The sequence below is a fragment of the Paenibacillus illinoisensis NBRC 15959 genome (genome assembly GCF_004000925.1).
In the GTDB taxonomy this organism is placed as follows: Bacteria; Bacillota; Bacilli; order Paenibacillales; family Paenibacillaceae; genus Paenibacillus; species Paenibacillus illinoisensis.
Genome location: NZ_BIME01000006.1, coordinates 230,685 through 346,027 on the forward strand (window position 1 = coordinate 230,685; position 115,343 = coordinate 346,027).

Annotated in this window: 93 protein-coding genes (2 of these 93 cut by a window edge); 67 read left to right on the top strand and 26 right to left on the bottom strand. The window is 48.5% G+C overall.

The features are described 5' to 3' along the window. A protein-coding gene (locus tag PIL01S_RS16660) for a LacI family DNA-binding transcriptional regulator (protein ID WP_095361074.1) crosses the window boundary here: on the bottom strand, positions 1-152 show its start. It extends 883 nt beyond the left edge of the window; 152 of the gene's 1,035 nt are visible here — the first part of the coding sequence; its start codon is at positions 150-152; its stop codon lies off the left edge, out of view. A 444-nt stretch (positions 153-596) separates the two neighbouring features. On the opposite strand from PIL01S_RS16660, the gene PIL01S_RS16665 reads away from it, so the two are divergent. From PIL01S_RS16665 to PIL01S_RS16680, 4 genes are all read left to right on the top strand, one after another. Further along, positions 597-1,886: a sugar ABC transporter substrate-binding protein gene (locus PIL01S_RS16665; RefSeq protein WP_127538465.1), complete on the top strand. Its 1,290-nt coding sequence runs from the start codon at positions 597-599 to the stop codon at positions 1,884-1,886. Positions 1,887-1,931: 45 nt separating this feature from the next. Then, on the top strand, positions 1,932-3,287 hold the full coding sequence (locus PIL01S_RS16670) for a carbohydrate ABC transporter permease (protein ID WP_127538466.1): 1,356 nt from the start codon (positions 1,932-1,934) through the stop codon (positions 3,285-3,287). Beyond that, positions 3,284-4,120, top strand: a complete 837-nt coding sequence (locus PIL01S_RS16675) for a sugar ABC transporter permease (RefSeq protein WP_127538467.1) — start codon at positions 3,284-3,286, stop codon at positions 4,118-4,120. Before PIL01S_RS16670 ends, PIL01S_RS16675 begins: the two co-directional genes overlap by 4 nt. Before the next feature lie 150 nt (positions 4,121-4,270). Continuing rightward, positions 4,271-5,557, top strand: a complete 1,287-nt coding sequence (locus PIL01S_RS16680; protein WP_127538468.1) for an MFS transporter — start codon at positions 4,271-4,273, stop codon at positions 5,555-5,557. Between the two features lie 82 nt (positions 5,558-5,639). Here PIL01S_RS16680 and PIL01S_RS16685 read toward each other — a convergent pair whose 3' ends face one another. Continuing rightward, positions 5,640-7,796, bottom strand: coding sequence for an alpha-amylase family glycosyl hydrolase (locus PIL01S_RS16685; RefSeq protein WP_371859967.1), 2,157 nt, complete (start codon positions 7,794-7,796; stop codon positions 5,640-5,642). Between the two features lie 502 nt (positions 7,797-8,298). Here PIL01S_RS16685 and PIL01S_RS16690 point away from each other — a divergent pair. From PIL01S_RS16690 to PIL01S_RS16700, 3 genes are read left to right on the top strand one after another with little or no spacing between them, the layout of a single operon-like run. Next, positions 8,299-9,675 carry an alpha/beta hydrolase gene (locus PIL01S_RS16690; protein WP_127538469.1) on the top strand — a complete coding sequence of 459 codons (1,377 nt, stop codon included), beginning with the start codon at positions 8,299-8,301 and terminating at the stop codon, positions 9,673-9,675. A gap of 2 nt (positions 9,676-9,677) precedes the next feature. Next, on the top strand, positions 9,678-11,093 hold the full coding sequence (locus tag PIL01S_RS16695) for a cysteine peptidase family C39 domain-containing protein (RefSeq protein ID WP_127538470.1): 1,416 nt from the start codon (positions 9,678-9,680) through the stop codon (positions 11,091-11,093). Beyond that, positions 11,090-12,505, top strand: a complete 1,416-nt coding sequence (locus PIL01S_RS16700; RefSeq protein WP_127538471.1) for a class I adenylate-forming enzyme family protein — start codon at positions 11,090-11,092, stop codon at positions 12,503-12,505. The genes PIL01S_RS16695 and PIL01S_RS16700 overlap by 4 nt, the downstream gene beginning before the upstream one ends. 284 nt (positions 12,506-12,789) lie before the next feature. Here PIL01S_RS16700 and PIL01S_RS16705 read toward each other — a convergent pair whose 3' ends face one another. Then, positions 12,790-14,562, bottom strand: coding sequence for an alpha-glycosidase (locus tag PIL01S_RS16705; RefSeq protein WP_127538472.1), 1,773 nt, complete (start codon positions 14,560-14,562; stop codon positions 12,790-12,792). 246 nt (positions 14,563-14,808) lie between these two features. Continuing rightward, a complete protein-coding gene (locus PIL01S_RS16710; RefSeq protein ID WP_127538473.1) occupies positions 14,809-15,387 on the bottom strand; it encodes a hypothetical protein in 579 nt (192 codons plus the stop codon). A 413-nt stretch (positions 15,388-15,800) separates the two neighbouring features. On the opposite strand from PIL01S_RS16710, the gene PIL01S_RS16715 reads away from it, so the two are divergent. After that, on the top strand, positions 15,801-19,259 hold the full coding sequence (locus PIL01S_RS16715) for a glycoside hydrolase family 2 TIM barrel-domain containing protein (protein WP_127538474.1): 3,459 nt from the start codon (positions 15,801-15,803) through the stop codon (positions 19,257-19,259). A 149-nt stretch (positions 19,260-19,408) separates the two neighbouring features. Here the strand turns inward: PIL01S_RS16715 and PIL01S_RS16720 are convergent, their stop codons facing one another. After that, positions 19,409-19,855 carry a hypothetical protein gene (locus tag PIL01S_RS16720; RefSeq protein WP_127538475.1) on the bottom strand — a complete coding sequence of 149 codons (447 nt, stop codon included), beginning with the start codon at positions 19,853-19,855 and terminating at the stop codon, positions 19,409-19,411. 39 nt (positions 19,856-19,894) lie between these two features. Next, positions 19,895-21,439 (bottom strand): stalk domain-containing protein, encoded by a 1,545-nt coding sequence (locus PIL01S_RS16725; protein WP_127538476.1) that lies wholly within the window; start codon positions 21,437-21,439, stop codon positions 19,895-19,897. Positions 21,440-21,615: 176 nt separating this feature from the next. On the opposite strand from PIL01S_RS16725, the gene PIL01S_RS16730 reads away from it, so the two are divergent. Further along, positions 21,616-22,095, top strand: coding sequence for a DinB family protein (locus PIL01S_RS16730; RefSeq protein ID WP_127538477.1), 480 nt, complete (start codon positions 21,616-21,618; stop codon positions 22,093-22,095). A gap of 80 nt (positions 22,096-22,175) precedes the next feature. Here the strand turns inward: PIL01S_RS16730 and PIL01S_RS29530 are convergent, their stop codons facing one another. Then, the gene (locus tag PIL01S_RS29530; RefSeq protein ID WP_164764256.1) at positions 22,176-22,331 is read right to left on the bottom strand and encodes a hypothetical protein; all 156 of its coding nucleotides are present in this window, start codon (positions 22,329-22,331) and stop codon (positions 22,176-22,178) included. Between the two features lie 267 nt (positions 22,332-22,598). On the opposite strand from PIL01S_RS29530, the gene PIL01S_RS16735 reads away from it, so the two are divergent. The 6 genes from PIL01S_RS16735 (at position 22,599) to PIL01S_RS16760 (ending at position 27,867) form a co-directional block, all read left to right on the top strand. Further along, a complete protein-coding gene (locus PIL01S_RS16735) occupies positions 22,599-23,936 on the top strand; it encodes a WXG100 family type VII secretion target (protein WP_127538478.1) in 1,338 nt (445 codons plus the stop codon). Between the two features lie 16 nt (positions 23,937-23,952). Further along, positions 23,953-24,168, top strand: coding sequence for a hypothetical protein (locus tag PIL01S_RS16740; RefSeq protein WP_127538479.1), 216 nt, complete (start codon positions 23,953-23,955; stop codon positions 24,166-24,168). A 527-nt stretch (positions 24,169-24,695) separates the two neighbouring features. Beyond that, complete coding sequence (locus PIL01S_RS16745; protein ID WP_127538480.1) at positions 24,696-25,472, top strand: hypothetical protein; 777 nt, start codon at positions 24,696-24,698, stop codon at positions 25,470-25,472. Between the two features lie 178 nt (positions 25,473-25,650). Beyond that, the gene (locus PIL01S_RS16750; RefSeq protein WP_127538481.1) at positions 25,651-26,940 is read left to right on the top strand and encodes a galactokinase; all 1,290 of its coding nucleotides are present in this window, start codon (positions 25,651-25,653) and stop codon (positions 26,938-26,940) included. A 288-nt stretch (positions 26,941-27,228) separates the two neighbouring features. Next, positions 27,229-27,513: a hypothetical protein gene (locus tag PIL01S_RS16755; protein ID WP_127538482.1), complete on the top strand. Its 285-nt coding sequence runs from the start codon at positions 27,229-27,231 to the stop codon at positions 27,511-27,513. 72 nt (positions 27,514-27,585) lie between these two features. Next, entirely contained in the window at positions 27,586-27,867 is a 282-nt protein-coding gene (locus PIL01S_RS16760) for a hypothetical protein (protein WP_127538483.1), read from the top strand. 98 nt (positions 27,868-27,965) lie between these two features. Here the strand turns inward: PIL01S_RS16760 and PIL01S_RS16765 are convergent, their stop codons facing one another. After that, positions 27,966-28,508, bottom strand: a complete 543-nt coding sequence (locus PIL01S_RS16765) for a hypothetical protein (RefSeq protein ID WP_127538484.1) — start codon at positions 28,506-28,508, stop codon at positions 27,966-27,968. A gap of 256 nt (positions 28,509-28,764) precedes the next feature. Here PIL01S_RS16765 and PIL01S_RS16770 point away from each other — a divergent pair, with 256 nt between their 5' ends. The 3 genes from PIL01S_RS16770 to PIL01S_RS16780 are packed head-to-tail and all read left to right on the top strand — an operon-like array spanning position 28,765 to position 30,258. After that, positions 28,765-29,127: a hypothetical protein gene (locus tag PIL01S_RS16770; protein ID WP_127538485.1), complete on the top strand. Its 363-nt coding sequence runs from the start codon at positions 28,765-28,767 to the stop codon at positions 29,125-29,127. Positions 29,128-29,171: 44 nt separating this feature from the next. Then, entirely contained in the window at positions 29,172-29,747 is a 576-nt protein-coding gene (locus PIL01S_RS16775) for a hypothetical protein (protein WP_127538486.1), read from the top strand. Positions 29,748-29,757: 10 nt separating this feature from the next. Then, a complete protein-coding gene (locus PIL01S_RS16780) occupies positions 29,758-30,258 on the top strand; it encodes a hypothetical protein (protein WP_127538487.1) in 501 nt (166 codons plus the stop codon). Between the two features lie 105 nt (positions 30,259-30,363). Here PIL01S_RS16780 and PIL01S_RS16785 read toward each other — a convergent pair whose 3' ends face one another. The 3 genes from PIL01S_RS16785 to PIL01S_RS16795 are packed head-to-tail and all read right to left on the bottom strand — an operon-like array spanning position 30,364 to position 34,119. Further along, positions 30,364-31,527, bottom strand: coding sequence for a Ger(x)C family spore germination protein (locus PIL01S_RS16785; protein ID WP_127538488.1), 1,164 nt, complete (start codon positions 31,525-31,527; stop codon positions 30,364-30,366). Beyond that, complete coding sequence (locus PIL01S_RS16790) at positions 31,524-33,026, bottom strand: spore germination protein (RefSeq protein WP_127538489.1); 1,503 nt, start codon at positions 33,024-33,026, stop codon at positions 31,524-31,526. Before PIL01S_RS16790 ends, PIL01S_RS16785 begins: the two co-directional genes overlap by 4 nt. Further along, positions 32,983-34,119, bottom strand: coding sequence for a GerAB/ArcD/ProY family transporter (locus PIL01S_RS16795; protein ID WP_127538490.1), 1,137 nt, complete (start codon positions 34,117-34,119; stop codon positions 32,983-32,985). Before PIL01S_RS16795 ends, PIL01S_RS16790 begins: the two co-directional genes overlap by 44 nt. 277 nt (positions 34,120-34,396) lie before the next feature. Here PIL01S_RS16795 and PIL01S_RS16800 point away from each other — a divergent pair, with 277 nt between their 5' ends. The 9 genes from PIL01S_RS16800 (at position 34,397) to PIL01S_RS16840 (ending at position 47,553) form a co-directional block, all read left to right on the top strand. Then, positions 34,397-36,412: an alpha-amylase family protein gene (locus PIL01S_RS16800; protein WP_164764257.1), complete on the top strand. Its 2,016-nt coding sequence runs from the start codon at positions 34,397-34,399 to the stop codon at positions 36,410-36,412. Positions 36,413-36,416: 4 nt separating this feature from the next. Continuing rightward, positions 36,417-37,370: an ABC transporter permease gene (locus PIL01S_RS16805; protein ID WP_095288712.1), complete on the top strand. Its 954-nt coding sequence runs from the start codon at positions 36,417-36,419 to the stop codon at positions 37,368-37,370. Positions 37,371-37,409: 39 nt separating this feature from the next. Beyond that, a complete protein-coding gene (locus tag PIL01S_RS16810) occupies positions 37,410-38,291 on the top strand; it encodes a carbohydrate ABC transporter permease (protein ID WP_095288713.1) in 882 nt (293 codons plus the stop codon). A gap of 78 nt (positions 38,292-38,369) precedes the next feature. Further along, entirely contained in the window at positions 38,370-39,902 is a 1,533-nt protein-coding gene (locus tag PIL01S_RS16815; RefSeq protein WP_127538491.1) for an extracellular solute-binding protein, read from the top strand. A gap of 18 nt (positions 39,903-39,920) precedes the next feature. Then, positions 39,921-42,002, top strand: coding sequence for an alpha-amylase family protein (locus PIL01S_RS16820; RefSeq protein ID WP_127538492.1), 2,082 nt, complete (start codon positions 39,921-39,923; stop codon positions 42,000-42,002). A gap of 59 nt (positions 42,003-42,061) precedes the next feature. Continuing rightward, positions 42,062-44,395, top strand: a complete 2,334-nt coding sequence (locus PIL01S_RS16825) for a helix-turn-helix domain-containing protein (RefSeq protein WP_127538493.1) — start codon at positions 42,062-42,064, stop codon at positions 44,393-44,395. A 108-nt stretch (positions 44,396-44,503) separates the two neighbouring features. Further along, a complete protein-coding gene (locus PIL01S_RS16830; protein WP_127538494.1) occupies positions 44,504-45,397 on the top strand; it encodes an NAD(P)-dependent oxidoreductase in 894 nt (297 codons plus the stop codon). A 295-nt stretch (positions 45,398-45,692) separates the two neighbouring features. Next, positions 45,693-46,436, top strand: a complete 744-nt coding sequence (locus PIL01S_RS16835) for a nuclease-related domain-containing protein (protein ID WP_127538495.1) — start codon at positions 45,693-45,695, stop codon at positions 46,434-46,436. Between the two features lie 274 nt (positions 46,437-46,710). After that, positions 46,711-47,553: a hypothetical protein gene (locus PIL01S_RS16840; RefSeq protein WP_127538496.1), complete on the top strand. Its 843-nt coding sequence runs from the start codon at positions 46,711-46,713 to the stop codon at positions 47,551-47,553. A gap of 101 nt (positions 47,554-47,654) precedes the next feature. On the opposite strand, the gene PIL01S_RS16845 is transcribed toward PIL01S_RS16840, so the two are convergent. From PIL01S_RS16845 to PIL01S_RS16855, 3 genes are all read right to left on the bottom strand, one after another. Beyond that, positions 47,655-48,323, bottom strand: a complete 669-nt coding sequence (locus tag PIL01S_RS16845) for a DUF2642 domain-containing protein (protein ID WP_246058365.1) — start codon at positions 48,321-48,323, stop codon at positions 47,655-47,657. 13 nt (positions 48,324-48,336) lie between these two features. Beyond that, positions 48,337-49,704, bottom strand: a complete 1,368-nt coding sequence (locus PIL01S_RS16850) for an arsenic transporter (RefSeq protein ID WP_127538497.1) — start codon at positions 49,702-49,704, stop codon at positions 48,337-48,339. A 188-nt stretch (positions 49,705-49,892) separates the two neighbouring features. Continuing rightward, positions 49,893-50,645 carry a hypothetical protein gene (locus PIL01S_RS16855; RefSeq protein WP_127538498.1) on the bottom strand — a complete coding sequence of 251 codons (753 nt, stop codon included), beginning with the start codon at positions 50,643-50,645 and terminating at the stop codon, positions 49,893-49,895. A gap of 343 nt (positions 50,646-50,988) precedes the next feature. Here PIL01S_RS16855 and PIL01S_RS16860 point away from each other — a divergent pair, with 343 nt between their 5' ends. The 10 genes from PIL01S_RS16860 (at position 50,989) to PIL01S_RS16905 (ending at position 63,691) form a co-directional block, all read left to right on the top strand. Further along, on the top strand, positions 50,989-52,035 hold the full coding sequence (locus PIL01S_RS16860) for a CotH kinase family protein (RefSeq protein WP_246058367.1): 1,047 nt from the start codon (positions 50,989-50,991) through the stop codon (positions 52,033-52,035). Between the two features lie 187 nt (positions 52,036-52,222). Continuing rightward, positions 52,223-54,004, top strand: a complete 1,782-nt coding sequence (locus PIL01S_RS16865) for a cache domain-containing sensor histidine kinase (RefSeq protein ID WP_164764258.1) — start codon at positions 52,223-52,225, stop codon at positions 54,002-54,004. After that, positions 54,001-55,077, top strand: a complete 1,077-nt coding sequence (locus tag PIL01S_RS16870; protein WP_127538501.1) for a response regulator transcription factor — start codon at positions 54,001-54,003, stop codon at positions 55,075-55,077. The genes PIL01S_RS16865 and PIL01S_RS16870 overlap by 4 nt, the downstream gene beginning before the upstream one ends. A 262-nt stretch (positions 55,078-55,339) precedes the next feature. Beyond that, entirely contained in the window at positions 55,340-56,257 is a 918-nt protein-coding gene (locus PIL01S_RS16875; protein WP_164764265.1) for an ABC transporter permease, read from the top strand. Between the two features lie 14 nt (positions 56,258-56,271). Continuing rightward, positions 56,272-57,141 (top strand): carbohydrate ABC transporter permease, encoded by an 870-nt coding sequence (locus PIL01S_RS16880; RefSeq protein WP_127538503.1) that lies wholly within the window; start codon positions 56,272-56,274, stop codon positions 57,139-57,141. 70 nt (positions 57,142-57,211) lie between these two features. Next, positions 57,212-58,867, top strand: a complete 1,656-nt coding sequence (locus PIL01S_RS16885; protein WP_127538504.1) for an extracellular solute-binding protein — start codon at positions 57,212-57,214, stop codon at positions 58,865-58,867. Positions 58,868-59,159: 292 nt separating this feature from the next. Next, entirely contained in the window at positions 59,160-60,932 is a 1,773-nt protein-coding gene (locus PIL01S_RS16890) for an ABC transporter ATP-binding protein (protein WP_127538505.1), read from the top strand. Then, positions 60,913-62,754 carry an ABC transporter ATP-binding protein gene (locus PIL01S_RS16895; RefSeq protein WP_127538506.1) on the top strand — a complete coding sequence of 614 codons (1,842 nt, stop codon included), beginning with the start codon at positions 60,913-60,915 and terminating at the stop codon, positions 62,752-62,754. Before PIL01S_RS16890 ends, PIL01S_RS16895 begins: the two co-directional genes overlap by 20 nt. 260 nt (positions 62,755-63,014) lie before the next feature. Further along, a complete protein-coding gene (locus PIL01S_RS16900; RefSeq protein WP_127538507.1) occupies positions 63,015-63,329 on the top strand; it encodes a hypothetical protein in 315 nt (104 codons plus the stop codon). Between the two features lie 53 nt (positions 63,330-63,382). After that, complete coding sequence (locus tag PIL01S_RS16905; RefSeq protein ID WP_127538508.1) at positions 63,383-63,691, top strand: hypothetical protein; 309 nt, start codon at positions 63,383-63,385, stop codon at positions 63,689-63,691. A 57-nt stretch (positions 63,692-63,748) separates the two neighbouring features. On the opposite strand, the gene PIL01S_RS16910 is transcribed toward PIL01S_RS16905, so the two are convergent. Further along, on the bottom strand, positions 63,749-65,353 hold the full coding sequence (locus tag PIL01S_RS16910) for a bifunctional metallophosphatase/5'-nucleotidase (protein ID WP_127538509.1): 1,605 nt from the start codon (positions 65,351-65,353) through the stop codon (positions 63,749-63,751). Between the two features lie 252 nt (positions 65,354-65,605). Between PIL01S_RS16910 and PIL01S_RS16915 the strand changes: the two genes are divergently transcribed. From PIL01S_RS16915 to phnE (PIL01S_RS16930), 4 genes are all read left to right on the top strand, one after another. Further along, positions 65,606-66,592 (top strand): phosphate/phosphite/phosphonate ABC transporter substrate-binding protein, encoded by a 987-nt coding sequence (locus tag PIL01S_RS16915; RefSeq protein ID WP_127538510.1) that lies wholly within the window; start codon positions 65,606-65,608, stop codon positions 66,590-66,592. Positions 66,593-66,768: 176 nt separating this feature from the next. Continuing rightward, a complete protein-coding gene (gene phnC / locus PIL01S_RS16920; RefSeq protein ID WP_127538511.1) occupies positions 66,769-67,566 on the top strand; it encodes a phosphonate ABC transporter ATP-binding protein in 798 nt (265 codons plus the stop codon). Then, on the top strand, positions 67,563-68,417 hold the full coding sequence (phnE, locus tag PIL01S_RS16925) for a phosphonate ABC transporter, permease protein PhnE (protein WP_127538512.1): 855 nt from the start codon (positions 67,563-67,565) through the stop codon (positions 68,415-68,417). Before phnC ends, phnE (PIL01S_RS16925) begins: the two co-directional genes overlap by 4 nt. Then, positions 68,414-69,220, top strand: a complete 807-nt coding sequence (phnE, locus tag PIL01S_RS16930) for a phosphonate ABC transporter, permease protein PhnE (RefSeq protein ID WP_127538513.1) — start codon at positions 68,414-68,416, stop codon at positions 69,218-69,220. The genes phnE (PIL01S_RS16925) and phnE (PIL01S_RS16930) overlap by 4 nt, the downstream gene beginning before the upstream one ends. 244 nt (positions 69,221-69,464) lie before the next feature. On the opposite strand, the gene PIL01S_RS16935 is transcribed toward phnE (PIL01S_RS16930), so the two are convergent. Together PIL01S_RS16935 and PIL01S_RS16940 are read right to left on the bottom strand one after the other, a co-directional pair. Then, positions 69,465-72,269 carry a chitinase N-terminal domain-containing protein gene (locus tag PIL01S_RS16935; protein ID WP_371859968.1) on the bottom strand — a complete coding sequence of 935 codons (2,805 nt, stop codon included), beginning with the start codon at positions 72,267-72,269 and terminating at the stop codon, positions 69,465-69,467. A 204-nt stretch (positions 72,270-72,473) separates the two neighbouring features. Continuing rightward, complete coding sequence (locus tag PIL01S_RS16940) at positions 72,474-72,950, bottom strand: RNA polymerase sigma factor (protein ID WP_164764259.1); 477 nt, start codon at positions 72,948-72,950, stop codon at positions 72,474-72,476. Positions 72,951-73,507: 557 nt separating this feature from the next. Between PIL01S_RS16940 and PIL01S_RS16945 the strand changes: the two genes are divergently transcribed. Next, the gene (locus PIL01S_RS16945) at positions 73,508-75,850 is read left to right on the top strand and encodes a rhamnogalacturonan lyase (protein ID WP_127538605.1); all 2,343 of its coding nucleotides are present in this window, start codon (positions 73,508-73,510) and stop codon (positions 75,848-75,850) included. A gap of 177 nt (positions 75,851-76,027) precedes the next feature. Here PIL01S_RS16945 and PIL01S_RS16950 read toward each other — a convergent pair whose 3' ends face one another. Beyond that, positions 76,028-76,615: a histidine phosphatase family protein gene (locus PIL01S_RS16950; protein WP_246058369.1), complete on the bottom strand. Its 588-nt coding sequence runs from the start codon at positions 76,613-76,615 to the stop codon at positions 76,028-76,030. Positions 76,616-76,815: 200 nt separating this feature from the next. Here PIL01S_RS16950 and PIL01S_RS16955 point away from each other — a divergent pair, with 200 nt between their 5' ends. Together PIL01S_RS16955 and melA are read left to right on the top strand one after the other, a co-directional pair. Continuing rightward, on the top strand, positions 76,816-77,826 hold the full coding sequence (locus PIL01S_RS16955) for a helix-turn-helix domain-containing protein (protein WP_127538516.1): 1,011 nt from the start codon (positions 76,816-76,818) through the stop codon (positions 77,824-77,826). A gap of 189 nt (positions 77,827-78,015) precedes the next feature. After that, positions 78,016-79,521, top strand: coding sequence for an alpha-glucosidase/alpha-galactosidase (melA, locus tag PIL01S_RS16960; RefSeq protein WP_127538517.1), 1,506 nt, complete (start codon positions 78,016-78,018; stop codon positions 79,519-79,521). Between the two features lie 84 nt (positions 79,522-79,605). Here the strand turns inward: melA and PIL01S_RS16965 are convergent, their stop codons facing one another. Next, positions 79,606-80,223 (bottom strand): hypothetical protein, encoded by a 618-nt coding sequence (locus tag PIL01S_RS16965; protein ID WP_127538518.1) that lies wholly within the window; start codon positions 80,221-80,223, stop codon positions 79,606-79,608. Positions 80,224-80,450: 227 nt separating this feature from the next. Between PIL01S_RS16965 and PIL01S_RS16970 the strand changes: the two genes are divergently transcribed. The 3 genes from PIL01S_RS16970 to PIL01S_RS16980 all read left to right on the top strand — a co-directional run bounded on the left by PIL01S_RS16970 (position 80,451) and on the right by PIL01S_RS16980 (position 82,777). Then, entirely contained in the window at positions 80,451-81,221 is a 771-nt protein-coding gene (locus PIL01S_RS16970; protein WP_127538519.1) for an amino acid ABC transporter substrate-binding protein, read from the top strand. A gap of 107 nt (positions 81,222-81,328) precedes the next feature. Then, entirely contained in the window at positions 81,329-81,988 is a 660-nt protein-coding gene (locus tag PIL01S_RS16975; protein ID WP_127538520.1) for an amino acid ABC transporter permease, read from the top strand. A gap of 33 nt (positions 81,989-82,021) precedes the next feature. Beyond that, complete coding sequence (locus PIL01S_RS16980) at positions 82,022-82,777, top strand: amino acid ABC transporter ATP-binding protein (protein WP_127538521.1); 756 nt, start codon at positions 82,022-82,024, stop codon at positions 82,775-82,777. 55 nt (positions 82,778-82,832) lie between these two features. Here PIL01S_RS16980 and PIL01S_RS16985 read toward each other — a convergent pair whose 3' ends face one another. After that, positions 82,833-83,384 carry a hypothetical protein gene (locus PIL01S_RS16985; RefSeq protein ID WP_127538522.1) on the bottom strand — a complete coding sequence of 184 codons (552 nt, stop codon included), beginning with the start codon at positions 83,382-83,384 and terminating at the stop codon, positions 82,833-82,835. A 489-nt stretch (positions 83,385-83,873) separates the two neighbouring features. On the opposite strand from PIL01S_RS16985, the gene PIL01S_RS16990 reads away from it, so the two are divergent. The 9 genes from PIL01S_RS16990 to PIL01S_RS17030 all read left to right on the top strand — a co-directional run bounded on the left by PIL01S_RS16990 (position 83,874) and on the right by PIL01S_RS17030 (position 96,629). Further along, positions 83,874-85,982 carry an RICIN domain-containing protein gene (locus tag PIL01S_RS16990; protein WP_127538523.1) on the top strand — a complete coding sequence of 703 codons (2,109 nt, stop codon included), beginning with the start codon at positions 83,874-83,876 and terminating at the stop codon, positions 85,980-85,982. 120 nt (positions 85,983-86,102) lie between these two features. Next, positions 86,103-88,103: a CotH kinase family protein gene (locus tag PIL01S_RS16995; RefSeq protein ID WP_127538524.1), complete on the top strand. Its 2,001-nt coding sequence runs from the start codon at positions 86,103-86,105 to the stop codon at positions 88,101-88,103. Positions 88,104-88,478: 375 nt separating this feature from the next. Further along, entirely contained in the window at positions 88,479-90,167 is a 1,689-nt protein-coding gene (locus PIL01S_RS17000; protein ID WP_127538525.1) for a methyl-accepting chemotaxis protein, read from the top strand. A gap of 35 nt (positions 90,168-90,202) precedes the next feature. After that, positions 90,203-90,847 (top strand): Vat family streptogramin A O-acetyltransferase, encoded by a 645-nt coding sequence (locus PIL01S_RS17005; RefSeq protein WP_127538526.1) that lies wholly within the window; start codon positions 90,203-90,205, stop codon positions 90,845-90,847. 206 nt (positions 90,848-91,053) lie between these two features. Continuing rightward, on the top strand, positions 91,054-92,865 hold the full coding sequence (locus PIL01S_RS17010; protein WP_127538527.1) for an ABC transporter substrate-binding protein: 1,812 nt from the start codon (positions 91,054-91,056) through the stop codon (positions 92,863-92,865). Between the two features lie 71 nt (positions 92,866-92,936). Further along, positions 92,937-93,947 carry an ABC transporter permease gene (locus tag PIL01S_RS17015; RefSeq protein ID WP_095288759.1) on the top strand — a complete coding sequence of 337 codons (1,011 nt, stop codon included), beginning with the start codon at positions 92,937-92,939 and terminating at the stop codon, positions 93,945-93,947. A 1-nt stretch (position 93,948) separates the two neighbouring features. Further along, on the top strand, positions 93,949-94,785 hold the full coding sequence (locus PIL01S_RS17020) for an ABC transporter permease (RefSeq protein ID WP_095288760.1): 837 nt from the start codon (positions 93,949-93,951) through the stop codon (positions 94,783-94,785). 4 nt (positions 94,786-94,789) lie between these two features. Further along, positions 94,790-95,806, top strand: coding sequence for an ABC transporter ATP-binding protein (locus PIL01S_RS17025; RefSeq protein WP_095288761.1), 1,017 nt, complete (start codon positions 94,790-94,792; stop codon positions 95,804-95,806). 22 nt (positions 95,807-95,828) lie between these two features. After that, on the top strand, positions 95,829-96,629 hold the full coding sequence (locus PIL01S_RS17030) for an ABC transporter ATP-binding protein (protein WP_127538528.1): 801 nt from the start codon (positions 95,829-95,831) through the stop codon (positions 96,627-96,629). Positions 96,630-96,902: 273 nt separating this feature from the next. Here PIL01S_RS17030 and PIL01S_RS17035 read toward each other — a convergent pair whose 3' ends face one another. Together PIL01S_RS17035 and PIL01S_RS17040 are read right to left on the bottom strand one after the other, a co-directional pair. After that, positions 96,903-97,175, bottom strand: a complete 273-nt coding sequence (locus PIL01S_RS17035) for an HU family DNA-binding protein (RefSeq protein ID WP_127538529.1) — start codon at positions 97,173-97,175, stop codon at positions 96,903-96,905. Positions 97,176-97,283: 108 nt separating this feature from the next. Then, on the bottom strand, positions 97,284-97,484 hold the full coding sequence (locus tag PIL01S_RS17040) for a cold-shock protein (protein ID WP_095288763.1): 201 nt from the start codon (positions 97,482-97,484) through the stop codon (positions 97,284-97,286). Positions 97,485-97,653: 169 nt separating this feature from the next. Between PIL01S_RS17040 and PIL01S_RS17045 the strand changes: the two genes are divergently transcribed. Beyond that, positions 97,654-98,571: a tyrosine-type recombinase/integrase gene (locus PIL01S_RS17045; RefSeq protein WP_127538530.1), complete on the top strand. Its 918-nt coding sequence runs from the start codon at positions 97,654-97,656 to the stop codon at positions 98,569-98,571. Between the two features lie 95 nt (positions 98,572-98,666). Here the strand turns inward: PIL01S_RS17045 and PIL01S_RS17050 are convergent, their stop codons facing one another. Further along, a complete protein-coding gene (locus PIL01S_RS17050; protein ID WP_127538531.1) occupies positions 98,667-99,179 on the bottom strand; it encodes a hypothetical protein in 513 nt (170 codons plus the stop codon). A 223-nt stretch (positions 99,180-99,402) separates the two neighbouring features. On the opposite strand from PIL01S_RS17050, the gene PIL01S_RS17055 reads away from it, so the two are divergent. The 6 genes from PIL01S_RS17055 to mglC all read left to right on the top strand — a co-directional run bounded on the left by PIL01S_RS17055 (position 99,403) and on the right by mglC (position 107,893). Then, positions 99,403-101,127 carry a response regulator gene (locus PIL01S_RS17055; RefSeq protein ID WP_127538532.1) on the top strand — a complete coding sequence of 575 codons (1,725 nt, stop codon included), beginning with the start codon at positions 99,403-99,405 and terminating at the stop codon, positions 101,125-101,127. Beyond that, positions 101,124-102,941: a cache domain-containing sensor histidine kinase gene (locus tag PIL01S_RS17060; RefSeq protein WP_371859969.1), complete on the top strand. Its 1,818-nt coding sequence runs from the start codon at positions 101,124-101,126 to the stop codon at positions 102,939-102,941. Before PIL01S_RS17055 ends, PIL01S_RS17060 begins: the two co-directional genes overlap by 4 nt. Further along, a complete protein-coding gene (locus tag PIL01S_RS17065; protein ID WP_164764260.1) occupies positions 102,928-104,085 on the top strand; it encodes a substrate-binding domain-containing protein in 1,158 nt (385 codons plus the stop codon). Before PIL01S_RS17060 ends, PIL01S_RS17065 begins: the two co-directional genes overlap by 14 nt. A gap of 134 nt (positions 104,086-104,219) precedes the next feature. Next, complete coding sequence (locus PIL01S_RS17070) at positions 104,220-105,281, top strand: galactose ABC transporter substrate-binding protein (RefSeq protein ID WP_127538534.1); 1,062 nt, start codon at positions 104,220-104,222, stop codon at positions 105,279-105,281. 72 nt (positions 105,282-105,353) lie between these two features. Then, positions 105,354-106,859: a sugar ABC transporter ATP-binding protein gene (locus tag PIL01S_RS17075; RefSeq protein ID WP_127538535.1), complete on the top strand. Its 1,506-nt coding sequence runs from the start codon at positions 105,354-105,356 to the stop codon at positions 106,857-106,859. 14 nt (positions 106,860-106,873) lie between these two features. Continuing rightward, a complete protein-coding gene (gene mglC / locus PIL01S_RS17080) occupies positions 106,874-107,893 on the top strand; it encodes a galactose/methyl galactoside ABC transporter permease MglC (protein WP_127538536.1) in 1,020 nt (339 codons plus the stop codon). 64 nt (positions 107,894-107,957) lie between these two features. Here the strand turns inward: mglC and PIL01S_RS17085 are convergent, their stop codons facing one another. Continuing rightward, positions 107,958-108,290, bottom strand: coding sequence for a hypothetical protein (locus PIL01S_RS17085; RefSeq protein ID WP_127538537.1), 333 nt, complete (start codon positions 108,288-108,290; stop codon positions 107,958-107,960). Between the two features lie 253 nt (positions 108,291-108,543). On the opposite strand from PIL01S_RS17085, the gene PIL01S_RS17090 reads away from it, so the two are divergent. The 4 genes from PIL01S_RS17090 to lpxA all read left to right on the top strand — a co-directional run bounded on the left by PIL01S_RS17090 (position 108,544) and on the right by lpxA (position 113,237). Beyond that, on the top strand, positions 108,544-110,115 hold the full coding sequence (locus PIL01S_RS17090) for a sensor histidine kinase (RefSeq protein WP_246058371.1): 1,572 nt from the start codon (positions 108,544-108,546) through the stop codon (positions 110,113-110,115). A 472-nt stretch (positions 110,116-110,587) separates the two neighbouring features. Next, positions 110,588-111,418, top strand: coding sequence for a UDP-3-O-acyl-N-acetylglucosamine deacetylase (gene lpxC, locus PIL01S_RS17095; protein WP_127538538.1), 831 nt, complete (start codon positions 110,588-110,590; stop codon positions 111,416-111,418). A 20-nt stretch (positions 111,419-111,438) separates the two neighbouring features. Beyond that, positions 111,439-112,464: a UDP-3-O-(3-hydroxymyristoyl)glucosamine N-acyltransferase gene (gene lpxD, locus PIL01S_RS17100; protein ID WP_127538539.1), complete on the top strand. Its 1,026-nt coding sequence runs from the start codon at positions 111,439-111,441 to the stop codon at positions 112,462-112,464. Further along, entirely contained in the window at positions 112,461-113,237 is a 777-nt protein-coding gene (gene lpxA / locus PIL01S_RS17105) for an acyl-ACP--UDP-N-acetylglucosamine O-acyltransferase (protein ID WP_127538540.1), read from the top strand. The genes lpxD and lpxA overlap by 4 nt, the downstream gene beginning before the upstream one ends. A 73-nt stretch (positions 113,238-113,310) precedes the next feature. Here lpxA and PIL01S_RS17110 read toward each other — a convergent pair whose 3' ends face one another. Further along, positions 113,311-115,140 (bottom strand): ABC transporter ATP-binding protein, encoded by a 1,830-nt coding sequence (locus PIL01S_RS17110; RefSeq protein ID WP_371859970.1) that lies wholly within the window; start codon positions 115,138-115,140, stop codon positions 113,311-113,313. Further along, positions 115,124-115,343 carry the 3' portion of an ABC transporter ATP-binding protein gene (locus tag PIL01S_RS17115; protein WP_127538542.1) on the bottom strand. It continues 1,562 nt past the right edge of the window, so only the last 220 of its 1,782 coding nucleotides appear in the window; its start codon lies beyond the right edge, outside the window; its stop codon occupies positions 115,124-115,126. Before PIL01S_RS17115 ends, PIL01S_RS17110 begins: the two co-directional genes overlap by 17 nt.

Genomic DNA, 115,343 nt, shown 5'->3' on the forward strand with positions numbered 1-115,343 from the left:
GCCATGATATTGGGATGGTAATTTAGTTCTTTCATAATTTGCTTCACTTTGAGAGACGTCTCGGTGCTGATTCTGGGATGGTTGGAAATCACCCGTGAAACTGTAGAAGGGGAGACACCCGCCATTTTGGCAATATCTTTGATCGTAATCATGTAAAAAATCCCTTCTGATCCATCATTTCAACATTCTCCTATGGTAATGCAACAGATTCGATAAATCAATTGCAAACTGCAGCATGGAGGATACAGGAGAAGTAAAAATAAGGAAGAAGAAGACAGATCAAGCAAACAGGAAATTACTGGCGTTAGAACAAGAAATATGGATGAAATTGAACAAATATGGCTTGTGCAAACGTTTGTGCAAAGAAAGCCTGATATTGTATGATTTGATTGTTGTTGTAGCGCTTACATAAGTGGATTTAGCCTGCATCTTAGAATATTTCTCCCTGAATACATACTTAGAAGTATCCTTGTCTTCCATTTGAGCAAACGTTTGTGCAAAAGCGAACATGGATTGCAAAACCTGCATCAATCGTACCAATCAAGGGTGGAGAGCGCGAGACTGGTTGAACCAAACAGAGGGAAGGGGACATTTACATGAGAAAATGGCAAGGGGCAACATTGTCCGTCATCGTGGCCTTTACATTGGCCGCGTGCTCGGCTGGTGGTGGAACGAACTCTCCGGCAGCGGGGGGAACCGGAGATACGGAGGAAGTTGTAGAGCTGACAGCCGAAAATCTTCAGCCGGAAGAAGGCGCAACATTGGTCATCTGGGAAGATAAGAACCAACAGAGTTTTGTAGAGGAAAGAGCCAGGCTGTTTGAGGAAAAGTATGGTGTAACCGTGAAGATGGAGGAGCTGCCTCCTACCGATCAGGTAACCAAGCTGACAACGGACGGTCCGGCAGGACTCGCAGCAGATGTTGTCGTATTCCCGCATGACAAGATTGGAAGCGCTTCAGAAGCAGGTCTCATTTTGCCAAATGATATATTCGAGGCAGAGACGGTAGCGAACACCAGCGAAAATGCGCTGAAGGCCGTCACGTTTAAGGACATCTTATACGGATATCCGTACAGTGTGGAAACGTACGCTCTCTTCTATAACAAGGCACTTTATCCGGAAGCGCCGAAGAATTTTGAGGAGATTGTCAGCTTCGCCAAAACCTTTAATGATGTGAAATCCAACCAATATGCCCTCATGTGGGAATTGCAGCAGTTCTATTACAATTATGCGTTCCTGGCTTCCCAAGGCGGCTATATTTTCGGGGATAACGGAATGAACAGCGAAGATCTTGGCCTGAATAACGAAGGAGCCCAGAAGGGTGGGGAGTTCCTGAAGACACTGAAGTCGGAAGTGCTGCCGCTCAAGATGGGTGACGTGAACTATGATATCAAAAAAGGACTGTTCTCCAGCGGGAAACTGGCTATGGACATTAACGGTCCTTGGACGATTGCCGATTATCGCAATGCAGGTATTGATTTCGGCGTTGCACCGCTCCCGGCGATCGATGGCAAGCCAATGACATCCTTTTCTGGCGTGAAAGCCTATTACGTCAATGCATTCACGCAATATCCGAATGCAGCCAAACTCTTTGCGGCTTTCCTCTCCAACGAAGAGGCCCAGATGACCAACTTTGAGATGAACGGCACGCTTCCTGCCAACGCCAACGTGGCAGCCGATCCGAAGGTACAGGAGGATCCAATCAACAAGGCGTTCCTCGAACAATTCAACAATTCAACGCCAATGCCTTCGCTTCCCGCGATGGATAGTGTCTGGGGCCCGATCACTTCAGCCATGACCGATATCTGGGATGGCGGCAAGGATGTGAAGGCGTCGCTGGATAACGCCGTGAAGCAGATCCAGGAGAGTCTGGCAACAGTTCAATAATCGGACGGAGCACCTGGTAAGGAGAAGGTGGAGAGGAGAGAGCGAATGAAACAGCAGCATGTCCCGGTGTCTGTTCCGCAAAGCAGGGAAAAGCAGCACCGGATGACAGCGGCCATATGTTCCATCATACTGCAGGGTCTAGGACAGCTGTACAACCGGCAATGGATCAAGGGAATTTTCTTACTGTTACTGGAGGGGGCAGGTCTTGCTTACCTGCTTCCCCGCCTGTCGCAGGCCGTATGGGGAATATGGACACTGGGGGAAAATACGCAGCGTTTTGTCAAAGTGAATGGGTCTACGGTGCTTCAGCGGGGCGACCATTCAATCTTTTTACTGTTAGAGGGAATTATTGTGCTGCTCGTGTTTTTTGTGTTTATCATTGTCTACATCCTGAACATCCGTGATGCGTACCTTACGGGACTTGCGAGGGAGGAAGGAAAGAAAACACTGGGAGCGGCAGCTTCACTCCGTAACATGATGGACAAAAATTTTCCGTATCTGTTTTTGTCCATTCCGGCTCTGGGGGTGCTGTTCTTCACGATCATGCCGATCCTGTTTACAATCACCCTGGCGTTTACCAACTACTCGGCACCGGATCATATTCCTCCTGCCAAGCTCGTGGATTGGGTAGGGTTCAAGACATTTAGTGACCTGATTCAGCTCAAATCATGGAGTCACACCTTTTATGGCGTATTAACATGGACGGTTATATGGGCGATACTCGCAACCGTGACCACTTATTTTGGCGGGGTACTTGTAGCGCTGCTGATTGAGCAGCGAGGCATCCGGTTCAAAAAGCTGTGGCGGACGATCTTCATTCTCCCTTATGCCATACCACAGATCATTTCCTTGCTGCTCATGCGGAACCTGTTTAATGGTCAATTCGGTCCAATTAATACGTATATGAGAGCTTTTGGTCTGGAGGGACTGCCCTGGCTGACCGATCCGTTCTGGGCCAAGGTCACAGTCATTGTTGTTAACATGTGGATCGGTATTCCGGTCAGCATGGTGCTGATCCTTGGCGTTCTGACGGCGATTCCACGTGATCTGTATGAGGCCGCTGAAGTGGATGGAGCATCCGCATTCCAGAAATTCCGGATCATCACCATGCCATTCATCCTTTTTGCAACAACTCCGGTGCTTATCATGCAATTTGCCGGAAACTTCAACAATTTCAATGTCATATTCCTGCTGACCAACGGTAATCCGTTACGAGGCGACTACCAGTATGCGGGAGCAACAGACCTGCTGGTGACCTGGCTCTACAAGCTTACGCTGGACAACAACAAATACAACATGGCTTCAGCGGTGGGCATCATCATCTTCATTATTATCGCGTCGTTTTCCATCTGGAATTTCCGTCGCTCCAAATCGTTCAAGGAGGAGGACATGATTCAATGAAGAAACGCAATAATCCGCTGCGGCTAACGCTTAGTTATGTGCTGCTGATCATCATTGCCGTGGTCTCCGTCTATCCGGTGTTGTGGATCTTTCTCTCTTCCCTGCGGCCTGGTGCGGCACTGTTCAGCGAGCGTTTGTGGCCTGAAGCCTTTACCTTGTCCCACTATGGCGAATTGTTCAACAATCCATCCTTCATGTATGGCAGGTGGTATCTGAACACGCTGAAAATTGCCTTTTTCACCATGATCTTTTCCACGCTGATGGTAACGCTTGGGATGTATGCCCTATCCCGTTTCCGGTTTCGCGGGCGGCAGACGATTCTCTCCACCATGCTGATTCTCGGCATGTTCCCGAGCTTTATGAGTATGATCGCGATCTATATCATTTTGCTGCAGATCAAGCTGCTCGATACGCATGCCGCGTTGATCCTGGTGTATTCTTCCGGAGCCGTACTCGGCGGATTTATCGTCAAAGGATTCTTCGATACAATTCCGCGTAGTCTGGATGAGGCAGCACGCATTGATGGTGCGAGTCACCTGAGGGTGTTCACCAGCATCATCCTGCCATTATCCAAACCGATGCTGACCTATGTGGCGTTAACCAGCTTCACTGGCGCATGGATGGACTTCATCTTCGCCCGGCTTGTTCTGCGGACAAAGGAAAACTGGACGCTTGCAGTAGGCATGTGGGATCTGGTCAATCGGTACCAGGACAGTAACTTCACTATGTTTGCTGCAGGGGCTGTGCTGATCGCGATACCAATTACGCTGTTGTTCGTGTTCCTTCAGCGCTTCCTTGTTCAGGGGCTCACAACAGGTGCTTCCAAAGGATGATGCCGTGCCATTAACAGCATAGATGGCCGCCTCTACGCGGCAGCACATTCAGGCACTTCCGCCATGTCATGTCTCTTTTCGACGGACATGACAACGGAAGTGCCTGATTTTGCATAGGGCTCCATCTTAATTAGGGGAGGAAAGGGATGTATGGGAATAATACCGTCCACTGAGCCCGAGGCGATTGGATATGAAGATGGACAAGCCGTGCTGCGCGAAAACAGCATTCCACCAAAGCTCTGGCAGCATGTCACTTTCCGCAGGATTTTATACGGCTATGGGATCTCCGTGTTCGGAGACTGCTTTAACGGTATTGCCATCAGTCTATGGGTGCTCCAGACGACGGGAAGTGCCAAGAGCATGGCTGCCGTTCAAATCTGCAACATGGCGGTCAGTTTTTTGTTCGGATCACTGGCTGGTACGGTTGCTGATCGGTTGGATCGCCGGAAGCTGATGCTGACCTCGGATGTATTTCGGGGCGTGATGGCTATATGTATCGCGATTGGTTTGTTTGGGCTGCATGTACCATTTCCTGTGCTGCTGCTGATGCTATCGCTTTCCATGTTCTCCAGCCTTTTTCAGGCGCCTGCATTCCACGCGTCCGTGGCAAGCATGGTGGGCAGGGAGCATATCCAGCAAGCTACGGGGGCCATTCATCTGGTGGATAACCTGGCCCGAATCAGCGGACTCGCGGCAGCCGGAGTCGCCGTTGCCGCCTTTGGCGGGTTTGTCGCCATATTGATTACAGGAGCAACTTTTCTTCTGTCGGCGGTATGTGTGCTGATGGCCGGCCGTTTCCCGGAGGTAAAGCGATCTGGCGATCAGCAGACCACGTTCGTTCAGGAATGGCGGGGATCATTCTCCTATATCTACCGCAGTCCTCTAATTCGGTCGATCGTATTGCTTAATCCGCTGCTGATTTTATTTTTCATGTCGGCCATGATGCTAGTTCAGGTGATGGCAGTCAAGGTATGGGAGGCAGACCCCGTGCAGTTTGGACTGATTGAAACGTGTATTCCGCTTGGTTATATGATTGGATCGGGAGTGTTGATTGCATCGGGGAAACGAATGAAGCGAAGAGGGCGATGGGTTTTCATCGGTCTGCTGGTACTGGGGCCGCTCTATATTCTCCTGTCCCAGGTAACTTCTCCCATGATGGCACTTCCGCTCATCATGGGCGGGGGAGCGATGTTTGCCTGCTGCACGATGCTCACCCAGATCATGCTAAGAACAGCGGTACCCGATGAGCTGCAGGGGAGAATCTACGGTGTTGTCGGTACAATTACAAGCACGGCGCCTATCCTGGGATTGACAGTTGTCTCCGTGATGGCTGATCAGTGGGGGGCAGCGGCTGTGCTGGAGGGACTCGGCATGCTGCTGCTCGCAACCGGAATCCTTGCCGCGACCACATTGAAGTCCATTCGAACTTACCGATAAACCAGAAACAGATTAAACGTCAAAACCCGGAGTGTACGCTGTATAAGCGCTGCTCCGGGCTTCCTTAATGAATCCTGGCTAGTTATTGCCAGTTTACCGTTACTGTGGCTGTACCACTCGTCGGGGTTGTAAAGGTGTGATTGGATCCACCCTCCCACGTAATGGTAGCGCCGTTTTTCTTGAAGAACTTGAATTCCAGCTGTTTCCCGGCTGGAACACTTACGTCATAATACCAAGTCGGGTAGGCGTGAATGACCTGATTGAAAGCCGGTCCAATAGAAGCTGAACCTGTGGTCCAGTTACCGAGTTCGGACACGTTGCCTGTCAGGTAGATATTCTCACCCAGCGCGGTTGTGGCATTATTGATGACGAACCGAACCGATACCTGATCGCCGCTAAGGATGGTGAAATCGTTATAGGCGTTGCTGTTCACACCATTGGCAGCTACTTTCACTGCATAGTCACCGCCTGCTACTGGTGGAATAGTGACTTTAATTTGAGTGTCTTCCCAGGAAGTGATGGCCGAGCCTGTAACAGCTGTCGTACCGAAGTAGACGGTACCTTTGGTGGAACCGAACCCGCGTCCGTCGATGGTAACGACGTTACCTGGTTTACCCATTACAGGGCCAACGTGACCGATGGTTGGCGTCGTTTCACTTGCCGTATATTGCCAAACAGCGGTAGCTCCTGCAGCGAGCGTGAAGGAAGAAATATTGCCTCCACTGGACGTGATGTTGTTTCCGTTCAGCACGCCGCCGAGCACATCGGTATAGGTTCCTGATGGAAGCGACGTATTCAGGTTAGTGATACTGGTTGGCGTCGTGAGATTGCGGTTAACGGCAACGACGGCAACGCTTTTGCCAAACTTGCGCTCATAGATATATACATCATTGTTGATCCAGCGCTGCTGTGTGGAACCGTAGGCAATCGCCGGGTTGGATTTGCGCAGAGGTGCCAGCTTGCTGATCACGTTGAACGCTGTAGTCGATTTGGAGAAGGAAGGCATTTTGCCCCGGTTATCCGGGTCGCCGTTCCCAGTCAGATACTGCTCGGTACCATAATAGATGGCAGGTACGCCGCGTGAGGTCAGCGTGAAGGCCAGAGCCTGTTCCAGACGGCGGTTGTTCACAGCACTGGTTTTGAAACGGTCCATATCATGGTTGTCAATGAAAGTGACTTGGTCATTCACCTGATTGTAATCTGCTGCCGTAGCCGTCAGCATGGAATCCAGCGCGTACATGTTGGATGTGTTATCCCGGAACACGTTGCGGACAGCCGAATTGAAACGGAAATCAAGCAAACTCATGCCGGATTCGTTGGCAAAATCTGTGTTATCCGCATCGGGTGCTGCAGATCCCAGGAACCATTCGCCGAAGGTAAATACCGGCTTGTGTGCATAGATAGATGACATCCAGTTCTTCTGCCAGCCCTGAGGCATGTGCTTGACCGCATCGACACGGATGCCGTCCACGCCCATATCCAGCCACAGCTTGATGGCGTCTTTGAAATATGTATCGATCGTGCTGTTATTGTGATTCAGATCGGCCAGATCGTAGAGGTTTTTGTAAATGCCATTCTCAAGAGTGGAGAAATCGGAGCCGCCATTGTGGTGGAAATATCCGTTCGTATCATTGGTGTACCCGCCAACCAGGTTGCCGTTATCGTACAGTTTGCCGTTCTCGGCGAAGGAGGTATCGGTTTCCATGGCAGGGGACGTATGGTTTGGCGCGAAATCAATAATGATTTTGATGCCTTTCGCATGGGCGGTGGTTACCAGATTCTGAAAATCGGTCATGGTTCCGAAATACGGATTGGTCTTCTTGAAATCCCGTGCCCAATAGCCGTGATAGGCTGTATTGGTTACACCGCTGTAGTTGATGGTAGCGAAAATATTTTCGACAGGCTGGGAGATCCAGAGGGCCGTGACACCCAAGTCACTGAAATAGTTGTCATTGATTTTGTTGACCAAACCCTGCCAGTCCCCGCCGCAGTACAGCTTCAGGTTGCTGCACGTGCCATCAAAGGCAGCCCCGGTAGGGTTGTTGGATGGGTTGCCATCCAGAAATCGGTCCGTAAAAACTTGATAGATGACATCGGTACTGAAGTTCTGCTTGTTGGTGACAGCTGTATCCGCATCGGCATAAATCGCGGAAGCAGGCAGGAAAGGCAATGCACTGCCGGCAAGCAGACTGAAAGTTAGTGTGGTACTGAGGAGAACGCGTTTGGCCATTTGAAACATGGTAATCCACCCTTCATGAATGTAGTAGTTTTCAACAAAAACAACTAACCTGGCTCTCGAATAACAGCGCTTACAATTGTACGAGGAGACATTCTGTGGCTTAAAGACTTCCCTCCTTCGACACGCCAACAACCCCGGTATCTCCTGGGGAGTTACCGGGGTTGTCCTAAACCACTTGGGTTTAAAAGCATGGCCCTCGAGTTATGATCACATCGTTATCGTAAGAAAAATTGCCACTTATGTCAATAACTTTTTTAGGAGCATTTTTTTTCTAATTATATATTTACAAATGACTATCCGGGGACGTATATTATTCGCATATCCACCAATATGAGGGCCATGTATTTTGAGACATTGATGTGTCTTGAAACAACCCCGTCTCTACTGAGGCGGGGTTGTTTGTGCATGCAGAGCATGGCGGGGATGGAGTAAGGGAAGTGCAATAACCTGATTTATGAATCAAATCAGGGGAATCTGGAGAAGAGAGGCGGTTGATGATCATTTGAATAAACAATCGGTCATTGAATGTCTGGAAGGTATTCGTGCGTCACAGCTGGGCAATGTCCGCAACATTTATGTGTACCTCCCGCCAGGTTATCAGGAGCAGACGGATCGGCATTATCCTGTTCTGTATGTTCATGCTGGGCAGCGGGCTTTTGGTCCACCTGGACCCGGCAATGAAACGTGGCATATGGATCGAGCAGTGGACGAGCTAATTATCGCCGGGCGGATCGAGCCACTGATTATGGTTGGCATTGCGCATGTCCGTCCGGTTACGCACAACGAGTTCTATCACTTCATTGCACCCGAGAGGGAAGCGATTAGCGTTGGTTGTTCAGGGGGTGCATACGAGCATTTCATCATTCATGAATTGAAGCCCCTGATCGACCATCGATACCGTACGCTTCCAGACAAGTCCAATACAGGGCTGCTTGGTTCATCAGCAGCGGCACTATGTACACTTCATATGGGCATGCGGAATCCAGAGGTTTTCGGAAAACTGGTCATGATGTCGCCATTTTTGGTAGATGTGCAGCTGGATGAATTGTCGGACAGCGGTCTGTTGGAAGAAGCCATGTATCGCTTGCCGGATGAGGTGCCAGACGTGCAAATGTGGATGGACATTGGGGATGCAGAAGGACTCTTCCTACCCTCCCAGGTAAGAAGGGTTGCTCAAGAATTACTTGAGAGAGGGACAAGAACTCGGGATAGCCTGGCTTTTCTGGAGCAACCGGAGGCCTGTCATCAGGAATCGGATTGGGGCGCACGCGTCGACCTTCCGTTACTGTACATGTTCGGTGAAGTAGGCCAACCTGTGGCATTGGAAATGCAAGGCAGAGAGATCATTGGTTTATCCGGTGGAATGAACACATGCATTAATGCACGGCTTCACTATGATAGCGGCTGGGTGCAGAGCCTGCTCGAAGGGAGCTATACAACAAGTCTTCCGCATGTGCTTCAAGTACGTCCGAATGGTGAATTGGTGCCTGTCGGCCCAGGCAGTGCGCTCATCACCCTGACCGTAGGAGAGTTATCAACGACTCGTCAATATACCGTTATTCCTGAACTCTCTGCTCGCGTTGAGGTATGTATCTGTGCCGAAGTGGAAAATGAAGAGGAACCAGCTGAATCCATATATGGAGGGATGGGCATGAAGCTGGTTCGTACGGGAACGGGGCGTTATGAAGGCTGTTATCTTGTTCCGCGCGACAGCGGTTTTTCCTTCCGGTTCACACGCGGTTTCCGGCGTTTTGAGACGGATAAAAATGGCATGCCAGTAGCCAATCGGGTTATTCGGGCAACAGATAACATGTCAGTACATTACCACATCCAGTCTTGGGGCAGTTCGACTGCTAAAGCGGGAACAGGAGGCGAGTGATCATGATGATCCAATCGTTCGCTCCAGTAATGGACATCCCTTACTACTATCCCTGCAACTTTCCTCTGATTCATGAGGTGCTTCTGCGGCAAGGGTCGATCAGCAGCCTGGCTCTGCTCGCCGCAAGCCGATTGTACTGCCTTCCTTCGTGCGCGGATAACGGACTGGTGAAGCCTTATTTTCACAAGCTGGAATATGAGGAACCGATCTGGGAGATGTACGGCCAGCGGGAGCTGGGCAGCTTCGAGGAGGGGAAGGTGCATATGCGGCAGCATATAGGCGAAGGCGGACTCTTTCTCGCTACGGGAACCGGTTATCACCTGCCTTATTGCGAAGATTATCAGAACCCCGAGTACATCCGTAAACATGTCAAACCAGGCTCTCGTCTGCATCTGGTAGATCACTGGATTGCAGTGTATGGCATCGATGATGAGCATTTTCACGTCTATGATCCGGTTCCCTCGAAATATATGGGAAAGGTCTCCCAAGAAGCCTTTCATGAATTCTGGAAAGGAAACCAAAGCATACCCGAGCTAGCTCCTGCCAAGCGCAAGGAGAAGCTGCGTACCTATGGCACCATGGACGTCCGTGCAACGGTGAAGCTTGACTCTTCCGGTTATCGTGACATACTGACTCAGGCGCTGGGGACACAGATCAGTGAATTTATGACGGGCAGGACCATTACACAAGGGGAGCGCAGCCTTCATTTTGGACAGGGAGTATCCCTTCATTTGATGAAGGCACTGCAGGAGGGGAACGAAGGAAAGCAAGCCAATGACACACTGGTATCGAATCTGTTGTTTGATATGCGCTGGAGCCGCTATTTTCTCCGGGATCTGCTTCAAGAGGCCGCGCTATGGCTAGGTTCTCCGCTGGATCAGTATTCTGTAGCGTTTGACGCAATCATTGAACGTTGGGAGAAAGCAAACCAATTGCTTCAGGTCAGTCGGATCAAGCAGCGGGCGGATTGGCGGATACAGCTAACAAGGGTAATGCATCAGTTGATAGCCGATGAATGGCGCTGGTACGAAGCTCTCCGAAGTGCTGTCCCGCAGGAGGCGTGCTTCAATCGGCAGATGGTTCCGCGAACCGAAAATGGCTACAGGGATGCCCTGCTCCGCATTGTGCTGGATAGCTGCCGGGAACTGAATACGTACCATAATACGACCATACCCCTCGACAAGGGTGGGAACGCACCGCTATATGGCCGGGATGGACAACTGGATTCACTGGAGCTGGTGTCCTTGCTTGCTGTCGTCGAACAGGGGCTTGAAGACGAATGGGGAACGGGAGCAGGAGCCGCACTTTCCGAGATGGCCGCAGCCTCGTTGCCGGAGAGTCCATATCAAACGGTTGATTCGCTGGTGAGCTATCTGGAACGGCAATGGCTGCCTGATCAGGAGGAGGATGCGGGATGAGCGTTCAATTCCTGCTGGAACGATTCGCAGAACAAGGCGCGCGTCCCGCATTCATCTGGGAAGATCGGGAGTATAGCTACGCATGGTTGCTTGATCAGATCGTGATGATGGATGAATGGCTTGCGGCAGAAGGACTGCATGGGCAGCTCGTAACGCTGGAGGAGGACTATTCTCCCTATGCGGTCGCAGCGTTCATCGCACTTCTTGGAAAGGGATGCATTCTGCTGCCTATGGACTCTCATTTAGTAGAAGCCAAGCGGCAGGAATATATTCAGCTGGCACAAGTACAGTGGCGTCTTGGCGTTGAAAATGGCAGGATATCGATCCGGCATAAGTCTAATGCCAGTTCACGTCCTGCTTTACTGGCAGCGCTTGAACAGGAAGGTGTGGGTGGACTCGTACTCTTCTCATCCGGATCAACAGGTGTGAGCAAGGCCACGGTTCATCGTGCAGATCGGCTCTTACAGCGTTTCCGGCGGCAGGTGCGGCCATTGCGAACGATTCCGTTCATGATGTTTGATCATATCGGTGGTGTGAATACAATGCTGCAATCGCTGTCCAGTGGAGGCTGCTTGTGCATTATTGCCGATCGTTCCCCCGAGGAAGTATGCCGGACCATTGAGAAGCATCGAGTTCAGGCTCTCCCGGTTTCCCCAACATTCATGAATCTGCTGCTGCTCGGCCGCAATAATGAGGCATACGATCTATCGAGTCTTGAAGTTGTCTCCTACGGGTCAGAGGTCATGCCCGAAACGGTACTGGCTGCCTGGAATCGACGGTTTCCTGGGATACGAACGATACAGGCGTATGGCATGTCTGAACTCGGCATTCTGCCAACACGTTCCAAGGAACCTGGATCGCTGCTGTTTGCCATTCATGATGATCACGTCCAGTTCAGGGTAGTTGAAGGGGAGCTTCAGATCCGGACAGAAACAGCGATGATCGGTTATCTGAACGCCCCGTCGCCATTTACCGACGACGGATGGCTTCGTACTGGGGATGAAGCAGTACTGGAACAGGGTTACATCCGCATCCTCGGCCGCCGCTCCGAGATCATTAATGTAGGCGGGCGTAAGGTGTATCCGGCCGAAGTGGAGAGTATATTGGAACAGATGGACTGTATCGAAGCAGCTGTAGTTACAGGGGAACCGAGCGGCATTACCGGACAGAAGGTCAAGGTCATTGTTAAGCTCGCAACAGATTGCACGCTTGTGGAGCTGCGAAGGCTGGTCTGGTCGTACTGCCAGGACAAATTGCCTCCGTACAAGATTCCGCAGAAAATTGTCATTACGCAAGAGGGGCTTTTGAGCTCCAGAATGAAGAAAGTCAGAACACCTGCAGCAGCTGATTCACCCATGGATGAAGTTGCGGCAGCGAGGGAAGAGACTTCATCAGATCTGGACTTGGAGTAGTTGTAAGCTTATATCATAATAAGAGTTATGTTTGATGGTTAATTATTCATTAGGCTATTGGAACGCTTAATGGTGACGCGTAAGAGAAAGGGCTGGACGTTATTCAACGTTCAGCCCTTTTTTTGCCCGGAAGGAGAATGGGATTAATGAATTTCAATGAATTTTATTGAATTGATATATTGCGGTAATGGCATGTTGTCCTGTTTTTTCGTTATCAAGAAATAGGGTGCACGGACGGTGAAATGTCTGAGTCTTAGAGTTCTGCCATAGGAATGGTCAGGTGATCAGGCTTCTGCAGGTTGTTTCACTTCGAGCTGCAGCAGGGAGAATCCGTAAGCTTCCAGTTTCAGAGACAGTTTGTTTTGTTTCGCTTCTATAGAAGTGGTCGTAAACAGGTCTCGCCAGACGCTTCGATCCGTCAACGGCAGGTCTACACTGCAGGCTTCGTCACCAGCGTTCAGCACGATAAGGAAACGTTCCCCTGTGGCTGAATCCACTCGTTCCATCGCAATAACCGGATCTCCAGCTTCGGCATGAAGTATCTTCAACTCGGTGCTCCGCAGTGAAGGGTGCGCTTTGCGCAAGGCAATCGTCTGCTTAAAGAAGTCGAGAAGCTCAAGATTCTGCTTGGTTTCATCCCACTCCATACATTTGCGGCAGCCAGGATCATATCCGCCATCCAGGCCCACTTCGTCTCCGTAATAGATGCAGGGTGCACCTGGGTACGTGAGAAGCAAAGTAACGGCAAGCTTCATCTTGCGGATATCCCCGTCGCACAGGGTGAGCAGTCTGGGTGTATCATGGCTGCCCAGCAGATTGAAGGCAACTTCGGTCACAGGCTGGGAGTAGGCTGCGAGCAGCTTGCCGATCTCATTCGCGAAGCCGAGTCCATCCAGCTTGCCGTGAACTGCATAATCCAGTACCGAGTTGGTGAATGGGTAGTTCATCACCGCATCGAACTGATCTCCCTGCAGCCACATCAGTGAATCATGCCAGATCTCGCCGAGCAAATAGGCGTCAGGCTTGATGGCTTTTACTGTTTGACGGAATTCACGCCAGAACTGATGATCCACCTCGTTGGCAACGTCCAGTCTCCATCCATCGATGTCCATTTCCTCTATCCAGTACCGCGCGACCTCCAGCAGATAGGCTTTAACCTCGGGATGCTCCGTATTCAGCTTGGGCATAAGCGGTTCGAAGGCAAAGGTATCGTAGGTTGGTATGCCATCTTCAATGCGTGGTGGCCAATCCCTGACATAGAACCAGTCCGCATAGGGGGAAGCTGCCCCGTTCGCCAATACGTCAGCAAAAGGCGGGAACTCTCTGCCCGAATGGTTGAAGACCGCATCAAGCACAACCCGAATGCCGCGCTGATGACAGGCATCCACCAGCTCTTTCAGTTGTTCATTGGTCCCGAAATGAGGGTCCACCTTCATATAGTCGGCCGTATTGTACTTGTGGTTGGTTGTAGCCTCGAACAGCGGGCAGAAGTAGATTGCATTCACGCCAAGCTGACTTAGATGATCCAGATGATCCAGTACACCCTGCAGGTCACCCCCGAAGAAATTAACTGGTGTAGGCTCCCCACCCCAAGGCTCGGCGTTCTTTGGACTAATGGAAGGATCACCATTCGCATAGCGTTCAGGGAAAATCTGATAAAATACAGCGTCCTTGACCCAGGCAGGCGGTTCAAAAATGTCGACCGGATTCATAAATGGGAAATCGAAGAATTCCAGCGGATGTTCCGGCAGGGCTTCCTCGAATCCACGTTCGGTCATCCAGACGTTTTTCTCGCCATCGACCAGCTGGAAGCCGTAACGCAGTCTCCGGTAGGGAGGCTGGGTTTCGACTTCCCAATAATCGAACAGCTCATCCCGGGCGAAGATTCGCATCGGTGTGTGGGTGATGGTCTGCTCCCAGGCATATTTATCCCCGGTAATGGCAATGACGGCATCCAGATCCCCGCGTTTGGAACGCAGCCGCAGGTGCATGGTGGACCGGTCGTAGGCATAGGACCAGTTTAATTTGGGACGATGGTAAATGGCTTCAAGAATCATGTTGAATCACTCCTTATACGATGAAATTCAGATGATATTCGGCCATGAAAACGCAAAAAAGGCACAACCTCCATTGTTCACGAGGTTGTACCTTTCGGCAGCATAGCCTTTTGATTATACGGCTATTATACGAATTATCCCGGCAAAAGAAAACACTTTTTTTTCCTGAAATCTCAATTTATTTAAATGAAAAGGCAGGTGGATGTGCATGCCTCTGCTCGGGATGTTCGTCTAAAGTTTGCTTCATTAAAAATCGTAGCCCAGTTCTTGGGCGTAGGCTTGGATTTCTTTTTTGTATTGCTCCAGAATTTTAATGCCTGTGTCAATTTTGGCATTGCCTTGTTTCAGAAGGGCGCTGTTTACTTTGGTTTTGGATACGGATTTCTTGAACAGCAGATAGCCTTCAAGCTGTGCATAGCTTCCTTTGATCAGTTTGTTATGGATTTTTTGCAGCTCCGCGTTCTCTGGCTTGATCTGCTTCAGCATGGATACATACTTGGTGTAATTGGGAACCGCAGTATTGTTCAATTTCAGGAAGATGGATTTGCGGTTGGCGGATGTAACATACGTGCTGCCAATGGAATCCAGGGCTTTCTTTTCATAAACAGTTGTGCGATCAAGTGCATCCAGGTAGTTCAGGAAATCTTCCTCTTCAGCGCTAGGAATCGGCTCTTGTTCCGACGTGTCCACTTCCGTGTAGTTCTCTTCCGAATATGTAGTGGTGGTGTCTTCCGCTGCAGCCGCATATGAACCAGCAGGAGCGAATACCCCGCCCAGCAATACAAAACTCATAATAATGGATAATACCCAAGACCTCTTTTTCACGTTACATGTCCCCTATCTATAGATGTGATTTTATTCCAAGGGATAATCTAACATAGGATTACAAGAAATTACAGGAATAGTTTTACAAATATTCGGAGAACTCTGTTGTTTCCTTAAATTTGAATCATTAGACGGATACTTTATATAGGTATAAAGGAATATCCATATGTTCAAATATGAACGCTCGGCTGAACATGAGTAGAGGCCAACAAGCCCCCATAGAATTAGTAATGTGGTTTGTTCATATAATCCTCACCAAAAAATGCATGAAATTAACGTACATCGAAACCATCAGATGATATAATCGGTTGGAGTATTCATGTCACGTCGAAGCATTTCTCGAAAAGGTTATCGGCGAAAGTCGCCATTTTATGTAACCGCAATCATAAACCAAACAGAAAGTGAGAATAGCGATGAACCAGAAAAAGCTTTTTAACGATGGGTGGCAATTTGCGAAAACCAAACTGGATGTTACGGACCCTGCGGGACTGGCATTCGAGCCTGTGGAGCTTCCCCATGACTGGCTGATCTACAATACGCTCGACCTGTACGAAGACAGCATGGGGTGGTACCGCAAGACATTCCCGTACACGAAGGATGATCAGCAGCTTCTGCTTTGTTTTGATGGCGTTTACATGAACTCTTCCGTATATGTGAACGGCCAGCTGGTCGGGGAGTGGAAATATGGTTATTCCGCGTTTGAACATGAGATCACGGATGCTTTGGTGGAAGGCGATAATGAAATTATCGTAAAAGTGGTGCATCAGAGCCCGAACAGCAGATGGTATTCCGGAGCCGGAATCTATCGCAATGTATGGCTCAAAACGAGAGACCGCAATCATATCGTAACCGATGGCATCTACGTATCCATCAAGCAGCAGCCCGCGGGCTGGCAGGTTGAACTGGACACGGAGCTGAATATCGATCAGAGCGCACAGCTTGTGCATACGATCCGATATGCGGGTCAGGTTATTGCGACTAATACAGCGGCGGTTACGGCTGCTGCAGGTGGAGATACAGCAGTAACGGATCGTCAGCAGATTGTGGTGGAGAACCCGAAACTGTGGAGCACCGATGAACCGAATCTGTATGAACTGGTGACAGAACTGCAAGTGACGGATGCGGACCAGCATGTACAGACGATTGAATCGGTATCGCAGAGAATTGGCTTCAGGGACATCCAGCTCGATCCGAACGAAGGTTTCCATCTGAACGGGGTCAAGATGAAAATGAACGGCGTGTGTGAACACCATGACCTGGGCGCACTGGGGGCGGCTTTCAACCTGACGGCACTTCGCAGAAGGTTCAACCTGCTGCGGGAGATGGGCGTCAATGCGATCCGGACCGCGCACAATATGCCTGCCAAGGAGTTCATGGAGCTCGCAGATGAGATGGGTATGCTGATCGTCTCGGAAGCCTTCGACATGTGGGAAAGATCCAAAACGCCTTATGACTATGCGAGATTTTTCCCGGAATGGGCGCACACGGACGTGAAGAGCTGGGTGAAGCGTGACCGCAACCATCCAAGTCTGGTCATGTGGAGTATCGGGAATGAAATCTATGATACCCACGCCGATGAACGGGGACAGGAAGTAACGCGAATGCTGATGGAGTATGTACTGGAATTCGATCCAAAAGGCAACGCAGGCATAACCATCGGTTCCAACTACATGCCTTGGGAAAATGCGCAAAAATGCGCGGATATCGTGAAGCTGGCAGGCTACAACTATGCGGAGAAATATTACGACAAGCATCACGAGGAGCACCCGGACTGGATCATCTACGGTAGTGAAACATCATCTGTGGTGCAGAGCCGCGGGATCTATCACTTCCCGTTCGAGCAATCCATCCTGGCAGATGATGACGAGCAGTGCTCCGCACTGGGCAACAGTACGACAAGCTGGGGTGCGAAGTCCGCAGAATACTGCATTCTGGCCGAACGGGATCGGCCGTATTCACTGGGGCAATTCCTGTGGACGGGGTTCGATTATATTGGAGAGCCGACGCCATACCATACGAAGAATTCATATTTTGGACAGCTGGACACGGCAACGTTCCCCAAAGACTCCTACTATATCTATCAAGCGGCCTGGACCGATTACAAAAAAAGCCCGATGGTGCACCTGTTCCCTTACTGGGATTTCAGCCCTGGTCAGCTGATTGATGTACGCGTGTGCAGTAATGCGCCGAAGATCGAATTGCAGCTGAACGGCAAGACGATCGGCACGTATGATATTGATCATGCGAACGGAACCCAGCTGGTCGGCTGGTGGAAAGTGCCGTATGAAGAGGGCGAGCTGAAAGCGATCGCTTATGATGAGAACGGGGAAATTATCGCAACGGATGTACAGCGATCTTACACGGATGCCCAGAAGGTTCGTTTGCAAGCGGATAAAGAGCAGCTGCAAGCGAATGGAACCGATCTTATTTTCGTTGAAATTCAAGTGGAGGATGAAGTGGGCAACCCTGTGCAAAATGCAAACAACCGTGTACAAGTTCATGTGACAGGTGCAGGACGACTGCTTGGTCTGGATAACGGGGACAGCACGGACTATGATCCGTATAAAGGTCTGAGCAGAAGATTGTTCAGCGGCAAGCTGATGGCAATCATCGGGGCAACGCATGAACCGGGCAGCATCCGGATCGAAGTGACCTCCGAAGGACTCCAGGGTGCAGTAGCCGAGTTCGAATCGAAGGCAGTGGATGGCGAAGTCATGAGTACGTCCGCATCTGCTGCAACTCAGGGACAAACCGTGTTAACCAAGAACGAAGAACGTCCGGTCCTCACCGGTCGTGCGCAAGAGATTCCTTTGCGGAAAATCGAAATTATCAGTGAAGCCGGGCAAGCCTTCGATCCGTCGATCCAGGAGATGGTGGTTACCGCCAAGCTGTATCCTGAGAACACGTCGTACCGTGACATTGAGTGGGCTGTTGTCAACGATGCCGGTATTGAGTCCAACATTGCGAAGGTCGAAGCGAACGGTCTGGAAGTACGCGTGTCAGCGCTGGGCGATGGCGAATTCCGCCTTCGTGCAACGAGCAGCAATGGTACGGACAAAACCAAACTGATCTCTCAGCTTGAATTCCAAGCAACTGGTCTGGGTACAGCCTACAAAGATCCGTACGGCTTCATTACTGGTGGACTGTACGATTACACCAAAGGCGATGTCGGTAACGGCAACGAACGCGGTGTAGCGACAAGTCGTGATGGGGAGACGCATGTCGGATTCCGTAATATCGACTTCGGACCTTACGGCTCCGATACCATTACGATTCCGATCTTTGCACTTTCCAGCGAGGATTATTACCTGCAAATCTGGGAGGGTATGCCGGATGAAGAGGGCAGCACGCTGCTGGCTGACGTGGTCTACCAGAAGGAATCCAGATGGAATGTGTATCAGGAAGAGACGTACCAGCTGTCCAAGCGGCTGAGCGGCATTACGTCGATCTGTTTTGTACTGAAGCAGAAGATTCATATCAAGGGCTTCTCATTCGAGCGTCAGAGTCGTGCATTTGAGCAAAATACAGCCGCTTCATGCGACCATCTCTACGGCGATACGTTCTCGATCCAGGATGAGTATGTAGAGGGGATCGGTAACAACGTGTCACTGGAGTTCGAAAACATGGACTTTACGACAGAAGGCACGTCGAAGCTCGTCATCTATGGCTGCTCGCCGATTGATAAGAACACGATTCATATCCGCTTCGCAGGCGAAGATGGACAGAGCAATCAGCTGGTCGAGTTCACGCACTCGGAAGGGTATGAGGAGCGGGTATTTGAGCTTGAACAGGTATCAGGCGAGCAAAAAGTAACCTTTATCTTCCTGCCGGGAAGTCAGTTTGACTTCGGATGGTTCCGGTTTGAGAAGTAAGTGGTTTTAAGAAACAGATGCTTCTATAGTAAAGAGTAAACTAAAGTGAAAATAGATCCCCTTCAAGGTGGTGCAGTTCGTGTTCAAGTGAACCTGTACCGCACGCGTGAAGGGGATTTTGGTATGTAAAATATTCGACAGATTAAGGATTAACGGAATTGTTCTGCCCGTATGGAGAGGTCCATTTCATGCCCTATTCTGCTGTAGATATACACCTTGACACTAGTGTCTTGTAAAGCAAGGAGATTGACGGTTTTTTCACTGTTTTTGCTGATCGTGGTCTCCATAGGCTCACTGTAGTCGTCGACATACAGGTTCATATACATGGGGTGATTACTATGATTTTCAATGATGATGTCTGCAAGTGTTCCATTGTCAGCAACCATCGTGAAACTGCCAGTGTATGCTGCACGGCCTTGATGATGAGTCTCAAGGATGAGAAGGGCATTCGGATCCGGCTTTACTGATTCTTCTGAAGCACTGGCTACCTTAGATGACGGCTCAGCAGGGATTCTGCTTTCCGCATCCAATTTATTTACGGGCATGAGCAGGACAGAGAAAACGATACCTGCACCTATTATCTTTTTTAACCACATTGTAATGAATCCTCCTGTACATTATGAATGATCTCGTTGCTACGTATCACTTTGGATAGTTAGCTTGCTTGTCTCTTCATCCCAGTTCACAGTAAGCCCCAGGGCCTCGAATACTTCAAAGGGAACGGTCGTCGCACCCGAATAATTGCCCGTTGGTTCTGGTAATGAAATGGATTGAGCTGTAGAGGAAGAGGAGGATTTCACCGTGGCCACCGTCTCGTTGGGACGGATTGTGACGGTACGATCTTCATATTGAAATGAATAAGCTTCGACTAGTCCGTTTACCTTGTTCATTTCAAATGTTGCCCCAATCGCTTCGGATACGGCTCTGACTGGAAGTTGAACGGTATGTTGGGTTTGGACTGCCGAATACGTGGACTGGAACAGATCATCGTTAATATACACATCGATGCCGAGCTTGGCCTGAATGGGTTGGTAAACCATGCCTCCAGATGATGTTGCAGGTGCTCCAGCCTCCTGATACTTGTCACTTCCCCAACCCCAGATGGTTCCATTGGAGGATAAGGCCAGATTGTGGTGATACCCTGCCGAGATATCGGTAATACCCGACAGATGCTTAACTCTGCCTTCTTTGCCTGTAACCGTCCTCCCGTAGCTGTACACCTCACCCGAAGTGGTTAACAGCAGGATATATTGCGAATTCCCGTCCATCTGCTTTACCTTGAGGTCGTGATGCAGAGAAACTGGCTTGCCCTTCTCGTCCAGGCCCCACACTTTCCCGTTCTGATCCAGTACAAGCAGGGACATATCTGTGCTAGTGATCGATGATATGTTGGACAGACCCTTTAGCTTGGCTGGCTTGGATGGGGATTTATCTGGTTGGTTCGGTTCATCCCATGTCCACAAGGAGCCATCCTTCTTCAAGGCATATCCTTGTTGGCCGGATGATCCTACCTGAATGATTTCTTTCAATCCGCTTACGGCGTGTGGACGTTGTATAACTTCCGAATCGTTTTCTTGAGTCCCTTGGCGCTGCCATGACATAACTGTACCGTTCCGAAGAAGGGCGATGTTGAAAGAACCAGTCACCACATCCTTCGCAGAGGAGATGCCTTCGACTTGATAGGGGAGTTTACCAGCGCCCCATTCCCACACGGTTCCATCCGCCTGAACGGCGGCGTTAATCCCACCTCCTGCGGCTGAAATAGCTATGACATTCCAAATTCCCGGAATGCGAACGGGACTGGACGTATGGCGGTAGCGGATGTCTTCACTGACACCAAGCTCTCCGAACATATTCCGACCCCAAGCCCAGACGGAACCGTCACTTCGCAGTGCGATCGTATAATAATGAGCCCCCTCCACAGCGGTATATGTAAGTCTGTTTTCTGTGGTTGCTGAGGTGGTATGGACCGTAGATGTACCGCTGGGTGGCAGCGGAGTTGTTGCTGCGTATGATATGGAGTCATGACCCAGTCCCATTAATAGGGTTGTGGTTAACCAAGTAGAAGCGACCGCCAGGCGCCATCTACGAGCTGGTTTACCTTTTACAGGGGGATCGGGTGGTATGAAGGAATTTTGTTCTGGGTTAGTTCTATGATCAGATGGCTCCGGCCAGCTCATGAAATCGCCTCTTTTTCGAGTGGGTTAGGGGACTGTGGTTTTTCTATATTTCTAAACGCTCTTGGGAGTGAAGAAGTTACAGAGAAATGATAAAATGCCTATATATTGAAAATGTTTTAGATCTAGCTATGTGAATCGATGAACAATTCAGGTAAGGGAGAAAAGGAGGATGAATCATGAAGTTTAGTGAAGATGTACTATGGAATCAACTGCAGGATGTGAGGCAATTTACGCTAGAAGTGTGCGACTCTGTGGATGAGGGACAGGTTCATGATGTACCGAAGGGATTCAATAACTCCATCCTGTGGAATGTGGGACACATCATTTTGGACCAAGATATGTGGTTTCACTATCTCATTGCTGATGACTCGGAAGTTCCTGCGGACTACGCAAAGTTTTTCGGTTATGGGACAAGCCCGGCAACATGGGATGCCGCACCCCCATCTTGGACTGAATTGATGGAGCGTCTAAGGGCACAACCAGACCAATTGAAAAACAAATTCACAGGTCGTCTGGAAGAGCCGCTGCTCCGTGAGAGCGAGTTAGGCATGAGTACAATTGGCGAAGTGATTCCCCGTACGCTCTATCATGAGTGGTACCATCTGGGGTACATTCAATCTATTCGCAGATGTCTGAGTGTATCTTCAGTGGGTTGAGGCCTATATATATTAAAATTGTAGATGGGAAAAGCCTTGGAATAGACAATAAGAAAGAGTTAACTCATGGTGATCATGAATTAACTCTTTTTCAGTTCCAGTGTATATGGAAAGTGAGTGCTATGTTCCGGAGGTGCTGATTCGTCAGACACTTCAACTGCAAAGTACAGTATGATGGGGAGAATGAACACAATAAGGCCGATGATTATAGCAATGATGACACTTTTTTTGTTCAAGTGGACAGGCTCCTTTCTGGAAATGAGGCTTTGGCTTTTTTGGAACTGTAACATATATTAACCAATGTATAAGGTTTTGGAAGAGTTTTGAGATGAGAGGAAAGTAGGGGAGCTGTGACTGTTGATGTTGCTGATGGCGGGGTAATACCTTTAAATATTTCGTCTAACATAGTACATTAGTACCTCATAAAATTAATCATAGTGCCTGTATAATAATTAGATATTGTTATAATATATCATTTATTACTTATAGAGGATGAGATACATATGGGAAGAATTCAGGTCCCGCCAGATCATTTAAGGAAAGTAGCACAAAAATTTCATAATGAACACGTGAGACTCAGTGATGTGTTAAATAGATTAAATACATCGTTGTCTAGTGTAATGCTTGGATTGGAAGGTCACTCGGTCGAGAGATTCAGATATGAGTATCGCGAGGCTGAGAATCGCATGAATATGATTTTGGCAGTGATCCAAAATACAGCGAAAGAGCTGGAGCGGATCGTCATTCTTTTCACTGATGCGGACTCGGGTGAAGTTCATTTACCGGACACCCCCCAGGAAGCATGGAGGATGCTAACTCATAGGACGGAGCAGACATGGGATTATTTAACCCAAAAAGTAAGCGAAAACTGGGAGCTTATGAAGCATAAAGCGGCCGTTGAAGCTGAACTTGAGCGTGAAAAAATGGCTGTAGCTACAGAAGAGCTGGACGAGGCACTTGAATATTTCAACTATGCTTTATCAAATCCTGATCAATACCCACTATTTGGTCTACATTGTGTAGGGTTGAGAGAATACTTCAACGATTATAGTGCGACAGATGATAAGTTAGGTTCAAGAGATTATTGGTTATCTAGAGGCTATGATGCTGAAGACATACATGAAGTCGCTGATAAGCTCAAAACGCCTATTGACGATGAAACATTCCTAACTTTAAACAATCAGTATATGCAACATGATGCGGAATTAAAGGCAGGAGCGATGTTCGGCGTAGCAACAAGCGCTGTCCTCTCAAAAGGAGGAGGTATGAAAGGTAGTTTGCTAGGATTTGTTTCGAATAAGAAGGTGAGTTTAAGCAGCAAAACTAATGTTGGAACTAATTTTAGAAAAGTTGATGTTCCTAAGGAGTGGGCAGAAAGTAGAGGTATACGTTATGCTAAACCTACTGACTTATTTAGAGAAGATACGTATGCTCCAGAAGGCCAAAAAATTGCACCAAAACATATTTATCGAGAATTAAATAAATCTGCAATTGGCAAAGAAACTATAGACTTAATTGAGAAAAACCAAATAAAAGTTAGATTGGATTATGGCGAAATACCAACAGATCAGGCGGGTAACCGAATTTATGGATTGGCTAACACAAGCACAAATACTGCGAGGATATTTGTAAGAGCTACAGAATCTGTATCAGTTACAGCTCGAACCATTATCCATGAGGTAACTCATAATTCCTTGAATAATGCTAATTATACTCAGCGGGAAGAAGTTATGGCATTTATGCGTGAATTAAAACATGTGAAAGATAAGTTAAAATATAGTGAGGTACGAGCTATTATTGAAGAGGTGAAAACAATCTACCCCGACATACCATATCGCTAGAAAAGGAGGAAATATATTGGATAGCAAGATGACAGATGTAGAAATTTTAAATCGAATAACTAAAGGAGAGGAAGTGCCCTGCCCTCATTGTGGAGAAATATTGATGTACCAATCAGTTGAGCAAGGCCTTCCTCCAGCTGTGATTTGTCCTAATGGGGACTATCGTCTAAGAATAAACATTAGTAGTGGGAATCTACTGGATAAACTAGGGTTAACCAACAAGAAAAAATAGCGTATATCTATTGTCGTTTTTGATGATTAAGATATTAATCAAGGACGGTGATCATAGATACAATATTTAATAATCCGTTCTTACAAAAGCTAATATCTTTCAATATAAAAAATATAATATGATTTTTAAATTGTGATAAAATGTTCCGAGCACACCAGCCAACAGAACGGCATAGGGTGCTTTTTTTATATTCAAAACAACTAATGAAATCTTCAACATGTGGACGATAATTATAGTAAAAACATAGGTGACGACGATGCTCCAAGACTTATTTAAATGAATACTTTATTTAAATTTAAATAGTAATTTAAGCAAAATATAATATATTTATTGTTATTAAAATTGAGTCGAAGTAGCACAAGATAATGACCAATATCTAAGGATAATAGCATTTATATTTTTCTTAGTTGCCACTTATCATCAGTCACCTATTTTTTTTAAAAAACCAAAAATGGATATCTTTGCAGTATAATCCATTTGGCCTTGGTACTGAACCCTGTGTCAAAAGATGAAAGGAGATTTAATCGGTGAATAAGGGAATAGCAGTATGGTTACTGATGGGTGCGTTTTTGGTTGCAGGATGTGAGGCCGACACTACAGGATCTAATCCGCCAGAGCAATCAGAATCGCCAAGCCGTCAGGTAACAATAGAGCCAAAGCAAGAAACAAATCCAACATTACATTGGCTCGGATCGTCGGAAGGTGAACAAGTAAAACTCTATGATAATCGGGAAGCAAAAGAAGATTCGCACCATATATTCACTCTAGAGATCAATGGAAATACCAAAGACTTTGATTGGTACTATCTTGGGGATATGGGAACGGACCCGCAGGTACATTATACGGATCTTACGGGGGACGGTAAGGAAGAAGCTGTAGTAATCATCCAGACTGGACGAGGAACCGGCTTAAATAATTACGATATCCATGTCGTGAGCGCCGAAGATTTCTCCGAAATTAAAGTGCAGAGTTACGAGGATATCGTAGCGAATTACATTGAATCGCGTGTTGCGAAGAACGGAGATGGTACGTTAGCGATTGCAGTAGAAGCACAAGGACAAGCCTATAACTTCGATTATGATTTCGATCCAGCTCCGAATTACGAGCAAGATGAGCTTGGATTTGGGGGTGTAACAATCTACAGGCTGGAGAATCAGAAAATTCAATTGCATCTCTCCGGATCTGTCGGCATATCCCCCACATATGTATGTGATTTTAATGTGACCTACGCATATGACGAGGCCAAGAGCGAGTTCATCGTTGATCAGATTGAAGTTGAACCTGTTGAAAATACAAAAGGTTAACCCTATTGCACGACACATCCAATACATTTCATAAAACGTTTACAAACTTTCAATTCTGCCCTACCTTTTCAGGAGCGAAGCTGAGATAATGGGAGAGGAATATGGCCAAGAAACCAAAGGCAAAACAGTCTTCACCCACAGCCAAAATAAACGCTACATACCCATAGGAGGAGTAGAGATGACGACACAACCATTACAACTAATCCAGTCCGCAGAAGGCCAAGCATTGCTTGCTCAAATGTACGGACAGCAGCAGGTCGAGGAACAGACTGCACGTTACACGAAGCTGAACGCTTCTTTTGGAGAGTACTTTGGTGTACAAGAGGGCAGCAAATTGTTTAGCGCCGCAGGACGCAGTGAGATTGGTGGTAACCATACGGACCATAACCATGGCAAAGTACTGGCAGGCAGCATTACGCTGGATACGATAGCGGTGGCGGCACCAACCACGGAATCCATGATTACCTTTTATTCGGAAGGTTATGACAAGAAATATGTAATCGATCTCACAGATCTGACCCCGAAGGCAGAAGACGACGGTACGACGGCGTTGATTCGCGGTATGGCTGCGGGATTTGGAGAGTTTGGATACAAGGTGGGCGGCTTCCAGGCGTACATCTCCAGTAACGTGTTCTCCGCATCGGGTCTAAGCTCGTCAGCTTCATTCGAGATGCTGATCTGTACGATTCTGAATCATTTCTACAACGAAGGATCACTGGATGTTGTGGTAATGTCCAAGATTGGTCAGTATGCGGAAAACCAATATTGGAATAAACCGTCCGGTCTGCTGGATCAGATGGCTTGTGCTTATGGTGGTCTGATCGCGATTGATTTTGCGAACCCGGCTGAACCTGTCATTGAACCTGTGCAGTGGGATTTCCAACAGAATGGCTACTCCTTGGTGATTGTAAATACAGGCGGAAACCATGCCGATCTGACCGAAGATTACGCTGCTGTGCCGTATGAGATGAGAGCGGTTGCTCAGGCGCTGGGCCAAGAGTATGTTCGGGAGATTACAGCGGAGAACATCTACGCGAACCTCAAGCAGGTCCGTGAAGCTGCGGGAGATCGTGCGGTACTGCGTGCACTTCACTTCCTGGAGGAGAATAACCGGGTGGATGGCCAGGTGCAGGCGCTGAGGGATGGACGCTTTGCAGACTTCCTGAATTTGATTACAGCGTCAGGAAACTCGTCCTGGAAGTGGCTCCAGAATGTATATCAGAGTGGTTCCGTGAAGGAGCAGGAGATTGGGATTGCGCTGGCACTGACCGAAAACTATCTGCAAAACCTGGGCGATGGTGCCTGCCGTATACACGGTGGTGGATTCGCAGGAGTTATCCTGACGATTCTTCCAAACGACAAAGTCGAGGAGTACATGTCCTGGATGCACGGCATGCTGGAAACGCCAATTATTGTCGTTAACGTGCGTGCACAGGGTGCAGTATGCCTGAATGAATTGATCAGCTAGGCGCAAAGTCATTCTTCCCATTAAATTTATGGGTAACGTGTAGCGCTTCAAACATAAATGATTGTAGAACGTGAACAAACGAATCAGAAGACTAAATAAGTGTTTAACCAAGTCCGGGCCTGCCCGGGCTTTTTGGTTTATTTTAATTTCGACTAAAGTCCAAACTTTGAAGATGATTTACGTGTTGATTAGGTAGTGGCTTAGAAACGGCGGGCTGATGCTGAGAGGGTATTTAACATGTAACCGAGGAATTTTTCAGTACGTTTTGACAAGGGGAGGGTATGGAGGATGATTACATCCACAGTGGCGGCAGAGCTTGAAGAGGAACAATTATATGAAGAGTTGAGGCGTGAACTGGAGGATATAGAGGATGGCGAGCAGCGGCAAAGAGTCCTGAATCGAATGATCAGACAGCTCAAGTTTGCCAAATGGCGAAAAGGACGAATGCATAAGTTCGACACCTACTTTCAAAATGTAAAACCGGTAACGCTTTGGGTTATTTTAGCGACGGGTGCACTTACGCCTGTACTGTTATTTAGCATGTTCATATGGGTGTCGCTTTGGTTGGAATGAGATTGAAGCCGAGAGGGTAATTACCTTGTATAGGGAGCAAGAGATTGACATCAAGAGACAAGGGAGGTACTTATGTTATTTGTAGTTTTTTTGATTGCCATTCTATTCGGTGCTCTGCTGATCTTTCGAATGGATGAAGGAAGAAGACTAAGAATCAGCGCACTAACGGTTGTGGTGTACTGCATATTACTGTGTCTATTGCTTGTATTCCAATCGGTTGAACAGGGTGAAGATTTTGTGTATCTGGGGTTCTTCAATATGACCTATGAGGCTGCGAAAGTATGGATTAACATTTACGTCGTCATTGCGCTGGCAGCGTTCTTAACATATCTGGGTGCGAGCGAAGAGGAGTAGGTGTTTTGAAGTTATTGAATTCTATTGAAAAAAGGAGAACCGCAAATCACCAGAATGGAGCATTCCAATGGTTAGCGGTTCTCTGAGTTAACTTTATTTTAGTGTGACCCTTGCGGGTGTTTCTGTTCCAGAGGCTGCACTTGCCCTTGCATATACTGATGATATTCACGGAAACTGCTGATATGATGCAGAGCATCGGTTTTGGATGACTGGATTTTGACCTTACCGTTTCCAGGGTTCTTTTTCATCTCGGTCAGTGCTGATTTGGATCCTTCGATATCACCTGACATGTCCTGAATTCGCTGCAGCAATGCTGGGTGTCCTTCATGCTGAAGCATTTCAGCAAGTGGTCTCATTTCCTCAAGCTTTTGACTGGATCGTTCGAGTGTGGTCATCACCTGATCCCCATCGGTACTTGCACTCAATGAGACCATTCGGTGGATATGATCTTTCTCCATACGCTCCAGTGCCTCAAGATGAGAAGCTTCAAGTCGCTTGGGGTCATTCCAGCTCTCAACTTGAACCTCTGGTTCATTTTGCTGTGATGCCTGGTCTGCACTATATCCGTTATTCCCGCATCCCCATAGTAAAGATGAACAGGTCAGGATTGCACCGACTGCAATGATGCTTTTCAACCTCATGTTGTCACTCCTTCTATTTATTCCTGAAGGTAGTATGAGCCAACATATATCGAATCATGCTTATTCTGCAGAATTTCTTTCCTGCAATTACGCATATCCCCAAATGTTCTGGTAACAACAGCCTAGATTAATTCTTTATTGATGGTACTTTGATGTCATAAATTGCAGACTTTTAGCTTATTTTTGCTGAGCTTTGTTTTCGGTAGGACGTACACTACCCTTAAAGTTTAACTGCTTCATAAGAAGGGAGGAAGCAATGCGCATCTACAACAACTCAATTTGGCGCTGGACCTTTACGCTGCTGTATCCCGCCATTATTTTCATCTTTCAGAGCTGGGGACCCATATTGGAATCATGGGCGGGTCCCATTATCTTTGTTGCTTTATTTTGCTTTCTGTGGAGCGGGATTGAGGAGATGTTCATCTCGACAGGGCTGACCTGGTTTGTGGCCATCCCGTGCTGGTGGTATTTTATTGAGCGTCCGAAGCCATCTTTCGGTGCGGAGAATTTTGCGGCACATTTATGGTTAATTGTCATGATATATATCGTTTTCGTGCTCATTCCTCAGACACTGATCCTGACCACTCGTCTGCGGATCATGGATTATTATAAGAAGTGATGGGAAAGTTACATCGCGTTTCAACGTAAGGAAGGAGGGTACATATGGAACGTAAAAAGAATCGGGGAGCATATATCACGTTGTATGCATTGGTACTCGCAGGGCTCCTGCTTTTGATCCGTTCATGCGCTCCACAGGATATCGATTCCATGCTAAGCGAGAATGGCATTCATTCAGACCAGGTAATGGTTGTAACCCCCATAGATTCACGAACTCATCTGGTTTTATATCAGAATACCACTGCTGACGGCTTAGCATCCGGATTGATTGAGCAAGAGCCATGGTCATCCCTGGTCATTCTGCCACAGGACGTTCTTCAGGATAATCCAACTGAGCCGATATCTTCTCATAGCTCAGGATACCAGATGTCCGATGGAAAAGCGTTCGATGTTGCATATGGATATGTCCACGATCCGGAGATAACGAAACTGCGCCTTCGATACGAGCTGAATTCATCGTCTGAGGAAGTGGAAGCAGATATTCTTGAATCCTCGAATAAGAATCAAGAGAGGTTATGGTACGCCATAATTCAGCAGCCGACAACGGGGATACAGCTCGATATACAGGGATTGGACAATGTAGGCCAAGTGATCTATTCATCGAAGGAGAACGAAGATTAGGAGGAGCCTCGTGAATCGTATAAAACGAATCAACAAACCTTACTTCATTTTCCTGCTCTGGAATATACTTATGATCTTTGCCGTACATGGCTTAACATTTCAGCATGAAGCCGGCAGAGGAATTTCCGGTAATGGTAACCCAGGGATACTCATCTTGTTTCCGTCCCTTCTTACGTTTCTGATCTTGTGTATCTGGACGGTGTCGCTGTTCAAAAGGTGGCTATATGATCAGCGTCAGCGCTGGGTTGGGAAAGTGCATGTGATGGTGCCTCTGGCTGCTGTACTGCTGTGTGTGTTGTCTGTCTTTTTGGAGCTGCTCATGATTGAGGACCTGCGAGTGCAGCTAGGTGGATTTACGAATGATCCGAGCTCGGCGGTATACCGTTTTGGCTGGTTGAATCAATATACGAATACTCTTTATTACAATGCTCCCATCCTGCTGTTCGGACTGTCATTGTCTACATTCATTGGCTGGCTAATGGAACTTAATGTACGTAAAAACAGTCCATAAGCTCTTGTTCATCTTCCTTTTCCTACAAGCAAACAATTCTTAACACAAAAATAAGCCCGCTTGTTCGGTTCTAACCAAACAAGCGGGCTTACTGCTTCTGATTTGCTATACTCTCCTCTGGAATTTTCCCGTATAGGGGATGGTGATCTTGATTTTCAGGTTCTGAATGGAGTCTTCCGTAAGGATCATCTTCGAACCATTATTGGATAGCTTGCGCCACAGGCTTGGATTCTTGCGGTACAGCTTCTCCTCAAGGCCATAGATATCGACACCGCGTTTCAGACCCTGACGGTATGTTTGCAGGATCTGATCCCGCAACGTCTTCTCGCTAAAATGAACCATTTCATCATAGGAAATGGGAGTGAGATATTCGTACAAGGCTGTCAAATATTTGGCATCAATATTGAAGTGTACTTCATTCCCCTGAACGACAGGATTAATCTTGATGTTGGGCAGGCCCACACTTAGAACGCCATAGGTGGTTCCGTCTCTCTCAATAATCAGTGGTGCGCGCCGCAGATCCTTGAGCAGCCAGTGGTATCCTGGAATTTTGGGCCGGGGCAAATATTCGAAGTTATTGCCGGTTCTTTCGAAAAAAGCCCCCTCAATCACAAACAGTTCATGTTTCTTTTTGTTCTGCGACCAATGCTCCTTATTCAGTGAAATACATGGCAGATAGGTTGTTGTGGACGGATCGTTATGGGTGGCAATGAGCTTGAAACTGAGCACCGGAGGAAAAAGAGACTCCTCCAGAAAGCTGGGAAGCGGGTTGTGAAGAATGCTGTCCAGCGGCGACATATTGTAGATGGATGTCGCACTCAAAATATTCTCCAGCGGTTCACGAGTGCCATACACCCAAGTGGTATATCGCGATTCCGGGAAGCGTCCGAGCATATCAAACACACCCTTGATATGATTGCTTGTCAGAATGCTTTCGGCCATAACGATTGCCGTCACATGACCCCAGGCAATATGGAGCTGGGCACTCCGGAATAGTTCGTTTATAGCCAGGTTCAATGTTTTGCCCGTTGCATGCCCAACCCATATGGGAGGGGGTTCCTCATTTTTGGTTGAGCTCTCACTCTTGGCTACACTGGCAAAGTCCATGGTCTGCACGTACACGTGATACATTCCGTCTTTATAATCGACGCCGATTGCCTTGGCGTAGTCGACCTGCTGGATCTCATAGGCACTCCAGCACCCGCTGGTCACGAAACACAGAGCAAGACTGAGCAGACCTAACGACCAACGGCGTATCTGCCGTTTCATCGATCATTACCATCTTTGCGTGGCTTCTGCGTTTCGAGATACACGGGTCTGCGTTTCATCCAGCCCTTCGGCAGCTTGAATAGGGAAGCGAGGGCCTGTTTGAAATTAAGTGGCGTCAGTGGTGTCAGGTAAGGAATGCCGAATGACTTGAGATCAGTCAGATAGATCAGGAACAGGATAATGGACAGAATGAACCCGTATATGCCAAGGGACGCTCCAAGTACATAACAGAAGAAGCGCAGAATCAGAACCGAACTGGTCATCACCTGATTCACAATCGTTGCCCCGGCGACGACCGTGACGGCAATGACGACAATCATGAGTGGTGAAACCATGCCGGCGCGGATGGCTGAATCCCCGATAATCAATCCACCAACCACGGTTAGTGTCTGACCAATGGCACTGGGAAGCCGTACCCCTGCCTCCCGGAACAGCTCCATCAGAAGCATGATGAGAAACATTTCTACGCCAGATTCCATAGGCAGCCCCATTCGTCCAACCGAGATCGTGGCAACCAGCGGAAAGGGCAGCTGGTCCATATGAAATGAAGTTAGAGCGATATAGAAACCAGGCAGGAATATGGTCACCAATAATCCGATAAAGCGCAGCATGCGGCCCACATTCACCGGCAAAAAGGGGAAGCTGGCATCTTCGGGAGATTTGAGAAGCAGAAACAGATTAACCGGACCGATAATGACACTTGGATTGCCATCCACGATGAGAATAAAGCGGCCATTCAGAAGACATTCTGCTGCAAAATCGGGCCTGCCGGTGTAGTGGGTGACCGGGAACAGCGTAATTTTCGAAGGAGAAATTAATTCTTCCAGCTCGTTGGCGGTCATGACTCGTTCCGTATCAATCTTGCGCAGCCGATTCTGGACATCGTCAATCAGATCGGGGTTGGCAATGTTTTTGATATACATGAGAGCCACTTTGGTCACGGAACGTGAACCGATTAATTCGATGTTACAGGCCAGATCGGCTGTACGCAGACGTGTACGAATCAAGGCGATGTTCACCGATAGCCGTTCGATAAAGCCATCCCTTGATCCGCGGATGGATACCTCAGTGGTGGATTCTTCCGGTGTACGTGTAGGAATATTGGAGATATCCATGCTCCACATCGTCTGAAGGGAAGGGATGCAGATGAGCATATGCCCCTCGAATACCCGAAGGGACATCAGTTCTGCACCCAGCGTATCCTGCAAATCCATACGGGTCCATTGAAGGGTAATGGATCTCTCAATATCCGATGTACGAAGGAAGTGCGTACGCTCGTAAGCGCGCGACAATTCAGGAAGAATAATATCGTATATGGATTTGCTGTCCACCATACCGCTGCAATACACGACAATAATCTGTACGGGAGACTCCCCGATCATGTGACTGCTGATGATGACATCATCCGATCCGGCAAAAAACGTCTTCAGGCTATGTTCATTGATTCGAAAGGGCTCAGCCGGTTGATGGTCCTTCTTGGGTGTGGTTGTGATCGGCATGGGCAGGAGCCTCCTTGTCTTTTTTGTGTATGAGCGCGGCCAGAGTCAACAGGACGGTGACAATGGATACGTAAGCGAGCATCACAGGAAACTGAATGTGGTTCACATAATAGTCGACGTAATCAATTCGCCACCACTGTACGGCTATGAAGCACATGATGAAGGTGATGGACAGTACTGCAATGTACCTCTTTCTCGGCCTCCGAAAATCAAGCAGATCCACAATGAGATATATGGAGATAGCCACTCTGGCAAAAGAACCACTCAGCCACTGATAGATGGATAGGAAGTCTACGTGCTGGAGCAGTTTTCCGATATTCACCAGTTTCCATTGTTCATAAGGAGTATTTCGCTGTTTGGCCGCTTCCTCCGGACCAAATTCAACAATAGCTCCCAGGGTGGGGCCGACCGCCATGGTGAGCATGAATAATCCCAGCAGCAGTATATGCCACCAACGAATTTTGCCTTTCACATCGTGCTGAAACAGCATCAGGATCCAGATCTCCATCAGCCCTGCGAGCGAATAGATCATGCCTTTCATGACAGGACCGGCACCATATTCCATGATCGGGAACAACTGTCCGTAGTCCTTGTATTTCATATTGGCAGACATCACAAAATACCCGAGCAGAATGACAAAGGGGAGCAGGATGCTTGAAGTCATCGCAATGGAGCGGATTCCTTTGGCAGCAGCCCAAGCCGCAACCAACGCGCCCACTCCTGCGAGCACGTAGGGCGGGGTGAATTGCAGATAGGTGGATACCGTCCAGTTCGTTGTCTCATATAAGGTATGCGTGGCAAGTGCGAGCAGCAGAAGAGAGGCTGAAATACGGAAGATCCAGGAAAATACAGCACCGAACTCCCGCGTGATCCAGTCCGTCAGGCGCTGTCCGCGTACCCGGCGAATGATTACGAACATCATACATAGAAAAAGCATGAAAAAAGGCGCAGCAGCCGCTACAGATAGCCACCCGTCTCTGCCGGCCTGGTCCAGAATGGCCGGGATAGACAGCACGTGACATACGAGTCCGGCACTGAGCAGAATGATGGAAAAGGACAGCCATATCGTGATTTCACCCTTTTCACGGCTCATGGGAATCCTCCTTTCCGTCCAAGGAAGTTTCCGTTAGCTTGTACAGCATATGGGATTTTGATTCTTCTGAATCTGCTTCTGAAGTAAAACGTTCAAAAGCATAGCAATCAGACAATTTTTGTCTTCCTTTCCGCAGCGTTTGCCATCATGCCGTACATCTTCCCGGGTAGAACGGACATATATTTCCTTCTTCACATCTGCAAAAAATGTCCCTACTGTGCCTGGTGCCCAAGGTATACCGTTAAGGTACATCGCAGACAAGAGGAGGATGATGCGAATGAACTGGTGGTCTTCCAACCGCCTTCGCCTGATTCAAAACAATCTCCGCGAGATTGATGCGGACATGAATGTGGACCTGTTGATGGAGGAGCTGCAGGAGTTTCAAGCCAACGTGCTAATGATGAATGCGGGAGGGATTTTTGCCTTTTATCCATCTGCACTGGAGCATCAATATGTCACACCTTATCTTCATACCGATTTATTACAAGAAGCTGTATCGAAGGCCCATGCGCTCGGAATGAAATTTATTGCCCGCTTCGATTTCAGCAAAGCGCACGAATCACTGTTTGAGGCACATCCGGAATGGTTTTATCGTGACCGTTACGGACAGGAAGTGAACTATTACGGCATCGTGCATACGTGCCTGAATGGGGAATATCAGCAGGAGAAGTCCATCGAGTCAATTATAGAAGTGCTTGAGAAGTATCCGGTGGACGGCATTTTCTTCAATATGTTCGGGTACCAGCACTGGGATTACAGCGGCAACCATTATGGACCTTGTTATTGTGACAACTGCAGGCGTCGTTTTCAGGAGATCTGCGGGGCTGAACTGCTGAACTACACGGGGCCTTTGCATGAATTGCATACAGCGTATCTTCATTTTCAGGAGTTAACCTCCCGAGAGATTTTGAGCAAAATTCATCACAGGGTGAAGTCCCGCTGGCCGGATATAGCCATAAGCACCTACCACCCGCACAGGGTTGACATCATTCGCAAGGAATCGAATACATCGCTAACCCGAAGCTTGCCTTTATGGCAGTATTCCGCCTCAGAGAATGTGGCCTCCGTAGTGAGCAGCTGGGACGATAAAATAGTCAGCAATTGCAGCATTAATGCCATCGATCTGACCTATCGGTTCACCGGGGTCTCGCCCCATGAGACGGAAATAAGGCTATATCAGAACATCGCCAGCGGGTCCGGACTCGATTTTTGTATTATAGGAGCCTTCGAGGGATATCCGGATCGGAAGAATTTTGAAGTAGCCCGGGACATTTTTCGATATCATGCAGCGCATGAACATATCTATGGAAGTCTAACTTCCATGGCTGAAGTCATTTTGATTAAACCAAAGGCACCAGAGGCAGGGACTGAATATTTGGGTCTGTTCAAAATGTTAAAAGAAGCCCATGTCCTGTTCGATGTCATCGTCGAAGACCAGATTACCGCCATGGCACATAAGCTGGCCGCAGTGAAAGCAGTCATCTTGCCTGGTTTGCAAAGACCCCACATCAATACCAAGGAAACGCTGGATCAATTGCTCAAACAAGGCGTTGCTCTGCTTGCTACAGGAAATGCCTTACGCGACGATGCAGAAGGGTTGTCTGACTGGTTTGGAGCAGTTCATACAGGAAATACCGACATGCTTCCATCTGCATACCTCCAGGTAACAGATGCAGATCGTTTTCCCAGTGTGAAGGACCGGGAATGGATCACGGTTAGTGGTGGTTTTGCACATGTGCAATTTGATACCGCAAAGACAGAGTGCTGTATGCCGTATATTGAACCTGCATCTTTTGGCCCGCCGGAACGGGCGTATGGACACCAAGTGGGCGAAAGTTACGGACTCGGGATCTCCCATCCGGCAAATGGTGGTACAGCCGCCTATTACACATGGAACCCGGGCGTTCTGTATTACAAACACGGCTTCGAAGACCACAAACATGCCGTGATGGATGTTCTGGCCCGGTTAACCGGGGAGAGCCTGGTGAAGAACGATCTGCCTGCCAGTACGGAGTTATTCCTGAATCGGACAGAACAAGGGCATGTGCTTCTCCAGCTCCTGAACTTGTCCGGCTTCAACGGAACGACATACTTTGAAGCGATACCGCTATACAATCGCACGATTGAGTTTCGTGATATAGGAGTACCTGTTCGGGCGTACTCATTGTGTTCGTCAGAGAACATTCCTATGAACATCGAAGGGAACAAAGTCAGACTAACCATTCCCGAACTAAAGCGGTATGAAGCCATTGTACTCGAGATGGACCACGCCCCGAAGAAAGAGGTGAACTAACCGAATGAAACCCCAGATAACGACGGTGAATCGTGCCACGGGCAAGCTGCAATCGGGCAGCCTTCTGTCACGAATGTATAAACACCGGATGATCTATTTGCTTATTTTGCCGGGGCTGCTGTATTTCCTGCTGTTCAAGATTGTACCTCTCTGGGGGCTGCTGCTGGCATTTCAGGATTACAATCCCTTCCTCGGTTTTACGGGAAGTGAATGGGTGGGATTCAAGCATTTTAATGAGCTGTTTGCCAGCTCCAACTTCTACATCATGCTGCGTAATACGCTCGCCATTAATCTGATCGCACTGGTATTCCATTTTCCGCTGCCGATTCTGCTGGCCCTAATGTTAAACGAGATTCGGCATGAGACGTTTAAACGCATCAACCAGTCGATTGTGTATTTACCGCATTTTCTGTCCTGGGTCGTCGTTGCCAGCATGACGTTTTTTCTGCTCTCGACGGACGTCGGCATTGTGAACAAGCTGATTGCACAGAGCGGCAAGGATACGATTTCGTTTCTATCGGAACCGAATTATTTCTGGGGGCTGCTTACGGCTCAGAGCATGTGGAAGGAAGCCGGCTGGGGAACGATCATTTTCCTCGCGGCCATGGCGGGAGTGGACCCTCAGCGGTATGAGGCTGCCGTTGTTGACGGAGCCGGACGGTTCCGGCAAATCTGGCATATTACGCTGCCTGCCATCCGGCCGACCATTATCATTTTGCTGATCCTGCGCCTTGGCAGCATGGCCGATACCGGATTTGAACAAATTTTGCTGATGATGAATCCGTTGGTTCGTTCAGTTGGAGAGGTATTTGATACGTATTCCTATACGTACGGGATATTGCAAGGCAAGATCAGCATTGGGGTTACTGTGGGGCTGTTCAAGGGACTGGTTGGATTGTTCCTGATTGTGGCTGCCAACAAAATTGTAAGAAGACTTGGACATGAAGGCATCTATTAATCCCATGGGTTGGTGGTCTGTCAGAAAGGAGGATAGGTTATGAGCTTTGTTGTGCAGAAAAAAGGGCTTACGCTCTTCGACTGGATCAATTACAGTCTGGTTGCTTTGATCTCACTGGCATGTATATTCCCGTTCTTATATGTCTTCAGCGTTTCGTTTACCGATCCGAAGGTGTATGTGCCGCTCAAGTTTTATCTGTTCCCGGAGAAGTGGTCGCTGGAATCCTACCGGTATATTTTATCAACCAACAGTTTTATCAATGCGTTTAAAAGCACGTTGTTTATTACGGTTGTTGGCACCATACTGAATATTATCGTATCCTTCACTATGGCTTATGGGTTAACCAAACGCTCTCTGCCCGGGCATAAGTGGATTATGGGTTTGGTTATTTTCACCTTGGTGTTCAGTGCGGGGATTATCCCGAATTACTTGCTCGTGAAGGAGCTGGGACTGCTAAACTCCTATTGGTCCATGATTTTGCCTGGACTGACGAATGCGTGGAGCCTGATTGTGATCAAAAGCTTTCTGGAATCGCTTCCTTCGGAACTGGAGGATGCGGCACAGATCGATGGATGCAGTGATCTCACGGCTTTTTTCCGAATTATTGTACCGTTGTCCATGCCCGCGATCGCCACGTTTACATTATTCTTCGCGGTAGGACACTGGAATGCGTATTTCAATGCCTTGATTTACTTATCCGATTCAAGCAAATGGACGCTGCAGCTGCTCATCAAGACACTCGTTATCGATTCGAATTCCGTTGCTGTAGCTCAGGCCGGGGCCAGTGATGAGAGCGTCGTGCCACAGGAGACGATTCGCATGGCGTCGATCGTACTCGCCATGGTGCCGATTCTGATCGTTTATCCATTTTTGCAAAAGCATTTTGCCAAAGGTGTCATGATTGGCTCCGTCAAAGGTTAAATGCAGCTGAAGTTAAACCATGCTTTATGTATAAATGCAAACGCTTACCGATACTGACGATAAGGGAGATGAAGGCGAATGAACAAGGGGAATAAACGATGGACGACATGGCTCTGCATGATTCTGGCAGTCGCCATGCTGGCGGCTTGTACGGGGAACAATGGTTCAGGTGAAACGGCAGGCAGCACAAATAGCGGAGAATCCGGTGGAGATCAGCCGCTGGACATCAAGATGTTTGCCGGATTGTACAATGAAATTCCCGATATGAACAACGAATACTGGACCGAATGGGAGAAGCGCACCAACGCCAAACTCGATATTGAATGGGTGCCTTCAGGCGATCTGGATACGAAGCTGGATCTGCTGCTCGCTTCCGGTGATCTGCCAGAAGTAGTGGCCTACCAGAATCAGATTCGCCCCACACTGATTACCGCGATCAAGAACGGTGCGTTCTGGGACCTGACACCATTCCTTGGAGATCTCAGCGAATACCCGAACCTGAAGGAAAATCTGGCGCCGGATGCGCTCAAATACCTGTCGGTGGATGGAGGCATTTACGCCGTTCCACGCTCCCGTTCCCGGGTTGATGGTGGACTGAAAATTCGGGAGGATTGGCTGAAGCAGCTGAATCTGCCGATTCCCAAGACGTTCGAGGAATATAGAGAAGCCCTGAAGAAAATCGTGGATAGTGATATGGATGGCAACGGCAAGAAAGACACAGTTGGCCTGTTATTCGTCAACAACCCACCTGCCATGTTCCAAGCCGGATTCGGGGCGTATAACCCAACCTATGATAACGATGGCGGGCTGATGAGCCCTGGTTTAACACCACAATATGTGGAGATGGTCGAGTGGTTTCGGGAACTGTACGCCGATGGGCTGCTGTCTAAAGAATATGCCGTCATGAAGGAGAGTCAGGCTGAAGAACTATTCAAGACCAACTGGGCGGCTTCTTACGGACGTCCAATCTGGTGGGATCATGAGTGGGAGCAGGCTATGAAAAAATCAGGGCAGCCTGACGCCAAAATTCTGAACTTGTCTCTGACAGGTCCTCATGGAGATGCAGCGGTTGGTCTGGAGACCGGAGTCGCGGGTGGATTCTACATTTCCAAGAAGGTGCCTGAAGAGAAGGTGAAGCAGCTCCTGAAGTATTTTGATCTGACTGCTTCCCAGGAAATGACGGACTTTGCCTACTATGGAATCGAGGGCACGCACTATACGGAACAGGATGGTCAGAAAGTGCTGACGGAGCAAGGCGTCAAGGAAGTGAACACAACGAGTAAAGGGGCAGGTGTGCTCGCCTATGCCAAGTGGGGCAAAGTGATTAGTGCTTCCGGAGACAAAGCCTATAATGACGCCAAAATCAAGGAAGTCGAGAATTTCGACGAAATTGGAAAGATCGATTTCTACCGGGTGATTACCTCGGAGGCCTGGAGAGAGACATGGCCCAAATACGGAGACGAGTACAGCTCCATGTTGACCCGAACGATTGTTGGACAGATCAGTGTCGAAGAATTCAGAGCCTATGTAGACAAGTTGAACAGCCAGCCAGACATCAAGCAGGCCTATCAGGAAATGGCCAAGGCTTATGAGCAGTTTAATCAACAATAACGAGGTAAAGGAGAAGCGATGAAGACTCCCCTACTGAGCGATAAGGAACAACGTCCCTGGTGGCAGCAGCCGCTGCGCATCATTCAACCTAACATGCAGGTGAAGGACACCGTGAAGATTGATCCCGAACGGCTTGCGGACCAAATGTTCGATATGGGTGCCAATGTCATGGTGTTTAATATGGGTGGAATCTATGCCTGGTACCGTTCGAGTGTCGCATTTCATATTCAAAATGAATACTTGCCCCGCGGCAGTGATCTGCTGCGGGATATGATCCAGAGCTGTCATCAGCGCGGGATTCGCTTTATTGCCCGCTTTGATTTCAGCAAGGCAGAGGACTCTGTTTATCTGCAGAAACCCCAGTGGTTTGTCCGCAAGGAAGGTGGCCAGCCGGATATTATCGGTGCCACCCGGCCGGGGGCCTGGCCTCTTCTGATGTCGACCTGCATTAACGGAGGCTACCGCAACGAAGAACTGGCGGTTCCTGTAATACGGGAAGCACTGGAACGTTATGAGATTGACGGTGTCTTCTTCAACGCACCCGGATATATATTTTGCCAATGCTCCAATTGTCAGAAGAAATACAAGGGGATGTATGGAAAAGAACTGCCGAGTACTTCAGCAGAGCTCGTGTCTGATTTTGCAGCCCGCTGCTTCGATGATAATCTGGGGCGGATGTATCAGGAGATCAAGGCTGTTCGGCCTGAGGTGCCAATGATCCTGTACTATAATCTGCACCGGGATAATCTGGAGAAACGGGTGTCCATTACCGACATGCTCTGTACTGAACCGCAGGATGTGTTGTCGCTGGGGCACACCCGTATCCCGGAGTTCTGGCAGCCTGCGCTCGGTATCAAGGTGGGGCGTTCCGTTCCGGGCCGCCCCGATCCCTTCGGCATTGTACATTCTTGCCCCGGCATGGACTGGCGTCATACCGGGCTTCCGCCTGCCGAATACCGCTTCTGGCTCTCGCAGATTCCAGCCAATGGGGGTCAGCTCTGGCATTCGTTAACCGGAATCCCGGATACGATTACAGATAAGCGGATTTTGCGAACCGTAACAGAGGTCAACAGGGATGCAGCGAAGCTTGCTTCCCATATGGACGGCGCCCAACCCGTGAACCAGGTGGCACTCATGTGGAGTGCCAATCGTTCAGCGGAAGGCTTGGCGGAGGCGCTCATCCATAAGCATATTCCCTTCGATGTGATTCTGCCTGAACAGGTGGCCAGCGTGAACCTGAACTACTATCCGGTCGTTATTTTGCCTGAAGGATTCACACATTCATCCCATTTTATAGATTTGCTTCGCGATTATGTGAGTCAGGGAGGCAGCATTATCGCAGAGGGAGAACTGCCGAAGATGGAAGAACCGACGAATTCGATGCTGATGGACCTGTTTGGTATTTCCGGGGAAATGCAGGAGAGCGAGTATTTGGCTGCATCCTATCTGCGGTTTGAACAGATCTCTAGCACAGATAATGAAGGAAATCCACTGCAGTGGAAGCTGGAGGAAACGGAACTTATACCGCATCGAGGCAAGGTGATGTACTGTAAGCCCAAGGATGCGGATGTGCAGGTATTGGCAACGTTAGTTCCTCCGTTCTCTCCGTTGGAAAGTGTAGGGGCGCCTCCCGAACGGGCCTCACTGGCTGTTAAACAAACCGATCTTCCGCTGGCACTGTTGCGAAGCTTGGGCACAGGGCAGACCTTATATTTCCCGTTTTCGCTTAGCGGTCTCATACAGGAATTCAAATTGGAGGAACATTTTCGGTTGTTTGCCAATGCCGTTCATGTGCAGTTGAACAATAAAGCTCTGGTATCAATCACGGAAGCACCCGGTTTACAGCTGACTGTTTTCCGCAAGGATAACGACCTGTTGATTCATCTGGTGAACGGGGCAGGTCGCAGACCGCTGTCATCGGTGCTCCCCATACATGATATTGAGATTACAGTTCGTTCACGGGAGGATCATTCTGCAGGGGACGCTGAAGCGTTAATCGCAGGAACGAAGCTGAGGACAGAGCGTACTGGAAATAAACTAAAAATCAGAGTCCCCACGCTGGACGTTTGGGAGTGTATCCGGGTACCTCTCTTGATATAATGAACCCGAACAGAGACATGCGAAAATGAGCCTAAGGCGCAGCATACGGGGGTGATTCCATGAGGCGGGTAATGCATACCATCCAATCAGCGCTTGACCGCTGGTTCGCAACGAATGGTTATCTGAAAAGACTGATCTGGTTGGGCTGCATGTCGGTGGTCATCCCGGTGGTGCTTGCCGGTAGCGCGTACTATCATTTCTCGATGATCAAACTGACGGAACAATTCCAGGATAACAATATGGCCTCATTGAACTTGCTCAAAGACAGGGTGGAGAATATTCTGACTAATATTGAGCATGAATCGATGCAGCTCGCCAGTGGCCCGTTGATGCGAAATGCATTAGGCAGTGCTCATTATGAGAGCGATTACTTTCTCCACCTGGATCTGCTCGATCTGTTTCAGCTCCACAAAAACACCAATAATCTAATTGAAGAAATGATCTATTATGATGCCAAAACAGATATGGTTCTGTCCCATTATTACGGATTGGTCTCGCTGGCAGACTACAAGGAAAAGCAGGACATGGAGGCTGCTCTGGGAGGCCAGGCAGCTGCAGGTTGGAGGTATCTTCCCGAATCCGGAGAAGCGGGCTATATCTCCTATGTGAGGCAAGTGCCTGTCATGGGACAGGGGGAACCGCGCGGAGTGGTCATTCTCCAAGTGAAGGAACAGGAGCTGCGGAGTTTGCTGCGCAGCTATTCTGTTAGTCTGGAAGACCAGTCCCTCGCCATTCTTAATGCAGATCAGCAAATTATTTTGCACACGGACGGCCCTGGAGAGATTGGCAAACGGGCATCGGAGGACGAGGTGCTGCAGCAGATCGCATATGCAGAAGGCAGAGAACGCTCGGGCCATGAGGTACTGAAGGGGGAGCATGGGAATGAGCTTGTGGCATATGCCTCGGCATCCATGGGGAGGACCTATATATCCCAGCTCCCTGAGCAGGAGATGATTGCCCAGTTGAATTGGATCAAGGTGCTCATCCTGATCTCGGTGTCTATCTTCGTGTTGGTCGGTATGCTGCTCACCTGGTTCAGCTCACGGCTGGCCTACAACCCTATTCAGCAGCTGCTGCGGTATGGGGAGCACTTGCGAAGGAACGGGCAGGAAACAGCACCCCAGGGGAATGAAATTGAATATATCCGGTCTTCGCTCAGCTATCTCAATGAACAGACAGAAACCCTGAATCGGTATATAGAGGGCATACAGCCAGACCTCCGCGATCGTTTTTTGCAGAGATTACTGCAATCTAGCGGTTCATGGACCAGCAGCAGGTTGGAAGAAGAGTGTGCCAGACACGAGTTCCGGACAGAGGGACAATTTTTGGTGTTGGTCGTCAAAGTGGAAAATCTGGTCAAGAAGAAACGATTTTTACCCAGTGAAGGCCCCGTCATTGTATTTGCCCTGAGAAATGTCATGGATGAACTGCTCAGCCAAAACACGGATTTGACGGGGTATGTTGTAGACAAAAATGATAGTGATTCGGTGGCAATCCTGCATTTCGATTCAGAGATTTCTCATCGTGAAGCGAGGCAAAAGGTATGCAGCTATGCTGAGGAGATTCATCATGCACTGGATCAGTACCTGTCTTTCTCGGCAACGGTGGGCGTAGGGCGTCCGGGTCAACTTCATGGGATCGCAGAGTCCTTTCGTGAAGCGCAGCTCGCCCTGCAGTATCGGCTATTTGATGATGCCGAGAACGTTTTGTTCTATGAAGATATTTTGGCCACCCAGCGTAATCCGGTCTTCATGTATCCCCGGGAGATCGAAGAGGAGATTCTTGAATCACTATGGAACGGAACGCTTACGCATGCGGAGGATGCGCTGCATCGGTTTTCCAAGAAGGTGCGTGCCTCCGAATCCTATACGGTCATGATTCAGGGATACCACATGCTGCTGTCGGCCATTATTCAATTCATGGAGACGAAGGGTCCCGGCATGCTTGAACGACTGGGCAGCAATTTGTTCGATCAGCTGCAGGAGAACCAGACATCGAAGGAGATGCATGACTGGTTTATCGGTGTGCTGTTTCCTCTGTGCATTGAAGCCAGTCAGGATCTCCGCACCAATTCATCCCGCCTGATTGTTCAGCGGGTCTGTGAGCATCTGAGCAGCCATCCCGAAGGAATGCAATCACTATCGGATTGTGCGGAACTCGTGAATGTCAGTCCTTCCTATCTAAGCAGACTCTTCAAGAAGGAAATGGGGGTGTCCTTTATCGAATACATGATGAATCTGAAGGTGCAAAAAGCGAAGCAATTGTTGAAGGATACCGACTGCACCATTACGGAAATTGCCGAACAGGTGGGATATTCGGAGCGCAACCTGAACAGGGCTTTTCAGCGGTTTGTTCAGATGTCGCCCAATCAATATCGAATGTCGGTCCGCTAGATTTCATGTAAATGATAGACGGCGGCGTGCGAAAGCTATAACATACAGATATAGCGATCCAAGACAAGCACCTCACCAAACCATAGAGAAACAAGGAGGAAACCTACGATGACAAATACGACGAAGGCACCTGGAGAGACGAAAGTTGGCTTTATCGGTACAGGCGTTATGGGGAAAAGCATGGCAGGTCATATCCAGAAAGCGGGATATCCGCTGCATGTGTATACCCGCACAGCTGCGAAAGCGGAAGCGTTGGTGAATGAAGGGGCCGTTTGGCACGATACACCAGGCAAGCTTGCGGCTGAGTGTGATGTCATCATCACCATGGTAGGATATCCGAAGGATGTAGAGGAGATTTATCTTGGTGAGGACGGTCTTGTAGCGAATGCCAAACCGGGTTCAACCCTGATTGATATGACGACATCCAGTCCCATGCTGGCTGCTCGCATCTTCGAGGCGGCAGAAGCCAAGGGGCTGCATGCATTGGATGCACCCGTATCGGGTGGAGATATTGGCGCACGCGATGGCAAGCTGTCCATCATGGTTGGTGGCACCGAGGAAGCATTCGAAGCGGTACGACCTCTGTTCGAGTGTATGGGCACCAACATTGTATTGCAGGGCAAGGCGGGTTCCGGTCAGCACACCAAAATGTGCAACCAGATTGCCATTGCATCCGGCATGATGGGCGTATGCGAAGCACTCGCCTATGCCAAGAGTTCGGGGCTTGACGCGGAGAACGTGCTGAAGAGCATTGCTACCGGGGCAGCCGGAAGCTGGTCGCTGAGCAATCTCGGTCCGCGCATGATCGCAGGCGATTTCGAGCCTGGATTCTATGTGAAACATTTTATCAAAGACATGGGAATCGCCCTCGAATCGGCCAAGGCCTTGGGCATGAAGACACCAGGGCTGGCACTGGCTGAATCCCTGTATCAGGAAATATCCAGAAACGGTCTGGATGAGAAGGGCACGCAGGTGCTCTATACGTACTATCTTCAAGCATAAATCGCATTTGTGGTAAGCCGCAGCGTGTTCTTTTTCTTAAGTGGAAAGGGATGCGCTGTTTTTTTAGAATTTTCAATGGATCGCATGTGTCTAAAGTCACAATATTGGTTAAATATTTTCGTATACTTTGGTTTGTGCAAGGAAATTAGGCCTGATGACCTTTATTTTTATCCGTCTTCATCCGACATAAGTAATAGAAGTTTACATAATGGAAGTCCAAAGATGTTGTTATGTTGTTCAATTGTCGTAACCGATCACCTGTAACTCACACTAAATTTTAGAACGGAGCTTGCCCATGTTCAAAAAAATCCTGTCTCTGTTCAAGACACAGCCAGAGCTTGCGAGTTCAATTACGGCCTCGGCCCCCGCGATGCCTGATACGGGCCCCGCACCTGCCCGAATGATGCGGAGCAGACGCAAATCTAAATCCAAATCCAAACATGAGGCAGCCTGGATCAGCGAGCCGGAAGAACCGACAACAGCAGAACGACTGTACAGTCTCCCGGGACAATACAAAGTTTTGAGTGATCTGCTCGTTGCCAATCCCAAATCCCGTTCAGGCTATTCTCAGATTGATCATGTTGTTATTGGTCCGCGGGGGATCTTCGTCATCGAGACCCGTAACCTGACAACCGGCGAGATTCGGGGTGGGCGCAGAGAGGCCAACTGGACGGTCAGTACCAGTCGCATTAAGATGTATAATCCTCTGATGCAGCATCGGGGCCATGTTGAGGCAGTTCATGCACACCTCGGAGATTATAAGCGGATCCGCATGATTTCCATGGTGACCTTCACCAATCGCTGCCGGATCAGTGTCGATCCTGCGGTGCGGTATGTGAATTCCGATGAACTGGTGATATATGATCATGAATTGGTTGAGACCATTCTGCGCAAAACGGAAAGACTCGAAGCAGAAGTGCCTGAAACGTTGTTTAAGGAGCAGGATATTCAGGCTATCTATTCCCTGCTGTCGTCAGCCAATTGCACAGAGCCTCAGACTAGGGCGGAACATATCGAGAAGGCTAAGGGGATTAAATAGCGTATAGATAGGTTTCTTGCAGACACTGTAGTCCTTCGGGATGACAGTGTTTTTTTGTACTTTTGTCGGGGGCATCCAGTCATGACAGCTCAAGGAGACAGGTACATCGTCGTATACACCCAGAATTTAACTTATGTTAGAATGTAGACCAATACTTACCTGTGAATACGGCATGTTATCCGAAGATGAATCAAATGGAGAATAGGAATTCAATCGTACATGCCATGGTTAATGTAGATTAGATGCATACATAAGATAAGGGGAAGATTATACCATGAGATGGACACAACCGATTCGGATGTTTACCGTGATCTTCAGCTTGGCTGCAGTTTTATCCGCATGCGGCGGAGGGGCCAAGGAAGCAGCCACCCCAGAGCCTGCCCAGGAGACAGCTGAAGCGACAGCAACAGAGCCGTCCGGTGTCAATACGGCAGAAGAGGATCGTGAGAGCAATGCGGCGGAACCAGCCTCCACTGCTACGGAAACGTTGAAAGAACTGCAGGATCAATATGCTGACAAGCTGGGCTATATCCGTATTCCGCTGGACGACCATCCGGTTCGCCGGGTTAGTGAGGAAGGGTCCAAGAATATTAACGTTGCCAATTACAGCGATACTGTCGTGGATATGAATGCGGAGGTTCCGATTCATGCCAATACACAGCGTTTAATCGATGACGCCTTTCCTTTCTTTACAACTGTACAGGCACCTGACGTGACCTATATCACTTGGGATGAAGCTACGAACCTGGAACGGGCCATGGTCAAGACATTGTTTATTTCTCGTGAAGGTCTGCTGATTACCGAAGATGCGATGAATAACAAGAATTACAGCAGCCAATCGTTTCAGGATTCCATGGATTTCTTCAGAGTCACCGCGAAATTCGAATCCATGGCTCCGGTTGCACAGCATCCATATGACATTACGTTAAGCGAACTCTACGACAAGGCCCGCAAGTCATGGGGGGAGCTGGCAGCAATGGATCCCAAGCAGGATGAGGCAGCGTTTGCTGAGAAGTACCAAACGGCGAGAACCGATGCCAATAATGCGATGGGGCTGCTTAACATATTGCTGTCTACGAATGAGGAAGAGCGTATGGAGCAGACATACGGAAAGTAGAAGCGCGGCTTGTCCCATTCATGGATGGCCCAACAACCGACCAACATAAATGAAAGGTCCATCCGATAAGCGGATGGACCTTTTTCGGTCATTTTCTATATTCAAGGCAGATGAATGGTTTGAATATGATCGGTATGCATAATCAAGGTCTGACCTTCTGCCTCTACCAGTTCAATCAGCTTATTATCTGCGGCCTTCAGCAATCCAGCCCGATATGGCTTGTCACCAAGATTCAGGATGACAAGTTCACCAACCATTTTCTGAAGCTGTTGGTCCATTGTCCGGGAAAGAGGCATGGACGCAGGCTGAATGGGGAAATGCTGCTGGCTTAGGGAATAAGGCGTGCTGTTTGTTGGAGAAGGAATGATATATTTCAGATGATTGATGGAGACGTAGACCGAATGATGCAGTGGAGAGAAGAAGATGAAGTAATCGTTCATAATGTTCGTAATATAACCGTGCAGTGTACGCCCGCCTATCGAAATTTCACTGAATCTACCACGAGCATTCATTAATATTTTGCGATACGATATATTGTTGTGATCCATCTCGGGATCAGGCGCAGGCATGCTGGAGGTGGAACTGGCATCACCCCCTTTGGTTATGTGCATGGATTGAAGGTGATGAAGAGGCACATAGGTGAACCGTTGATCTCCGTAAACAACAATCAGGTCCTGACCCATATCAATGATCTCACCCTGAATTGGAAGTTTACAGCCGGATAGTTCCAATTCGATGGATTTTCCAAGCCACATTGTTGGGAATTTCACAGTATACCTCCTCTCAATATAGAATAGACGTCCAAATATATAGGGAAAATAGGCTGACAATTAGACTAATTGGTATCACTATGAAGGTTACTTTCATATACTGTTTCCAAGAGACTCGAACATGGTGGGTCTTCAAAATATACATCCAGATCAACGTTGCTAGAGTACCTATGGGTGTCAGCAAGGCTCCAATATCACTTCCTAGAATGTTGGCAAGGTAAGCCAGATGCAGCTGGGTATCACCTAATTGAAGATCGGTTACTGCAAAGGTGCCAATCATGACAGAAGGCAGGTTATTGAGCAGATTGGATAATAGAGTGAGCATTAGACCCGATACGGCAATGAGACTGGCGTCACCACCTTCTACCATGGGCTTCATCCACTGAACGATAACAGCTGTCATTCCAGCCCGGTGAAGACTATCCACGATAATATAAATGCTGAAGGCGAAGAGCAGAATGTGCCAGGGCGTTTGTGTAACTACATCCTTAAGTCCAGTCCGGGTGCGATACCAACGCACAGCCAGCATCAGAACCACACCAGTGATGGCGACAATCTCCATAGGAATTCCCCACTGCTCAGCGAGAAAGTATCCTGCACGAATGAATACAACAATCCCGATACAGACACGGAACAACCACCAGTCTACGCTCTTTCCACTATCCGCTCGTGGTGTATCCTGATTTCCTGTTTGCAGCGGATGATACCCTGAACCGGATGTGGATTGCATAGACATAGGGTAGTGATGAATAACCTTGGGAATACTTTTGCGAAAATAATAGAACAGCAGTATGGTCATCACTATGATCCCCAGCATTGATGGCACAAACATCATCTGGGTGTAGGTATTCAAGTTTAATCCGACCATTTGCAAGGCGATGAGATTAGCGAGATTACTAAGTCCGATTGGGGCACTGGAAGCTGTAGCGATGAGTGCACCTGAGATCAGGTAAGGTAATTGCTGATGCACTTTGAGGCGTAGGATGGAACAGATTCGGAGGATGATCGGAGTTGTAATCAGTATACTGCCGTCGTTGTTGAAGAAGATCGTCATGAGAAAACACAGTAATAGAATCAGCCAGAATAATCGGAAGCCGGAGCCTCGTGCCTTTTCTATCATATTGATGGCGATCCAGCGAAAAAAGCCAATGCTCTCGAGAATGATGGACATGACAATGGTCGAGAGAATGGTTACAGCAGCGCCGGAAACAATCCCGAAGATGCCAACGATATGAGCGAAGCTGCTCACACCAGTAATAACAAGAAGAAGGGCGCCAAGCGAAGTAGGAATGGATTCATTTAATCCGCCTGGTCGCCACATCAGGAAAATGACAGTAATAATAAACACCCCGAAGGTTAACCACAACTGGTAATCAGGCATTTACTGTGATTCACCTCCCAGGGGGAGAAGTCCTGGTGGAGATTGAATCGAATGTTCGTGGGTTGGAGTGGGCCTTCTTCCAGGTAGAACGATCCAGTACAAAGGCACACCGATTAAGACAACAGCAACGAAGATCAACATGATGTTTCCCCCCTTTAAACTGGTTGATAACCTAAGCTGTCACGTGATTAGCAGGATCTCTTTTTGCCGCCGGACTTGTTGCCACCGGATTTATTCCCGCCAGACTTGTTTCCTTTGGATTGGTTGCCTTGGTTGCCGCGCGAACGGTTACCTTGAGCTCCTTGTGAACGGTTACCGCGTGATTGATTGCCTTGAGCGCCTTGTTGGGCACCTTGGGAGCGATTGCCCCGGTTACCTTGAGCGGCCTGATTACCCTGGGATTGGTTGCCTTGAGTAGCCTGATTCCCTTGAGAACGATTGCCTTGAGCAGCTTGGTTTCCTTGGCTCGTGTTATTACCATTGTTGTTGCTGTTGTTAGAGTTATTGCTATTATTGTTGTTACTACCGCGTACAATGGATACCGATTTCACATGCTGCAGGGGAATACGAACGATCTCCTGATTTTTCAAAGCCAAAATTAATTGGTTCTGATTGGCATCGGCCAGGATGCCTTCGACTTTCTCAGGACCTCCCCGGTTGATCTGTACACGACGGAAGCGGAGTGCTTGCATAACCCCGAGAAACGTATTGGATGGAATAGGGTTGCCCATGGCTGCCGCTCTGTTTCCACCGGAACGGCCTGTGTCTGTGATGCTTTTAACATGAGTTTCATTGACATAGACGATGCCTTCCTTGCAGCTCATCGCCATGTAGTCCCAGCGCACGTCCATCAGCGTGCCCGTTACGGAATCTGGGCCACCCCGGTTAATCTTGATCTCTCTTCCGAGCAAACCTCTCATACCTTGACCGTTCATAGACATTGTGTTGTGCCCCTTCCGTGATATAAGTTCAGATGGACAAAAATGGCGGATGTTTTGTTGATCCCTTCCATTCGTCATTCGTGTCTGTCTGTAGTTTAATCATATGAAACATGCTTAATAGAGGGACTAGCCGGACAACCATTTCCATACTATTTTGGCTATAATCTATGAAAAGATGATGGTAATCATAGATTAATGGCACGATTACTCCGCATCCCGGAAGGTTGGCTTGTAGGTACTCTGAATGGAACTGTGTATCTGCCCTTACGGCTTGCTGTGCTCCTGCATAGGATGATGTAACAGCCTACGGGCAATCTCAGGAGTCTTCGAAAGGCGGATGGAAATGGCTCTACCTGTCTACCACATCACGGTGTCCGATAACGAGTATCAACAGTTAACATCAGATATCTGGTCAGATACGTTTGTGAACGGAACGATGCAGATGGACGGCAAACCGCTTCCCATCCGAATTCGATACCGGGGAGGGCACACACGTGGCTATGTCAAAAAGTCTTTCGAAATTCGAACGTCCAGCAGAACATTTCATTTTAATGCCGAGTATGATGATCCCTCATTGCTGCGCAATGCACTCTCGTTCCGTTTTTTCGAATCCCTTCGTGTTCCGGCTCCGTCGACGCAGCACTGCATACTGTATCTTAACGGACAGCTGGAGGGTGTCTATTTGTGTATTGAGGGAGTTAAATCGTTCTTTTTTCGGCAGCGAAAAATGCCTGTTCGAAGCATCTTCTATGCGGTAAACGATCATGCGGGATTTGCACTCAATTCGACTGAAGCAAACTCGGATCTACTATCCGGATACACACTGATTCGCGGCAAGGACGAGGATCGCACGAGGCTCCGTACCTTTATCCAGCAGCTAAATACGAAGTCGAGGCAGGATCTGCTTCGCTTTTTGCAGGCGAGAATGGATACGGATAACTATTTGCGCTGGCTGAGTGGAGCTGTACTTACAGGCAATTTCGATGGATTCCATCAGAATTACACATGGTATGAGAAGATCAAGACCCGGAGGTATGGTATCCTTCCCTGGGATTATGAAGGGACTTGGGGAAGAAACTGTTATGGCGCAAGAGTAGATCCGAACCTCGTACGGATTCAGGGATATAACAAACTGACCGGACGGCTGCTGGCTTTCCGCCTTTTCCGTCAGCAGTACAAGCGAATGATGAAGCAGCATCTAACGAACGTTTTCACCGAGAAACGAATTATGCCGGTAGTGTATCGATTACACGGTCAGATCCGTGAAGCTGTGGAGCAGGATCCCTACATGAAATGGCCGATGAATGTTTTTTATGGTGAACCCGAGAAGATTCGTACCTATGTGGCAGAGCGCCGGGAGTATCTGCAGAAGGAGTTACACCGATTGTAGGTGCCCCGATATATGGTGAAATGATAAACTTTGACCACTGAGACAGGGTCAGGGTTTTTCTGTTTTTTTGAACAGGGGTGTGATATGTTTTTAAGCATAAGACGGGAACGGGATAAGGGTGAGGTGCGTGTACCGGATGTGGTGGGATAACTTTTGTAAACGCTTTAAATTCAGGACGAAACTAGTCTTGTTTTTGTCGGCTGCGACGGTATTCATCTCCGGAATGACAGGGCTGATCACATATCGCATCCATATTGCCCTATTCAATGAAGAAGTCAGTCGTCAGTATAGTCTTACAGCAGAACAGGTTCTGGCACGGCTGGATTCGCGGGTCAACGACATGTACAAGGTCACGGATTACATCACACTCAATCCTTCCGTGAAAAATGCCATTAAGGCACAGGCTGCAGGCATCTCGTCCTACGATCAGATGAAGCTTGAGGATGAACTGGATGATCAGTTGTACCAGGTAAGGCTGGATGCACCGGAAATCATGGGACTTCGCATTTATGATCTGAAGGGAAATATATTTAATCTGGGTGCCTTTGCCGGCTCGTTTCAACAGATGAATCCTTCCTATTTGGCCGAGATGGTTCATAAGCTGGAAGGGACGGGCGGTGAATATGTGTGGAATCGTCTGGGTCCGGATGCTTTTCTGCAGGAAGAGCAGTCCAATTGGATTTTGGCTGGACGATTAATGCGCTCGGTTGATTTGGAAACGTATGGAGTGATGTTGATTCTGTTTAACACCTCACTGTTTGAGTCGTATCTCAAGGACCTTCGATTGAACGAGGAGGTTGCTGTTGATCTGTTTGATGCGGAAGGGCAGCTGCTATATGCGTTTCATAATCCGGATATAGACTCAACACCGCTTACACAGCTAAACCTGGGGGCAACAGAAATCAGGGACGAGCAGGGATCGACTCATTTGTATACCAAACAAACCTCGGACAAGGCAGGCTTCACACTGGTAAGCAAAGTATCGCTCGCACAGATTCAGAACAAGGGTAAGCTCATCCTGCAAGTCGCCGTGTTCTCTGCCGCAGCCAGCGTACTATGCTCCTGGTTCATCATCACTATCATTAGCGGCAGATTGCTGCGTCCGCTGGCCAGTCTGGTCAATGCGATGAAAAGAGTCCGTGATGGCCAGTTCGATACAAGGGTCCGAATAGAGACGCGGGACGAGCTGGGCTTCATCGGTGAACGGTTCAATGCGATGGCTTCCCGGATCGATACACTCATTCATGAGGTGTACGAGCGGGAACTCAGTGAAAAGGAAGCCGAGCTCAAAGCCATTCAGGCGCAGTTGAACCCTCATTTTCTATATAACACACTAAGCATGTTTTTCTGGAAGTTTTATATGCTGGGCGATGAGAAATCCGCTCGTCTCGTTACAGCCCTGTCTGAAATGCTGCAGTATACACTGGAACCCGTGCAGCGATTAACGACTCTCCAGGATGAGATGACGCAAATCGATCATTATTTGCAAATCCAACAGGCCAGATATCAGGAAGCATTATCCGTAGAGATTTTAATTCCTGCGGAGTTGCTTCGCTGTCAGGTGATCCGATTGCTGCTTCAGCCTATCGTCGAGAATGTGTTTGTACATGCATTCTCAGACAAGAGGGACAATCGCCGTTTGCAGATTCGTGGTTTACAGCAACCAGGGCATGAGACGGAGAAGGAAACGGACATGCTCATTATTGAAATAGTCGATAACGGCTGCGGCATGGATGCAACGGTCATTGAACGAATAATGAAGCCAGTTCCACATGCGGAAGAGGAACGTCAGCATATCGGTATCCGAAGTGTACTCCGAAGAATCGAACTGATTCACGGGGAGCCTTATGGCATACAGATCGAGTCTGCTGTGGGTGAAGGGACGCTTGTACGCCTTCGTTTACCATATCAGATCGGAGTAGGAACCATGCCCGGGAATGCGGATGATAGAGAGGAGCAGGTGCTGTGAATGGACGAATGCTTGTAGTCGATGATGAAACGCTATTCCGTCAGGGGTTAATTCATCTGGTTCGGAACAATCCTCTCGGATGGGAGGTTGTGGGAGAAGCTGCGGATGGAGAAGAAGCGATTCAGGCGGTGCATAGCTGTAAGCCTGATCTGATTATTACGGATATTAACATGCCTGTAATGGATGGTCTGGACTTGGCTGAGCGCATACATGAGAGCGGGCGGGATATCATGATTATCATTTTGACAGGGTATCGTGAATTTGAATATGCACAGCGTGCCATCCGCTATGGGGCTATTGAATTTTTGCTCAAGCCGTTCTCCCTCGATGAAGCATGTAAGGTGCTGCGCAAGGCACATGAACGGTATCGCCGGAAGCAGTCGGACATCCGAATCAGGGAGCAGTACAACCAGGTGGACCGTACCGAGAGATGGCGCGAAGAACTGGCTTCAATGCTGCTCCATCAGCAATTTGAGGAGATGATCATTTGGGTGGAGGACCTACTGGAGGAAGCCGCCAGAATGCCACTGTCCCCATGCAAATCCGAAATCCATCTGCTTATAAAAGTCTTGACGGACATGCTCGCACAGCAGCTTCAGCCACAGGAGTCCGGGGGATTGGACGCATTCGGTCCAGATCCGCTTCTGTGGATCCACACCGTGCCCGAAGTCATTGCATGGGCTCGCTCGAAGAGTGAAGAGTGGATGGATATTATGATGCGCCTGACCCGGGAACAGCAGGATCATCTAATCACACGTGTCATTCGGTATATTGAGATGAATTACGCCGGAAGCTGCACGCTGCAGGCCGCTGCTGTTCATGTGCATGTGACGCCAAACTACTTGAGTCATTTGTTCAAAAAGGAGACCGGACAGGGCTTCAGCCAGTATGTCAGCAAACGCCGGATCGAAAAAGCGAAGCTGCTGCTGCACAGCACCCGGCAGAGCATGGCCGATATAGCAGAACAGACAGGCTTCGATAACTCAAGCTATTTCACTACCGTATTCAAACAGGCGACTGGATTGTCTCCTCGCGAATATCGTAAGCAGGGAGCTGGAGATCACCACGAGTAGCACCTGTTCTTTATGTGTTTTACAGCCAAGATCAGATCATAAGGAATCTGTATGCATACAGCCCCGTTTCCTAGGACAACCCCACCATGTGGGGTTATTTTGCGTAGAAATTTTAAAAAGGATCGTTAAATAACAAATGTTTACGCTTACATTTTTATCTAAAATACAGCTATAGCACATCAGCAGCAGAGAGGAGTGATGAAATATGAAGGGGGAGCTGGCCGCTGGAACACCGTCCGGAATACAACCACCAAATCATGAAATGAAGCATCGAATCAGGCAGCAGCGGCTGAGACGGTTCAAGACCAATATTCCGTTAATCCTGATGTTTATTCCGGTGATCCTGTTTTACCTGACCTTTCGTTATGCACCCATTGGAGGACTGGTCATGGCCTTCAAGGACTATAACTTCTATGACGGGCTCTGGCATAGTCCATGGGTAGGCTTTCAACATTTCCAGACGTTGTTCAGCGATCCGCGCACGGTGGAGATCATCCGTAACACTTTGTTCCTCAGTTTGTTAAGCATCATTGTAGGATTTCCCATTCCGATTATCCTGGCCATTATGCTCAATGAAGTGAGAAACATGGCCTTCAAGCGGACGGTGCAGACCGTGGTCTACATGCCGCACTTCTTTTCCTGGGTCATTATTGCGATGATGATCATGACGGTTTTCTCTTTGGAGAACGGGATCGTAAACCGCTGGGTCGAGGCTTGGACAGGTGAACCTTACCCGTTTATGTACAACAAGGGCTCCTGGATTGCGGTGTTCGTCGGATCAGGGATTTGGAAGGACATGGGCTTCAATGCCATCATTTTTCTGGCGGCATTAACGACCATTGATCCGAGCCAGTACGAGGCTGCACAGATGGATGGGGCGAGCAAAATGCGTCAGATCTGGCATGTGACCCTTCCGGGCATACGCTCGACGATTATTCTTCTGCTCATTCTGTCGATGGGACGGGTGATGGAGGTTGGATTCGACCAGGTCTATATGCTCCAAAATTCCAATGTCAACGAGGTTGCTGATGTCATCAGTACGTATATTTATCGCACGGGTCTGCAGGGAGCACAGTTCAGCCTGACGACAGCGATGGGATTGTTCGAATCCCTGGTGGCCTTTATTCTCATCTTTTGTGCAAACTACATTGCACGCCGATTCAACGAAGGTTTGTGGTAGGGAGGGAGAACAGCATGAGAAAAACCAGAGGAGAGAAAGTCTTTTATCTGATCAATTATGTGTTGTTATCATTGGTTGCCATCAGCTGTATCCTGCCCCTTCTGAATATCATAGCTCTGTCGTTCAGTGATGCAAGAGCCGTCGTGTCCGGTAACGTGGGGTTGTGGCCAGTCGATTTCACCTGGTTTTCCTACCACAGCCTGATTACGGGGACGCCAATTTTGAATGCGTTCTGGAACAGTGTGGAGATTACGTTAATCGGTACAGGGCTTAGCATGGCCGTGACCATCATGGCGGCTTATCCGCTGTCACGGAGGCATTTCTACCACCGTCGATTTTTTACGATGGCGATGGTGTTCACGATGATTTTTAACGGGGGACTCATTCCGACGTACCTGGTAGTGCAAAACCTGGGGCTGGTGAACAGTTACGGTGCACTCTGGCTGCCTGGCTTGGTGAGCACGTATAACATGCTGATCATGCGCTCCTATTTTGAAAATCTGCCCGGGGAAGTAGACGAGGCGGCCCGCATCGACGGTTGTGGTGAGCTGGGACTGTTGTTTCGTATTGTGCTGCCGCTATCCAAACCATTGCTGGCGACCATTGCTCTCTTTTACGGCGTGGGGTACTGGAATTCGTTCATGAGCGTGATGATCTACATCAACGATACGTCCAAATACAACATGACTGTACTGGTCCAGAATATGATTATGTCCAATCTGAATGTACAGGACTTTACCGATCCAACGATGATTTCGAATCTGACGCCGGAAGGTATCCGGGCAGCAGCAGTGATTGTCATGGTTATTCCCATTTTGGCGGTATATCCGTTCTTGCAGAAGTACTTTGTCAAAGGGGTTATGCTTGGCTCGATCAAAGGGTAAAACAGGCAAACAGGATATCGGTCATATTACGTGGGTGTCATAATACAGGGAGAGAAAGAGGGTCTTATCTATGGCGTTAACGATGAAGGCATGGGTGAAGTCGGGTCTCGTTCTGGGCTTGATCGGCGGATTACTGGCAGGCTGCACAGGAGGGGGCGGCAGTGAGCAGGCGGAAGGTGAAGGCAGCAGAGGGAATATCACCTCAACGATCTATGATCGGGGTGCGGTTCCGAGCGGTATGGGCACGATTGAAGATAATATGTGGTCCAAGTGGATTAACGAGAACGGTCCGGCAAATGTCAAATATACGGCAGTTCCCCGATGGGAATCCCAATCCAAGTTAAACGTATTATTTGCTTCAGGCAGCGCGCCGGATGTCATTTTTGAATTCGGTACGCCCATCCGCAATACCCTGTTTAATCAGAAACAGCTTATGCCGCTGGATGACTTGATCGAGAACTCCAGTGTGGAATACAAAGCACTCATGGAGAAATATCCTCAGCTGAAGAAGGCCGGCATCAAAAGCGATGGCAAGTTGTACGAGGTCGGGCGCATGAACGAGGTGTTTCCGCTGACGAGCTTTTTCATCCGGGAGGACTGGCTGAAGAAGCTGAATCTGGAGGTGCCGACGAACGAGGAAGAGATGCTGGCTGTTGCCAAAGCCTTCACGGAAAATGACCCTGATGGAAACGGCGCGAATGATACATATGGCATCGGCGGGTTTCAATTCGGGGATACAGCGGGTCTGTTCCGCTATATGTTCAACGCCAACTGGGTCAATGTTGAGAATGGAGAGGTCGTTGTGGGTCCCAACCACATGAAGGAAGCGACTGCATTTAAACGCGCCTTGTTTGAAGCGGGCGTGGTGGATAAGGACTTTCTGACCGATAAGGACGGTGCCAAGGCGAAGCAGGATTTCCTGAATGGCAAAATCGGTATGTATGCTGCCATGACTTCGGACTATACGGGTTTTGCGGCGAAAGAACTGGATACGTTGATGCAGAATGTTCCGGAAGCTAAACTAAAAGTTATCGCTCTGCCAACCACTTCGGTCGGACAGTACACGATGGTATGGAACAACCCGGTGCAGATGACGGCGGTCGTGAATGCACGCGCCAAAAATCCCGAAGCGGTCATGCAGTATATTGATTTTTTGACCAAAACAGAGTCTGGACGAACCTTCAAAAATGGATTTGAAGGCACGCATTACACCCTGAATGAGCAAGGTTGTCCGCGCATCTCCGATCAGGAGAAATACAAGCAGGAGATCAGCTGGGCAGGAGACTATGCCATGATGTACAGCCGTCTGGAGGAAGGCAAATGCGGGTATACCGAAATGCTGTTCAGCGAGGAGATCCCATCCCAGAAGGAAGGGCTGCGCCTCTTCAAGGAAGCGCGAGAAGTGTACATGACGGATCTTCCGGTAGGAGAGGGCGTGACCCACTCGGAACATATGCCGCAGCTGCCGAAGGAGCTTCAGGTGAAGCTGACCAATGTAACGACAGCCATCAACGATATTTTCACCCGTTCCATCATCGGCGGCAGCAAATATACGGTTGAACAGGCCGCGGCAGAGGCTCAGCAGAAGTGGGATCAAGGCGGCGGACCGGAGATTGAAGCATGGTATAAGGACTGGTGGAGCAAGGGAAAGGATAATGTTCTGGTCTGGGACGATTTCTATGAAATCTATGAACAGCAGCAGGCTGATTTCAAGAAGGCGGAGTGAAAGATTCCCCAGATCGGTTTCGGAGAAACCTGAATTTACTAACCAGTTGATGAGAAAACCTGGGCCTGCTGCCCAGGTTTTTTTGTCCTGAATAGATAACCTCTCGCCCATTTCAGGTTAATAATGAAAAGGAATGAAGATATTAACGATTTGATCGTGGAAAATGCGATATAATAATCGTATTGGGTACGTGAAATTTTACATAGAGTTTAAGAAAGAGACTAACGGAGCTGGCTGCGTAGACACAAAATGAGTCACGGTAATCTAGCGCTCCGGTGCCGGAGGAATGGTAATGATCAAGCTGTTGTACTACTTGAAGAAGTATCGGGTTGCCGCGATCGCAGCACTGGTCATGATGCTGATTGAGCTGGCGGTGGAACTGGCTCAGCCTTACCTGATCTCCAAAATCATTGACAACGGGATCCAGCAAGGTGATCTGTCCGTGGTTTGGTTGTGGGGCGGTGTGCTCGTAGGCAGTGCCGTTGTGGCGTTTGCTGCCGGGATTGCCAGTTCGTTTTTTGCATCACATGCGAGTCTGGGGTTCGGATATGACCTGAGGGAGAAGCTGTATGACAAAGTGCAAGCGTTCTCTTACGCCGTATTTAACCGATTCGCCACGTCATCGCTGATTACCCGATTAACCGGGGACGTGACCCAGGTGCAGGATACGGTATTCATGAGTCTGCGATTCATGACCCGTGTGCCGCTGGTGGTTATCGGAAGCATGATTATGGCCGTTATCGTGAATCCAAGGCTCGGGCTGCTGCTTGTGGTGATGGTGCCTGTACTGCTCGTATTTGTCGTTTGGATGATCAAAAAGGCCGCGCTGCTGTTCCGCAATGTGCAGCGCAGACTGGATGCCGTCAACGGTGTCATCCAGGAAAATCTGACAGGCATCCGGCTCATCCGTGTATTTGTTCGGATGGGCCATGAGATCGAGCGCTTTGCCGGATTCAGCGGCAAGCTGATGAAGGGTACGATCTCCGCGCTGCGCCTGACGGAAACCACAATGCCATTCATGCTGCTCATGATGAATGGCTGCATCATCGCCGTCCTCTGGTTCGGACGGCGTGACATCTCCACCGGCAGCGCAAGCGTTGGTGAAGTGGTCGCGGTCATCAATTATTTGCTTCGCACCATTGGGGCCATGTCTGCCCTGTCCTGGATTCTGGTGACCTTCTCCCGAGCCAGTGCTTCGGCACAGCGGCTTAATGAGGTGTTTGATACGGAGGATGGTTCGGAGACTGTTCAGAATACAACTTCAGCACAAAATTCCGTGACTGGCGAGAAGGTTAAACGAGCTAACCCTGTTCAAGGTGCCGTTGAATTTCGGGGTGTAGGATTCAGCTATCCGAACAGTGATATTACGGTTCTGGAGGATATTACGTTCTCCGCCAAACGAGGGGAGCGCATCGCCATCATGGGAGCGACAGGATCAGGTAAATCCTCACTCGTACAGCTGATTCCAAGGTTGTATACCGAGGATCAGGGCAAGGTGTTCATTGATGGCAGAGATGCAGACCAACTGGCAATCCCTGCATTGCGGGGAGCAATCGGTTACGTGCCGCAGGAGGTGGTACTCTTCACGGGCTCTGTGCGGGATAACATTGCCTGGGGACGGGAGAACGCGACGCTGGAAGAGATCAAGGAAGCTGCGAAGCGCGCCCAGATTCACGACACGATTGAGAAGCTCCCGAACGGATATGATACGCAGCTGGGCCAGCGCGGGGTTAACTTGTCCGGTGGTCAGAAGCAGCGTTTGTCCATTGCACGCGCATTGATCAGACGTCCGAGTATTCTGATTTTGGATGACAGCACCAGTGCACTTGATGTGGCAACGGAAGCGAGGCTGCTGGATGCACTGGAAGAGCTATCTTGTACAACCTTTATCATCACCCAGAAAATCAGCTCAACGACCTCTGCGGATCTGATTCTGCTGCTGGACGATGGACGTCTGATTGGACAGGGTAAACACGAAGACCTGATGGATTCGTCCGAGCTGTATCGCTTAATCTATGGATCACAATACGGGGAGGGTACACCGCATGTTCAAAGCGTTCATTGAACCTTTCCGTCAGCCTCCGCCGCCACTGGACCCCGAAGCCCTAAAAGCAGGGGGAGGTCGTAAGCCGAAGGCACGGGCCAAGAATTGGTCCGGTACACTGGGCCGGATCTGGACATATCTGGCCCGCCGCAAAGTGAAGCTGACGATGGTGCTGCTGATGGTATTTGCCAGTTCCGCACTGGCGTTGCTTGGTCCGTACATGGTCGGTGTGGCCGTGGACAATTATATGGATGGAGAAGCGACAAGCTCCAGCTGGATGACGTTTCTGCTGGGTCTTGCTGCGGTGTACGTGCTGTTCTCGCTCACATCCTGGCTGCAAAATATATGGATGATCGAGATTGCTCAAGAGACCATTTTCCGGATGCGTTACGATCTGTTCTCCCATCTGCATAAGCTGCCGATTCCATTCTTCGGCAAACGTCAGCAGGGTGAGATCATGAGCCGGGTTACGAATGACATCGAGAATGTCAGCGGTACGCTGAACAGCTCGGCCATTCAGATTTTCTCCAGTGTGTTGACGCTGCTGGGAACGTTTGGCGTGATGCTCTGGTTAAGTCCATTGCTGACCTTGCTGACATTTATCGTCGTACCGCTGATGGCGATTGGCATGCGCTGGATTACACGTCGAACCGGACCGCTTTTCAAAGAACGTCAGCGTAATCTGGGTGAACTTAACGGGTATATTGAGGAGACCTTGTCCGGACAACGAATCATCAAAGCCTTCTCCCAGGAGGAGCGGGTGGTTCGCGGATTCGAAGAGCGGAATACCCGAATCCGGGTATCCGGTTTTTGGGCGCAGACCATTTCCGGTTTTATCCCCAAACTGATGAATGGATTGAACAACCTGAGCTTTGCTATTGTGGCAGGGATCGGGGGGATTTTGGCCATCCAGGGTACGGTTACCGTTGGGGTCATTATCATCTTCGTGGAGTATGCTCGTCAGTTCACTCGTCCGCTCAATGACCTTGCGAACCAGTGGAATACGCTGTTGTCCGCGATTGCCGGGGCTGAGCGGGTGTTCGAAGTGTTGGACGAGGATGAGGAAGCAAAGGATGAAGGAGCTGCGGTCTCTTTAGAAAAAGTGGAGGGGGCTGTACGCTTCGACAAGGTTTCCTTCGGATATGATGAGGGGCGCAATATTCTGCATGAAATCAGCTTCGAAGCAAAGCCGGGTGAGATGATTGCCCTCGTGGGGCCGACGGGAGCCGGGAAAACAACCTTGATTCAGCTATTGTCCCGCTTCTATGATCCGACAGCGGGAATGTTGACGGTTGATGGACGGGACATTACGACCATTCGGCGTGAAAACTTGCGCTCCCACATGGCTTTTGTGCTCCAGGATTCATTTCTGTTCCAAGGGACCATACGGGAAAATATCCGTTTTGGCCGTCTGGATGCAACAGATGAAGAAGTGGAAGAAGCTTCAAGGCTGGCCAATGCTCACTCATTCATTATGCGCATGAAGGATGGGTATGACAAAGTGCTTCAGGCTGACGGAAGCGGCATCAGTCAAGGGCAGAAGCAGCTGCTTGCCATTGCCCGGGCAATTCTGGCTGATCCGTCCATACTCGTATTGGATGAGGCGACCAGCAGCATTGATACCGTTACGGAGATCAAAATCCAGGAGGGATTGCAGCGGCTGATGCAGGGACGTACCAGCTTTGTCATTGCTCACAGGCTCAACACGATCCGTCAGGCCGACCGAATTCTGGTGCTGAAGGATGGGCAGCTGCTGGAACAAGGCTCGCATGACGTGCTGCTGGAGCAGGGCGGCTTCTACAGTGAACTGTATTACAGCCAGCTGCGCAAGAAAGCGCAATAGTAGTCTGTAAGTCAGGGGATATTCATATTAGATTTTATTATTACAGCAAAAGAGCAGGGATGAGGGCATGAAGCCCTTGATTCCCTGCTCTTTGCCGATTTGTCTAAGGTGTGGAAAAGCGTGGCGCCGAGCCAGGCTAAGGGAGAAGACAGGAAATATAGACAGAAGATCGTATTGAATTTTCTGGAAAATATAACCGTGACGATATGTCATCTTAAGGATATACTGGAACGAGATATTTTTCAGGAGGTACTTGTTGGATGAAGAATGCAAAAGTTGCTTACTCGCTCTTCTTTTTCAATGCGGTCTATCTAATCACTTTGCTTGGATACCCGGTGGTGCTGATGCTTTGTGTGTTTATGTTTGATGCGCCGACTTCACATGACTATATATCCAACTATATAACGGTCTATATTATGGCCTCATATCCTGTTGCTGTTCTCTTGTCACTCAGCTGTTGGATTTTTTATCATGTACGTAAATTTAAATGGGCCCTGGTTATCGGTAATTTATTGTTGTTCTGGGTTGCGGCAATCATATTAGTTGGCATTGCCTCCAGTATTGTTTCGTTTTAGGTTATAGCTAGAATCCAATGACATGAGATTGTGTTTCCGGGAGGTCACTAATTGTGAAAAATCGTACCGTAGCATACTGGCTTTTATCCATCAACGCAATCAATTTGATTACTCTGGTAGCCTATCCTTATATGTTAATTATCAGTTTCTATATGTTTGCCAGCAGCAATACAGATGATTACATACTGGAGTATATTGCCGCAGGGGTGATGGCAACTTATCCGGTTCCCGTCCTTGCATCATTCACTTGCTGGGCGTTCTATAATAACTATAAGTTCAAAGCTGCATTAATGATGGCGAATTTGATACTGGTTTGGGTGGCGGTCCTGCTGCTGGCTGCGCTTGCTTCCACCCTGATATAGGTTAAAAGCAAATTGCAAAGGCAGAACCTTCATACGCGAAGGTTCTGCCTTTTTTGACTATCCGCCGATTACACGCCAATTATTCACCTGCTCCACCTCCAAAGGTTGATGCCTGCGAATATAATCCTCCACAAGTGCTGCCATATCGGTGGCGCCTTCATGCAGTACCTTTTTGCCAGGATACATGGCGTAATCTCCGCCACCTGCCGCACGGTAACTGTTCATCACCACAGAATACGTATCCTCCATTTCAAGTGGTTTACCTTCACGTTCCAGCCGGACTACACGATTCCCCACAGGCTTTGATATATCCAGCTCATATTCGATGCCTGCCCACATATCGTAGTTGTAATGCTGTGGTTTCGGGGTCATATAGGCTGGATTGACCACTACTTCACCGGAAGCGTTCAATTCAAAATAGCGTGCTGTTTGCTCCAGCGCATCCCGAATGTCCTGACCGCTTAGCTCCAATACAGTCAATGTGTTGGGGTATATAAAATTGGATAACACATCCCTCACCGTAATGCGGCGTCCGAAGCCGCGGGCTTCTTCACTGAGCAGTGCCGTATTGGAAATTTCGGCCCCGGTTGCTTCCATCTGTACCTGATGTACGAAGGCAATAAAGGGATGGGACGAGAGCCGCAGAGCAGTGACATCGTTGATGGACAAGTCCCCGGCTACGTCGCCAATCGGCTGATCGAGCCATGCCTGAGCTGCAGCTTCCAAGTCTTCCGTAAGATCCATGACAACAGCATCCGGCTGTACATGGCTGTTCTCATCCAGAAGTAGCAAACGAGCTTCTTTCCCCGTAATCTTCCACGTTCCGTCTGAATGCTGTGCTAACTGAACCGATACATGTCCTGCACCGCTGCCGCCGAAACCCGGCTGAATGACGGTCACGCCATGAATATCGGCGGTAAGCTGGCGATGCTGATGCCCCGTGAGGAGTACATCAATGCCTTCAATGTCACGGCAGATGGCATAGCCTTGGTTTTCTCCGGTTAACCGTTCGGCAGGCTCACCGCTCTCCAGATCACACTCAAATCCGCCATGATAACTGACCACCATCACGTTTGGCCGCTCGTGCTCGCGAATGTAACCAACCCATTTTCGAATGGTCTCCAATGCGTCAAGGAACTGTAAACCTTCGATATTCTTTGGATGCTCCCAATTGGGGATATAGTGAGTGGTTGCACCAAGCAGAGCTACTTTAACACCAGAAGCTAAGGTCTTGATGAGGTAAGGAGGGCCATACGCCGGTACATCCGGCTGTTCGCTGCTTACAATATTGGCGGACAGCCATGGGAATTGGGAGGCTTCAACGGCTCCGCGCAGCAACTCCTGACCATAGTTAAATTCATGATTGCCCATCACGGCAGCATCATAGCCCAGTTCGTTCAGAACCGTGATAAAGGGATGAACATGGCTATCCGCATCGAAGGAAGCTGCATAGGATGCCAAGGGAGAGCCCTGCAGCAAATCCCCGTTATCCACCAGCATGAGTTCGGGTGATCGTTCGCGCTCCTTGCGGATCAGCGAAGCGAGTAGGGCAAGACCTGCGGGACGGTACGCATTGGTATTGTAATGAATGGGACGGATGGCCCCGTGAAGATCACTAGTGAACAGGATGTCGAAATTAGACGTGCGGGTTACGGATGTCATTTTACAATCTCCTCTAATATATAAATATGAATATATGGAATCACAGGCTGTTTTGCCAATGATTAACGAGTGAAGATCAGCCTCTGTACCTATATCTTCAACCATAATGAGCCTATTCTAACAGATGAAACTTCGTCTGACAGCCTGACAAGAAACTTTACAAAACTCCAAATTTCGTTTCACATCGCGCAAATATTTGCCAATTATAGTAGACAAGTATTGAAAATTAGAAACTCTTTGGAGGGTGTTCGCTTGAAGAAGTCTGCTTTATTTTTACCATTGTTGATTTTGGTTCTGTTTCTAAGTGCTTGTGGGTCTAGCAGTACAACGGGTTCGGCTAACGAGACGAATTCGAGTTCCAATGCTTCCGGTGCATCTACCGAAACGGCAGAAACAGACAAAGAAGCCGAAGGGTATGTACCAACCGAGTTGACTGTACAGTTCGTTCCATCCCAGAATGCAGACACGCTTGAAGCCAAAGCAAAACCGCTTGAGAAATTGCTGGGCGACAAACTGGGCATTCCGGTAAAAGTCAGCGTATCCACTGACTACAACACAATCATCGAAGCGATGGCTTCCAATAAAGTAGACGTGGGCTTCCTGCCACCAACGGCTTATGTACTGGCAAAAGAAAAAGGTGCAGCACAGGTTATTCTGCAGGCACAACGTTTTGGCGTAAATGATGAGACAGGTGCTCCAACGGAAGAACTGGCTGATTCCTATAAATCCATGTTTATCGTGAAAAAAGATTCGCCGATTCAATCCATTGAAGAACTGAAAGGCAAAAAGATCGCTTACCAAAACGTAACTTCTTCCGCAGGTTATGTATGGCCTGCAGGTTTGCTGCTCGATAGAGGCATTGACCCATTGAAAGATGTAACTCCTGTAACGGTAAAAGGTCATGACCAAGGTGTTATTGCTGTACTGAACGGTGACGTTGATGCAGCAGCTATTTTCCAAGATGCACGTAACACGGTTTCCAAAGACTACCCAACGGTATTCGAAGATACACGTGTACTGGCGTTCACAGAGCCGATTCCTAACGATACGATCGCTGTACGTACAGACATGAATGCGGACTGGACAACAAAGATCAAACAGGCGTTCATTGACATCGGTACAGATCCGGAAGGTCATGAAATCATCAAGGAAATCTATACGCATGAAGGTTATGTAGAGTCCGATGACAGCAAGTTTGAAATCGTTCGTCAATACGGCGAAAAAGTAAAAACCGAGTAATCTTGGTTACAAGTAGACATTTGAGATATGTAGATAGTGTCATTCGTTTCTAATGGATGTTACAGATGTATTCGCAGTGCGGACAGGCCAGTTCAGCGTGATATACGCTGCGCTGGCTTGTCCCGTTACTGCCTGCAACGAAATAGAACTCTATTAATGAAAGAAGGATTAATGTCATGATTGAGCTTCGCAACGTAACCAAAACGTACGCCAATGGCACCAAAGGCCTGAATAATATCAATCTTACCTTTAAGCAGGGTGAATTCATTGCGGTTGTAGGCTTGTCCGGTGCGGGTAAATCCACGCTGCTTCGTTCCATCAATCGTCTCCATGATATCAGTGAAGGAGAGATTTTGATTAACGGCAGTTCTATCACGAAGGCACAGGGCAAGAGATTGCGCATGATTCGCCGGGATATCGGGATGATCTTCCAGAGCTTTAACCTGGTTAAACGCTCGAGTGTCCTTCGTAACGTTCTGGCGGGACGCGTAGGTTATCATTCCACGATGCGTACCATCCTGGGCCGTTTTCCAAAAGAAGATACGGAACTTGCATTCGAAGCGCTCGAACGCGTGAACATTGCAGAGAAGGCTTATTCCCGTGCAGATCAGCTGTCTGGCGGACAGCAGCAGCGGGTGGCCATCGCCCGCGTGCTCGCACAGGAAGCGAAAATCATTTTGGCAGATGAACCAGTTGCCTCACTAGACCCGCTCACCACCAAACAAGTGATGGATGACTTGAAACGCATTAATCAGGATCTCGGCATTACGACCATCGTTAACCTTCACTTTATTGATCTGGCAAGGGAGTATGCGACACGTATTGTCGGTTTGCGTGCAGGTGAAGTGGTCTTTGACGGTCCTGTGGAAGAGGCGACAGATGAGCGCTTTGCGGAGATCTATGGCAGACCGATTCTCGCAGACGAATTGTTGGACAAACAGGCTGTAACCGAGCAGGGAGAAGTACTGGTATGAAGGGGCAGTCTGGCGCTTCACTTCATACACCACTAACGGGAGCGGGGAAGGAGCCCGGTTCTGGGCCTGGACAGGTCGTCAATCGTCCCAAACCACCCGGCCGCACCAAACATCTGCTTACGCTAGTTATCATCTTGCTGCTGCTGTGGGCCAGTGCCAAACAGACTGATGCGAGCTTCAGCGAACTGTTTGGAGGATTCCCCGAAATGTGGAAATTGATAAAGGAAATGTTTCCACCTCGGTGGACTTACTTTGACAACATTGTTCAGGGCATGCTGGAGACCATTCGTATGGCTCTGATTGGCACCACCATCGGCGCGATTATTGCCATTCCGGTTTCCATAATTTGTGCAGGCAACCTGATGCCAAGCCGCTGGATCTACTATCCGGCCCGGTTTGTACTGAACCTGATTCGTACCGTGCCCGATCTGCTACTCGCTGCACTGTTTGTTGCTGTGTTCGGTCTCGGCCCGATCCCCGGTATACTGGCACTTGCCGTATTCTCCGTCGGACTGATTGCCAAGCTGACCTATGAAACGCTGGAAACGATTGATCAGGGACCGCTGGAAGCGATGACGGCTGTAGGGATGAACAGGATTCAGCTGATCGTCTATGGTGTGGTACCACAACTGGCTGCCCAATTTACGTCCTATGTTCTGTATGCCTTTGAGATCAATGTGCGTGCGGCAGCCATTCTCGGATTGGTAGGTGCAGGCGGTATTGGACTGTACTATGAAGCAACACTTGGATTCCTGGAATATGACAAAACGAGCGTGATCATTCTCTTTACTCTTGTTATTGTTCTGATCATTGATTATGTAAGTACTAAGCTGCGGGAGAAATTGTTATGATGAAAAATGAAACGAGCGTCATCCGGCGCAAACCTCGGAAGAATCCGCTTCGCTGGGTCATTGTGTTGCTGCTCATCCTGGTGTATGCCTGGGCACTGGCAGGTGTACCGTTTACTGGCTTCAAGGAAACAGCTGGACAGATTATGAAGGCGATTATTGCCGGGATTTTCTCGCCTGACTGGGACTTTGTCTATTTGCCGGAAGGGGAAGATTTGCTGCGAGGATTGCTGGACACGCTGGCGATCTCGATCTTGGGAACCGTTATTTCAGCTGTACTGTGTATTCCGTTTGCTTTCTGGTCTGCCAGAAACATGAGCCGCTTCCGCGGCATATCGGGTGCAGGGAAAATGGTGCTGAGCTTCATCCGTACCTTTCCTGAGATTATTATGGCTTTGCTTTTTATCAAGGCTGTAGGGCCGGGTTCCTTTGCGGGTGTACTTGCACTTGGACTGCATTCCATCGGGATGCTGGGTAAACTGTTCGCGGATGAAGTGGAAAATATCGATTATGGTCCTTCAGAAGCGCTGCTCGCTTCCGGAGCGACTCGTATGCAGCAGCTGTGGTTTGCCGTGCTGCCGCAGGTGCTGCCTGGATTCCTCAACTACACGTTGTATCGCTTCGAGATTAACGTACGTTCTGCAACCATTCTGGGTGTTATTGGGGCAGGGGGAATTGGTACACCACTGATCTTCGCACTCAGCACGCGGAACTGGCCGCGAGTAGGGATTATCCTGCTGGGGATCATCGTAATGATCACGATCATTGATTTGATTTCGGGGTATATCCGGAAGAAGCTGGTGTAAGTTATAGGCATTCTTGGATTAACGATAGGCTATCACGTGCTGAAATATTAAGGCGCTGATAGCCTTATTTTATGTATTTTAACTGAATCCTTGATTCTCAGATGATCTATAAAGGTTTTTACCATCTCAATTGATTACAGATTAGCTCATTAAAATTCAGCACAACATTTATAAATAAAATAAAAAACCGAAACCATGTTGCCCGGCATTGAGGCAACGGTTGGTTTCGGTTTTTTTATATCTCTTAGCTAGCCAAAGGCAGTGCTTTGGTAACTTGAACCGTAATCGTTTCGGTGCTTGTCACACCGGCTGCATTCACCAGCTCAGCACGGTACGTGTACGTTCCGTTGGCACGACCGGACAGGTCTGTTGCCGCGCTTTGAGCAGATGGTGTTGCAGCTTTCAAGGCTTGAGTATCAATCAATACATCATTCTCATAGAGGCGATACTCGGTTGCGTTTGTACCCCACCAGAGGTTCATCGTTACTTTGTAGCTGCCATCTCCATCCCAGTTGTCCTGGGAGAGGACTGCTTTGCCTGGAGCGGCATTGGCAACTTGAACCGTCAGTACTTCACTGCGAGTGGAACCGCTGGAGTTCGTCAACTCGGCCACATACGTATAGGTGCCGTTGGCTTTGCCTGTAATCGTTGTTTTGGCCGATTGTGCTTGAGGAGAAGCACTGGTCAGCGTTTGCGAGTCGATCAACACGCCGTCTTCGTACAATTTGTAGCTTGTTGCGTTTTCACCCCACCAGAGGTTCATGGTAACGGTATAGGATCCTTCAAGAAGACCATTGGTATGGCCATTATTGGAGGAAAGCACGGGTTTACCCGGTGCACCCGCCGAAGGAATCGAAGGCTCTTCACCGCCGCCTTCTTCCTCAGCAGCAGCAAAATCATTCAGGTTTCTTGGTTTCAATTGATATACATCCCTGAAGATGGCAGCGACACCGGTAACATTGATTTTGTCACCTGCTGCATAAGGGAAGCTCGATTCGGTTACCCCTGTGCGTGTATCAACACGTACATGAGTGCTTGTCCCATCCGCTGCAACTGCGTCAAATTCAAACGATCCAACAGGTGTTGCACTGACCACGTTTTCAACCGTTACGTCTTTCAGTTGGATTAATTGTCCTTGATTATTATCCGTTACTGTCGTTGCTTCAACAGGAGCCGGGATATCCGCTGTTCCTGTTTTCTCGATGGCAACAATGTCAGTCAGTTCGAACTCGGAGTTATACAGCGCAGTAGCTGCAGTAACCTTAACCTTGTCTCCGGCATGGAAACCGCTTGTGCTTTGGAAGACATACAGTCCCCCGGTTTCATCCTGCAAGTAGAAGGATTGTCCGCCAAAAGCGCCTGGTTCGGTAGTTACAACGCCCTCAACAGTTACCGTTGTTCCGGCTGTTTTGGAACGTGCTTCAGCAATGGTAATGGCTGCAGGAATCGGTCCTTCCTCTTCAGGAAGCTGCTCGGCTGGAACATTGCTGATCGTGACAGCATTCGTGATCAGGTTGCTGCCGTTCAGGCGAAGACGCAAGTTCGCGGCACCGGATGTTCCTGGCTTGATGCGAACGTTCAGATCCTTGATCGCCCGGCCTTTGCTGTCGGAAGTTACGCTGAATGTGGAGCTGTAGCCGTATGAAGTCGGCCAAGTGCCGCTCTCATTCTGAATCATCGCTACTTGAGTTCCACCAGTCAGATAAATTCCTGCACTGTACCCGGATACAGTAGTATTGGCAGGCATGTTTTCCACGACAACGCGAATCTGGAAGTCCTCTGCGTTAGGCAGTGTATCCTGTTTCACGAAGCTGTACGAGGCATTAGCGCTGGAAGCAGGTCCGCCATAGGAACCTGGTTTGAAGGTGGAGCTGTCATACCATTTGTAACCTGCAGCTGGTGCAGCCCAAGGTTCAGCCTGTGGCTCGGTGGAAGCTGCTGGTTCCTCGAATGCGAGCAATGCAGTTGGATTATCCAGTTCCAAACCGTTTACCTGGGTAAAATCGGTATAGTTTTCCTGCGTAGCGAGCCAGTTCACTGTGTTGACGAGCAACGCAGCATCGTCAGCTTCTTTGAAACCATCATAGGTTGTTTTACGTGCACCTGTCTCTTCACGCAAATATTTAGGAGATGCATCTTCTACTGGGGAGGAGTCTCCGATGAAGGCAGCTTTACCCGCACCCAGCTTGGATACGGCTACGTAAGGACCTTCTTCGATTCCGCCGCCGTTGTAGACGCCTTGATCGACTGCATTATTCCATTTTGCATTGGTTTTTGGCAGGTAGACGATCCCTTTTGCTTTTTCCGGATCGGTAATAGCAAGAGTTGAACCGGCATGCATGGCCACAGCCGATACTCCTTCCGTGATCCCGAAGGCTTGATCTGCCGGGACAATGATGTTTGCGTCGATATCGCCAAGTGCGTTATAGCGGAAACGTACGCCAAAATTATCGGACAACCAGTCTGTACTGGCTACATTTTGCATGGCTGCGGAGTTACGTTCTTCTGTGCTCATGCCTTTAGCTGGGTCTTCGTACGCTCCACGACGGTAGCCGTTAATGACTTCAGAGCCATCCCAGCGGTTTTTGTTGCGGTCGGCGTTATAGTGATCTCCGACGAAGAAGATACTGCCGCCTGATTCAACGTATTGCTTCAGTGCAGCCTGTTCTGAAGTTTTGAAAGGAATTTGGGGTTCTGCAATAACAAAAACGTTATATTCCTTGAGATCATCATAGGTAAATGGAGTTGTTTTTCGAAGTTCCTTCACGTAGTACCCGTCATTTGCGAGTGCATTACCGAAGTCCGAGAATCCGCCATCAATAACCCAGTCTGCAGCTCCGGCTGTCTGACCATGCGAGTTATCGAACAATACCTTTTTGCCGGCGTTTTCGTTCACCACTTTCGCCTGGATGAACGGTGCCGGATCCGTTGGACCCTCTGCGTGAACAGCAGCATTTCCATGCCATAATCCGACCTGAAGCGGTAAAGCCATGGACAATGCAAGGAGTGATTTTAACCATACTCCGCGCATGCTTGTCAATTTACCCAACCAAATCCCTCCCAAATATTAGTTGATTCATAAGTTCGTCCATATTTTATCACACCAAAATCTCACATAGTCATAACAATTTGTAAAAAATACCTCGAGTTTTGTAAAATTGAGCCATTAGTCATACGTCAAAAAGTGAATATACGATAAAAGCTTACATCCTCTGTATATTTTTGCTTAGCATAATATGAAAAAAGCCATCTTTTAGGAGATGACTTTGGCACGTATGCGATTCACGGCATGGAATACCGAAGACTTGATCATGCCTTCACTGCGATTGACGAGCTGAGCGGTTTCCCTGATGCTGTATCCATGAATGACGCGCAGCTCCAGGATTTTGCGATGTTCGGGATTACTGATGACGGAGAAGAGATCGTTGACACTCTCGGTGATCTCCAGTTCGGATATGTCATAGTGGTACGTTGGCACGTCAAGCCTGCTATCCCGCTTCATGGTCCGCGTTCGTTTGCGGAAGGTGTCCAGAGCGAGGTTATAAGCAATCTTTTTGAGATAGTAGAGCAGTCGATCTTCAGGGATGTCTGCGTGAACGTTCATGAGCCGAATGAAGCTTTCCTGCGTCAGATCTTCCGCATCTTGAGGCTGCTTGACGATATGGGATAAATACCGTGTGATATCCGATTTGTAGTTAACATATGCGTTTTTAATTGTTGCGCTGTTCATGTGATGGGGGTCTCCTTTGGTTACCGTCTGCATATCCGTTCCGGTTGGTGCTATTCGAATGTCAGTATAGCGAGATGATGTTTCCAAATTCGCCAAACTTGTATCTAAGTTGTAACAATCGGAGCCTAGTGACGAAGTCGATTCTGGGAATAACAGCGATCGGCGGAAGAACGATTCGTAGCCGGAACGGTTGCTCATGGAACATAGGGAACTTTTTTGAAATGAGTCTCAATAAAACACTGAATATTGATCGTTTTGAACGGATATTTGCCTATGTCACAGCGGAAAGGATGTCTATAATAGTACCCGTCGGGCGGGAATGCCTGCTTAGAATTGAATGAGGAATGGAAGGAGGACAGCATCTGGAAGTCGATTCAGTGGTTGATCGACTCTGAATTTGTAAGCGTAATCATTAATATGTGGCGGCCTGTTCAAAAATAAGATAAGCATCACCTATTCTGTCTCAAGGAGAGTGAAGGTTGATGAATTCCAAAACAATAGTAAAGGTACATAAGGAAGAGTTTCCCCGTGTACAGACCAATCGCCGGAAGACGCGTATGCCGCTTGCAGCCAAGGTGTTATCCTCGGCGCTCAGCGTTGCTTTGCTTATTGCGGGAACCGCGGGGACAAGCGGAGCAGCAGCTTCGAATGGCAGCAGTGCAGCAGAGGCTAGCCTTCAATCACACAAGGGGGGCGGTTCGTTGAAAGAGATTCAGCTCGAATATTTGGATCGGGGGCTGGTGGCAGCATCCACGTCCGAAGGTGTTTTTCTAAGCTGGAGGTTACTTGGGGATGAGGCAACGGGGTACAGCGACAAAGGGCTGACAGGCACGAACTTCAACGTGTACCGCGATGGCAAGAAGATTGCTACCGTTACGGACAGTACGAACTATATCGATCCCGCGGGAAAATCGTCTTCTAGCTATGAAGTAGCCGCTGTTAACAGCAAGGGAAAGGAAAGCAAGCGCAGCAGCTCCGTCAAGCCGTGGGCGAGTGGCTATATGGATATTCCACTGCAAAAACCCGCTGATGGGGTTACACCTGCTGGCGAAGCCTATACGTACTCCGCGAATGACATGAGCGTAGGTGATGTGGACGGAGATGGCCAATATGAGTTTTTCGTCAAATGGGACCCTTCCAACGCCAAGGATGTATCTCAAAAAGGCTACACTGGTAAAACGTACGTCGATTGTTACACCTTGGACGGTCAGTTGTTGTACCGGATTGATCTCGGGGTCAACGTCCGTGCGGGTGCTCACTATACACAGATGCTGGTTTATGATTTTGATGGAGATGGCAAGGCAGAATTGATGTTCAAGACCGCTCCGGGAACCAAGATTATCAAATATAACAAAAAAGGAAAAGTGACGTCCGAGAAATATATAACGCTGCCAAAAGAAGACCGCAAAGCAGGGTACTCCAACGAAGATGACTATCGTTTAAGTGCTGACGGTTACTATGATCATGTGGTCGACATGTTCAAAAACTGGCACAAACACGAGGAAGTTGTGAAGGGGAACTGGCCTGCTACGCTGGAGGAGGCTTTTGGCATAGAGAAGAAGTATGCCTATCCATTGTCCCAGCAGGATGCCGAGAGTCTGGCTGATTACTTCATCGATGTCTATGCGCCAAGCCGCAGTGACAAGAACGAGCTGCGCAAATTCGAAGGCTTTATCGTAGATGGACCTGAGTATGTGACCGTGTTTGAAGGGGAATCTGGCAAAGAGCTCGAGACCATTCCTTACGAGCCGGAGCGCCATGATGATGGTCTGATGTGGGGCGATTATGCAATGGCACGGATCGAGCCGGGTAACCGGGTGGATCGTTTCCTGGCAGGCGTGGCGTATCTGGATGGCAAGAAGCCATCTGCTGTCTTTGCACGCGGCTACTATACACGCTCGACGATGGTTGCTTATAACTGGGACGGCAAAAAACTCAAACGCGAATGGAAAGTGGACAGTGGCTGGACACCGATGAAAAATCCGTTCAACGACGGACCACATGGTGTAGACGGCACAGATCCGGAGTACGGCTCGATTACGACTCAAGGCGCTCATTATTTCAGTGTGGCTGATGTCGATGGAGATGGTAAGCAGGAGATTATTTATGGTTCGGCCACGATCGATCATGACGGCAGTGTGCTGTACAGCTCAACCGATCTGATGCCTGCTGAAAGTGCCGCACCGGGAACGATTGCCCGCCTGGGTCATGGGGATGCACTGCATGTGGCAGATATTGATCCGGACCGTCCGGGACTTGAAATTTTCATGGTACATGAAGGCGGTCCGTGGGCTCCATATGGCTATTCCTTGCGGGATGCCAAAACGGGAGAAGTCATCTATGGCGGCTATACAGGGAAAGATACCGGGCGCGGGATGGTAGGGGATGTAGATCCAACTCGCCGGGGCTTGGAGACATGGGCCGTAGGATTGTGGACAGCCAGCGGTGAGAAAATAAGTGATAAGGCTCCTGGCACCAATATGAATATTCGCTGGGCAGCAGATATGACGACTCAGATTGTAGACGGCGCGATTGATGTTACTCCAACCATCAAGGATTGGAATCGCGGCACGCTGCTGACCGCCACAGGCACATTAACCAACAATCACACCAAAGGTACGCCATCTCTGGTGGCCGATATTTTCGGGGATTGGCGGGAAGAGATGCTGGTGAGAACTGAGGACAGCTCGGCGATCCGCATCTATCTGAGTACGGAGAAAACTGACCGGAAGCTGTACACGCTAATGCATGACGCCATGTACCGCGTGGGTATTGCCGGACAGAACAGCGGTTACAACCAGCCTTCCTATCCGTCCTTCTACATGGCATCGGATATCGACTGGTCGAAGGTAACGCTGCCCAAGTTCTCCACTCCCCAATCAGGCAAGGGTGGAAAATGATTAAGTTCAGGTTATTGAAGAAAGGTTTCTAATATAAAACCTAGCTCTGGAATATCCCGGTGTGTCTCGGCACATGAGGGGTCCCAGAGCTTTTCACGTTGGAACGTAAGAAGAAGGAGAACTGGATCAAAAACTCATCCAATCAAGGGGCACTATATCAGAGCTATACCCTTATCTTCATATCAAATGTTCTATGGACGCGAATGCTTCAATTCTGCGGTTTCCTTTATCATAGATAAGCTTGGTTATGGAACATTCGGGAATAAGACGGTTTTGTACGGATTTAAAATCAAGATGCCAGACGTCCAGCTCTCGCTCGGTGAACGTCTGAACCAGGAAATCGGTAATAAGTCCGCCATGGGTAACCACGATGATGTTACGGTTTGCGGGCTCTTCATTGTGCAATTCGGCTAGTAGGGAGGCCAGACGCTGACCCGCTTTTTTGGCCGAATCGCCCACAGGCGGGATGTAATCCGGATCAGACGTGCATTGGTCCCACATCGCGATAAATTGCTCCAAGGTCTGATCAGGGCAATCCCCCCAATTGGCACGCTCTCGCAAGCGGGAATCTTCGGCTACAGGACAACGAGTATACAAGGCAATCCTTTCGGCAGTTTCTTTTGCTCTTCGAAGGGGACTGGTAACGATTTTGGTGATGGGGAAAGCAGCCTTGGCCAAATGCCTTGCTGTTGACTCCGCTTGTAGGGTCCCTTCAGGAGTAAGGGAGACATCACCGATGCGCCTTTCTTTTAAACCGTGTCTCACCGAGATGGAAGATGGTACTCATCATGCTCGACCTCCTTATAAGATGGAAAATAGGTACGGAACCAATTAGATATTTAGCTAATTATATAATCATCTAATAAAAATAAGCAATCTATTTGAGGCAATGGAGTTTAAAACCACCTTGCAGAATTGCTACAATGGAGAAAAGTGAGGATCGCTGCATCAATGGAGGTATGAACATGAGCACGAAACGTTTTACGGGAAGCCTGTTTCAGGAGGAGCTGCGAACGGAGGATTACGGGCCGCGATTCTACGCGTACTATTATAAGCAATGGGACAATTACAGCATGGCCTACCACCATCATGATTCGACTGAAATCATGTATATCATTTCGGGGATGTGCAGGGTCGATGTGCAGATGCCAGATGGGAATTCAGAGCAGGCTGTGTTGAAAAAGGGGCAGTTCATTCTGCTGGATGCAGGTGTTCCGCACCGTTTGCTGGTCGAGGATGGTGTTCCTTGCCGGATGTTAAATGTGGAGTTTGGCTTTGCCGGCTCGGCGCCTGGACAACCCTCTATTCGGCAGCTCGCTCAGGAAGAGGAGGAAGTCGGTACCTTCTTAACGCACGCTTCCCCTTACATGGTACTGCCTGATCCGGAAGAGGTATATCACATTATGAAAAGCCTCGTCCTGGAGCTGGATCAACGCGGCCTCATGAATCACAGCGGGTCTGCTATCCCGATACGAATCATTCCTTCTGATGAACGATCACACCATCGTGAAGCCAGGAATCTCAAGTCACCGGAACAGGGTACGCTGGTGCGTACACTGTTTATCCAGCTGCTGGTCCGGGTTGCGCGGCTGCGTGGGGAGATGAGCCGGAGTGCACCGGATCAGTCGGAGCTATATGTTAAACGAACCATTGAGTTCATGCATCATAATATGGATCGCAGCATTCAGATGAAGGATATCGCGGCAGCGGTCAATCTGCATCCCGGCTATCTGCATCGCATCTTTCGTCAGCACACCCGGCGGACCCCAACGGACTATCTTACCATGCTTCGAATGGAGAAGGCCAAGATGCTGCTGCAGCAGACCAATATTCCGATCTCGGAAATTTCGGAGTATGTGGGTGTGGGCAGTCGTCAGTACTTCCACATGTTGTTCAAAAAATATACAAGCCGGACTCCGGTTGAATATCGATCCATGATGGAGAGGCATGTCAGCCTGTACCCACCAGAGGAATGAGTGGAGTGTGTTATTTTTAGCCAAGAGAGAAGTGCTTCATCTGATAATAAAAGTTAGGATTTTTGACAACCTCATCAGGAACTGGTCATGATTTTGATAACGCTTCCTCAATTGCCGTTGATACAATGATCTCATGAAGTGAGGTCATTAACCGAAACGAAACATTTCGGATTACGGGAGGACATGCGAATGTCGTTTAAAGTGGCATTTATCGGGGCAGGGAGTATCGGTTTTACAAGAGGTTTGCTGCGGGATTTGTTGACGGTACCGGAGTTTAACAACATAGAGATTGCGTTCTGCGATATTAATCAGCACAATCTGGACATGGTGACAGAGCTATGCCAGCGGGATATTCGCGAGAATGGACTCCATATTCAGATTCAGCCTACCACGGATCGAAAAGAGGCGCTTAAGGACGCGAAGTATGTACTGTGTACAATACGTGTTGGAGGGCTGGAGGCATTTGCAACCGATGTGGACATCCCACTCAGATATGGGGTGGATCAATGTGTCGGCGATACGTTGTGTGCTGGAGGTATTATGTATGGGCAGCGCGGAATTGCCGAAATGCTGGACATCTGCAAAGATATACGCGAACAGAGTGCACCGGACGTGCTGCTCCTGAATTATTCCAACCCGATGGCTATGCTAACATGGGCTTGTAATAAGTATGGTGGCGTACGTACCATCGGATTGTGTCACGGTGTGCAGCATGGACATCACCAGATTGCGGAAGCATTTGGGTTGAAGATGAATGAAGTGGATATTGTGTGCGCGGGTATCAACCATCAGACCTGGTACATCAAGGCTTCTCACGAAGGCAAAGACCTTACAGGTGATTTGCTTGAAGCTTTTGAAAAACATCCCGAGTACAGCCGTACCGAGAAAGTAAGGATCGATATGCTGCGCCGCTTCGGCTACTACAGCACGGAATCGAACGGGCACCTTAGCGAATATGTGCCATGGTACCGCAAACGTCCAGAAGAGATTCAGGACTGGATTGATCTGGGCAACTGGATTAACGGAGAGACGGGCGGGTATTTACGCGTGTGTACAGAGGGCAGAAATTGGTTCGAGACTGATTTTCCCAATTGGATGAAGGATGAACCGATGCAGTTTGTTCCGGAAAAACGTGGCGGAGAACATGGTTCGTACATTATAGAAAGTCTGGAAACGGGACGTGTGTATCGCGGACACTTTAATACAGTGAATAACGGCGTGATCTCCAACCTGCCGAATGATGCAATTATTGAAGCACCAGGATATGTGGATCGAAACGGGATCTCGATGCCGCATGTCGGTGATCTGCCACTGGGTCCGGCTGCGGTATGTAATGTGAGCATTTCGGTCCAAAGGCTTGCGGTTGAAGCAGCTGTACACGGAGACGACAAGCTGCTTCGTCAAGCATTCATGATGGATCCGCTTGTCGGTGCCGTATGTAATCCAAAAGAAATTTGGCAGATGGTTGACGAAATGCTGGTTGCTCAGGCGCAGTGGCTGCCGCAATATGGTGAAGCCATTGCAGCCGCCGAAGCCAGACTTGCTGCCGGTAATCTTATTCCTACGAAGGAATATGAAGGGGCAGCACGTCTCAAGGTAAAAACGATTGAAGAGATGCAGCAGGATCGTGATGCAGCGAACAAAAATGCGGGTGAGTCCGATAAGGGGAAAGACCGCGAGAAAGTGCAGCAATAATCGTAAGATTCATCTGATCAGAAGATAAGGTGAACGTGAACCATGACAAGGCCCACTCCAATGTGCTGGAGGGGCCTTGTTTTTTTATTTTTTCTCCACGAGATGAACGGCAAAAGCAAATGAAGTATCCCCCAAGGAAACATTCGAATCTGTGGGAGAGGACCAGCGGGCAAACGCTCCATAATAGTGAATGCCGGTTTCCTGTGCCAGCTGGAATGATCCCGCTGTCAATGAGACGCTATGAGCTTTTCCATCCACATATTCGACTAGATTAAATTCATCCGGGGCAACGTCAGTCCCCATATCAATGGATACATCCTCTCCCACAAGTAGAGTAACAGGTGTTATTCCTTCCAGCAGCTCCAAGATTCCTGCGTAGTCGACACACAAGCCCTCCCAGCAATAACTCCCCTGTACGGTCGGGATGGGGCTGCCGCTCACGGATTGGATGATGGGTTTAGGAAGTTCCGTTGGCAAGTTATTGCGAAGGCTCGTTCCTGAAGGGGAATTTTCCACGTTGTTCATATTGTATTGGTTGGTATTGCATCCGGACAATAGGAAAACAGATCCAAGCAGCATAAGGGTAGTCCAAACTCTCACTGAATGTATGAAATTAATCTCAAACACCTCCCCAATATATTCCATACGAAAAGCAGGGGAGGAATGTTGCTCGGCAATGGGCGGGCACGGAGTTGAAGGCACTTCAGGACCCTCTCCAATGGGATTCCGTGGTACGTTCGAAGCTGGAGAAACCAGCAAAAGTCCAAGAGGCATTTTCACAAATTGTTGACAATTGAGCTGCATGAAAACGTAGGAAATAGGCAAGACACTCGACTCTTCTCCCATGCTATGTTATTATAAGGCTCTGATAACGTGGTAACGAACTAAAGCGTTTGGGTTTTGGTTACAGACATGGAGGGGTTCTAGAGATGAGAAAAAAAGCGATATTCCTATTATTCATCAGCATATGCATGATCGTTGTAGCAGGTTGTTCCAGCTCGGGAAGCAAGGACGACAACTCCATTATTGTGGGGATTGATGACAAGTTCGCTCCAATGGGATTCCGGGATGAACAAAATGAAATTGTCGGCTTCGACATTGATTACGCCAGAGCAGCAGCGGAGAAAATGGGTAAAGAAGTTACCTTTCAGCCGATCGACTGGTCTTCCAAAGAATCAGAGCTGAACAGCGGCCGGATCGACATGATCTGGAACGGGTACACGATTACGGACGAGCGCAAGGAGAAGGTGCTGTTCACGAAGCCGTATTTGGAAAACAGTCAGGTTGCGATTACACTGACCGATTCCCCAATTACGAAGCTGGATGAGCTGGATGGCAAAAATGTGGGATTGCAGGCTCTGTCTTCAGCGGCAGATGCACTTGCAGCCAGTCCCCTGAAGGACAAAGTGAAAGCTTCCGAATTCAAGGATAACGTTCTTGCACTTACGGATCTGAAGACGAAACGTCTGGATGCGGTTATCATTGATGAAGTGGTGGCAAGATATTACATGTCGAAGGAAGAGGGAACCTTCAAATTGCTGGATGAATCCCTTGCACCGGAGCAATATGGTATTGGTATCAAAAAAGGCAACGAGGAACTGCTCAATCAGCTGCAAAAAGCACTGGATGAACTGAATGCAGATGGAACGGCTGCCGAGATCTCAACCAAGTGGTTGGGTGAAGACAAGGTGTTGAAATAGACAGGTTAGCGCCTGACATACGATCAGAAACCAATATGACCCCGTATTCCTCTTGGAGCATCGACTCCATTGGAGTGCGGGGTTAACAGATTAGAGGAGAAAAAATCATGAGTTGGGATTATATATCTACTATTTTGAAGCCTATGCTTGAGGGAGCCCAGACAACCATCTTTATGTTCTTGCTCGCCATCGTGCTGTCCGTACCGCTTGGATTCGTGGTCACCCTGGCGATGAGAAGCCAAATTAAACCACTGGCATGGATTGCACATACGTACGTCTATGTCATGCGGGGAACACCACTGCTTCTGCAGGTATTATTCTTCTGCTTCGGTCTTCCGCTGCTTCCTGTAATTGGCGACTACCTGGTGTTTGATCGCTTTGTTGCTGCGGCAATTGCATTCATTCTGAACTATGCGGCGTACTTTGCCGAAATTTTCAGAGGCGGTTTGCTCTCCATCGACAAAGGGCAGCATGAAGCTGCACAGGTTCTCGGCTTAACCAAGTGGCAGACAATGACCAAAGTCATTATTCCACAGATGATTCGGGTCGTACTGCCTGCAACGGCGAATGAGTCCATTACTCTGATTAAGGATACGGCTCTGCTCTATGCGGTTGCGGTTCCTGAATTGCTGTATTACGCCCAAGCCGCGGTCAACCGGGATTTGCAGCTCATCCCATTTTTCGTCGCTGCGATCATGTATCTGCTCATGACATTGGTGCTCACACTGCTGTTCAAAGCACTGGAGAAGCGGTTTTCATTTGAATAAATTAAATCTGATTAATCAAAGGACTGTCTGCATATGACACATATTATAGAAGTGAATCAGTTAAGAAAATCATTCGGCACACTTGATGTCCTGAAGCAGGTAACCTTCAATGTGACACCGGGTGAAGTCATTGCCGTGATTGGCCCTTCGGGCTCGGGCAAGAGTACGATGCTGCGCAGCCTGATTCATCTGGAGGATATCTCTGGTGGAACGATTCGCATTCAGGATCAGACGCTCGTAGACAATGGCCGTTATGCCGGGACTGCCGAGATCCGCAAAATCACGGATCGGATGGGGATGGTGTTTCAGCATTTTAATCTGTTCCCGCATCTGACTGTACAAGCCAATCTGGAACTCGCACCGAAGACGTTGAAAAAGGAAAGCAATGCAATTATCCGCCAGCGAAGCCTGGAACTGCTCGGTAAAGTAGGACTGTCCGACAAGGCGGACGCCTACCCGGCCAATCTGTCCGGTGGACAGAAACAGCGCGTAGCGATTGCCCGCGCATTGATGATGCAGCCGGACATTCTTCTGTTTGATGAGCCGACGTCAGCACTCGATCCCGAGTTGACTGGAGAAGTGCTGCGAGTGATCAAGGATCTCGCACAAGAGAATATGACGATGATGATCGTTACTCATGAGATGAGCTTCGCCCGTGATGTTGCGGACCGGGTTTTCTTCATGGATAACGGTGAAATTGCCGAAGCGGGCCCGCCGGAGCAAATCTTCGGCAACCCCAAGCTGAATCGCACCCGCACCTTTCTTCAGCGGGTAGAAGTAGATTCTTAAATCGAAATAAAAGTGGTGCTCCATTAAACATGGAGCACCTTTTTTTAAGTTCATTTTAAGAGATGTACCCGTCGAACAACCACTTCCCTTCGGGTGAGCGTATGAAGGAAAACTCGTACTCAATCGTTCCCTCAGCACCTTTTGTCGTTATCGTTCGGGCAACAAAAAGCATGAAGTGGTCTGAATCCTTTTGATCATAACCTCTGAACTCGAACTCATCCCAGAGAATGCTCTTGATAAAATTAGCTTCATAAGAGGAATCTTCATGCTGAACTACCAATGCATTTTTGCTAGTTGCAATTTCCACATTGGGAGAAGATACAGACTCGATATACGCGATATCTTCTGATTCCATGGCAGCTATAAGTTTAAACGTCATATTCAGGGTTTCTCTCAGGTTTGTCCTGGTTTCCTCGTCATTTACGTTTTCCTGAAGGAGAGTAATTTGCTCCTGTAGACGAGTGTTGTCTTCTCTGAGTTCCTTGATGGTTTGGGTCATTTCTGCATTCTGCACGCTCAACTGAGTGTTCTGGTCAGATGCACCGGGTTCACTGCAGCTTGTTAACAGGAAAGCGGCGAATACAAGTAAAACAAATCTTTTATACATGCTAACCCTCCTTATACTGGAAAATAGTAACATATATTCTTTGCAAATTACATGATCCAATGGACTCCAGATAACAGTAGTGGCTATATCTATTTTCAGCTAATTAACATGCCGACGAGCAGTTTAAGAGTGGAACTTTTGATTAGCAAGAGTATATGCAAAGATTGCATAATTACAAATTTATTAATATATATATTTATTTTATATAACGACATGAATCCCCTTACTTCGACAAGGATATGCATTTATTATGAGGTGGAGTATAGTGTTCGAATCCGGAATTGCTATACAGCTTATCATTATGAGGGGAGGTTAATATATCCATTCATAAAGTAACAAAAGTATGTTCCATTTAAAAATGGATTGCAAAAGAGAGAGAATTTATTTTTTATCATAAATATGAAAGCGCTTTACTTGTTGGGTGTGCGGAGAAACATATTGTTAACTCGCAATATAAGCAACCTACTATGAAGGGAGATTGATCCAATCATGCAACGTGTATACAAGCTATGGAATAAGCTGACCACGATGATGCTCGTATTTGTGCTTTTGGCTGTCAGCATGGGCAGTGGAAATGCACTGGGGGCAGCAAGTTCATCAACAACCTCGAATACAACCCGGGTGTCTGTACATGACCCTTCCATTTATTATGATTCCTCCACGAACAAGTACTACATTTACGGATCTCATCTGGCTCAAGCCAGCAGCACGGATCTCCGAAACTGGTCTTACGAGGGAACGCAGGGGTATGCCAACAGTACCTTATATGCCCCCTCAACCTTCGAAGGGTATTATTACATCAAAAATAAAAATAGCAGCCTCTACCTGGATGTCGCGGATGGCTCGTCTGCCGATGGGACAAGCATACGGCAGTGGTCCTATAACGGCTCTGACGCGCAAAAGTTCAGAATTATGCACTACGGCAATGGGGATTACTATCTCCTTACAGCCAACTCGGCCTATAAAAGTGCCCTCGACGTAAATAGCGGCTCGGCTGCCGATGGAGCTCTCATTGAGCAGTGGGCCTATTGGGGCGGTACAATGCAGTTGTTCCGGATCCAGCAAAATGCGGATGGTTCCGTTGCTTTCTTAACCAAGGCATCCGGATATACTAGTGCACTGGATGTGGCGGGCGGCAGCACGACTGCTGGAGCCAATATACAGCAGTGGAATTACTGGGGTGGAGAGATGCAGAAATGGGAGCTGGTCAAGGCAGGCGGCACCGGTAATGCCTCCCGCAGCTCGGGAGCTGCCTTGACATCCGCCTTGGCTGTTTCTTATGCATGGGCTGGATATAATGACCAAGACAGCTCTGGTGGTCATGCGGTATGGGCGCCGGCATCGCCAATTTACAATGCTTCATACACATGGGCGGACGGTTCCAAGGGAGCCTACATGCTGTATTACTCCACTTCTTCCACCTATATTCGCTCAGCTATCGGATTCGGTGTATCCAAATCTGTAAAGGGGCCGTACGAATACATCGATACGATTATCTACTCTGGATTCACAAATGGGAGCAATCCAGTTACGACCACGTCCTCACTTGGAACCAAAACCGTAAACACGTGGTATCAGCATACCAACATTCCTGAGCTGATCGACAAAGGTAGTCTGTCCGGCACGCGGAGCGGCTGGTTCTTGAGCAATGGCGGCTTTAACAATACCCTGTTTCCGAATGCCATCGACCCTACCTTAACGTACGACAGTTCCGGAAAGTTGTGGATGAGCTACGGGTCCTGGTCAGGAGGAATTTATATTCTGCAAATTAATCCGGATACCGGACAGCCGATCTATCCGGGATCAGATAACGGCAATACCGACCGTTATTTCGGCAAGCGCATAGCTGGAGGTTACGGCAAAACAGGAGAAGCTCCCTATATCGTTTATGACAAGGATGCAGGATATTACTACCTCTATGTAACCTACGGTGGACTGGCTAATGAAGGTGGTTACCATATCCGCTTGTATCGTTCTACCACAATTGACGGAACTTATACTGACGCTGCGGGCAATCAGGCCGTATATGCCTCTGCTTCAGTCGATCAGTCGACTCGTGGCATAAAGCTGTTTGGTAACTATGCCTTCTCCGGCATACCGCTCGGTTACAAATCAGGCGGGCATAACTCCGCTTTTGTAGATACGGATGGAGCAAGGTATTTGATCTACCACACCCGTTTTAATAATGGAACCGAGTATCATGAGGTTCGTGCACATCAGCAATTCCTGAACGCTGACAAATGGCCGGTGACGGCCGTATACGAATTTTTGGGAAGCAGTATCTCGTCCACAGGTTATAGCGCAAGCGATATGACAGGAACATATCAGTTCGTAAACATGGGACTGGATGCTTCCATCAGCGGTGTGGGCATGCTGCCTACCCAAAGCGTGACACTAAATTCCAATGGCACGATCACCGGTGCAGTAACCGGTACGTGGTCCAATACCGCCGGTACGTATTACTGCACGATGATTATTAACGGGGTGACTTACAAGGGTATATTCTTTAAACAGAAAAATGAATCAGCCAGTCATAATGAAGTCATGACCTTCTCGTTGATCGGGTCCAACAATCAATCGATCTGGGGGTCAAAATAGCAACCTCCGATTAGACGATTCAAAACCACTCTCTTTTAAGATTCATTAAAGGTTTGTCCTCTACCATGGTTCCTATAAGCCTCAGGTGCTTAACAGAAACCAAGAAGGAGGATTTATCATTTGAATGATTTACTACAAAAATTTGCAGTAACGGCACTGTCTGTGACAATGGTAACGTCATCATTCGGCTTGATCGTTAGCCCTAACGCTGCGTATGCGGCAGATGATACGGCGGCTACAACTACCAGCACAGGCGTTACGCAAGCATACGAATCATTATTCCAGACAGATAATGTCATTGATATCAACGTTACGATTGATGATGCGGATTGGGAGAGCATGCTTGAAAGTCCGCTCGATAAGGATTATAAGAAGGTCACTGTGGAAGTGGATGGCAACAAGCTGGATAATGTCGGTTTTTCCACCAAAGGCAATCTGACACTGAAGTCCGTGGCATCCATGGAAGATTCGGACCGTTACAGCTTCAGACTGAAGTTTGATAAATACGATAAAACGCAAACCCTGCTTGGCCTCGATAAAATGGTATTGAACAACAACTACGCGGATCCATCGTACATGCGTGAGGTTCTTCACTATGAAGCGCTGCGCAGTATTGGTATGGATGTACCGATGACGAACTACGTCAACCTGTATGTCAACGGCGAATTGGTTGGTTTCTATACAGGTGTTGAAGCGGTGGATGACAGCTATCTGGAGCGGAACTACGGTGAAGATTACGAAGACGGTGTTCTCTATGATACCGACGAGAGAAGTTATCTTCAATATGAAGAGGGCAGCGAATACAGCACACTCACTGAAGATTTGGGTACGGACGAGAATAAAACCAAACTCAAAAACTTTATCAAAACGCTGAATGACATGCCTGAAGGAGAAAAAGGCGATATCGAGAGCGTACTCGACGTTGATTCCGCACTTCAGTATATCGCGGGGAACATGGTCTTCGGCAACTATGACAGCTATAACGGCGACAAAGGGCATAACTACATGCTCTACAGCGATGCCGATGGCAAGTTCACGGTCGTACCTTGGGATTTTAACATGTCCTTCAATGGGTATTCGGGTGGAGGCGGACGTGGAACAACGACAACCGGATCAGCTACGACCAACACCAATGCAACGAACGTATCCGTGGACGAGCCTGTACTTGGCATAAGCATGGAAAATGTACCGATGATTAACAACCTGCTTGCCGTGCCGGAGTATAAGGAAAAATACTTGAGCTACGTCAACGAGCTGACGGATTACCTGGAAGGCATCCAGGACCGTATTACAGAACTTGCTGATGTCATCCGTCCTTATGTAGAAGCAGATCCAACCAAATTCTACACAACCGAACAGTTCGAATCCAACATTGCATACTCTGCTGGCGCAGATACATCAGGTGGGATGGGTGGAACACCACCGGAAGGGTTCGAAGGCATGACGCCCCCAGAGGGAATGACACCGCCGGAAGGCATTGAAGGAATGACGCCTCCAGATGGAACGACACCACCTTCGCAGCCGGATGGCACCAGCGGAACAGAACCAACAGATGCAGCAGGGGGCACAGGAAATACACAGACACGTCCCGGCGGTAACTTTGGCGGTGGCGGAGGCATGGGCTCCATGGCAGCAGGATCGCTGACGACGTTTGCCCTGAACCGACTTGCGAACTTGCAAGAGCAGCTCGGACGCGAAGTGACACCGCTGCCTGAGACTACGGAAGATGCAGGCTCGGAAGCTTCTTCTGAAACGGGAACAACAGACAAGACCATTTTCGTCACGCTGGATGGTCAAGCCATTTCGTTCCCGGATCAGGATCCGCTGGAGCAGAGCGGCCGGGTGATGGTGCCTGTCAATGCCATTCTTGAAGCGCTGGGTGCAGAGGTGACTTGGGACAAAACAGCGAAGACGGTAACTGCTGTTCTGAACGATCAGACACTCGTACTCCAGATTGGAAGCAGCACGGCAACGGTTAATGGGGAGACGCTTGATATCGATGCACCAGCCATTATCCAAAATAGCCGTACACTGGTCCCTGTACGCTTCATCTCTGAAGGATTGGGACTGACTGTCGATTGGGACCAAACGGCAGCACAAGTAAGTCTTACATCCAAATAATCTAGAATGGAAAGAGGGACTCGATGAGCACATCGGGTCTCTTTTTTTGTTTCCTTTTTTCCATGTGTTATGTTCAGTAATCCCTATTCAAAACCGGCTTTGTATTCTTCTAGTGAATATGAATATATGAATCCAGACATATTGATTTGATCTATTCATGACATCAGAATTTCCAACCGGAAGGACATTCGCACACGATTACGGAAAACACGGAAATGTTTTGATTTTTTCATTGAAAAATTGTGATAAATATCACTGAAACCTTATAAATAATGTGAATGTGCCTACCGATAACTCTATATGTGATTATCGAAATCGATTCGAAATTCGGTTCGGAATCACCTCAATTACAAAGGGAAATGGGTGGCTCAACACATGCGAAGCATGAGCATCGGTACCAAAATCAGTTTGATCGTTATCAGCATATTTATCGTATTTTCCTCAGCCGTGGCGGTAAGCGTAATTCTGGAAATGAGACAGGGGATTACGACATTTGCAACGGAAAAGGCGAAGCGGGATTTGGAGATGGCGGATCGAATTATTACATACAAACACCCCGGCGACTGGGCCATCAAGGATGGCGAGCTTTACAAAGGTGATACAGCAATGGAGGGCAACTTCGAACTTGTAGATGAGATCGGTGAGGCATCGGGAGATACCGTCACCATCTTTCGCGGCGAAGAGCGCGTGGCAACAAACGTAATGATGGATGGCGAGCGCGCTGTCGGGACGAAAGTATCGGAACAGGTCGCCCAGGCTGTTTTGCAGCAGGGGGAGAAATTCTACGGTGAGGCCGTTGTCGTTGGACAGAACGTACAGACGGCATATCAACCGATCAAGGATGCAACCGGGGAAATCATCGGAATTCTCTATGTAGGGGCATCTCAATCGCTAATTGATGTCATTATTTCTTCATTTCTGAAGACCTTTCTGATCGTATTCTTGCTCGCGATGGGAGTAGCCATTACAGCCATTATTCTGTATGTCCGCAGAGTGAAATTAAGAATCGAACGGGTGTCTAGGGCCATCAAGCGTGCAGGCACGGGGGACTTCACTGAGCCAGTTGTTGATCACGTCCAGGACGAGATTGGCATGCTGGGTGCCGGATACAACGAGATGAGAAGCAGCTTGCAACTGATTATTCAGGGTGGCCTTCAAGCGGGGGAGAAAGCTAAGCATTCGACCGGAATTCTCTTGACCATTGCGGAACGGACGGCACGGGAATCGGAACAGATTGCTTCGTCGGTGGAACAGGTCGCGAGAGGGGCAGAGAGCCAGACCATCAGTACCGAAGAGAACCTGCAGGCCATGGAAGAGGTGGCCATTGGAGTGCAGCGGATGGCAGACAAGGCCTCCAGCATCTCGGAATCTGCCCTGTACTCCCGCAGGCAGGCAGAAACCGGAGGGGAAGCAGTGCAGCTGACGGTTCAGCAAATGTCGACGATCGAATCCTCCGTTACAACAACGGATGAAGTGATTCGTACGCTGGAAGAGAAGTCTGCCCAGATAAGCCAGATGGTTACCACCATTCATGAAATTGCGAATCAAACCAATCTTCTCGCTCTTAACGCATCCATTGAAGCGGCCAGAGCAGGGGAGCATGGCAGAGGCTTTGCCGTCGTGTCTACCGAGGTTCGCAAATTGGCTGAACAGGCCGGGGACTCTTCGAGCCGCATTGAGGAACTGGTCAAAGCCATGGAGCAGGACATGCTGCTGTCACTAACAGCCATGTCTCGAGTGAAGGATGAGGTGCAGGAAGGGCTACGCTTGACCCGTGAAACGGAACAAAACTTCAGCCTGATCCGGGACACAAACTTAAGGATCGCAACAGAAATTGAGGACATGGCAGCGACAAGTGAGGAGATGTCTGCCGGCGTGGAACAGATCGTCGCTTCCGTGCACGAGATTGCACGCCATGCGCAGACGGCCAGTGCTAATTCGCAGCAGGCTGCCGGATCTGTTCATGAACAATTGAAGTCAGTGGAACAGATCAAAGCCTCTGCGGCTGTGCTGTCCGATGTTTCCTCAGAGCTTCAGACATCGCTCAGCCCGTTTAAGATCTAATATCTGTTACAATGGTGGAAAAAGGAGGAATAAGTATGGCTCCCGATAAAACAAAACTATTCCCCAACGAGAATATTCGCACCGTTTGTTATATTCAAAATTTGCCGTCTCGCCCCAATGTGGACATCGGTGACTATACCTACTATAGCGACAATAGTAATCCGCCTGAACATTTCTATGACCGAGTTCTGCATCATTATGATTTTCTTGGGGATCGCCTAGTGATCGGCAAGTTTTGTGCGATTGCAGAAGGTGTGACCTTCATTATGAATGGTGCAAACCACCGAATGGAGGGCATGACGACCTATCCTTTCAATATTTTCGGTGGAGAATGGGAGAGAGTAACGCCCACTCTGGATCAGCTGCCATTTAAGGGCGATACCGTACTGGGTAACGACGTATGGCTTGGGCAAAATGTAACGATCATGCCTGGTGTCACGGTCGGAGACGGTGCCATCGTTGCGTCCAATTCGACGGTAACACGGAACATCGAGCCTTATGTCATTGTTGGTGGCAATCCAGCCAAGCCGATCAAAAAGCGCTTTGACGACAAAACGATTGAGCTGCTGCTGGAACTGAAATGGTGGGATCAGGATGAAGAGTGGCTGGATACCCATTTGGAACAATTGGTTTCCACATATGACCTGCAGACATTGAAGGAACTTGTAAATAGCAGATAGGATTGGTTTCCAAAAAAACAGCTGGTTCCTGACGGAGCCGGCTGTTTTTATTTGGACACCATATGCCTACACCCCTTTGGCCTAGCTGCAAAAAATAATGTCTCGACATTGAGGAAAGAGATGGAATGTTTCATGTGATATATCTCATAGAATATCGTTAAGTAAGCGCTTCCAAATACCAATATGAATTCACGGAGGGGTTCAGGATGCGAGTCAAGAGTGCTGCAAAACCGCTCATCGCCCTGTTATTGTCGGCTGCTCTATTGGCCGGATGCCAAAGTGTTCAGCCACCGTCGGTAAGTGAACCGCAAGGAACGGTAGATCCACCTGCTGCAACGACCCAAAATGAACCGGCCCCACAAACCAACAAGGAGACTCCGCGCAACGAGACGCTGTATATCAATGGATTGCAGTGGGGCCCTCCCACCAATTTCAATCTGCTCAGCGGCAATCCCGCTTTCCCTGTGAATTACGGAAACTCCAGGGAACTCCTGTATGAGACCTTATTTATGGTGAACCAGCTGGATGGAGCACTTGAGCCGCTGCTCGGCAAGTCATACGAATGGACGGATGACACGACGCTGCGGATCGAGCTGAACGCGGATGCCAAGTGGAGTGACGGGAAGCCTTTTACCGCAGATGATGTGGTGTACACCTATGAACTGGGCAAGAAATACGACATTAACTGGAGCAGTTTCTGGACCTATATTCAGGAAGTGAAAGCAGGCGGAGCCCAGGTCGTGGAGATTAAGCTGAACCCTGATAATCCCAACAAACTGACCGTACTGGATAGCATTGAATTAATCCCGATGCTGCCGAAGCATATCTGGGAAGAGATCGAGAAGAAAAATAATAATGATCTGACAGCGATCCGCAAAGAAATCAACGATAATCCGGTGGGCACCGGAGCTTACAAACTGCACTTCTACAATGATCAGAAAATTACCATTATTCGCGACGACAACTACTGGGGACAAAAGCTGTTCGGCAAGCTGCCGGCACCGAAGTATATCACCCATGTGATCTACAAGGATAATGCGGCAGGGGATCTGGCGTTCAAGAGTGGGCAAGTGGACGTCTCCCAACAGTTTATCCCGCAGGTGTGGAAAATGTGGGAAGGCGGCGCTCCGGTCAAAACCTATTTGAAAGATGCTCCTTACTATCTCCCTGGTTCCATGCCGAGCATATTCTTCAATCTCTCCAAAGCCGGACTGGATAACGCAGATGTCCGCCGGGCCATTGCCATGAGCATCAACTATGACAAGATCTCCGAACTGGCAATGAGCGGTTATTCTGCACCGATGCAGCCTTCGCTGACCTTGAACTCGGATGCCGAGTCCAAATATATTGATCAGAATGCAATCAAGTCCCTGCAATGGACCACCGATGTGGAAGGGGCCAATGCGCTGCTTGATTCGATTGGGGCTGCCAAAGGCAAAGATGGCATTCGTGTACTGAACGGTACCCGTCTCGGGCCGTTTGAAATTGAATGTCCGTATGGCTGGTCAGACTGGAATGCGGCCCTAGAGATCGTTGCGCAGAGTGCCAAGGCGATTGGCATTGAGATTCGAACCAAATTCCCGGAATCTCCGGTGTGGACCAATGACCTGCAAACCGGCAAATTCGATATCATTATGAACACCCCTGCGGGCGGCGTGAGTCCGAGCCAGCCGTGGAACCGTGCCATGACCATCATGTATTCGAAAGGCGTCGCACCACTCGGGGAGATGGCATTCTGGAACTGGGGCCGTTACCAGAATGACCGTGCAGACGCAATCATTGAAGAGATTCCTTCCGTATCCGATGAGGCAAAACTGAAAGCACTGTACACCGAACTGAATACGATCTGGCTGAAAGACATCCCGTCCATTCCTCTGATGTATAGACCATGGGTTTTTGATACCGTAAATGAGTCCGTCTGGAAAGGCTTCCCTTCCGAAGGGGACGGTACCAATATTCCACCGCAGATTTCCATGGATGGCGCAGGTATCAAGGCACTTTACCAAATTCATAATTAGCAGATGAGAGAACGCTTTCACCTTAGCACAGTGATGACCTTATCCGTAAAATTCGGGGGGTGCTGGATCCAATGAATGCCTACGCCAGATATGTAGCGAAAAAAGTGTTCTGGTATGGCCTGACCCTGATCATCGCCGTCGGATTGAATTTTATTCTGCCAAGACTGATTGAAGGCAACCCGGTGAGCATGATCGCTTCCAAAATGACCGCAGGCATGACTGATTCGGACTCCATCAAGCGGGTGTATGAGACATTTACCGTTGAATTTGGTATTGATCAGCCCCTGTGGACCCAGTTTGGCATTTATTTGAAAAATCTCTTCACAGGCAATCTCGGCACGTCTTTCGGATTGTATCCGAAGCCTGTAACGGACATTCTGGCCTCCGCCGTCCCTTGGACGGTGGGGCTTCAGCTCCCAGCTATCCTGGTGGGCTGGTTAATCGGCAATTTGCTTGGTGCCATCGCGGCGTACCGGAAAGGTGTTTTTGATAAAGTGCTGTTTCCTGTAGCGCTGTTTATCAATTCCATTCCTTTTTTCACTCTGGCTATTATTATGCTGTATGTCTTTGCTTTAACACTCAAATGGTTCCCGCTGTCCGGTGGATACGACTTCCAGATGGTGCCCCAGCTGAGCTTCGACTTTATCATGTCAGTGATACGCCACCATACCTTGCCGTTCCTGTCCATTGTGCTCGTGACCATTGGCGGTCAGGCAATTGGCATGCGGGAGATGTCCATCTATGAGCTGAATTCGGACTATGTGCTGTACAGTAAACTGCTTGGTATTCGGGACGGCCGCATTGCCCGTTATGTGTTCCGCAACGCCATGCTGCCGCAGATCACGGGACTGGCGCTCTCCATTGGCACCATGGTTGGTGGATCGCTGATCTGTGAAATTGTGTTCAGTTATCCGGGCATTGGCACCTGGCTGTTCACCGCCATACGTCAGCTCGATTATCCGCTCATTTCAGGATGTACACTGCTGATTGCCGTTGCCGTGCTGCTGGCCAATTTCACGATTGATGTAATCTATGGCTTCATTGATCCGCGCATCAAGGCTGCTCAAATGGAGGAACAATGACATGAAGCATTCGATCTCTATTTTGCTGAAGTCGCCCAAGTTTATGATCGGTGCGGTGACTTTTGTAGGCATGCTGCTGCTTGTTACCATCTATCCGCTCATCAATCGCAGTGATCCGCTGGAGATGATTGCGATGGCGTTTCAGCCTCCGGGGGATGGATTGCTGCTGGGATCAGACAACTTTGGGCGCGATATCTTTCTGGAATTGATGTATGGCATCCAGACATCCATACGGGTGGGGCTGATCGCGGGCGTTTTTGCAACGGTCATTGGTCTGATTATGGGCTTGGTATCCGGATATATCGGAGGCATGCTGGACAATTTCCTGACAGCGGTTACGAATATCTTCATCGTGATTCCCTCGTTTATCATTTTGATTCTCATCTCGGTCAGTATCGATTCCCGCAGTTCGCTCGTAACGGCCATTATTATTGGCATCACGAGCTGGCCGTGGACAGCCAGGGCGGTACGTGCACAGACAACATCCCTGCGGAGCCGGGATCATGTGCATATTGCGAAAATTTCTGGACACAGCACACCGCGTATTATTATCCATGAGATTCTGCCGTATATCGCGTCTTATGTTGTCATGGCCTTTGTGCTCCAGACAGCCTCGGGCATTCTGTCCGAAGCCTCCATTTCGATGCTGGGGCTCGGTCCATATAACACGATATCACTCGGCATTCTGATGAACTGGGCACTGGTATTTGAAGCTCCGGTAGCAGGAGCATGGTGGGCATTCATTCCCGCGGCAATGGCCATTGCCGTCATTACGTTCTCGCTCTATCTGATGAATACGGGCATGGACGAAATCTTTAATCCGAAAATAAGGAGCTAAGACCATGGACCAACCTATACTTCAGGTCAGCGGCCTCAAAACCTATTATCGTACCCGGCTCAAAGAGAATGTTTATGCGGTTGACGGGGTAGAGTTTGGACTGAAAGAAGGGCAGACGCTGGGCATTGCAGGGGAGTCCGGCTGCGGCAAGTCAACACTGGCACTCAGCCTGATGGGCTTCTATTTCCCGCCCCTGCATTATGGCAGTGGTTCGATCCGGATCAATGGCACGGACATTATGCAGCTGAACAAGGAGCAGCTGCGCTCCCGCATTCTCGGAAAGGAAATTGCCTATATTCCGCAGGCTGCGATGAATGCACTTAATCCAACGCTGCGCATTATCCGTTTCATCGAGGATATTATGAAGGAACATCGTCCGGAGATGAAGCGTCAGGAAGTGCGGAGGATGGCCGCCGAGCGTTTCCAATCGCTGAATCTGTCCCCGGATGTGCTGGATATGTATCCAAATGAATTGTCCGGTGGCATGAAGCAGCGAACAGTCATTGCCATCTCAACCATTTTGAATCCCAAAGTGCTCATTGCGGATGAACCGACATCCGCTCTGGATGTGACTTCACAGAAGGCGGTCATCCGTCTACTGAAGGATTTGCTGAAACGCGAAGTGATCAAGTCCCTGGTGTTTATCACCCATGAGCTGCCGCTTCTGTATCACGTCACGGATGAGATTATGGTCATGTATGCCGGCGAAATTGTAGAACGGGGAACGGCGGACCAGATGATCTTCAATCCGCTGCATCCCTATACCCGTAAGCTGATGGGGTCCATCATTGTGCCGGAAGAAGGGATGAAGGAACATAAGCTTGCAGCGATACCTGGCGCTCCGCCGAATCTGAAGCATGTGCCTGAAGGCTGTAGATTCGCAGAGCGCTGCACGCTGGTTACAGATGAATGTCGTCAGGGCAAGATTGAGAATATCCAAGTGCAAGAACGGATCTATCGCTGCTTGCTGACACCGGAAATCCTGGAGCAGATCAGGAAAGAGGAGCAGCTTGATTCATGACTCCCGGAAGGAGTGAACCCGCATGGCGATGGGCAAGGTACTGATCAGCGGCCGTCATCTGACCAAGGTATACGGTACAGGCAACCGTAAAAAGGCGGCGGTAGACGATGTCAGCTTTGATTTTCACGAAGGCGAGATTATTTCAATTGTTGGAGAGAGCGGCAGTGGCAAGACCACGCTTGCGAAGATGATTATGGGCCTGCTTAAGGAAACGAGTGGGACCATTGAATATAACGGAAAACCGAGACAGCTTGGACGATACCGTGAACGCAAAGCCTATTGGAAGGATATCCAGGCCATTTTCCAGGATCCGTTTTCCTCGTTCAATGTCTTTCACCGGGTAGAGAAGCTGCTCGTGGATTGCATTAAATTGCAAGGTTTGAAGCTCAGCCAGGATGAGGCGTACATCAAAATGAAGGAAGCATGTTCCTTCGTGAACCTGAAGTTTGAGGAGTTGTACAACAAATATCCGTTCGAGCTGTCCGGTGGGCAGATGCAGCGGTTAATGATTGCGAGAATTTTCATGCTGCACCCGAAAGTGCTGATCGCCGATGAGCCTACTTCCATGGTAGATGCCTGTTCGCGCTCCACCATTCTGGATATGCTGCTCAAGCTGCGTGATGAGAACCGGATGACCATTGTGTTTATCACCCATGACGTGGGTCTCGCTTATTATGTGAGCGATACGATCTGCATCATGGAACACGGGCGGATGGTGGAGGCAGGAAAAGCGGAGGAAGTCATTCACCAAGCGGAGCACCCGTATACAAGGCAGTTGATTAATGATGTACCCAAGATACACTCTCCCTGGGTGTTGGAGTAAACATAAATCAAGCCCTGGACCGTTTATAAGCGGAGCAGGGCTTTTTGTTGTCCAATATGAAAGGGTCTGTTAGCGAGTGGGTGATGATGAAGTGTGTTCAGACTCTGCTGAAGGGGCTGTTGAATGGGTGTGATCCTTTGCGTTATCCTGGTTGGTCTTCTTGTCGGAATAATAGTTAAGAATGTCATCAACCGTTGAAAATGTCGCATGTGCATTATAATTATTGTTGTTCGTTTGAATAAAAACCTCTTTTCCAATTCGGTATGTGCTGCCTTAATTCAAAGCTTCTTTCATCATCAATCCTGCCGTGAATACAGGGACTTTCCCTGCCGGAAGCTGAATTTCCTTGCCGGTTCTTCGGCTTTTGCCCATACGTGCCTCACGCTCACGCACTTCAAATTTTCCAAACCCAACAAGTTGAACTTCTTGACCTTCCTTTAAAGCTTCCAAAATCGAATCAAGTACGACGGTGACAGCCTTTTCAGCGTTCTTTTTGGAGAATCCGCCAGACTTGGCTACTTCTGCAATCAATTGTTCCTTATCCATGTGTAATCCCTCACTTTGGTTTGATGGAGTATTCGGTTGGTCGAAAGATCTGATAGGACAGGAATCGAATAAAAATAAAAAGCTGCCTGTTAAGGCAGCTTGAATATATTAGATGACTGTAACGTTCTCAGCTTGTGGTCCACGGTTACCTTGGGTTACTTCGAATTGAACGCGTTGTCCTTCATCCAATGTTTTGAACCCGTCACTTTGGATAGCGCTGAAATGAACAAAAACGTCATTTCCTTCTTCAATTTCGATAAAACCGAAACCTTTGTCCGCGTTGAACCATTTCACTGTACCTGTTTGCATGTAATTCCTCCAGAAAATAAGTTTTTAAACGACCATTTTGATTAGGGTTAATGAGAAATTAACACTGATCAGGTATATTCTAACCACAGACTTGATGTCCGCTAATGTATCGATTAATATGATAATACCATGTCCGCTAATATAAGTCAAGATTTGGAGGTTTTTTCTAATGGATAAGGTATCTGGTATGTCGGTACATGGGGAAATGGTTGTTCAGGAATTCATACATATGCTTACCATTCAGGCTAAATTAACTCCCAAAACATTAAAGGAATATGCGAGTGATCTGAAGCATTTTCTTGAATGGTGTAAAGGAAGTACAGCATTTGGAGAAAAGGATATCAGTATTGAAAACATGGATACATCCACGTTAATGAGCTACCGTGATTATTCACACAACGTTTTGCAGCTGAAGCCAGCTACGATTAACCGCAGACTGATTACACTGAAGCGCTTATTCAAATGGGCTGCAGCAGAGTCCAAAATTAGCATTGATCCTTCCAAAACTTTAAAGTTTATTCCGGAAGACAAGGTGAGTCCTCGCCGCATGACACCCGGAGAAGAACAAGCTTTTCTCTCTGCGATCGAACAGGGGAATTCCCTGCGTGATCAGACCATCTTGATCTTGATGTTTCATACAGGGCTGCGGACGATGGAGATATGCAATCTGGAGCCAGTCGATATTGAACTGGGCAAGCGAAGCGGGCAGCTTACGGTGCGGGCCGATAAACGAAACGGACAACGGAGAATTCCGTTGAATACGGTGTGTGTTACGATGTTGAGAAAGTACATGGAAGGTCTGAGTCCAGGTACCCCTTACCTGTTCCCTTCGGAGAAGACTAATGATCGTTTGACCGAGAGGGCGCTTCGCCATTTGATTAAAAAAGTAATGACCGCAGCCGGATTGGAAGGACTAAGTTCCCATGATCTGCGTCATCGGTTTGGCTATGCCATGGCTGAGTGTGTTCCACTGCATCGTCTGGCTGAAATGATGGGACATACGAATCCAGATCGAACGATGATATATGTAAAAGCGTTAAATGCAAATCCCATAGAGCAGGTGAAGGAAACTCACCATTTGGATTAAATCAAAAGATATAAAGAGTTCTATGCAACCGTAATTAGTATTGCGTTGATCTTAGACTTCATACGAATGATAGCCCTGATCTGCTGTTGAGCGGGTCAGGGCTTATTGATGATCTGCGCACCACTTTCAAGCCATTTGCGCGTTCCATCCTCATCTAATCGTTTCTCCATTGTTATGATTGCATACGTTCCATCATGCTTTTCCCAAAACTGAATGGCTTTAGAATGATCAGGATCCAGAAGCAGCGCAGGCATGAAATCTCCATTTTCAAGCAAGGATCTTCGGGCATCCCCGTAATAGACCTGAATGAAAGAGGAGTGCTCTTTGCGGGGAATCTGGTGTTTGGCATGCTCCAAATCATAATATAGCTTCCACTTGCTTAGGTTTTCCTTATCGTCATCCTGACTCATAACCTTATGGATTGCCTCTAATCCCCCGCTCCACGAACGTGTTAATTTATTCCTTAGGTCCAGAGAATAATCTTCCCACATTAATGTTTCCCTAGGGGGATGAAGCTGATCAGATCGAATGGTTTCTGTGATGGCTCCGCTACAAAGCAATACGGCACCGATCCCTGTGGTTAACAATCCAGCTTGTAATCTGTTCATTTGAAATAACATGTTCCTTTCTCGCAATTTCTCGGACCATCTTAACTATAATTTACCATCTTTTCAAGAAGAGTGTGATATAAATTTAATCCTTGCCCCCTCAAAAAGTAAGCGGTTACACAAATGAAATAATATTGTATAGTATGATGGCAACCTTGGATCGAAACGACATATACATGAGGCATCTTGCATTATTCCAATGAGCTGGGGGAGGAATTCGGACGTGTACCGGGTATTGCTGGTGGATGATGAAGAAGACGTACGCGAAGGATTAGTCATAGAGGTGGATTGGGAGGCCCTGGACCTGCGAATCGTCGGTTTGGCAGAGAATGGCCGTGAAGCGCTGGAGATGGCCGAGAGGGTTGAGCCCGATATTGTAGTAACCGACATCAGCATGCCGTTTATGGATGGACTGGAACTTGCGCGAAGGTTGCGGGAACGCAACCCGCTCGTGAAGGTTGTCATTTTGACAGGGTATGATGAATTCGATTATGCCAGGCAGGCCGTCTCACTGAGTGTAGATGAATATTTGCTGAAGCCGTTCTCAGCCGGGCATCTGACCGAACTGCTTACACGTCTGCGAGCGCAGATGGCATCTGAAGTAGCAGAACGTGAAGATGTCCGGCAGCTGCGGGATCATTATTATACAAGCTTGCCGCTGGTGCAGGCCGATCTGATGGCTACACTGCTGCATCGGCAGAAATCGCCGGCGTACATTCATGACAAAGCCAAACAGTGCGGTCTGGACCTATACGGTGAGCGGTATGGGGTATCCGTTCTGACGCTGCACATGGAGGGTGACGGGAAGAAGAATGGCCATCAAGGTGGAGTGAATACTCAGGAATCGGTCAGGGCAGACAACGTATCGGAGAAACAGGGTAACCACGGTTCCGGGGGATCACTGCGTCAATCCGAGGATGCGGAACTGAAGCAGTTCGCTGCGCTTAACATTGCCGAAGAAGTATGGAAGGAACACGGGGCGGGACATGCTTTTATGCATCAGGAAGCCATTGTTCTGCTTTTTATTGATCGCTGGGGTCAGGGTGAAGGGGAGAAACGTCAGCAGCATGCCCTTGAAAATGTCATCCGCAGCATTAATCACTACTTGCGTATCCCGGCCACGGTGGGATCTGGATCCATGGTCGATACCCTCTCGGATGTGAAACATGCTTATGAGGATGCATTATTGGCGCTCGACTACAGACTGGTGCCGGGGACGGATTCGCTTATCTATATTGCAGACGTGGAGCGGCAGACTGCAGGCAAGCTGCGTTTTGACGAGCTGAAGCAGCAGACGCTGACCCGTACGCTCAAGGCAGGAACCAGAACGGAGCTTGAAGATGCACTGGATATCATTTTCCGGGAAATTACGGTGGAGCATGGTCGAGGAGACATCCAGCTGTACCTGATTGAAGTGTTGACGACGGTATGGAAGGCAGCGCAGGCATCTGGTGAGGATATGGAGGATATCTTCGGTTCCGGTTTCCAATTGTATGCGGATATGTTCCGATTGCCGGGACTGTCTGAGGCACAAGACAAAGTGAGGGAAGTCTGTGTGCTCGTACAGCACCGGATTGCCAGCGGGCGCCAGCATGTATACAAGGATATTGTGGAGCAGGCGCTGCGGTTTACGAAGGAACATTATGCCGATCCCGATCTGTCCATACAGAAGGTATGCGGATATCTGCATATCAGTTCAGGTTATTTTTGTGGCATTTTCAAAAAAGAAGTGCAGCTTACCTTTCTGCAATATTTGATGCAGATCCGTATGGAGGCGGCCAAGGAACTGCTTCGCTCCACGGAGCTGAAGTCGTTTGAGATTGCAGAACGGGTAGGCTTCGCCGAACCGAATTATTTCAGCTTTTGCTTCAAGAAACATATCGGCGTCTCGCCCAAAGAATATCGCAAGCAGTTCGTGCTGACAACGCGTGAAGGTGCAGAACGATGAGAACGTTAGCCGGATGGATGGGACAGTTATGGCTCAATCTGCGTTTCCGTCTTCGATCCTCGAAGGTCAGCAGTATTCGGTCTATTATCACGTGGTCCTTTTCCATCTTCATTGTACTTGTGCTCACCATCATGGCCCTGCTTCTGCATGACAAATTCACACAGGCTGCCGAACGAAGCGCCGAACTGACAACGAGGCAGATTGTCGATCAGGTCAGTTACAACCTGGAGGACTATGTCCGGAGCATGTCGCATCTCTACCGAGCCATCGAGGAGCATATGCTGCGGGACGGGACATGGGAAGGGGAACAGGTGGACAAACAGCTGGATACACTCCTCAGCAGCAGGGAGGACATTATCTCCATTACACTGCTCGACTCCAAGGGCGAACTGCTCAAGAACAGACCTTCCGCCGAGTTGAAATCAAGCGCCCATGTGACACAGCAAGGGTGGTTTCAATCTGCGCTCCGAGTGCCGGACCACCTTAGTTTTTCACTGCCTCACATTCAGAACATGTACTCAGGCCCCTATAAGTGGGTCGTATCGATGAGCAAAGGCATTACAGTACGGCAAAATGGTCAGGATCGACAGGTCATTCTGCTGGTAGATATCAATTTCAAACAGATGGATGAACTGAGCCGCAGGGTCAGTCTGGGGCAGCGGGGATATGTTTACATCATCGACGAGAGCGCAGGCAACATTGTTTATCATCCGCAGCAGCAGCTAATGTATATGGGACTCAAAAGTGAAAATATCGAACAGGCCTTGGTGGCTACAGGCAGTTATGAAGATGAAGCGGATGGACAGAAAAGACTGAATACCGTGAAGTCTGTAGCCAATATCGGATGGAAAATTGTCGGTGTGGCCTACCTGGATGAAATCATGACAACCCGGCAGGAGGTCAATGGCTATCTTGTCCGGGTACTGCTGGTTGTGTTAATACTCGTTATTCTCGTGTCCATGCTGCTCTCTTCCAGTCTGACACGTCCGATCCGGCGGATGGAGCGGAAGATGAAAGCCGTGGAGAGAGGGGACTTCAACGTGGAGTTGCCCATTCAGGGACCGCTTGAAGTGGAGCGGCTATCCCGTCGGTTTAACCTGATGGTGTACAAGATTCGTACCCTGATGAATGAGATCATCCATGAGCAGGAACAGAAACGGCGTCTCGAACTGGAAGCATTGCAGGCCCAGATTAATCCTCATTTTCTCTACAACACATTGAATTCTGTTGTGCGGATGGTGGGCATGAGTCGCAATGAAGAGGTGATCACCATGATCACATCACTTTCACGCCTATTTCGCATAAGTCTCAGCCAAGGGAAAACCATCATTACCGTCCGCGAAGAGCTGGAGCATGCGCACCACTATCTGACCATTCAGCAGATGCGGTTCAAGCGCAAATTCCGGTTCAGCCTGGATGCGGATGAGGATACATTGGACTGTCTGACACTGAAGCTGGTCCTTCAGCCGTTAATTGAAAATGCCATCGTGCATGGGATTGAGTATCACACGGATGAAGGCTGCATTGAGATCCGCGTCTATCGGGAGAGCGACCAGCTGGTATTCCGCATCACGGATAATGGCGTCGGCATGACGGAGGAGCAGGTGGCAGGACTACTTCAGGGCAGTCCCATCGTGAAGAGTAGTGCTGGGTCAGGGGTAGCCGTGCGCAATGTGCATGACCGGATTCAGCTCTATTACGGGGAAGGGTGCGGTCTTGAATTCGAGAGTGAGCTGGAGGAAGGAACGACGGTCTGGATTCGGATACCGGTTCAATGCGAACGGGAGGATGGCGATTTTTATGATAAAAGGTAATGAAGATAAAGCAATCATCCACAGGATCTTTAGTGCAGACTCCATCAACAAGTTCAGTCAGCCCCTCCTTCGTGTACGCAGATGGATGGGGATCGCTGCGGCAGGCTGCTGTTTATTTCTGAGTACGGCATGTGGCATTTCCAATGCTGATTCGGTACTGCCGCCACCTCGTGTCGCTCTGATTACCCCTGCTGGGACAGGTGAACTTGCTGAAGCGATAAGGCTCGGGGCAGAAGCGGCAGCCAAGGAACATGGGGCTGAACTGCTGACGGTGGAGGCATTTCCATCCGAGGCAGCAACGTATGCACCATCCAATCCTGATTCGACGATCCACCGAGCCAGAGATCCGCAGGAGTTGTCCGGGCGGGATGTCTCGGCTTACAGTCAGCGCGAACAGGCACAGATCCGAGCAGTGACGCAGGCTTTGCAACAGGGCGCTTCCGCTCTGCTCGTTGATCCACTGAGTGAGAAGGTACTTGGCGACATTATTCAGAAGGCCCAAACGATGAATAAGAGTGGCATGAGTGTTCCGGTGATTGTTCTCAACGATGAGTTCCCTGTAGAAGGGATTACGAGTGTCATTTCCATGGATAATGTGGAGGCTGGGCGGCAGGCAGGTGAAGCGATGGCCGAGCTTCTGGGAGGCAGAGGCAGTGTAGCCTTGCTGGGGCCCGATCCTGTGAATCCAGGGCTAATCCACCGGGAGCAGGGGGTCATGGAAGCGCTGGTACAGTATCCGGGTATTCAGGTTGAACCCAAGTCCGTATGCAGCACCCGCGAAGTCTGCTGGCAGGCAGCAAAGCAGCTGCTGGACGAGCAGCAGGTAGACGGCTTCATTGCCCTGCAGGAGCCTGCGTCTCTGGGAGCGGCGGATGAACTGCATCGCCGGAAGTTGGAGCACCAGGTCAACATTGTAGGCTTCGGGAGTGAGCAGCAGCAGCTGGAGCAGCTGCAGGAAGGGGTATTCCAGCATCTTATTGTGCAAAATGGCTTCAGCGCAGGGTACCTTGGTTTGAATCAGGCCGTGGCACGGCTGAATAATCAGCAGGTGCAAGCCAGAGTGACGCTGGAAACGAAGCTGGTCAGTACGGACAATATGTTCTGGATGGATAACCAGAAGCTGCTGTTTCCGTTTGTTCAATGAAGATAGGAGACATGAACCGAAGAGAGGAAGATTTCGATAAAACAGATGAAGATATTGTATTCGAAAATGGTGTAAACCCTTTCATAATAAAGACATCGGTGAAGCCGAATGAACTTGGGGGAGGTCATTAGGATATGAAGAAAACGTGGATAACACTGCTGCTTACTGCATTCATGGTTGCTGCGGCTGGGTGCAGCAGCGGCGGAGACAGTGCGGGTGGAAGTACAGGAACTGACACAGGAGAGCAGGCAGCAGGCGGAGCGGAGACGCCGAAGATTGGTGTTGCGATCTACAAATTCGATGATACGTTCATGACGGGCGTACGGAATGCCATGACGGCAGCAGCAGAAGGCAAAGCCACACTCGATATCGTGGATAGCCAGAACGCACAGCCGACCCAGAATGAGAAAGTGGATCTCTTCGTATCCAAGAAATACAGTGCCATGGCCGTAAATCCGGTAGACCGTACTGCAGCGGGTGTAATCATCGACAAGGCCAAGGCTGCGAGCATTCCTGTCGTGTTCCTGAACCGTGAGCCGGTTGCCGAAGACATGAATAAATGGGATAAGGTGTACTACGTCGGTGCCAAGGCGGAAGAGTCGGGTACGATCTCCGGCCAGCTGATTGTGGATTACTGGAAAGCCCATCCCGAAGCGGACAAAAACGGGGACGGCAAACTGCAATACGTCATGCTGAAAGGCGAGCCGGGTCACCAGGATGCAGAACTGCGGACCAAATACTCCGTACAGGCGATCCAGGATGCCGGTATTGAAGTAGAGGCACTGGCGGAAGACACGGCGATGTGGGATCGGGTTAAAGGACAGGAGAAAATGCAGGCATTCCTCGCTTCCCACGGCGACAAGATTGAAGCTGTACTTGCCAACAATGACGACATGGCACTCGGTGCCATCGAAGCATTGAAGGCAGCAGGATACTTCAAGGACGGCAAGGCGATGCCTGTCGTTGGTGTGGATGCAACCGCTCCTGCCATTCAGGCACTTCAGGACGGCACGATGCTGGGCACCGTATTGAATGATGCGAAGAACCAGGGCACAGCAACAGTGGCTTTGGCTGCGGTACTCGCCAAGGGTGAGACGCCAACGAAGGAAAATACGGGGTACGACATTACGGATGGCAAATATGTCTGGATTGCCTACAAGAAAATTACGAAAGACAACATTGCCGACGCCCAATAACAGCAGCAGAGAGGGACGTCCGTCTTACCGATGGCGTCCTTTTTTTCTGGGCATATGAAGGGAGGAACCCAAATGGCATCACCTTATCTGCTGGAGATGGACGGGATTTCGAAGGGGTTTCCGGGTGTGCAGGCACTTAGTCAGGTCACCCTGAAGGTGAAGCCCGGATCGGTCCACGCCCTGATGGGAGAGAATGGAGCAGGTAAATCGACACTGATGAAATGTTTGTTCGGCATGTACCGACCAGATGAAGGCACGATTCGAATCGATGGAAAAGAGGTCGACATTCCGAATTCCAAAGCAGCACTGATGCATGGCATATCCATGATCCATCAGGAGCTGAATCCGGTGCCTCATCGTCCCGTGATGGAGAATATATGGCTGGGACGTTTCCCGATGAGAGGGTTGCTGGTCGACGAGAAGAAGATGTATGCCGATACATTGGCCTTGTTTAAAGACCTGAGTCTGGATATCGACCCGAAGGCACAGGCAGGAACGTTATCCGTATCCAAAATACAATCCATGGAAATCGCCAAAGCGGTCTCTTTTCAATCAAAAGTCATTGTTATGGATGAGCCGACCTCATCTCTGACAGGCAAGGAAGTAGAGCAGCTGTTCGCTATCATTAACGAGCTTCGCAGCCGCGGCGTGTCGATTATATACATCTCGCACAAAATGGAGGAAATCCTCACGATTTCGGACGAAGTCACCATTATGCGTGACGGGTTTGTTGTCGGTACCTGGGATGCTGCTGATCTGACTACCGATCTGATCATCACCCGCATGGTAGGACGGGATCTGGACGAACGTTTTCCGGAACGGACCAACGTTCCTGGCGAAGTGATTTTGAAGGCAGAAGGGTTAACATCGAGCCAGGCCCACTCGTTCAGGGATATTACGTTTGAGCTCCGAAAAGGCGAAGTGCTCGGCATTGGCGGGCTCGTTGGAGCGCAGCGGACGGAACTGATCGAATCCTTGTTCGGACTGCGAGGGCTCGCTTCGGGCACAATCTCGATTCATGGACGCAAGGTGAAGATCAACTCACCCGCCGCGGCGAAACGTCATCATATGGCGCTGCTGACCGAGGAACGGAGGGTTACGGGCATATTTCCGGTGTTGTCCGTATATGAAAATACAATTATTGCGAGTTTGGGAAGGTACCGTAACCGCGTTGGACTGCTGGATGAAAAGAAGGGACGCGAAGAGGCCCGGGAGCAAACTCAGAAGTTCAGAACCAAAACGCCTTCTGTTAACACGCTGATTCGCAACCTTTCTGGCGGAAATCAGCAGAAAGTGCTTTTGGCCCGGTGGTTATTGACCAGCCCGGAAATTCTGCTGCTTGATGAACCAACGCGGGGAATTGATGTGGGGGCCAAGTTTGAAATCTACACCATTATTACGGAACTGGCTCGTCAGGGCAAAAGCATTATCATGATCAGCTCGGAGATGCCTGAACTGCTAGGGATGTCCGACCGGATCATGGTGATGAGTGAAGGAAGGCTGACCGGCATTGTAGACGGAGCCGACGCCACAGAGCAGGAAATTATGAGGCTGGCCGCTCAGCAGCGGATGGCTTAGACAGGAGGAAACAGATGAATACGCAAGTCATCAATCAGGTGAAACAGTATGTAACGCAGCGAGCCATCTTTATCGTACTTATTCTGCTTGTCATCGGCATTGCCATTGCGGACCCGAACTTCCTTGCTTTCTCTACCCTACGGGATATATTGCAGCAGTCCTCCACAAGGGCCATCATTGCACTCGGGGCGGCCTTCATTCTCGTCACTGGCGGGGTCGATCTGTCAGCTGGCCGGGTGGTGGGTCTGACGGCTGTGGTATCCGCGTCCATGCTGCAAATTGACGAATATGCCAATCGCTTCTTCCCGGATCTGCCGCATTTATGGGTGGGGCTGCCCATTATAATTGGAATTGTGGCTGGTCTGATTGTCGGATTGGTAAATGGAATTATAGTCGCCAAGCTGCATGTACCTCCATTTATCGCCACACTGGGAACGATGGTGGCCGTATATGGGTTGAACTCGATTTATTTTGATACAGAGCCCAACCAGTCACAGCCGATTGGAGGACTTAGACCGGGCTTCACGGTGATCGGATCAGGCTATATTGATCTGGGAGGGGGCTACTCGATCCCTTATATTGTACTGATTGCGATTGCAGTAGCCTTAATCTGTTGGGTCGTTTTTAACAAAACCCGCCTCGGCAAAAATATGTACGCCATTGGCGGCAACATCCAGGCCGCGCATGTGTCGGGAATTCATGTCGCACGTAATTTGATTGCCCTGTATGCCATTGCGGGAGCGTTGTATGGACTGGGGGGTGTGCTGGAGGCAGCGCGTACAGGCGGAGCGACGAATAACTACGGCAATATGTATGAGCTGGATGCCATTGCGGCGTGTGTCGTTGGTGGCGTTTCAACAGCAGGAGGCATCGGAACAGTGCCAGGTGTTATGGCCGGTGTGCTCATCTTCGGGGTTATCAACTACGGCCTTACCTTTATCGGTGTAAGTCCCTATTGGCAGCTGATTATTAAAGGATTAATTATAGTTGCCGCTGTTGCATTTGATATCCGCAAATATATGGCGAAGAAATAGATATGTGGAGAGGAAAGAACAAAGCCAGCGCTCTGGAATGTCAGAGCGCTGGCTTCTTTTTTCTTTATGAATTGACGATCCAATCCAACATAGTAACCAAAGGGCCTATGAAACAGATGATCAGCATAGCACCGGCCACGATTGAAGCTGTTTTTGTACCAAAGTGTACGTTGTGTTTTCTTGCAATGATGATGGCAGGGATCCAGAAGATTGCAGTTATTACTGTTGGAATAATCAGTTCTTCGTCACCCTTGCTATAGATGGGCCAATTCATCTGATGAAACAGGTAATACCCGAACCTAAAATCATCAGGCCCCCATGCATAATTAAATGCAAATCCCAAAGCCACAATGAGCAGCGAAAATGTGCCAATTCCAAATGGTCTTCTACGTTCCACCAAGAGAATCACCTGCAACTTCCAATTTTATTGAAAATAAATCCATTACTGTATTATAACATACCAGAAAAAGGGTGGATGATGTACAGGATCGCTATTCAAGATGCTAAATAAATGGTATATAATCCATGAGCCCTATCCATTCCAATTTGGAGAGCTTCCATTAATCGACAACATTAGCTAATCATAATCGATATAATGCATGTAAATGAAGTGTTAGATGTGAGTAGATTGTCAAAGGGGGCGAGGCTGTTTGCTAACGTACACGATGAAAAGGGTTATTTTCCCGCTGGGTTGCCTGCTTGTAATCCTGTCCTCTTATTTTCTGGGCCGCACTTCCAGCCTCACATGGATGATCCTTGCCGGAGCCTTATTTGTTGCCAGCATTTATGGAGAAAGACGATATCCTGTATTACAGAAAATTCAGTGGATCTTCCTTGGCATATTTCACTATTTCAGTGAGTTGAACTGGTGCAACATGTTATATTACCTGCTCATCATGACAATGATTCAGAACAAACAGCGGGTAGAGCAGACCCTGCCCATTTCTCTCCTGCTCGTGCTGCAATATACAGGGATTCGGCTATCCTACGTTACGATAGATGCCTACACATTGTCGGTTTCCCTATTCGATCTACTCACGGCAATTGTTATAATCTTTCTGTATCATACGCTGGTTAACAGCGAAGCTGAAAAGCGCAGATTGCGCGAAAAAAATCAATTCCTCACCCTGCACGACCCGCTTACAGGGCTGCTCAACTATGAAGGATATATGAATGCACTGCAGGAAACGGCAGAGAAGCAGCGCTCCTTTTTGCTTATTCTTATGAACATCCAGAATTTCAACGGATTTAATAAGGAAGTGGAAAACAATTGGAGTTCCATCATAGCGGGGACAGGGGGGAGCATCTCCAAGCATTTTGCGGATGCTTATGGGATATCCCGTTATGCGGGAGATCGATTTTCAATCATTTTGCCCGAGGTTGCGGGTATCGAGGAACGAATGAGTACAATGCAAACCACCGATCTGAAAGGATTACAGGTTACGTATAGCATTTCGGTCTATCCGGAGACAGCAGAGACCCTCCAGCAGTTAATAACGATTGCAGAGGAGCGACTATTTCAGGCACAGCGCAGCAAGTGGATTAAGAATGAAGAAGAGATCTACCGTTCGGAAAGGCTCAGGGCTGTTGGAGAACTTGCAGCCGGCATGGCGCATGAGATCCGTAATCCGCTCACGGCGATTCGTGGATTCTTGCAGCTGTCACGCGGACAAGCGTACAATATTGCTCCGTGGTATGAAGTGATTATGGGTGAAGTGATCCGGGTTACGGATCTGACTGCAGAATTTCTGCAATTTTCCAAGCCGCAGGCTCATCTAATGAAACCGGAGAGGCTGGGCCACTGCCTTGAACGTGTTTTGTCATTAACCGAGTCAGATGCAGCATCCCGTGGACACCGGATTACATTAGAGATGACAGGCGAATCAGTTATGGTCAATATGGATCGGGACAAGATCGTACAGGTTCTGATTAATCTGATTCGTAATGCTTTTGAAGCAATGGAAGACCCGGGTGAAGTGCGTATTGGTTTGTTACATGATGGAGAAGAAGCACTTATCTCGATTACGGATACGGGCAGCGGCATTCCGGAGAACGCACTGGCGACGATCTTTGATCCATTTTATACGACCAAGGAAGAAGGTACAGGACTTGGACTGGCACTCTGTCAGAAAATTGCTTTGGACCATCATGGCAAAATTACCGTTCATAGTGAAATAGGGATTGGCGCTACATTCACCCTTCATTTACCTATGGGGGCATAATTCCAGCAAACAAAAACGCTGAACTGCTCACCGTTAAATAGACAGATAAAAAAACAAAAAAATAGTTCGTTTAGAAACCTTAGCTCAATAAGTGCTAAGGTTTCTTGTTTTGCTGTTCTTGAGCATTCATTCGGAAACAGACCGCCGAAATACTCCGTTAATGTTAGTTAATGTAGTAGTATCACATATAACGGTGAACGGCACTGTGAACATCTTCATACGTGTCATACCTCGTAAGATAATAACATTTTGTTTTAGTTTAATTATCAAATTATACATTCATGTGAATTTGACGAGCCTCCAAATATCGACAACATCAGCTAATCATAATCGATATAATACATGTAAAATAGGATCCGAGTGCGAGAATTATGTCAAAGGGGGCGAGGCTGTTTGCTAAGTTACACGATAAACAGGGTGGGCGGTTCCATTATTTCAGTAGACTAATGTTCAATAAAATGGAGGGGATGCTATGTACCAAAAAACGATTCGTAATAGTTTTACATTAGACGGCATTGCTATACATAGTGGAAATGTGTCAGAGATAACTCTGCATTCTGCACAACCAAACACAGGTATTGTTTTTAGAAGAGTGGATTTAGATCCATATGAAATTATTGAAGCTAGAATCGGTAATGTATCCAATACAGAACGTTGCACACAGCTTAAAAACAAGCAAGGATACGCTGTATCTATGGTTGAACATACAATGTCTGCTGTATGCGGGATGGGCATCGATAACGTGATTATTGATGTTAATGGTGAAGAATTACCTATTTTTGATGGCAGCTCTTCCTATATTGCAGCGAAGATTTTGGAAGTGGGTTATCTGCAGCAAGAAGTCCCCAAAACATACCTTCATTTACAACATAAAGTTAGAGTTGAGCATGGTACTTCTTTTCTCGAAGCTCATCCCTCCTCAATGATTTCCTATTGCGTTTGTTTTAAAAATGAACATAAAATTGCCTACCTCTCGGATCAAATATCCAATTTCAATTTTATAGAAAACGATTACTTAACTGATATTGCGCCAGCTAGGACATTTTGCTTTGAAGAAGAAATAATGTACTTAAGAAGCAAAGGTTTAATTCAAGGAGCTTCTTTAGAGCATGGAATAGTTGTTGGTAATAAGGAGATTTATCCCAACATGCGTTTTCATGATGAATTATCTCGTCACAAACTGCTGGATCTTATTGGTGATTTAGCTTTGAATCCTCCTTTTCATGCAAACATCATAGGATCGGGAACCTCTCACTATTTGAACACTCTTTTTGCTCGAGAATTATTAAATAATCTAATCTAAATATAATAGGAGACGATACCATGCCATGTAATTTAAATGAAATTGCTGAACAGTTAAATGGGATTTTAATAGGTAATGGCAATGTCGTTATAACAGGTGTAGGTTCAATTAGTGCTGCTAAAGAGGGAGAAATTGCTTTTGTTACGGATAAAAATTTAAATAAATTAGATAAATGTAATGCTTCGGCGCTCATTGTGCCAGAAACGACAATATTAAAATTTAAAGTACCTGTTATTAAGGTGAAAAATCCCAGACTCAATTTTATTCGTTTAATTGAGATGTTTAGTGAGAAAACCAGAAGTAGTGGTGTAGTATCATCAGAAACAATTGAGCCTTCGGTAACGTTAGGCTACAATGTGCAGATCGACGATTTCGCGGTAATCCAAGAAGATGTTTCTATTGGCGATCATACGATCATTTCCGCGCATTCATTTATTGGTAAAAAAGTGACCATTGGAACGAATTGCTTGATACACCCTAATGTCACTGTGTTACATGATACTTTCATCGGAGATAATGTCATCATTCACTCAGGCGCAGTCATTGGTGCTGACGGGTTTGGTTTTGAATGGGATGGGCAAAAACAAGTGAAAATCCCCCATATTGGAAATGTCATTATTATGGATGATGTTGAAATTGGCGCAAACACCACTATTGATCGAGGAACACTTGATTCAACGACCATAGGTAAAGGGACCAAAATGGACAACCTAATTCAAATTGGCCATAATGTTCAAATTGGTGTGCACTGCATTATTGCAGGTACAAGTGCAATTGGGGGCTCATCGAAGATTGGTAACCATGTCATCATGGCTGGCGGAAGTGCGGTAATTAATAATATCACCATTGGAGACAACTGTGTTGTTTTAGCTAAAACCATGGTTACTAAAAACATGCCCAAGAACTCAATGGTGTCAGGATATACAGCTCGTTCACATAAGAGACAATTACGAGAATCCGCTGCACTTTCCAGACTTCCGAAAACAATAAAAAAACTTAATGAAAAACTTGATGAACTTTCCAGAACAAAGGAAGGTGCTAAATGATACATCAGTCAGCCATTATTCATCCAACAGCAGTAATTGGGGACAATGTCGAAGTCGGACCTTTCAGTATCGTTGAAGAAAATTCAAAAATAGGTAACGGGTGCAGGATTGGAAGTCACGCAATCATAGGGTCTAACACGATATTGGGAGAGAATAACTATATTTCACATGGTGCCATTATCGGTTCAGATCCACAAGATAAAAGTTACCAAGGCGAAGAATCATATCTCATTATTGGAGATAATAATACCGTAAGAGAGTATGTCACCTTATGTAAAGGCACATCAAAAGGAGATTGTTTCACGAGAATAGGAAGTAACAACTTTATTATGAATTATGCTCATATCGCACATGATGTATTAATGGGAGATCATAACGTCATCGTCAATAATGTGCAAATTGGCGGACATGTTAATATTGAAGACTATATTACTTTTGGTTGTGGTTCTGGTGTACATCAATCATGTAACATCGGAAGATTTGCAATGATTGGGGCAGGAAGTAAAGTTTCACAGGATATCGTTCCATATTCTTTAGCAGATGGTCCACGTTCGTACATACATGGTATTAATATCATTGGTCTAAGAAGAAATGGATTTACAAATGAAGAAATAAGCACGATAAAAAAGATTAATGCCATTTTATTTCGCCAAAAGCGAACTCTCGATCAATCTATTGAAGCAATAAACAACTTACCTCCTTCTGAATTTAAGGAACACACATTGAATTTTTTAAATAAATCTACACGCGGAATTGTACGAATGAAGCGATAAAATGAAACGCCGCACAGGTCCCAGTACACGGAACCTTCGTGCGGCGTTTATATGTTTTCGCTCAGTGGATGGATCAGTTTGGCTGACCTTGATGGAGCAGATAATAAAACCCTTTTTGCTGCATGAGATCCTCGTGGTTACCTCGCTCGGCAATCTGGCCTGAATTGATCACCAGTATCTGATCTGCCTCCCGGATCGTGCTTAGTCTATGGGCGATGACGAAGCTGGTCCGGTCTTTCATCAACGTGCGCATCGCCTCCTGGATCTGCATTTCCGTACGGGTATCAATACTGCTCGTTGCCTCATCCAAAATGAGAATGGCCGGATCGGCGAGGATGGCCCGAGCAATCGTCAGCAATTGCCGCTGTCCTTGGCTCAGATTGCTTCCGCCCGCAATAATGGGGGTGTCGTAACCTTGGGACAGCTTGCGAATGAATGAATGGGCATTGGCCAGCTCAGCTGCCTGCCTGATCTGTTCATCTGTCGCATCTGGTTTGCCGTAGGCAATATTATCCCGAATGGTTCCCGAGAACAGGTAGGCATCCTGAAGCACAATACCGAGTCCGCGCCGGAGGTGATCCTTCTCCAGCTCTGAGATGTCCGTGCCATCAATGGTAATGCTTCCGCCTGTAATTTCATAGAAGCGGGGGAGCAGGTTAATGATGGTTGTTTTGCCGGCACCTGTTGGCCCGACCAGAGCAATCATCTCGCCAGGCTGCGCGGTGAAGCTGACATTTTTCAGAATCTCTCTATCGGAATTGTATCCAAAGGATACATTTTCAAAAACAACTTTACCTTGAATGTGATCCAGCTGCTTCTCCTGTTTCTCTTCGTATTCACTTGGCGTATCCATAATCTGAAACACACGCTCGGCACCGGCGATGGCTGCCTGAATCAGGTTGTACTGGTTCGCAAGATCGTTAAGAGGCCGCTCAATCTGCCGGGAATAGGCGAGAAAGCTTACAATCAGTCCGATGGACGTTAAATCGTGGTAAGCCATCCATCCACCTACTGCTGCGAGAATGGCAAATCCAATGTTGTTCATGACGTTCATCGTAGGTCCAACCAGCCCGGATACGGTTTGAGCCTGCGTACTTGCTGTACGCAGCTTTTCATTCAGGTTCTCAAAATGCTGGTGCGCCTGCTCTTGACGATTATAGGCGGCAACCACCTTTTGTCCGGCGATTGTTTCCTGCGCATAACCATTCAGCTCACCGAGCAGCTTCTGCTGGGCAGAAAAATGTTTGCGTGTTCTGGAAGCGATCAGCTTGGTCGCAATGGTGATTAACGGCACGGTCACCAGACTGAGAAGCGTCAGTCGGATATCCAGAGCAATCATGATCGACAGCGAACCAACAAGAAGGATCGCACTGGACATCAGCTGAGTCACACTCTGATTCAGGGTAGTGGACACGTTATCGATATCATTGGTAGCCCGGCTCATCAGGTCTCCGCTTTGATTTTTGTCAAAAAAGCTGATGGGCAGCTGCTGCAGCCTGGAGAACAAAGCCTGACGCAGATCCTTCACCGTCAATTGGGATACGCCGATCATGACATAAGACTGTCCCCACATCATGAGTGAACTCAGGACATAAACCGTCAGTAACAGGAGACAGTCCTTCAAAAGGCCGTCTGTCACTTTCGGAACAATATGCTCATTGACGGCACGGCCCAGAAGGTAGGGTCCCGCCAGATTAAGCAGTGTTCCCAGAGCGGTAAGGACCAGAGCCATGATAACCCCTTTGCGATGGCGTCCCATGTAGGACCATACTCGCAGGATGGCGTGCTTGGCATTTTTGGCTCTTACTTTCGGAACAGGTCCCCGGCCCGGTCCAGGTCTTCCGATGGGAGGAACGACAGGTGGCTGCGTGGAGGAAGATGCAGGTTTAGCCAAATTGAACATCCTCCTTCCGTTGTTGGGAATCATAAATGGCTTGATAGTGTGTGGAATTGGCCATGAGTTCGTCATGAGTACCACTTGCCACGATTTTCCCCTCATCCAGCACGTAAATGCAGTCTGCATCCTTCACCGAAGATATGCGCTGTGCTATCAAAAAGGTTGTGCTGTCTTTCATCAGGGAATGCAGTGCTCTCTGAATGCTTGCT

Excerpts from the sequence above, each read along its gene's own strand:
- PIL01S_RS16730 (WP_127538477.1), top strand. The coding sequence starts at position 21,616 with ATGAAGTTTAGTGAAGATGTACTATGGAATCAACTGCAGGATGTGAGG.
- PIL01S_RS17065 (WP_164764260.1), top strand. The coding sequence starts at position 102,928 with ATGATAAAAGGTAATGAAGATAAAGCAATCATCCACAGGATCTTTAGT.
- PIL01S_RS16875 (WP_164764265.1), top strand. The coding sequence starts at position 55,340 with ATGAAGCATCGAATCAGGCAGCAGCGGCTGAGACGGTTCAAGACCAAT.
- PIL01S_RS16770 (WP_127538485.1), top strand. The coding sequence starts at position 28,765 with ATGCGCATCTACAACAACTCAATTTGGCGCTGGACCTTTACGCTGCTG.
- PIL01S_RS16680 (WP_127538468.1), top strand. The coding sequence starts at position 4,271 with ATGGGAATAATACCGTCCACTGAGCCCGAGGCGATTGGATATGAAGAT.
- PIL01S_RS16860 (WP_246058367.1), top strand. The coding sequence starts at position 50,989 with ATGGCTCTACCTGTCTACCACATCACGGTGTCCGATAACGAGTATCAA.
- PIL01S_RS17040 (WP_095288763.1), bottom strand. The coding sequence starts at position 97,484 with ATGCAAACAGGTACAGTGAAATGGTTCAACGCGGACAAAGGTTTCGGT.
- PIL01S_RS16855 (WP_127538498.1), bottom strand. The coding sequence starts at position 50,645 with ATGTCTATGAACGGTCAAGGTATGAGAGGTTTGCTCGGAAGAGAGATC.
- phnE (WP_127538512.1), top strand. The coding sequence starts at position 67,563 with ATGAAGGGGCAGTCTGGCGCTTCACTTCATACACCACTAACGGGAGCG.
- PIL01S_RS16910 (WP_127538509.1), bottom strand. The coding sequence starts at position 65,353 with ATGACATCCGTAACCCGCACGTCTAATTTCGACATCCTGTTCACTAGT.
- PIL01S_RS16695 (WP_127538470.1), top strand. The coding sequence starts at position 9,678 with ATGATGATCCAATCGTTCGCTCCAGTAATGGACATCCCTTACTACTAT.
- PIL01S_RS16685 (WP_371859967.1), bottom strand. The coding sequence starts at position 7,796 with ATGTTTCAAATGGCCAAACGCGTTCTCCTCAGTACCACACTAACTTTC.
- PIL01S_RS16945 (WP_127538605.1), top strand. The coding sequence starts at position 73,508 with ATGCCGCTTGCAGCCAAGGTGTTATCCTCGGCGCTCAGCGTTGCTTTG.
- PIL01S_RS17010 (WP_127538527.1), top strand. The coding sequence starts at position 91,054 with ATGCGAGTCAAGAGTGCTGCAAAACCGCTCATCGCCCTGTTATTGTCG.
- PIL01S_RS16725 (WP_127538476.1), bottom strand. The coding sequence starts at position 21,439 with ATGAGCTGGCCGGAGCCATCTGATCATAGAACTAACCCAGAACAAAAT.
- PIL01S_RS16835 (WP_127538495.1), top strand. The coding sequence starts at position 45,693 with ATGTTCAAAAAAATCCTGTCTCTGTTCAAGACACAGCCAGAGCTTGCG.
- PIL01S_RS16890 (WP_127538505.1), top strand. The coding sequence starts at position 59,160 with ATGATCAAGCTGTTGTACTACTTGAAGAAGTATCGGGTTGCCGCGATC.
- PIL01S_RS17005 (WP_127538526.1), top strand. The coding sequence starts at position 90,203 with ATGGCTCCCGATAAAACAAAACTATTCCCCAACGAGAATATTCGCACC.
- PIL01S_RS17060 (WP_371859969.1), top strand. The coding sequence starts at position 101,124 with ATGAGAACGTTAGCCGGATGGATGGGACAGTTATGGCTCAATCTGCGT.
- PIL01S_RS17000 (WP_127538525.1), top strand. The coding sequence starts at position 88,479 with ATGCGAAGCATGAGCATCGGTACCAAAATCAGTTTGATCGTTATCAGC.
- PIL01S_RS17075 (WP_127538535.1), top strand. The coding sequence starts at position 105,354 with ATGGCATCACCTTATCTGCTGGAGATGGACGGGATTTCGAAGGGGTTT.
- PIL01S_RS17110 (WP_371859970.1), bottom strand. The coding sequence starts at position 115,140 with ATGTTCAATTTGGCTAAACCTGCATCTTCCTCCACGCAGCCACCTGTC.
- PIL01S_RS16735 (WP_127538478.1), top strand. The coding sequence starts at position 22,599 with ATGGGAAGAATTCAGGTCCCGCCAGATCATTTAAGGAAAGTAGCACAA.
- phnC (WP_127538511.1), top strand. The coding sequence starts at position 66,769 with ATGATTGAGCTTCGCAACGTAACCAAAACGTACGCCAATGGCACCAAA.
- PIL01S_RS16785 (WP_127538488.1), bottom strand. The coding sequence starts at position 31,527 with ATGAAACGGCAGATACGCCGTTGGTCGTTAGGTCTGCTCAGTCTTGCT.
- PIL01S_RS16840 (WP_127538496.1), top strand. The coding sequence starts at position 46,711 with ATGAGATGGACACAACCGATTCGGATGTTTACCGTGATCTTCAGCTTG.
- PIL01S_RS16895 (WP_127538506.1), top strand. The coding sequence starts at position 60,913 with ATGTTCAAAGCGTTCATTGAACCTTTCCGTCAGCCTCCGCCGCCACTG.
- PIL01S_RS17030 (WP_127538528.1), top strand. The coding sequence starts at position 95,829 with ATGGCGATGGGCAAGGTACTGATCAGCGGCCGTCATCTGACCAAGGTA.
- PIL01S_RS16720 (WP_127538475.1), bottom strand. The coding sequence starts at position 19,855 with ATGTGGTTAAAAAAGATAATAGGTGCAGGTATCGTTTTCTCTGTCCTG.
- PIL01S_RS16975 (WP_127538520.1), top strand. The coding sequence starts at position 81,329 with ATGAGTTGGGATTATATATCTACTATTTTGAAGCCTATGCTTGAGGGA.
- PIL01S_RS16670 (WP_127538466.1), top strand. The coding sequence starts at position 1,932 with ATGAAACAGCAGCATGTCCCGGTGTCTGTTCCGCAAAGCAGGGAAAAG.
- PIL01S_RS17070 (WP_127538534.1), top strand. The coding sequence starts at position 104,220 with ATGAAGAAAACGTGGATAACACTGCTGCTTACTGCATTCATGGTTGCT.
- PIL01S_RS17050 (WP_127538531.1), bottom strand. The coding sequence starts at position 99,179 with ATGAACAGATTACAAGCTGGATTGTTAACCACAGGGATCGGTGCCGTA.
- PIL01S_RS16715 (WP_127538474.1), top strand. The coding sequence starts at position 15,801 with ATGAACCAGAAAAAGCTTTTTAACGATGGGTGGCAATTTGCGAAAACC.
- PIL01S_RS16795 (WP_127538490.1), bottom strand. The coding sequence starts at position 34,119 with ATGAGCCGTGAAAAGGGTGAAATCACGATATGGCTGTCCTTTTCCATC.
- PIL01S_RS17035 (WP_127538529.1), bottom strand. The coding sequence starts at position 97,175 with ATGGATAAGGAACAATTGATTGCAGAAGTAGCCAAGTCTGGCGGATTC.
- PIL01S_RS17020 (WP_095288760.1), top strand. The coding sequence starts at position 93,949 with ATGAAGCATTCGATCTCTATTTTGCTGAAGTCGCCCAAGTTTATGATC.
- PIL01S_RS16990 (WP_127538523.1), top strand. The coding sequence starts at position 83,874 with ATGCAACGTGTATACAAGCTATGGAATAAGCTGACCACGATGATGCTC.
- PIL01S_RS16705 (WP_127538472.1), bottom strand. The coding sequence starts at position 14,562 with ATGATTCTTGAAGCCATTTACCATCGTCCCAAATTAAACTGGTCCTAT.
- PIL01S_RS16980 (WP_127538521.1), top strand. The coding sequence starts at position 82,022 with ATGACACATATTATAGAAGTGAATCAGTTAAGAAAATCATTCGGCACA.
- phnE (WP_127538513.1), top strand. The coding sequence starts at position 68,414 with ATGATGAAAAATGAAACGAGCGTCATCCGGCGCAAACCTCGGAAGAAT.
- lpxC (WP_127538538.1), top strand. The coding sequence starts at position 110,588 with ATGTACCAAAAAACGATTCGTAATAGTTTTACATTAGACGGCATTGCT.
- PIL01S_RS16775 (WP_127538486.1), top strand. The coding sequence starts at position 29,172 with ATGGAACGTAAAAAGAATCGGGGAGCATATATCACGTTGTATGCATTG.
- PIL01S_RS16955 (WP_127538516.1), top strand. The coding sequence starts at position 76,816 with ATGAGCACGAAACGTTTTACGGGAAGCCTGTTTCAGGAGGAGCTGCGA.
- PIL01S_RS16765 (WP_127538484.1), bottom strand. The coding sequence starts at position 28,508 with ATGAGGTTGAAAAGCATCATTGCAGTCGGTGCAATCCTGACCTGTTCA.
- PIL01S_RS16880 (WP_127538503.1), top strand. The coding sequence starts at position 56,272 with ATGAGAAAAACCAGAGGAGAGAAAGTCTTTTATCTGATCAATTATGTG.
- PIL01S_RS16885 (WP_127538504.1), top strand. The coding sequence starts at position 57,212 with ATGGCGTTAACGATGAAGGCATGGGTGAAGTCGGGTCTCGTTCTGGGC.
- PIL01S_RS16850 (WP_127538497.1), bottom strand. The coding sequence starts at position 49,704 with ATGCCTGATTACCAGTTGTGGTTAACCTTCGGGGTGTTTATTATTACT.
- PIL01S_RS16970 (WP_127538519.1), top strand. The coding sequence starts at position 80,451 with ATGAGAAAAAAAGCGATATTCCTATTATTCATCAGCATATGCATGATC.
- lpxA (WP_127538540.1), top strand. The coding sequence starts at position 112,461 with ATGATACATCAGTCAGCCATTATTCATCCAACAGCAGTAATTGGGGAC.
- PIL01S_RS17015 (WP_095288759.1), top strand. The coding sequence starts at position 92,937 with ATGAATGCCTACGCCAGATATGTAGCGAAAAAAGTGTTCTGGTATGGC.
- mglC (WP_127538536.1), top strand. The coding sequence starts at position 106,874 with ATGAATACGCAAGTCATCAATCAGGTGAAACAGTATGTAACGCAGCGA.
- PIL01S_RS16760 (WP_127538483.1), top strand. The coding sequence starts at position 27,586 with ATGTTATTTGTAGTTTTTTTGATTGCCATTCTATTCGGTGCTCTGCTG.
- PIL01S_RS16790 (WP_127538489.1), bottom strand. The coding sequence starts at position 33,026 with ATGCCGATCACAACCACACCCAAGAAGGACCATCAACCGGCTGAGCCC.
- PIL01S_RS17045 (WP_127538530.1), top strand. The coding sequence starts at position 97,654 with ATGGATAAGGTATCTGGTATGTCGGTACATGGGGAAATGGTTGTTCAG.
- PIL01S_RS16825 (WP_127538493.1), top strand. The coding sequence starts at position 42,062 with ATGAGGCGGGTAATGCATACCATCCAATCAGCGCTTGACCGCTGGTTC.
- melA (WP_127538517.1), top strand. The coding sequence starts at position 78,016 with ATGTCGTTTAAAGTGGCATTTATCGGGGCAGGGAGTATCGGTTTTACA.
- PIL01S_RS16810 (WP_095288713.1), top strand. The coding sequence starts at position 37,410 with ATGAGCTTTGTTGTGCAGAAAAAAGGGCTTACGCTCTTCGACTGGATC.
- PIL01S_RS17025 (WP_095288761.1), top strand. The coding sequence starts at position 94,790 with ATGGACCAACCTATACTTCAGGTCAGCGGCCTCAAAACCTATTATCGT.
- PIL01S_RS16665 (WP_127538465.1), top strand. The coding sequence starts at position 597 with ATGAGAAAATGGCAAGGGGCAACATTGTCCGTCATCGTGGCCTTTACA.
- PIL01S_RS16750 (WP_127538481.1), top strand. The coding sequence starts at position 25,651 with ATGACGACACAACCATTACAACTAATCCAGTCCGCAGAAGGCCAAGCA.
- PIL01S_RS16805 (WP_095288712.1), top strand. The coding sequence starts at position 36,417 with ATGAAACCCCAGATAACGACGGTGAATCGTGCCACGGGCAAGCTGCAA.
- PIL01S_RS16700 (WP_127538471.1), top strand. The coding sequence starts at position 11,090 with ATGAGCGTTCAATTCCTGCTGGAACGATTCGCAGAACAAGGCGCGCGT.
- PIL01S_RS16815 (WP_127538491.1), top strand. The coding sequence starts at position 38,370 with ATGAACAAGGGGAATAAACGATGGACGACATGGCTCTGCATGATTCTG.
- PIL01S_RS16940 (WP_164764259.1), bottom strand. The coding sequence starts at position 72,950 with ATGAACAGCGCAACAATTAAAAACGCATATGTTAACTACAAATCGGAT.
- PIL01S_RS16755 (WP_127538482.1), top strand. The coding sequence starts at position 27,229 with ATGATTACATCCACAGTGGCGGCAGAGCTTGAAGAGGAACAATTATAT.
- PIL01S_RS16800 (WP_164764257.1), top strand. The coding sequence starts at position 34,397 with ATGAACTGGTGGTCTTCCAACCGCCTTCGCCTGATTCAAAACAATCTC.
- PIL01S_RS16900 (WP_127538507.1), top strand. The coding sequence starts at position 63,015 with ATGAAGAATGCAAAAGTTGCTTACTCGCTCTTCTTTTTCAATGCGGTC.
- PIL01S_RS16675 (WP_127538467.1), top strand. The coding sequence starts at position 3,284 with ATGAAGAAACGCAATAATCCGCTGCGGCTAACGCTTAGTTATGTGCTG.
- PIL01S_RS16820 (WP_127538492.1), top strand. The coding sequence starts at position 39,921 with ATGAAGACTCCCCTACTGAGCGATAAGGAACAACGTCCCTGGTGGCAG.
- PIL01S_RS16985 (WP_127538522.1), bottom strand. The coding sequence starts at position 83,384 with ATGTATAAAAGATTTGTTTTACTTGTATTCGCCGCTTTCCTGTTAACA.
- PIL01S_RS16830 (WP_127538494.1), top strand. The coding sequence starts at position 44,504 with ATGACAAATACGACGAAGGCACCTGGAGAGACGAAAGTTGGCTTTATC.
- lpxD (WP_127538539.1), top strand. The coding sequence starts at position 111,439 with ATGCCATGTAATTTAAATGAAATTGCTGAACAGTTAAATGGGATTTTA.